This window comes from Pseudoalteromonas sp. PAB 2.2 (genome assembly GCF_001938575.1).
In the GTDB taxonomy this organism is placed as follows: Bacteria; Pseudomonadota; Gammaproteobacteria; order Enterobacterales; family Alteromonadaceae; genus Pseudoalteromonas; species Pseudoalteromonas lipolytica.
This window is the reverse complement of the sequence record NZ_LYPI01000020.1, coordinates 1-107856: the sequence shown is the minus strand read 5'-3', so window position 1 is coordinate 107856 and position 107856 is coordinate 1. Positions and strand designations below refer to the sequence as shown.

Genomic DNA, 107856 nt, shown 5'->3' with positions numbered 1-107856 from the left:
AAAACAAACAATATCAAAATCATCTCAAGGAAAAAGGGTTGCAACAAAGTATGTCTAGAAAAGGAAATTGTTTAGATAATGCGGTTGCTGAGAACTTCTTCGGCATATTGAAGAGTGAGATGTACCACAACGAAACGTTTAAAGACGTGAATGAGCTTATTGAAAACATCAAAGAATATATCCACTATTACAACAACGAGCGTATTAAGCTGAAACTAAAAGGCCTGAGTCCGATACAGTATCGAAATCAGGCCTTGGCAGCCGCTTAAAAATGAGTCCAACTTTATGGGGTCACTTCAGTTGGCGGTTTTTTGTTTTTAGTATCGCTGAGGTTATAGCTTTTTCAGTGCATCAATTGCGCTGTCGTAATCGGGCTCTTTAGAGAGGTTATCGACAAGTTGTTTGTAAACGATTTTGTGTTCTTTATCTAAAACGAACACTGCACGGGTTAATAACCCCATATCCTTAATGATCAAACCATAGTTTTGACCAAAGTCACGCCAAACAGAGTCAGACAATGCCGTGACCTTATCGATATTTTCGGCTTTACAAAAGCGTTTTTGCGCAAAGGGTAAATCAGCACTTAATGTTAGCATTGCAATGCTGGGAAACTCAGAAGCTACTTTTTCATTAAAATGTTTTGTTTGAATACTGCAAACGCCCGTATCAAGGCTTGGCACAACACTTAATAATACGGCTTGCCCTTGATAGTCGTTGAGAGTGACAGGGGTGAAATTACCATCTACGACCTTGAAGTTAGGGGCTTGCTGACCTACTTTAACACCTTGTCCAAGTAATGTGACGGGTTTCGATTGTACAGAAACTTTGCCAGCATCTAAACTATTTTCTACTAAATCATTGGCATAACTGAATGTACAAACTGCTCCAAGAGCAAACATAAGAGGGCGTAACAACATTACTTCATTCCTTCAAATTAACGCATTTAACATCAGTGTATTATACTGAACCAATAGCTCCAAGGTTTACCACAATTTAAAATTGTAAATAACCTGTAGTTTGATTAACATGTGTGCGTAGTCCGATTTTTGTTTATAAAAATAATAATAAAGTTAGTGCATTTTGTATTAGCCAGTTCAAAAGTGCGTATTTAGAGAGAATATATGTCAACATCGGTATTAGTTTGTGATGATTCAAAATTAGCGCGTAGACAATTAGCGCGCTCTTTACCTGATGATTGGGATATAAAAGTCGAATTTGCTGAAAACGGCATTCACTGTATTGAACAAATTAAGCGTTTACAGCCCGAAATTTTATTTCTTGATTTAAATATGCCCGAAATGGATGGTTATGAAGTGTTGCAAGCCATTCAAGATCAAGGCTTACATGTATTAACCGTTGTCGTCTCGGGCGATATCCAGCCAAATGCGCATCAACGCGTGCTTGAACTTGGCGCAATCGATTTTATTCAGAAACCCTGCTCAGCAGAAAAGCTCGCGAACATTATTGAGCATCATGGTATTAAAGACAAAGCCATGCGGGAGCGCTTAGCAAATAAGCTAGGTGAGCAAGTAGACCCCGATGTACGTGACATATACCAAGAACTCACCAATGTTGCTATGGGCCAAGCAGGGGACTTATTAGCACGTTTATTGAATGTGTTTGTAAAGCTTCCAATTCCGAACGTAAATGTACTTGAAGTCAATGAGCTTGATATGGCCTTGCGGTCGATTGATGCCAATGCCTCAACGTCAGGTGTGTGCCAAGGCTTTATTGGCGGTGGCGTGTCGGGTGAAGCGTTATTGCTGTTAAATGATTCGAGTTTTAAAGAAATTGCTTCGTTAATGAATTACGAAGGAGAGCTTAACAATAAAGTTGAGCTTGAACTGTTAATGGATGTCAGTAACATCTTAATAGGCGCTATTTTGAGTGGGCTGTCAAAGCAACTTGATATGCGTTTTAGTCAAGGTCATCCGGTGGTGTTAGGTCAGCATTGTGATGTGTCTGATTTGGTTAAAGCCAATAAATCACGTTGGCAACGAACTCTCGCCATTGAGATCAGCTACGGCATTGAAAATCACAACATTAATTGTGATCTTATGTTGCTGTTTACTGAGGACTCATTAAAAACTTTAAAATATAAAGTAGCTTATTTATTAGAAGACTAAACTATGCCTGCAGCCGATTTTAATATGAATGAACTCCATTGGTTAATGGATATGTTTAATACCGTTGATGTAGGCCTTGTGGTGCTTGATAGAGACTATAAAGTCTGCATTTGGAATGGTTTTATGGAAAACCATTCGGGTTTATTGCCAAGCGCGGTAAAAGACAAAGACTTATTTGATCTCTTTCCATCAATTGATGAAAAATGGTTTCGTAGTAAGTCTGAATCTGTGTTTATTCTTAATAATCGCTCGTTCACGATTTGGGAGCAGCAACCCTATATTTTCCGTTTTAAAAACTACCGTCCAATTACCGGTAAAGCGGATCATATGTATCAAAATGCTACCTTTATTCCGCTCACCACAACGACCGGCGAAGTATCACATATCTGTATTATTATTTACGATGTGACCGATGAGGCGGTGAATAAAAAAGAACTTGAAGACGTTAATGCGAAGCTTGAACAAATGAGCCGCACTGATGCATTGACACAGCTAACTAATCGCGGATTCTGGGAGCAAAAACTACGTAAAGAATACATGCGTATTTCCAGAAGCGGTGGCTGCAGTACGTTATTAATGTTTGATATCGACCATTTTAAAACCGTTAACGATGAGCATGGACATCGTGCTGGTGATGAAGCACTGCGTCATATTGCTGATTTATTGAGAAAAACATTACGTGAAACTGATTTAGCAGGCCGTTATGGTGGTGAAGAGTTTGCCGTAACTTTGCTTGATACGGATCATGAAGGTGCAATGATCTTTGCAGAGCGTTTACGTGCTCTTATTGAAAATTCGTCAATTTATTTTGGTGATAAACAAATTAAACTCACGGTGAGTATAGGCTTTGCGTGCTCTGATGAGAAAAAGTTTGAGCGTTATGAAAAGTGGATTGAAGCAGCTGATCAAGCCTTATACCACTCTAAACAAAATGGCCGTAATAAAGTGACGGCTTATTCAGACTTATGACACCAATTGCAAAACAAGACTAAATCATTTTGAGGCATTAAACCTGTCACTACCTGTGTTAAAAATGTCTGATTTACGACTGCATGGATGTAGGCGCAATTGCCGAGAACATCTAAATAACGACATTTTTGCAGTGTTATCAACGCGGTTTTATTGCCTCAAAATAGACCACCTAATTAAGCTAATTGATATTAAGTCTGGCTTTAGTTATCGAAAGGAGGGATCACTAAAATATCCGTTTTTAGTAATTTCATAACCTTTTCTGCTGTATTACCAATAAGATGCCCTTTAATTCCTGTATTACCCACCGTACCCATTATTACAAGGTCTGCACTGAGTTTTGCGGCGATACTGGGGATCACTTGCTCGACGATACCTGCCTTAATTTCTAGCTTTTCTTTGAGGTTATATGACTCAATCAGAGCGCGTTGGGCACTGGGGAGTTTTTCATAAGCATTAATAACTTGCTCATCAGAAAAAACTAACCCCAAATCGCGTAAAAAGGGCGATACATGCACGGTATAACAAGAAAAAAAATCACTTTTATAATCAGCGGCATACGCTAGACCCATTTTTATCATTGCTTCGTTAAGGCGATATTTAGTGGCTTTCTCACTGCCTAAGTCGAGCGCAGCGAGCACATTAGTATTGTTTTTCCATTTGTTATCAGCAGCTAAATAAAGCGGTAGGGGGCTGAAGCGTATAAGCTGCCAATCAAGCTCACTAAACTGTGTTTCTGCATCAATATGACGCGTTTTAATCACAAGCTCATACGCTGACGTATCAAGTTCATTAGCAAGCCACTGCTCAGGACTTTCATGCCAAAGCGTTTGGAATGTGTAGCTACCTTGCTCTAAATGGCTGTCAATTAAAGGTGATAGTGTGTCACGAATTTTACCTAATTCTTTATCCTGAATAGCAAGTGCTTCTTCGGGTGGAATCGAAAATAAAATACTGTTGGTATCTTCATAGCTAAATGCGACGATATCAATATGCCTAACCCCCTTCGCTTTTTGTTTGGCGTGAAGTATCGAGGTTTTGGCATCGGCGATAGCGTCGATGATAACCAGTATTTTTTTATCCATGTGACCTACTCTGTTGTGTGTCGTGCATCACTTTTTGGGCATTCACCAAGTAGTGAAATTTCACCGGTTGAAGATTCTTGTTCCAGTTTTACCTTAAACCCCCATAACCTGTAAAGGTGTTTCAGCACTTCATCTTTTGAGCCAGCTAACGGAATGTTTTTATGAGGTACATAGCGTAAGGTTAAAGAACGATCTCCTCTAATATCAACATTATAGATTTGTATATTGGGTTCATGATTGCTTAAATTATATTGTGCAGATAACGTTTCACGTACTTGTTGATAGCCCACTTCGTCATGTATCGCGCCGACATTAAGGGTTGGCTCTTTTTCATGATCAATAATAGTAAATAGCTTGAAGTCACGGATAATTTTAGGTGATAAAAACTGGCTAATAAAGCTCTCATCTTTAAAGTTTTGCATGGCAAAATGCAGGGTTTCTAGCCAATCGGCTCCAGCATATTCAGGGAACCACTTTTTATCTTCATCAGTGGGATTTTCACAAATTCGGCGAATATCAACCATCATATTAAAGCCCAATGCATAGGGATTAATACCAGAATAATAATTGCTGTTATAAGGCGGCTGATAAACCACATTGGTATGGCTTTGTAAAAACTCGAGCATAAAGGCATCGGTGAGTTTTCCCTCATCATACAAGTGGTTTAAAATCGTATAATGCCAAAACGTTGCCCAACCTTCATTCATCACCTGCGTTTGCTTTTGGGGGTAAAAGTATTGTGAAATTTTTCGCACAATACGGATTACTTCACGTTGCCATGATTCAAGTAGCGGGGCATTTTTCTCTATAAAATACAGAATATTTTCTTGTGGTTCCTCAGGAAAGCGACGCTCGTGTTTTTTCGACTCTTGTTGAGATGTTGGAATGGTTCGCCATAATTCATTCACCTGCGATTGCAGATAATCTTCGCGTTCTTGTTGACGCTTTTGCTCTTCATACAGCGAAATTCTTTGCGGGCGCTTATAACGGTCAACCCCATAGTTCATTAAGGCATGACAAGAGTCGATAAGGTTTTCTACCTCATTAATACCGTACTTCTCTTCACAGCGCGCAATATAATTTTTCGCAAATAATAAGTAGTCGATAATAGAACCTGCATCGGTCCAGGTTTTAAATAAGTAATTACCTTTAAAAAATGAGTTGTGGCCATAGCACGCGTGCGCCATCACGAGAGCTTGCATTGGCAAGGTGTTTTCTTCCATTAGGTAAGCAATGCAGGGGTCTGAATTTATAACAATTTCGTACGCTAACCCCATTTGCCCGCGTTTATAATTTTGCTCTGTTTGAATAAACTTTTTACCGTATGACCAATGACTATAACCGATAGGCATGCCTACACTTGAGTAAGCATCCATCATTTGTTCAGCAGTGATCACTTCTATTTGATTCGGGTAAGTATCGAGCTTATAGATCTTTGCGACTCGCTCAATTTCACTTTGGTATTGTGCTAATAAATCAAACGTCCAATCAGGTCCGTCACTAATACGTTTATCGGCCATATTTTACCTCACTCGCAAGGCTATGCGGCGCCTTGCTGCTGACGATTCTTTTTAAATAATTCACGGAAAATAGGGTAAATGTCCTCTACACCACGAATATGTTGCATGGCAAAGTTGTCGTGTGTTTGTGCTATAGATTGATACTCACGCCATAAACTTTGATGCGCACGCGCCGTAATTTCTATGTACGCATAGTAACGTACTGCTTTGAGTAATTTATTGCGGAGTATTTCACCGCAATGAGGAGAGTCATCGGCCCAGTTATCACCATCAGATGCTTGTGCAGCATAAATATTCCATTCATCTGCATGGTAACGTTCAGCGATAATTTCATTCATTAATTTCAGCGCGCTCGACACTATAGTGCCACCGGTTTCTTGTGAGTAAAAAAACTCTTGCTCATCAACTTCTTTAGCTTGTGTATGGTGGCGAATGTACACGACTTCGATATCTTTGTAGCTGCGAGTCAAAAACTGATACAGCAAAATATAAAACCGTTTTGCCATATCTTTTGTTGCTTGATCCATCGAACCTGACACATCCATAAGGCAAAACATCACGGCTTTACTCGTCGGGTGGGGACGTTTTTCGTAATTGCGAAAACGTAAGTCGTAATTATCAATAAACGGCACGGCTTTTATGCGACTTTCAAGCTCTTCAATTTGACGCTCAAGCAGGGCAATAGCGGCTTTGTCGGGCTCTTCCTCTGCTTTCAAAAGCGCTAATTGTCCTTGAAGTTCGCTCAGATGTCGTTTTTTGCCCGCTGTCATTGCAACACGGCGAGCGAGCGAGCCTTGTAATGAGCGCACTATATCAATATTACTGGGCATACCATCGCTACAAAAACCAGCGCGATGCGTTTTCATTTGCACGAGTTTATCAAGTTGATTTTGCTGTAAGTTTGGCAGCTCTAAATCTTCAAATAATAAATCTAAATACTCGTCTTTAGAGATAGAAAAAACAAACTCATCTTGGCCTTCGCCCGAATCACTTGCGTCACCTTCGCCACTGCCACCCCCTTGACCGCCTCCTTGCGGGCGTTTAATTTTATCGCCCGTTGAGAATTGGTCATTTCCTGGATGTATTTGCTCCCGATCGCCCCCACGTCCTTGATGAAATACAGGCTCACTAATATCGCGCTGTGGAATAGAAATACTCTCGCCACTGCTCGTATCGGTTACGCTGCGTTTATTAATGGCATCAGATACGGCTTCTTTAATCTGTTTTTTATAACGCCTGATGAAACGCTGACGGTTCAACGTACTTTTGTTTTTTCCATTCAGGCGTCGGTCTATAAAATGCGCCATAACAACCCCCTTGAAACAAACGTTTTTTACTGCGATTTTCTAACGCGTAAATACCATTCAGAAAGTAAACGTACTTGTTTTTGGGTATAGCCTTTTTCAACCATACGGTTGACAAAGTCTTCGTGTTTTTTCTGATCTTCGGCAGAGGTTTTCGCATTGAAAGAAATAACCGGAAGCAGATCTTCGGTGTTCGAGAACATTTTTTTCTCAATCACCGTGCGAAGTTTTTCGTAACTGGTCCAAAGCGGGTTTTTGCCTTGGTTGTGCGCACGGGCGCGCAGTACGAAATTGACAATCTCGTTACGGAAATCTTTCGGGTTCGAAATACCTGCTGGCTTTTCAATTTTTTCGAGCTCTGCATTTAATGCTGCTCGATCAAAAAGTTGGCCTGTATCTGGGTCGCGATATTCTTGATCTTGAATCCAAAAATCAGCATAGGTTACGTAGCGATCAAAAATATTTTGCCCGTATTCAGAATAAGACTCTAAATAGGCAGTTTGTAGTTCTTTGCCAATAAACTCGACATACTGCGGGATTAGATAGCCCTTTAAGTGACTTAGGTAGCGTTCTTCCACATCGGCTGAGAACTGTTCGCGCTCAATTTGCTGCTCTAAAACATAAAACAAGTGAACAGGGTTTGCTGCGACTTCTGTGGTATCAAAGTTGAACACTCGCGATAAAATTTTAAAGGCAAAACGTGTAGAGAGCCCAGTCATGCCTTCGTCAACACCTGCATAATCACGGTATTCTTGGTATGACTTCGCTTTCGGGTCGGTGTCTTTTAAGCTTTCACCGTCGTAGACACGCATTTTTGAATAGATGCTTGAATTTTCTGGCTCCTTAATACGTGAAAGAGTGGTAAATTGTGCCAATGTTTTTAATGTGCCTGGTGCGCATGGCGCATCGTGAAGTTCACTGTTTTCAAGAAGTTTGTTGTAGATTTTCACTTCTTCAGAAACGCGTAAGCAGTAAGGTACCTTAACAATATAAACACGGTCCAAAAATGCTTCGTTGTTTTTGTTATTTTTAAATGTTTGCCACTCAGATTCATTCGAGTGAGCTAAAATCATGCCGTTGAAGGGAAGGGCACTAATACCTTCGGTGCCATTATAGTTACCTTCTTGGGTGGCAGTGAGTAGCGGGTGGAGTACCTTAATAGGTGCCTTAAACATTTCCACAAATTCCATCAACCCTTGGTTCGCTAAACAAAGTGCACCTGAATACGCGTAAGCATCAGGGTCATTTTGTGCAAAATGTTCAAGCTGACGAATATCGACTTTACCGACTAATGCCGAAATATCTTGATTGTTTTCATCGCCCGGTTCCGTTTTGGCGATCGCAATTTGATTCAAAATAGAAGGGTAGCGTTTTACCACTCTAAATTGGCTTATATCACCATTGAACTCACTTAAGCGCTTGGCTGCCCACGGCGACATCACTGTTTTTAAATAGCGTGGCTTAATGCCGTATTCTTTCTCGAGTAGTTCAGCATCTTCGTTTGGATCAAACAAAGCGAGAGGGTGATCATTGACAGGGGACCCTTTTATTGAATAAATAGGCACTTGTTGCATCAGGTATTTTAGTTTTTCGGCAATAGATGATTTACCCCCGCCCACAGGGCCAAGTAAATACAATACCTGCTTACATTCTTCTAAACCTTGCGCAGCATGCTTTAAGTAAGAAACGATTTGTTCAATGGCATCTTCCATACCATAAAAATCGTGGAATGCAGGGTAGCGCGCAACGACACGATTGGAGAATAATCGGCTGAGCCGCGCATCGGTCGATGTGTCAATAATTTCAGGCTCACCAATGGCCATTAACAGGCGCTCAGGTGCGCTTGCGTAAGCTGATTTGTCCTTCTTACAGATCTCGAGAAATTCCTCAATACTGTATTCTTCTTCTTGCGCTGCTTCGTATCGTGATTGGTAATGCTCAAAAATACTCATAGAGACCTCCGAAAACCCGCTAAAATGACGTGTAATTAGATTAAGAAAAAAGCAAAGGTTAATTAAAGCTTAGTCACGATTTTGAATTTTTGCGCAAGAAAATTAAGAATTTAATTGAAAAAAGATCATCTTGGTACGCATTTATTATGGCGCTTGGGCTGCGGCTGAACAGTGATATATAAAAGGCAATAAAAAAGACGCCGAAGCGTCTTTTTTTAATTACTGCAAGTTAAACAGAATTAAGCGAAGTTAGCGTTCGCGAAATCCCAGTTAACAAGTGCCCAGAAACCTTTTAGGTAATCAGGACGAACATTACGGTAATCGATGTAGTAAGCGTGTTCCCACAGATCCACAGTTAGGATTGGTGTAACACCTTCATCAGTTAATGGTGTAGCAGCATTTGATGTGTTAACGATATCAAGAGTGCCGTCAGCTAGTTTAACTAACCAAGTCCAGCTTGAACCAAAGTTGTTTACAGCTTTGTCGTTTAACGCGTCTTTGAATGCTTCGAAAGAACCCCATTTAGCGTTGATAGCGTCTGCAATAGCGCCAGTTGGTTCGCCACCACCGTTTGGAGATAGGCTGTTCCAGTAGAATGTGTGGTTCCAGATTTGCGCAGCATTGTTAAATACACCACCTTCTGAAGAACAAACGATTTCTTCTAGAGATTTGTTTTCGAATTCAGTGCCTGGGATCAGACCGTTTAATTTTACAACGTATGTGTTGTGGTGTTTACCGTGGTGAAACTCTAGAGTCTCTTTTGAAATATGTGGCTCTAATGCATCGATTGCGTATGGTAGTGACGGTAGTTCAAATGCCATTTTTTATCTCCATCTTCTTGGTTGATAGTCCACTCAGTTATAGGTAATAGCGAGGTAAACAGCGTACTCACCTATACCAAATGGTATTATAGTGTTACTATAATTGTTGAGTATTTTACTCAAGTTTTAGCAAACAGCAATGCTATTGCTAAAGACTCTTTAAAATTGTGACTGTGATAGTCCATTTTAAGTTATATATCTGAGGCCACAGTGAATATTTTTCAAGGCCAGTGTAGTAAGTCAATGTCTTTTGAGGTTGTAAATGGAAACCATCGATAAAATTAAACAGCAAATTTCTGAAAACCCAATCCTTTTATACATGAAAGGATCACCAAAATTACCTAACTGTGGTTTTTCTTCTCAAGCATCACAAGCTTTAATGGCGTGTGGTGAACCGTTTGCTTACGTTGACATTCTTCTTAATCCAGATATTCGTGCAGAGTTACCTGCTTACGCTAATTGGCCAACATTCCCACAACTTTGGGTTGAAGGTGAATTAATTGGTGGCTGTGACATTATCATCGAAATGTTTCAACGTGGTGAATTACAACCATTAATCACAGAAACAGCAGCAAAGTACAAAGAACAAGACGCTGAGTAATCTTACTTAGTTTGCCGAGAAAGCCGCATAAGCGGCTTTTTTATTGTGCTAAAATCACATGCACACTTAAGCCACCTTGCTCGCGGTTGTGAAGGCTAATTTGCCCGTGATGTGCTTCAACTATTTCTCGGCACAGCGCTAGCCCTAAACCACTGCCTGTCGATTTAGTGGAGTAAAAGGGGATCAGTGCATTCGCCATTACAGTTTCGCTCATGCCTTTGCCTCTGTCGCTCACAGTAATGTGGGTGCTGGCCATTTCTTGTTGAATACTCAGACTGATGTCTTCAGGTTTAGTACCCGATTCGTACGCATTTTTTAATAAATTAATCAGCAGTTGCTCAAGCTGAGTATGATCGGCTTGTGTATTTACGTTATCGCCAAGAGTAATATTGACTTGCCATTGGCTTTTTAATTGCTCGACGATTGATGGCCAGTTAATCGCTGATAACTGAGGAGTGGGTAATTTGGCAAATTTACCATAGCCTTGAACAAATTCGTTAAGGTGTTTGATCCGGTCTTCAATGGTGGTGAATACGCGTTTTAAACGAGGCTCGTCGACTTCTTTTGTTAATAACTGTGCGCTGTGGAGCATTGATGACATTGGGCCCAGCGAATTATTGAGTTCGTGGCTGATGATACGGATTACTTTTTTCCATACTTCAACCTCTTGGCGGCTGAGTTCCCGTGTGAGCTGTTTGAACACATACAGTTGGTGGTATTGATTATTAAGTAATAAGCGGCCCGTTGCCATATGCCAAGTTTGTGATTCTTGTTCCGTTTTATCGAGGGTAAATAAGCCATCAATCCCTTTGTTGATAGCACGTGTCAGTTGTTCAGAGCAGGTACTAATCACATTTTCTAGATTAAGTCCTTCGATAGCTGATTTTGCTTCAAACAAGCTACGAGCACTGTGATTACTGTAAACAATAAAACCTTGATCGTTAATAAGTAGCACCGCTTGCTCAGAGCTTTGCAGTACTTTGTCGAGCATTAATTCACGCTGGTATATCCATTGCTTTTCTTGGCGAAGTTGCTTTGCTGTTTGGTTATAAAGTCGGCATAAGTCACCCAGTTCATCTTTGCTATCATAGGCCAAAAGGGTGGCCAGTTCACCGTCTTTAAAGTTAAGCAATCCAGATTCAAGAGACGCTATACCGTCAGCTAAAGGGCGGCTTAACTGGTACGCCAAAAGGCCAGCTAGCAAGGCGCAACCAATGACCGCAAGCAAAGTATATAACCCAGGAAGAGCAGCAAAATAGCTTACCAGTAATAGAGGGACTACCGCTGCAACAACACACAATAGAATAATCTTATTTCTTAACATTAGTAATCTATCTTAAATTTATCGAGTCTGCGATACAGCGCTTGTCGGCTAAGACCAAAATGTCGCGCAACTTTAGCAATCACCCCTTGGTGTTCGCGCATTGCCAGTTCAATATCGTGCTTTGTCGGTTCACTTTTGGGTGATGTCGCTTTAGTGGTATCGACGTTTAAGCCAAAGTCGGCAAGTTCAATATTGCCAGTTGGTTTTAATACGGCAGCCCGTTTACACGCATTTTCAAGTTCACGTACATTACCCGGCCACGGATGGGCAAGCAGGGCTTTCTCGGTGCTTAGAGACACACTGCGATGTGGTAAAAAGTGTGCCACTAGGGCAAGAATATCATCGGGTCTGTCAGCTAGGCTAGGCAGGTTTAACTCAATAACATTGAGACGATAATATAAGTCCTCCCGAAAATGACCCGCTTTAATCGCGTGCGTTAAATCTTCGTTTGTTGCTGATATAACCCGCACATTTACTTTTCGAGTTTGCGTTGATCCTAAACGCTCAAATTCACCGGTTTGCAGAATACGTAATAGTTTCATTTGACCGGACAACGGTAGGTTGCCTATTTCGTCTAAAAATAATGTGCCCCCATCGGCGGCTTCAAAACGGCCAATGCGTTGCTTGGTGATACCTGTGTACGCGCCAGCTTCAGCGCCAAACAATTCAGCTTCAATGAGTTCATTTGGCAATGCACCGGCGTTAACAGTGATAAAAGGATGGTCTGCAAGCAGAGAGTTGGCTTGGATTATCTGTGCTATGCGCTCTTTGCCACTGCCATTTGGGCCAGTGATAAGCACTGATATGTCTGACTTTGCCACCTGAATAGCAAGATTAACAATATGCTCCATCGCTGTGCTTTTATAAATAAGGCCGACAAGGTTGGCAGTTTTAATAGAATCTTCGCGTTCTTGCTGGTGGCGTGCGAAAGTTTCATTTTGTTGTTTCGCTTTACCAAGTTCGAGTAAATTATTGATACAAGTCAGCAGTTTTGTATCGTCCCACGGCTTTGGTAAATAGTCTGCGGCACCCGCCTTTACAAGCTCAACAGCTGTTGCAAGCTCGGTCCATGCGGTGATTAAGATAATAGGCAGTAATGGGTTTATATTGCGTAAGTCATAAAACAGCGCCTTGCCTTCTTCACCCGAGGTGGTGTCGGCGGTAAAGTTCATATCTTGAATAACTAATGAAATACGCTGGTACTGTACTGCTTGGATTGCTTCAAATGGGGTGCTTGCAGTAACCACGGTAAAATTGTGGATCTCTAATAATAATGACAAGGCGTCTAATATCGCGGGGTTGTCATCAACAATAAGTATTTTTTCCATATTATTATTTTTTTGCTGTTTTCCTAAATATGTTAAGTAAGTCCGGTGCAAGAGCCAACTTAAGTGTGTACTTATAAATGCTACACTGTAAATCCAGTGTAGCATAGCTTGGGAGAACTAAATGGTGCGTGTTGCAATGCTCGGTGAAATGTTCGCAGCTCGTTTGGCTGGCGCAAGAACCGCAAGCAAACTCATAATAAACACAGCGCTTGCAGTGGCAATTACATAACGCACATCTAACTGAGCAATCGAGAAATGTTGCATCAGTAATTGGCCTAAATACATCGCTGCTATCATGCCTATTACTAAACCTACACTGCAAATCATGGCATTTTCGACTAAAAAGTAGCTAATAATGGCGGACTTTCTTGCTCCAAGAGCACGGCGAGTCCCAATTTGTTTCGTGCGTTTACTAATATTAAAGAGTGTAAGACCAAAGATACCCAGCGCAGTGACCAACACTAGAATTGTGATTAAAACAATTAACATACGCATCATAAGCGTGTCTTCAGCCATGTACTGCTCTTTGTCTTCATCAAGGCCGCGAATGCGCGAGATAACGCGTTTGTTGTAGTTTTTAAGCATGGCTTCTTCAACACGGTTCATTACAGACTGGCGTTGCCCAGGCTCTGTTCTTACGACAAAGCGTGCATTGCTACCTGCTTTAATGAACGGAATTAATGCCACATTATCTGGGCGACTATCTTTAAGCCATGGGCCTTTCATTACATCGACAATACCAATAATTTTTAAAGGAATATCACCAAAGTAAATAGATTGACCTAAGCCATTACCATCAGGGAAAAGCTCATCAGATAGACTTTTACTCACCACGATGACCTTCGAAAGCTCATCGTAATTCTCTGTTACGATCACTTCGTCTTCGCTGTAATTACGCCCAGCAATTAAGTTAACACCGTACGTGTTAATGCCGTGTTCGTCGATAAACATATATGAGCTACGTGCCGATTTACTCTCTTGTGGCGCCGGTTTTAAACTAAAGTCAGATGATGAACCACTGCCCGAAAGAGGTGTGGTACTAGAGTAAGCAGCATCAACCACCCCAGGAATTTGACGTAACATAGCTTCATCAAGCTCGTATTGTTGGCTTGGCGAGGTGTCTTGTCCGAACATCATCACATTGAAAATAAAAATATCTTGTTCTGGGTAGCCTGTTTCTTGGCTTAAATAGCTAATTCTATCTTGAATAATAAACGCGGCGTTACTGACGATTGCTGTGGTAATGGCAATTTGAATTAGTAACAGAATAGCCCCAACCTTTGAGCGGCATAAGGCATGAAATATAGGTTTAATTTCTAACATAGCACAGTTCCTTATTGGCTCTTAAGGTAAATAGCAGGGTTGGTTTTACACACCAGCCACGCAGGGTAAAGACCTGCGATTACACAGGTACTAATTGCTATTACAGGGGCGCTAAGTAACATGGTTAAATCCATGGTGGCTAAGCTTTGATAGTAGCTGTAGCTTTGGCGCACACCTAAAAGTCCCACTTGGGCTAAAATAACCCCGAAAATACCACCTAAAAATCCGAGCATGGCCACTTCGACAATGTGTTGAAAGAAAATTTGGCGTTTGCTTGCGCCTAAAGCTCTGCGTACGCCAACCTCTGGCGCACGGCGAAGAAATTTAGCCAGTAATAAGCCTAGAATATTTGCCAAACATACCGCTAAAAACATAAAGCTTAGGCCAACGAGAATTTCGTTATCTTCACTTACTACATTGTTGTATTCCATCCACTCGTTTACATCACGCAATTTCGCTTCAAGCTTTTCGCGGTTAAAGCGACCACGCTTTTGCTGTTCTTGCATATAAGCCATTAAGAAATCTTCATACGCTTGCTTTTCTGCGGGTGTTTTTAGTTCGACCCAAAATTGCAGCCAAACTAATTCAGAATTAAGCTTGTCGTTAAACGTATTGGTTTTTTCGTGCTTCCAGCCGTTTGTATTGCCCCAGTTTTCAAGCTCACGTGCTTTTAATAAGCTAAAAGGCAGGTAGAGTTGCTCGGTTTTATTAAATGCGCCGTTATTTAAATCGTAATATTTGGTCGTAATATTCCAGTCATCCATAACCCCAACCACTTCATAGCTTGCATCATCAAGGTAGATAATTTTGCCAACAGAGTTTTCTCCTGCAAATAGTTTGTCGTTGAGCTTTTTACTGATAACGACTACAGGTGCAGCAGTTGCTTCTTGTTGCTGACTCCACACGCCACCGTATAAAAATGATAAGTTAAACATGTCGAAGAAGTCGGGGGTTGTTAAACGCGCCTGACCAATAAATGGTTTTACGGTATCGGAGTCTAAATAAACAGAAAACCCAGTGCGCACCATCGTGACGCGCTTACCTCCGGCTTCTGCCTTATTTAAATTAACCGCGTCTTGATAGGTTAATTGCATTGGTAAATTATCTTTTGTCCACCAAGTTGAACCCTCGTCCATTATTTGCAATTGCACACTGTATAGTTGGCTACTCTTTTGCGGGATCGGATCGGCAGACATCATGTGATACACCGACAAGCTCGTCATCGTTACACCAATGCCAATGGCAATCGCTAATACCATTAAAAAACTCACTAAGGGCGTGCGCTTAAAGCTTCGCCAACTTAAATCTAGATAATGAAGGAACATGACTATACTCCTGCCGCTTTGAGGTTTTGCGTGCCTTGGTAAAGCGTGAAATCGGCAAGTTGACCGTCCACCACTTGGATATTTCGCGGGGCTCTTCGGGCAAGTTCAGGGTCGTGAGTAACCATGACAATGGTGGCGCCATCACGATTAATTTGTTCGAGCAATTCCATTACTTGGCGCGCCATTAAGCTGTCTAGATTACCCGTTGGCTCATCGGCAAGTAAAAAACGGGGTTCACCCGCAAGTGCTCTGGCAATGGCCACGCGTTGCTGTTGCCCACCTGAAAGTTGTTGCGGTAAATGCTTAGCACGTGACGCTAAACCTACTTGCTCTAAACATTGTTCAATACGACGTTTACGCTCAGCAGCTTTAATTCCTCGATATCGCAGAGGTACTTCAATATTTTCGTATAGATTTAAATCAGGTATCAGATTAAACCCCTGGAAGATAAAGCCTATTTTTTGGTTCCGTAAATCAGCACGCTGATTATCGTTTAGACCACCTACATCAATACCATCTAAAAGATACTGGCCTTCTGAAAACGGTTCTAGCATACCGGCAATATTTAAAAAGGTCGTTTTGCCTGAACCACTCGGGCCAGTAACAGCAATAAATTCACCTTCTTCTACATGGAGATTGAAATCACGTAATGCATGAGTTTGTACCATGTCTGTTTGATACACTTTGCTGATGTTGTTCATTGTAAGCATAATAATTATTCCTTGTTGCTGTTAGCGTAATACGAGAGTCGGTGCTTGTTTATAACGGTCGTAGTTAGAGATGATTAGCTTGTCGCCTGGTTTTACCCCTTCTAACAGTTCAACGGCATTGATACTGCTAGCACCTGTTTTTATATCGATTAAATAGGCCATGTCGCCGTCTACTTTATAGGCGCGGGTACCGCCTTGTTGTAAAAACGCACCACGTTTAACTTGTAAAACATTGTCGCGGTTCTCCAAAAGAATGCGTGCGGTTAAACGTTGATTTTGGCGGATGCCGGTAATTTCTTTATCGAAGCGAACACGTGTTGTGACTTCACGGTTATTCACCTCCGGCGAGATTGCTGATAATGTCCCCATGACTTGGCGGGCACCGAGAGTTAATTCTACTTGCATGCCAAGGCCTAGCTCATTGGCATAGCTTTCAGGTACTTGCAACTGTGCTTCAAAATTACTTAAGTCAACCAGTGTCATTAATGGTTGGCTTTGTGTAACCGCTTCTTTAGGTTGCACGAGTAAATTACCGACAATGCCACTGACGCTGGCTTTAATTGTTAACTCATTAACTTGGCGTAATAAGTCATCCACAATGAGTTGTTGACGAGCAAGGTCTCGCTCTGCAGCTTTTAGCTCGAATGCCAGTGTGTCTTTAGCAAGGCTGACTTCTTGTTCTGCATGCTTGAAGGAGAGTTTCGCGCGGGCTAAATCGTCTACGGCTTTTTCTAAATCGATCTGACTTATAAGGTGCTTCTCGATAGATAATTGCGCACGGCGGTTTTCTCTATCAGCGGCATTTAGCTCTACCTGTGCCAAATCAAGTGCTTTTGTTAAGCTTAATTTTTGTCTACGTGCTTCAAGTTGCTTTCGTTGTAATTCACCATCTAAACGCGCCAACACAGATTGTTGTTGTTTTAATTCATTGGTAAGCTCTGGGCTTTTAACCACAGCAATAATTTCGTTTACTTCAACACTGTCGCCAGCCTTTACGTTAAGATCGACAAAGCCGCGCTCGGGGCTGTAAACTTTAGGTGCATTAGCCGCGACAATTTTCCCGCTTGCTGCCACATCTCTAATTAAGGTTTGCTGAGCCACTTCACTTATTTGTAAGCTGGCTTTATCAACAGACACACTCCCATCGTTGCTCGCAAAGAGTGCTTGAAAGCCAAGGGCACTCACAATAAGAACACTCACAGTGAACAACAGTGGTTTTTTAATGTTTCTTTTTTTAGCCACGGTTATATCTTGGGCACTGGTATCTTTAATCATCATACTTCCTTACGATTCTCAAAAAATATAATCATGAAGCCAATGGCAATCATGGTAAGTGGTGATGTCATAAACAAACTCATAGTGAACATGTTTCGATCCTCTAATTCGATAATGACCTATCTATACCAATAGTGTGCCAATATTTAACTTACTGATTTTTAATGTTTTTATTTTTATTTGAGGTTTTTATTCTGTCCGCGGACAGAAAAAGTGTCCGTAGCGGACACTTTTTAAAGTGCATTGGTTGACGCAGAGGTAAACACCTAAAGGTAAGTAAGACTAAGGTCGGCTGCTAAAAAGTGCTATTTGTAACTAAGCTTAATGTATTGGTAAATATTTAAGCAGCTAACAGCTGAGAGAGCGCAAAATAACTGCATTACTATGCATGATTTGAATATTTATGCAAAATGAATTGTCAGTTTACGTTAACGTAAACTATCCGTTTTCAGGATGGTTTTTTACAAACTGTTAAAATTGACACCAGTGTCATAAAAAAATAATGGTTAAATAGCGTCTAAATGTAAAAAAATAGCATAGACTTTAAAGTGCGTCCTCAAGTGAGAAATATTCATAAATATGAATATGTATTCAAAACTCTATTGACTCATGGTTTATTTGGCGATAGTTTTGTTCGTCTGCTAGCACTGTCACAAAAGACTGAACCGCTAGTCGTTGTAGCAAGGGGAGGGGTCTATGTTATACGACTCAAAATTAGAAAAAGATAATTGTGGCTTTGGCTTAATCGCCCAGGTCAATGGTCAGGCGAGTCATCGCTTGATTCGAACCGCAATCACAGGCCTAGATCGCATGGAACACCGTGGTGGTATTTCTGCTGATGGTAAAACAGGTGATGGCTGTGGTTTATTAATGCAAAAACCCGATAGTTTCTTTCGTGCAATTGCCAGTGAACACGATTGGCATTTAGGGAAGAACTACGCAGTCGGCATGGTGTTTTTAAATGCCGATCCCGTGCTTGCACAGACTGCTAAAGATGTTTTGAGTGAAGAGCTCGAAAAAGAAACCTTAAATATTCAAGGATGGCGAGTCGTTCCGACAGACGCATCTTGTTTAGGGCCAATTGCAAAAAAACAACTACCTGGCTTTGAACAAATTTTTGTCAGCGCACCTGAGGGCTGGCGTCCAAAAGATTTAGAGCGTCGTTTGTATGTTGCGCGTCGCCGTGCAGAAAAGCGTCTAGAAAATGATGAGCATTTCTATATTGCGAGCTTGTCTGGCTTGGTAACGGTTTACAAAGGCTTGATGATGCCTGTGGATTTACCGAACTTTTACCTCGATTTAGCTGACATGCGCATGACGAGTGCGATTTGTGTATTTCATCAGCGTTTTTCTACCAATACACAACCTCGTTGGCCATTGGCGCAGCCGTTCCGCTATTTAGCGCATAACGGCGAAATTAATACCATCCAAGGTAACCGCCAGTGGGCACGTGCCCGTGCTTATAAATTTGCATCTCCACTGATCCCTGATTTGCAATCAGCAGCCCCATTTGTCAACGAAAGTGGCTCTGATTCATCAAGCTTAGATAACATGCTTGAATTGTTCTTAGCGGGTGGTATGGATTTATTCCGTGCGATGCGTATGCTTGTTCCGCCTGCATGGCAGAAAAACCGAGCCATGGATGACGATTTACGTGCTTTCTACGACTTTAACTCTATGCATATGGAACCATGGGATGGCCCTGCTGGTATTGTTATGTCTGATGGTCGTTTTGCGGCCTGTAACCTTGATCGAAATGGCCTTCGTCCAGCGCGTTATGTCATTACGCAAGATGGATTTATTACGCTTGCTTCTGAGGTGGGTATTTGGGATTACGCGCCAGACGAAGTGGTTGAAAAAGGACGAGTTGGTCCGGGTGAATTATTAGTAATTGATACTCACCAAGGTAAAATTTGGCACTCTGACGAAATTGACCAAGATCTTAAATCACGTCACCCGTATAAAGCGTGGCTAGAAGCTAACGTTAAGCGTTTGACTCCGTTCGAAAAACTGGCTGAAAAAGATGCAGGTAATCGCTCGTTTGATGACGAAACACTGCTGAAATATCAAAAAATGTTTGGCTTTACTAACGAAGAACTCGACAGTGTTGTTCGTGTCATGGGCGAAAACGGTCAAGAAGCAACGGGCTCAATGGGTGATGACACCCCATTTGCCGTGCTGTCTGAAGGGCACCGTTCATTATTTGATTACTTCCGTCAAAAGTTTGCACAAGTAACCAATCCACCGATTGATCCTTTGCGTGAGAATCATGTTATGTCACTTGCCACGTGTATTGGTAGTGAGCAAAACGTGTTCAATGAAACCACGGGTCATGCGAAACGTCTGCAATTTGAAACACCGATATTGATGTACGCAGACATGAAACAGCTGTTAAGTGCTGACCAAGCGCATTACAGCTACTGCAAAATTGATATTACTTACACAGCCGAAGAAGGCCTTGAAAAAGCGATCACACGTATTTGTGACGAAGCGCAAGAAAAAGCCGCATCAGGGTGTGTGATGTTAGTCTTGAGTGACCGTAACTTTAGTGAAACGCACCTACCCATTCCTGCTGCAATGGCGGTAGGCTCAATTCAAAAACGATTAGTTGATAATAACTTACGTTGTGAATCAAACATCATTATTGAATCAGGTAGCGTGCGAGATGCTCATCAATTTGCTGTGTTATTAGGCTTTGGTGCGACGGCGATTTACCCTTATTTGGCCTATGAATCGCTGGTTGCAATGAGCGATAAAAAGATTATTAACAAGAGCTATTGTGAAGTCACGTTGGCGTATCGTAATGCGATCAACAAAGGCCTTTACAAAATCATGTCGAAAATGGGGATCAGTACAGTTGCCTCATATCGTTGCTCGATGCTGTTTGAAGCGGTTGGTTTGTCAGAAGCGGTTATTGAAACCTGTTTCAATGGTGTAGCAAGCCGTATTAAAGGTGCGTGTTTTACTGACTTTGATGATGATCAACGTAAGCTTCATAAGCTCGCATTTAGTAAGCGCAAGTTATTAAGCCATGGTGGTTTATTAAAGTATGTTCACGGTGGTGAATATCATGCTTACAACCCTGATGTGATCCAAACTCTGCAAAAAGCAGTGCGCTCGGGTGAGTACAGTGATTACGTTGCTTACGCTGATTTAGTTAATAACCGCCCAATCACAAATTTACGTGACATGTTGGCGCTTAAAATTCCTGATGCCGGAATCAGTATCGATGATGTTGAACCAGCAACAGAGCTGTATAAGCGTTTTGACTCGGCGGCAATGAGTATTGGTGCACTATCACCTGAAGCACATGAAGCATTGGCTATTGCCATGAACCGCTTAGGTGGGTGTTCTAACTCAGGTGAAGGGGGTGAAGATAAACTTCGCTATGGCACCGAGAAAAATTCACGTATTAAACAGGTCGCCTCAGGCCGATTTGGTGTAACACCGCATTATTTACGCAGTGCTGATGTGATTCAAATTAAAGTAGCACAAGGTGCAAAGCCCGGTGAAGGAGGTCAGTTACCGGGTGAAAAAGTAACGCCTTATATCGCTAAACTGCGTTACTCAGTACCGGGTGTAACGTTGATTTCACCGCCACCGCATCATGATATTTACTCTATTGAAGATTTAGCCCAGCTAATTTTTGATTTGAAACAAGTGAATCCTGAAGCTCTAATTTCAGTGAAATTAGTGTCTGAACCCGGTGTCGGTACGATTGCAACGGGTGTAGCAAAAGCCTATGCAGACCTCATTACGATTGCGGGTTATGACGGTGGTACAGGTGCAAGCCCGCTTACTTCTGTTAAATATGCAGGCAGTCCTTGGGAGTTGGGCCTAGCTGAGACACAACAAGCTTTGGTTGAAAATGGCTTACGCCACCGTATTCGATTACAAACGGATGGTGGTTTGAAAACCGGTCTCGATATTATTAAAGCCGCTATTTTAGGTGCTGAAAGCTTTGGCTTTGGTACGGGTCCTATGGTGGCATTGGGTTGTAAATACTTGCGTATATGTCATTTAAATAACTGTGCGACCGGTGTAGCAACGCAGGACGATACACTTCGTCAGAAGCACTACCATGGCTTACCAGAAATGGCGATGAACTACTTTAAGTTTATTGCACAAGAAGCGCGTCTAATCATGGCAAGCTTAGGGGTAACCCATTTAACCGATTTAATTGGTCGCTTAGATTTACTTGAGGCGATTGAAGGCAAAACGCCGAAGCAAAAGAAAATTGATTTATCGTCAGTTGTGGCTGTGCCGAACAACCCAACCGGTGAAACCTTGTATTGCAGTGCGCCAAACAGTTCGCACTATTTAGGTCAGCTTAATGAAACCTTGCTTGATAAAGCCAAGCAAGCGATTGATGAAAAATCGGGTATTTCATTAGTGAGCCGCGTGTGTAATACAGACCGCTCTGTGGGGGCGATGCTATCAGGATACATTGCATCTAAGCACGGTAACCAAGGTATGGCTGCCGATCCTATATCTATAGAGTTACACGGCACTGCAGGTCAGTCGTTTGGTGTATGGAATGCTGGAGGCCTAGAAATGACGTTGGTGGGTGACGCTAACGATTATGTTGGTAAAGGCATGGCAGGGGGCAAACTTGTCATTCGCCCACCGATGGGATCATCATTTGAAAGCCACAAAGCAACCATTGCAGGTAATACGTGCTTGTACGGTGCTACTGGCGGCAAATTGTTTGCAGCAGGGTGTGCGGGTGAGCGTTTTGCTGTTCGTAACTCAGGTGTGCAAGCGGTTGTAGAAGGTGTGGGCGATAACGGCTGTGAATACATGACAGGCGGTGTTGTGTGTGTCCTTGGCAAAGTTGGTATTAACTTTGGTGCGGGGATGACGGGCGGTTTTGCTTATATTCTTGATGAAAGCAATGACTTTGAAAAACGCATTAACCCTGAGCTTGTTGAAATTGTTACGCTGGAAGATTTAGCGTCTCATCAAGAGCATCTTCGTGGTCTTATTGCAGAGCATTTAGAGCTAACGGGGTCTAACCGCGCTGAGCAGATTTTAGCGAACTTTGATTTATACATTCCGATGTTTAAATTGGTGAAGCCAAAATCAAGTGATGTAAAAAGTTTACTCGGACACCGAGCACGCAGTAGTGCAGAGCTTCGTGTTCAGGCTCAGTAAGGGGGTAGTATGAGCGAAAATGTATACCAGTTTATCGATGTACAACGTGTTGACCCGCGTAAAAAACCGATTTCGGCACGTAAGCAATCATTCGTGGAAATTTACGAGCCGTTTTCTGAGACGCAAGTAAATTCACAAGCGGACCGTTGCTTAGATTGTGGTAACCCGTATTGTGAATGGAAATGCCCAGTACATAACTATATACCGCAATGGTTAAAGCTAATTCGTACAGGCCGTATATTAGAAGCGGCTGAGCTGTCACATCGTACAAATAGTTTACCTGAGGTGTGCGGTCGAGTGTGTCCACAAGACCGCTTATGCGAAGGCTCATGTACACTTGACGAAGAGTTTGGTGCTGTAACAATTGGTAATATTGAAAAATATATTACAGACACTGCTTTTAAAATGGGCTGGAAACCAGATATGTCTTATGTGGTTTGGTCTGATAAAAAAGTGGCGATTATTGGTGCAGGTCCAGCCGGGTTAGGTTGTGCTGATATTCTAGTGCGTAATGGTGTTAAACCGGTGGTATTTGACCGTCACCCTGAGATAGGGGGGTTACTTACTTTCGGTATTCCTTCATTTAAGCTTGAAAAAGAAGTGATGCAGAAGCGTCGTGAAATTTTCACTGAAATGGGGGTTGAGTTTAAACTAAACACGGAAGTCGGTGTTGATATTACACTAGATGAAATTCTTGCTGAATATGACGCAGTCTTTTTAGGCGTAGGGACCTATCAAAGTATGCGCGCAGGATTTGAAAATGAAGATGCCGATGGCGTACATGATGCTTTACCGTTCTTAATTGGTAACACAAATCGTGTTATGGGCTACGCTGAAGACAAGCAAGCTTATATTGATATGGCCAACGAAAAAGTGGTTGTATTGGGCGGGGGTGACACCGCAATGGACTGCGTAAGAACGTCAATTCGTCAAGGTGCAAGCAAAGTAACATGTGCTTATCGCCGTGATGAAGAAAACATGCCAGGCTCTAAACGTGAAGTTAAAAATGCCCGCGAAGAAGGGGTTGAGTTTACTTTTAACGTGCAACCTAAAGGCATTGTAGTTGACGAGCAAGGTAAAGTTGCAGGCGTAAGAATGGTCAAAACGCAACTGGGTGAACCAGATGAAAATGGCCGCCGTCGTGCTGAAGAAGTGGCTGGATCAGAGCATGTGATAGAAGCCACTAAAGTGTTAATGGCATTTGGTTTTAAACCGCACAAAATGGATTGGCTTGAACCATATGGCGTTGAAATTAACCATTGGGGTGGTATTAATGCACCTGAACAAGGTGAATTTACCCATCAGACAACGAACCCTAAAATCTTCGCTGGTGGCGATATTGTTCGCGGCTCAGATTTGGTGGTAACGGCTATTTTTGAAGGTCGCAATGCGGCAGAAGGAATTATGGATTACCTAGAGGTGTAATAGCTATCTGCAATACTCCCCATTCATAATTTTGTATAGATACTAAAGCAAGCCTGCGGGCTTGCTTTTTTTGTGCCTGTAAAATATTGATTGCGTACGCAGGGGCTATTCCTAAAGCCTTATGAGGGTTTTCCCCTATATCGGTGAGTGTCACTCGCTGCGAGTATATGTTCTGTAGTTACAAAAAAGTAACAAACTAATCCAGGAGATAAACCAATGCGAACTAAACTTTCTAGTACACTCATCGGTCTTGGCATGGTTGGCAGCTTTGCCACCCAAGCACAAGCCTTACTAGGCCCAGAATTAGCAGAAAAATTATCAACAACAAGCCTAACTCAAAGCCTTACTGAACCAAGTATCAAAGTCATTATAAGCTTTAAAGATAAACAGCAGGTTTATAATGTAATGCAGTCACTCGGTGTACCGTACTTAGCCTTAAAAGAATTACCCATGGTTGGCGCTACGCTGACTCCTTCACTCGTCACACAGTTACAAAATAACCCTGCCATTGAAAGTATTTATTATGATGCGCCACTGCGCTATTACAACTATAACTCGGGTGAGATCACTGGCGGTCATTTTGTACATGATAACTATTTATTTACAGGCAAAGGTGGCGTTGTGGCTGTGCTCGATTCAGGAGTCGATGCGACACATCCCGATTTAGCTTACGGTGATAAAACCATTCAAAATGTAAAACTAATAAACGATCTTGATTTATACGGTTTGACCGCCGATATAGAAGGGTTACCAAACACCGATACATCATCAGGACATGGCACCCATGTTGCTGGCACTGTTGCGGGCAGTGGCGCTGCATCTGCGAATGATCCTACACGTGCTAATTTGCATGATGGCATTGCCCCAGATGCAAAGATTGTCGGTATTTCTGCTGGTGAAGCCATTTCAATTTTACATTCTTTAAAAGGCTTTGATTATGCATTAGCCAACCAGCACAAATACGATATTGATGTTATTACAAATAGTTGGGGAGGGGGAGCAGGAAGTAACTTCGACCCTAATAACCCTGTGAACAAAGCATCATTTGAGGCATACAAACGCGGCATGATTGTCACTTTTGCTGCGGGTAACGATGGCGACGGTGATGATACCCTCAATGTGTATGCCGTCGCTCCTTGGGTTATTGACGTCGCAGCAGGCACGCCGAATAGAATGCTGGCTGATTTTTCTAGCCGTGGTGTGCCAGGTGATGCGATTAAAACACCCGACATTACAGCACCTGGCTCAAGCATATATTCGACGCGAGCACTCAATACCCCTTTGCCCGCTTTAGGACCGGTCATCGATTTAGATAACCCTGATTATTATGTTTACTATGCGACGATGAGTGGCACGTCGATGGCAACCCCTTTTGTTGCAGGTGCTGCGACTGTGCTGCTTGAAGCAAACCCGCATTTATCGCCTGATCAAATTGACGAAATTTTAAAAGCCAGTGCCGATGACATGTTTGATGAAACAGGGCGACATTACTTACCGCACGAAGTAGGGGCGGGTCATATTAATGTGAAAAAAGCAGTTGAGCTTGCATTACAAACTGAAGGTAATATGCGCCAGTTTTTAGCTGGAGACACTGAATTTTCGAGTCAAGGTGCTTGGCAGCAAGCAGACAACACTGCTGATAAAGTCTACTTTGCCGGCAAGTGGTCAGAAACAACGGATAGCAGTGCTTATAACGGCACACTGGCAAAAGCAAAAGGGCCTGGAAATATTGCTTATGTTGGCTTTAAAGGTGAGCGTGCGAAAATACACTTTGCGGCAACTAACCGAGGAGAGGTCAGTATATTAGTTGATGGGGTCGAGTATGAATCGTTGAGCGTCAGTGGTGAAAAAGGCGAAGCCATTACCGTGGCAATTAACCAATTAGACGACTCAGCACATACACTTGAAGTGCGCACTATATCAGGACAAGTCGCATTAGATCGATTCGAATTTGACGGTATTGTCACCCAGCCCGGTGTGTCATTTACTACACAGTTAATGCCAAGTATTGAGGGTACAATGGGACCATCAGTAAGTTTAGATCTTGCTGGGCTTGGTGTTGACCCAGCCTATAGCATTATTGAGCATTTAGTTTCAGTACCAGATAATGTTGTGGGCGTGACTGCGGTCTTAAGTTGGCAACCATTTGCAGACCTTGATTTTTCAATAGCAAACAGTCAGGGAGAAGACCTCGCAAGCTCTGCGACACTTGATAACCCCGAAACAGCACAGTTATCGGTTACAGAAGCTGGAGACTATATTTTCAAAGTAAAAGGGTATACCAGCGTCGTGACTAATTATCGTATCGACTGGCAGATAGTCACTCAAGACTAATATAAGCAGCGGGTAAACATTACGCTTACCCGCTAATTTCTTTAACTACGTTACCAATATTAACTACGTTACCAATATTATAATTGCTTATTCTTATTAACCGACCCTGTTTAAAGCTATGTGTAACGATGGCTAAAAATCAGTAGGTTTTTTTAAATGAGAGAAAAAGCCCGACAAGATAAAACAGACTACCAGCAGCCTGATAACGTGTTTTTTACTTTATTGCTGTGTTGTTTTAATAAAAAGTAAGCAAGGCTTACCACGATAAAATGACAAATCATTACAACAACAGACCAAACAGAAATTGTCTCTGATTGCTGGCTCACTATTACAAACAGTATGAGCATCATAGCTGCAGAAGCATATAAATATGTTTGTAAACGTTGTTTAAACCTTAGGTGCTTCCATCGGCTCCATAGCACCAAAAGTAGCGCCACGATAGGAAACGCAAATAAAGTGCATTGTAGTAGAGCGAACATATAATTTTGTGACACGACAGGTGTATATGACACAGAGGCGTGCAGTAAAGGTGAGCTTAAGCTCAATAATAACCCGCTTGCTAACCCAAACTTACGTTGTTTATTCATTGTATAATCCGGTCAAAGGCTATGCACAATAGCCTTAATTACTTACTAAAACGTTAATGTCATTAAGTGCGAGAGTGGTTATGCATGCGCACTAATCAGCTCTTTAGCATTTGCTCTGGCCATTTTGCTAATATTATCGCCAGCGAGTAGACGGGCAATTTCATCTATTCGTCCATCTTTACTGAGCTTATTCATTTGTGTGTAGGTTTCACCATTTGCAATTTCTTTCGCAACAAAAAATTGCTGATGCCCAGAGCTGGCAACCTGTGGCAAGTGCGTAACACAAATAACTTGGGTTGACTTGCCAAGCTGGCGCAATAACTTGCCAACCGCTGAGGCCGTTGGGCCAGAAATACCCACATCGACTTCGTCGAATATGAGTGTTGGCGTTGTCACGCGCTGGGCGATAATGACTTGTATCGCTAAACTGATACGCGAAAGCTCGCCACCCGATGCAACTTTCGATAAAGCTTGCATTGGTTGCCCAGGGTTGGTCGATACCAAAAACGCCACGGTATCAAATCCCATTGCACTGGGGGCTTTATCACTCGTTTGTTGAATATCAATCGCAAACTGGCCATTTTCCATTGATAAGTTAGCCATGCTATCGCTGATCAATGTGTTGAGTGTTTCGGCATAACGCTGGCGGCTATCACTTAAAACCTGTGCAGCGTCTTTATATTCATCAAGGGCTGTATTTATCTCGGTTTCTAACGATGCTAAGCGGTCACTATTGTAGCTAATTGAAGCAAGCTCTTGCGCAATTGATTGGTGAAATTCTACCAGCTCTTCCGGTTTTATATGGTGCTTGCGTGCTAAATCCATTGCCCCAGTTAAACGAGTTTCTACTTCGTCGAGGCGAGCAGGGTCTAAATCTGTTATATCTACGTAGCTGCGAATTTCACGGCTTGCTTCTTCAACCTGAACAGCGGCTTCACTTAAAAGTGCTGCAATGCTAGATAGGCTATCATCGTAGCCAGCAAGTTCAGCAAATTGCTGTGCACTGTGTTGCAGCATTGAGCATGCACTTTGCTCATCACTTTCGTATAAGTGCTGAAGTTCACGCTGGCACGACTCTAAAATAGTTTGGCTGTGGCTTAACTTATGGTGCTCAGCTTCTATTTCTTCAAACTCACCGGGTTGTAAGGCAAACTCGTCTAATTCAGCAACTTGGTATTCAAGTAGCTGTTTTTGAGCCGCTTGTTGCGCTTGTTGTTGTTCTAAGTGGTTAAACTCTTTTACTAGCGCCTGATAGGCTTTAAAACGTTCTTTAACATTGGAAAGCAGGTTTGTATGGCCAGCATATGCATCCAGTAAATGCAGCTGATGCTCGGCTTTTAATAAATGCTGATGCGCGTGTTGACCATGAATAGAAATGAGGTACTGCCCAAGCTCTTTAAGCTGCGCAGCAGTGACAGGGCTGCCATTAATATAGCTTTTACTCCGGCCATTTTTACAAATAACACGGCGCAGTAAGCATTCACCTTCTGCATTAGACAGTAAGTGATGCTCTAAAAACTGTTGAGCAAGGGGTAATTGGGTAATATCGAATTGCGCGCAGATTTCTGCACGCTCAGTTCCTGGACGAACAGCACCCGCATCGGCGCGTTCGCCTAAACACAACGATAGGGCATCAATAGCAATTGATTTCCCTGCACCTGTTTCACCTGTAATGGCTGTCATGCCATTGTGCCACTCAGTACTCAAGTTACTTACAATGGCAAAGTTTTTAATTTCTAACCCGATTAACATACTGTTTATCCATCCAGCTAATTAACTGTTAATTTATACAGTGTTTTCGGGTTTTGCAAATTAAATTTTTATGCTTTTGTTAATTCTGATATCTGTTTTTCGTGATTTAATTCATCAGGCATTGATGGACTCTGGCTTTGCGCTGGGTCATCATGTTGATTAATAGTTGGCGCGTATTTAATAACTTCAATTAATGAGGGTAATACTTCTTGATAAAACGCTTTATTGTATTCAATGCCATTATAAGGAAGTTGTGCCATAAAGTATTGTAATCTATCGGCAAGTTGGTCATGTTCATGCGGGCTTTGTGCTTTGTTTGCTTCCATGATTATGGTGCTGATAAACAACTCACTAATAAACTCTAAATGCGTTAGATTTTCTTCGTTGTGAGCTTGAACGACAAAGTAATTACTGGTGATTTGGTTCAAACGTGCAACATTTTTAGGGCGAATGAGCTTTGCTTCACTAAATTCGATTAATTTAATTTTGAAGTCGTTATTGATCTCTTTGACACGTTGATGAAAGCGTTTTTTTTCGGCTTCTATCGCTTTGCGACGGTTGCTTTCGATGATCCAATAGCAGCCTAGTAGAGTGATCAACAATAAAAGAGCAAGAAAAACTATATAGCTCATTTTTGCTTAGGTTCCTTAAATGTGTACTACGGTAAAGTGAATTATTTTGCGCTAATAGATTTCACTTGGCAATTATTTAAGAAGAAAATTGCTGTTTAAAATAAGCGGCTACCCCAGTTCAGTTTTTTTCGCAGTACATTGTAATAAGAATATTCTTTTGGATGAATTAAGCGTAACCGTTTGTCAGCTTTTTTGATAACCACTTCATCGCCAGGTAAAACGGCCAAAACAACGTGGCTGTCACAGCTCACTTGTAAGCTGTCGGTATTTTCTAAGCTGAGTTTAAGGCGTACCTCGTTATCGGCATCAACGACTAAAGGGCGACTCGAAAGAGTATGAGGAAACATGGGTACTAACGAAATAGCATTCAGTTCTGGTGTCAAAATAGGCCCGCCACCAGAGAGAGAATAGGCCGTTGACCCCGTCGGTGTAGATACGATTAAACCATCAGAGCGTTGTGAAAATACAAAATCATTATTTATGAAGGCTTCGAACTCAATCATGTGAGCGACTTTATCGGCATGGAGTACCGCTTCATTAACCGCTGAATTTGCGCTTTTAAGTTCAGCATGCCGGTATACTTCTACTTCTAGCAGGAAGCGTTTTTCTTCAATGAATTGACCGCTTAGAACCTGCTCTAAACTTGCTTCAAAACCTTCTGGGTTTAAGTCGGTTAAAAATCCGAGGTTACCACGGTTTACGCCAATCACTGCAACGTCAAAACGCGCTAAAACACGTGCAGCACCTAACATGTTGCCATCGCCACCGACAACGATGGCTAAATCAGCACGCTCGCCTAACTCAACGAGTTTAACGAGGTTGTTTGCAGGCACATCTTCTAATTGCCGACCCGTTCGTTGCTCAACGAGCACCTCAAAACCTAACGCTCGTAAAAAGGTGTGTAATCGCTGTAGCGTTGTGGCCGCGGCGCTGTGGTTAGGTTTACCAATTAAACCTATGGTTTTAAACGGTGAGTCCATGGTACGTGCACTTAACTATTTCATAGGGATAGATTACATTAAAAATTAATGCTTTGAAAATAACTTGAAATAAACTTGCAGTGCCCAAATATCTTAGGGCAAGAGTCAAGATGTAAGAATTATGAAATTAAACCCCCGCGATCAACAAATTTTTTCAGCCGTAATGAGCCTATATTGTAATGGCGAGGGCCAACCGGTGGCTTCAACGCGCATAGCAAAGCAAAAGGGCATGGCTGTGTGCTCTGCCACAGTGCGAAATGCAATGGCAAGGCTTGAAAAAGAAGGGTTGCTTTATTCGCCACATACCTCGGCAGGCCGCGTGCCAACAAATGCTGGGTTTGACTATTGGTTAACCGAATTTTTCTCTTTGCCCGAAATTGCGACGTATTGGCAACCTCAACAAGCACAACTTGTTGAGCTGGCCCACGGCTTGAGCCAACGTTATAAAGTATGTTGTTGTGTTGGTTTACCGCAAGTGAGTTCGCAATTGGTTTTTAGGGTTGAAGTACTTGACTTTGATGGCAGTGATTGGCTTATTTTACTGATTGATAGAGCAGGGCAAAGTCACAATATTTGTATTAGTAAACCTGAGGACGCCAGTGATTCGGTTCGCTATCAGTTTGCAACGTGGCTTAATACGGTGTTCAGTCAACAAACTCTGATGGAAGGTCTTTACCGTATGCAGGCAATGGCGAATACTGCACCGCGCAACTGCCATGACTCGTTGACCCAATGGACTCGCCAATTGAGCCAGAAACTGGGGTCTGATAACAGTATTGTGGTAGGTGAAAATTATTTATATAAGCAAGTAGACTGTCAAACGAGCTTAAATATAGGCGTCTCATTTCTAAATTTTGTTGAAGATAAGCTCGCATTTAGAAACGGTTTGTCGGTATTAAACACAGAACAACTTCCATTTACCGATTGTGATGAGTTAATGGTGATCAGCCTTCCTTACTTTAATAACCTCGAATATCAGAGTCGTTTTTGTGTTATTTGTCCAAAATCAGCACAAATTGAAGCAATCATCCAAGAATTTGAGTTAATCGGGTCATCAACCTCTTGAATCTTTCTATTCAATCCCCATAATTACCGCAGTTGTAAAGAATTGGAGCATTTAAGCTATGTCTGAGCAGACAAAATCACCAGAGCAAGAAGTTGAACTAAACGAAGAATTTGAACAAATGCAAGCGGATGTTGACGCAGCCGTTGAAGCAGCAGAGCAAGTTGAAGGCGAAGAACTAAGCCCTGAAGCTGAAATTGCACTACTTTATAGTGAACTAGAAGCTGCAAAGCAAACTATAAATGATCAAAAAGACAGTGTTGTACGTGCCGCAGCAGATGTTGAAAACATGCGTCGCCGTGCCGCACAAGATGTTGAAAAAGCACACAAGTTTGCACTTGAGAAGTTTGCTAACGAATTATTACCCGTGATTGATAATTTAGAGCGTGCGATTGAGTTTTCTGACAAAGAAAATGAGCAGCTTAAGCCTGTACTTGAAGGTATCGAGATGACGGTAAAAAGCTTCAACGATGCCGTGTCTAAGTTTGGTGTAGAAATTGTTAACCCACAAGGTGAGCAGTTTAATCCAGAATTCCATCAAGCGATGTCTATTCAACCAAGCAATGATGTAGCACCTAATACAGTACTTGCAGTTATGCAAAAAGGGTACACATTAAACGGTCGTTTACTGCGTCCTGCTATGGTAATGGTATCGAAAGAAGCTGAATAAACGCTTTTTAGAGAAAAATGCCTGTCATAGACAGGCATTTTTTTTGTCTAATTTTCGATGCCAAAGCTGCACAAGTAGTATAAGGATAAGCGCACTGAACATCATGGCTGAAAATGGCACCGCACTTTGCGGGTGAATAAACGCGAGGATAGGTCCTACGAGTGCGCCACTGCCAAAACGTAACGTACCAATTACCGCCGTTGCAGTCCCTGACTTTTCCTCGAATTGCATTAAAATCAATGAGTCGGCATTACTTGCTACAATCCCCAAACTCATCATTAAAGGCGCTATGCTTGCGACGATAAAATACAGCGACAAATGCATTAAACTAAACAGCAGTAATGCTGAGCCCGATGCAAAGCCAATACCTAAGCCTATAAACAGTAATTTGCGCGATCCTAAGCGTGGTACAAGTCGGGTATTCATAAAGTTACCGAACATTAAGGCAAGTACGTTAAAGGCAAATAGAATCCCGAAGAGTTGTTCATCTACTTTAAAAAAGTCCAAATAAACGTAAGGCACAGACGTTAAAAAGCAGAAAAATGCGAACGAGGCAAACATAGAGCTAGCGATATCGGCACGCGCACTTTGACGTGAAAAGACGGTTTTATAGCTGTTAAAAAATAACGCTAAACCACGTTGCTGACTTTTGAAAATAGGGATATCAATTAAGTAAAGTTGCACAAGTGCTAAAATTGCAAAGCTATACGCAGCTAACACTAAAAATATAACCTGCCATGTCGAAATGCCCATAATTAAAGAGCCAAGCGTGGGGGCGATAAGGGGCGCTACCATCATGATCATCGATACATACGACATCCCCTTTGCCGTATTCTCACGGTAAATATGACGAATAATACCCGGTACAACCACGGTTGCCGCGGCACCAGTGAAAGCCTGTACTGCCCTAAGTGACCAAAAAAGCTCTATGTTATGGCAAAATGCCAGTGCTAACGAACTTAAACCAAACAGCGCTAAGCCTACTTTAGCCAGTAATCGTCTACCAAGCTCATCGGCAATAGGGCCAAAAAATAGCATACCCAGTGCATAGCCAGCTAAATAGATACTCAATGAAATTTGTACATTTGGCATGGTTGTTTGTAAGTCATTGGCAATGACCAACATCGCAGGTAGATACAAATCAATTGCCAGCGGAGTAATGGCGACAATACTTGCCAGTAACGGCAATAAAATGCGTTTATTTAATGTGTCGGGGGAAGGCATTGGAAACTCATTTATCAATCAATAGACCCCTATTGTAGCAGCGAGTGGTTCGTTGGTGAACTTAGTTTGCCTGCTAACTAAAAGATTTAACTGAAAAATCACATTTGCACGGTGGGAAATGTATTTTCATATAAAATTAATGAATGCTTTGCTATATTAGCAACAATTGCACTAATAGTATTTGTAAGGATTCACATGAAAAAGTTAATGATGGTCGTGTTAGCCACCGCTGTTTTAGCAGGGTGTAAAACGTCTCCAACGGGACGTACACAGATCGCGCTCTACTCAGATCAACAAATGAGTCAAATGGGCCAAGCAAGCTTTGCTGAAATGAAGAAAACACAGCCGATTAACTCCGACCCAAAAGTTAATGCGTATGTAAAATGCATCGCAGACGATGTGATTTCTGTTTTGCCGCGTGAATATGCTCAACAAGCATGGGAAGTGGTGGTGTTCGAAGAAGATTCTGCGAATGCGTTTGCATTACCAGGCGGCTACATTGGCGTACATACCGGATTATTAAAAGTAGCGGTTAACAGGGATCAACTAGCGACCGTGTTAGGCCATGAAGTTGCACACGTTATTGCTGAGCACTCGAATGAACGTGTATCGCAAAACTCCTTGATTCAAACAGGTTTACAAGTCGGTGGTGCTGCGCTTGATATGGGTAATGTGCAATATCGCGGTGAAATTATGCAAGCACTTGGACTCGGCGCACAATTTGGTGTGGTGTTACCTTTTAGCCGCTCACATGAATCTGAAGCTGATATTGTAGGTTTAGACTTAATGGCAAAGGCCGGCTTTAACCCAGAGCAGTCAGTGTCATTATGGCAAAACATGAGTGCAGCTGGCAGCAGCGGCACACCCGAATTCATGTCGACTCACCCAGCACCGGGTAATCGAATTAAAGAGCTACAAAAACACATGCCAACGGCTTTAAAAGCACAACAAGCGGCAAAAGCGCAGGGCAGAAACCCACAGTGTAAACTGTAATAAAATCTTACCAGAGCTGCTTATGCAGCTCTTTTTAATTCCATTTTGCACTTGGAGTTGAAGCAGGTAAAGTTCAACGTGATTGTGTCATGCTTGATAAATTAGCTAGTTCAATGACTGACTTGGCAAAAAAATATTCAGTAACATTACTTGAACAACAGCAAGATAAATCCAAAGCAGAGTATTTCATAGAAGCAAAATATATTGAAATTAACTCCATAGATGGGTTTTCCCATCGGTTAGACCAAGCTCATCAGCAACATTACATGTGCAACTAAAAAAGTGATGAGATTATAGCGAAAACAACGAAGGAAATTGGTTCTGGAGTAGCCTTTGACGCTTGTGACAGCTTAGAGAAAATAGCCGTTGCGGGTGGTCGCTATGTGGCTAAATGGACTTCTAATCAATTTAATTAAAAAAAGCCTGTAGTCTAGCTGACTGCAGGCTTGAATATTGATAACTCGCAGCTCGCTAGAACGTCCACTCAACATGAAGTTGTGGGACTGATTCAGTGGTATCTGTGCCTAGTTTGTTATGCCAGTATTGCCACTCAAGGCCAAGTAACAGGGTATTTTCTTTCATGCTGATTGCATGACCTAAATCCCATGTAATAATAGGCTGTGCTAAAATCCATGCTTTAACGTCTTGACCGAATTCGTTTTCACGCTCTGCAATGTACTCAACATGGCCTGTCACATTAAATTTTTGTGAGCCAATAGTGAATGGGTAGCCCCATGCTACATCAATCATCCAGCTGTTTGTTTCAGTAGGAGCACCACCACGAGCAACACCTTCACTGTCATCAATGTAGGCTGTAAACAACGTTGATAAAAAGCTAAAACCTGGTGCTTGCCAGCTTAGTTTTACACCGGGTAAATATTTTAGAACCTTTGAGTCTCCAGCAGCGTTAAAGCCCGCAGTTAAACCTACGTCAGCAATCGCACCATATGAAAAATCGTTGCCTGAGATTTTTGACAGGCTAAAGGTTGAATACCATTCACCATAAAAGTCTTTATCTTGATATCCATCTTGTAAATCATCATCACTGTAGTCAATAAAAAAGAAGTTATCGCCATAGTCATAACCAGATGCATGCTGTAATGACACAACCGTTGTGTTTGATTTAGCCAAAGAAAACGGATTTTTGTGCTCACCGTTATTGATGTGTAATTGCGTTGAGCTCCAATTAGCCGCATAGCTCGAAGTACTCGCTGCACATAGCGCAGCAATAGAAAGGATCTTTTTCAAGTTCATATCTCAATATTGATGTAGTCATAACAATTCACTTGATTAAGCGAATTAGTATATAAAGGGGGATACAAAGTGAGGATTATAGCAGATACGTCCTTAAAATGACGTATCTGCTCAAAAATATTTAACTTAGGCTTTATTACGGCGTAAGCATATTACCGCAATCGCAGTAAACGCGAGAATAAAACAATAATATGACGATGTAGATACTTGCCAAGGGCTGATTTTAAACGTTGCACCTAACAATAAGGCTTGTGCGCCGTAGGGCAAAGAGCCTTGTGTTACACAGGCAAAAATATCTAATAAACTGGCTGAGCGCTTGCCAGTGATTTCACCGTCATCGGCCAGTTTTTTCGCAATAGGGCCTGCAACAATAATAGACACCGTATTATTAGCAATACATACGTTACTCGTCATTACGAGTGCTGCAATACCTAATTGATCAGCAACTTTACGATGCCATTTAGCAATAATTTTCGTGATTGCCTGAATTTTGTTAGCAATGTAATCAAGGCCACCGTTTATACGAATAAATTCTGACAGGCCGCCAATAAACATAGATAACAAGAAAATTTCCTGCATATCGGTAAAGCCTTTGTAGATATCTTTTACAAAGCTTGCGCCTTCATAACTGCCTGTAAAGCCCATTAGTGCTGCGAAAATAATCCCGCTAAACAGCACCACAAAGACATTAAATCCCATCACCGCTAGCACTAAAATAAAGGCATACGGAAGCACGAGTAATATATCGTAATCCTGTGTTTCAACCGCTTCAGCTGCCGGTGTTAAAAAGAACAATAATGCAATGGTGAGTGCAGCAGCAGGCAGAGCAATCTTTAGATTCTCGCGAAATTTATCTTTCATTTCACAACCTTGTGTACGGGTAGCCGCAATTGTTGTGTCAGAAATGATTGATAGGTTATCGCCAAACATTGCACCCGATACAATTGTACCGGCCATCAATGCCGGATCGATACCCGTTTTTTGCGCTACGGCGTAGGCAATAGGGCCAATCGCGCCGATGGTGCCCATTGATGTGCCCATGGCAGTTGAAACCACGGCAGCGATTAAAAATAAGCCCGGAAGTAATAAAGCTGGGGGAATAAGAGATAAACCGGCATTCACGACGGCATCAACACCCCCGGTTGCGCCTGCGACGGCAGAAAACGCACCTGCAAGAAGGTAAATCAAGCACATAGTAATGATATTGCTATGACCTGCACCTTTTATAAACGTTTCAACACTGTGGTTAATCGTGTTTCTATTTAAAATAAAGGCCAACATAATGGCAGGTAAAATAGCGACCGGTGCCGGTAGTTGATAAAAGGCGTAATCAACACCTTGAGATTGTAAGTATAAGCCTGCGCCTAAAAATAAGCCGACAAACACCAAAAGCGGCAGCAAAGAAAGTTTTGCTTTTGTTTTATTAAATGATGGCTGCATCATATTCCTCGTTAGATAACCAAAAACACAGCCAAAAACTTCTTTTAGCTGTATTTAGTTGTTGTTTTATGAAAGTAAAAACAACAACAGCGCCCGCAAGCCAAAGACCAAATCGGCGCAAAGGAAGAAGTTTAAATGTATAGATGGCTAAATGCAAAGGCTATCTGTTATTATTGTTGTTATTTTATAAATCCAAAAAATTAGCGCTGTATTTTTTATAAGCTAACCTGACTATTACATGAGTTTTCGATAAAATCTAGCCAGCTAATAAGAATAGATAAGGTAAAAGTATGAACCGTATAGGTGTATTTGGTGCCAATGGCCGCATGGGGCTTGCACTATTAGAGGCTGTTACAAAAAATGAGCACTCTGTGTTAACGGGGGCGTATGTCCGTGAAAATTCACCGCTTATTAATTTAGCTGTTAATCAATTAAACAGTGCCGCTGATGCGGATGTGCAATTTAGCAAAGAAACTGATGTAAAAGAGACTGACGTACTTATTGATTTTACTTTACCCGCGGGGATGCGTAATCACCTCAAAACAGCGGTAGAAAAAAATATAGCCATGGTGATCGGCACGACAGGCTTAACCCACGACGACCTTGAAGCGTTAAACGATGCAGCAAAGTATATCCCGATTGTTTTTGCTCGTAACTATAGCGTAGGCGTTAATTTACTGCTTAACTTAGTGCAGACTGCAGCTGTGAAATTTGGCGATGACATGGACATAGAGATTTTTGAAGCGCACCATCGTCATAAAATTGATGCGCCCTCGGGCACGGCTTTAGCTATTGGTGAGGCTATTGCAGAGGCAAAAGGCTGGCAACATGATGACGTTGCACGTTTCGATAGAAGCCACGATGAACAAGCAAAATCGCAAAATGAAATCGGTTATTCGGTCATGCGAGGCGGAGATATAGTAGGTGAACACACCGCATATTTCGCAACTTCTGGCGAAAGACTAGAATTAACTCATAAAGCAAGTTCTAGAATGACCTTTGCCTTAGGTGCTGTAAGAGCTGCGGGCTGGTTGAAAAATATGCCGGCTGGACTTTATGACATGCAAGATGTGCTTGACTTGAAGTAGTTTAGTTTCTTTTTTGGCAGTTTCAGTGAAAATTAAGTTAATAACGCTTATTTTTACTATTTTATTAATTATGATTAGATCTGAAAAGCAAATTACTGTAAAATAGCGCCAATTTGCCAAAAATTCATAAATGCGTGTTTCCAATCGCTTTAAACGGGCAGTAGAGCAAATGACTTTACTCCCGTTTTTTACTGTTAGGAGGTTAACTTGACTAAATCCGCTCTGTTAGTCCTAGAAGACGGCACAGTGTTTCGCGGTACTGCAATCGGCGCTGACGGCATGTCAGTCGGTGAAGTAGTATTCAATACGTCTATGACTGGTTATCAAGAAATTTTGACTGACCCTTCATACGCGGAACAAATCGTAACTTTGACGTACCCACATATCGGTAATACGGGTACTAACAGCGAAGACGAAGAAGCGGGTCAAATCTGGGCTAAAGGCCTAGTGATCCGTGATTTGCCACTGCTAGCAAGTAATTTCCGTAACGAGCAATCGTTAAGTGATTACTTAAAAGAACGCAATATCCTAGGTATTGCTGACATCGACACTCGTAAATTAACACGTATCTTACGTGATAAAGGCGCTCAAAATGGTTGTATCATTGCAGGCGACGAGTTAGATGAGAATAAAGCGCTCGAAGCTGCGCAAGCCTTCCCAGGCTTAAAAGGCATGGATTTAGCAAAAGTTGTCTCAACCAAGGAAAATTTTGAGTGGCGTGAATCAAGCTGGACATTAGGTGAAGGCTTTAAAACGCTAGAAGCAGCAGACGAGAAATTTCACGTTGTTGCTTATGACTTCGGTGTTAAACGTAATATCTTACGCATGTTAGTTGACCGCGGTTGTAAATTAACCGTTGTGCCGGCACAAACATCTGCTGAAGACGTACTCGCACTTAACCCAGACGGTATTTTCTTATCGAACGGCCCTGGTGACCCTGAGCCATGTACCTACGCAATTGATGCAATTAAGACCTTTTTAGAAACAGATACGCCAATTTTTGGTATTTGTTTAGGTCATCAATTACTTGCGCTTGCCTCTGGTGCAAAAACAGTAAAAATGAAGTTTGGTCATCACGGTGGTAACCACCCAGTTAAAGACCTTGACCGCAATGTGGTTATGATCACTGCGCAAAACCATGGTTTCGCAGCGGATGAAGCGACATTACCAGCGAATTTACGTGCAACTCACGTTTCATTATTCGATGGTACGCTACAAGGTATTCACCGTACTGATAAGCCTGCATTTAGCTTCCAAGGTCACCCTGAAGCAAGCCCAGGTCCACACGATGCAGCACCTTTATTCGACCACTTCATCGACTTGATGCAAGCTCGTTCTAACTAATTTAACCGGAGTAACAATGCCAAAACGTACCGACATAAAAAGCATTCTTATCTTAGGCGCGGGCCCGATCGTTATCGGTCAAGCTTGTGAATTTGACTACTCTGGTGCACAAGCGTGTAAAGCACTACGAGAAGAAGGCTATCGAGTTATTCTTGTAAACTCGAACCCTGCAACTATCATGACTGACCCTGAAATGGCCGATGCGACGTACATCGAACCAATTCACTGGGAAGTGGTAGAAAAAATTATTGAAAAAGAAAAGCCAGATGCTGTACTCCCAACAATGGGTGGTCAAACAGCATTAAACTGTGCACTTGACCTAGACAAGCACGGTGTGTTGGCTAAACACGGTGTTGAGCTAATCGGTGCAACTGCGGATGCCATCGATAAAGCAGAAAACCGTGAGCGTTTTGACGCTGCAATGAAAAATATTGGCCTTGAGTGTCCGCGTGCTGAAATCGCTCACTCAATGGACGAAGCACACGATGTACTTACTCGTATCGGCTTCCCATGTATTATCCGTCCATCATTCACCATGGGTGGTACCGGTGGCGGTGTTGCATACAACCAAGAAGAATTTGATGAAATTTGTGAGCGTGGTTTAGATTTATCACCAACAAATGAGCTTCTAATTGATGAATCATTAATCGGTTGGAAAGAGTACGAAATGGAAGTTGTTCGTGACAAAAACGACAACTGTATCATCGTATGTTCTATCGAAAACTTTGACCCAATGGGCGTTCACACGGGTGACTCAATCACCGTTGCACCAGCACAAACGTTGACGGATAAAGAATACCAAATCATGCGCAATGCATCGATGGCGGTACTTCGCGAAATCGGCGTTGAAACAGGTGGTTCAAACGTACAGTTTGGTGTGAATCCAGTTGATGGCCGTATGGTTATCATTGAAATGAACCCTCGTGTATCTCGTTCATCGGCTCTAGCGTCTAAAGCAACGGGTTTCCCAATTGCCAAAATCGCTGCGAAACTAGCTGTAGGTTATACGCTTGACGAGCTTCAAAATGATATCACGGGTGGTAAAACACCTGCTTCATTCGAGCCTTCAATCGATTACGTTGTGACTAAGATCCCACGTTTTAACTTCGAAAAATTCGCAGGTTCAAACGACCGTCTTACTACACAGATGAAATCTGTGGGTGAGGTTATGGCTATTGGTCGTAACCAACAAGAATCACTACACAAAGCATTACGTGGTCTAGAAGTGGGTGCAACAGGTTTTAACCCAATTGTTGCGCTTGATGACCCGAAAGCGAAAGAGAAAATCATTCGTGAATTGCGTGAGCCAGGTGCCGAGCGTATTTGGTATGTTGCTGATGCAATGCGTCATGGTATGAGCGTTGAAGATGTATTCGAATTGACTAAAATCGATCCATGGTACTTAGTACAAATCGAAGATATCTTAAAAGACGAAGAAACAATCAGCGAAGTAGGTATGGCTGGTTTAAATGCCGAGTTCTTACGCAAGCTTAAACGCAAAGGTTTTGCTGATGCACGTATCGCTGAAATTGCGGGTGTATCTGAAGCTGAAATTCGCAAAAAACGTCACCAATTAAATATCGTGCCAGTCTACAAACGCGTTGATACGTGTGCGGCAGAATTTAGTTCAGACACAGCTTACATGTACTCAACGTATGACGAAGAGTGTGAAGCGAACCCGTCTGACAAAGATAAAATCATGGTAATTGGTGGTGGTCCTAACCGAATTGGTCAAGGTATCGAATTCGATTACTGCTGTGTTCACGCGGCATTAGCGCTACGTGAAGACGGTTACGAAACAATCATGGTTAACTGTAACCCTGAAACTGTTTCTACAGACTACGACACATCTGACCGTCTATTCTTCGAGCCAATTACGCTTGAAGATGTGTTAGAAATCGTTCGTGTTGAAAAACCAAAAGGCGTAATCGTTCAGTACGGTGGTCAAACTCCACTTAAACTGGCTCGTGCACTTGAAGCGAATGGTGTTCCAGTTATTGGTACTTCACCTGATGCAATCGACCGTGCTGAAGACCGTGAGCGTTTCCAACAACTTGTTGAGCGTTTAAACCTTCTTCAACCTGAAAATGCAACAGTAACGTCTCTAGAAGAAGCGATTGTTAAATCAGCTGAAATCGGTTTCCCTCTGGTTGTACGTCCTTCATATGTACTTGGTGGTCGTGCGATGGAAATCGTTTACGATGAAGATGACTTACGTCGTTACATGACTGAAGCGGTATCTGCATCAAATGAAGCCCCAGTATTGCTTGACCGTTTCTTAGATAACGCAATCGAAGTTGACGTTGATGCTATCTGTGACGGTGAGCAAGTGATTATCGGTGGTATCATGGAGCATATCGAGCAAGCAGGTGTTCACTCAGGTGACTCAGCATGTTCATTACCTGCTCATTCATTAACTGCTGAAGTACAAGACGTAATGCGCAAGCAAGTGACAGACATGGCACTTGAGCTTGGCGTAGTGGGTCTTATGAATACACAGTTTGCAGTGAAAGACGGCCAAGTTTACTTAATCGAAGTAAACCCTCGTGCAGCGCGTACAGTACCGTTTGTATCAAAAGCAACGGGTGTAGCACTTGCTAAAGTAGCAGCGCGTTGTATGGCAGGTCAGTCATTGGCAAGCCAAGGTATCACCAAAGAAGTGATTCCTCCTTACTACAGCGTTAAAGAAGTTGTATTACCGTTTGCTAAGTTCCAAGGTGTTGACCCAATGCGTGGCCCAGAAATGCGCTCAACGGGTGAGGTAATGGGTGTTGGCGAAACATTCGCCGAAGCGTTCGCAAAAGCACAATTAGGTGCAAGCAACACTTTACCACGCGGTGGTCGCGCGTTACTATCGGTACGCAACAGTGACAAGCCACGTATTGTTGAACTTGCTAAAACTATGACTGAACTTGGTTTTGAGCTAGACGCAACAGGTGGTACTGCCAAAGCACTTGAAGACGCTGGCATTGCAGTTCGTCGCGTAAACAAAGTATTCGAAGGTCGTCCTCATATTCTTGATAGAATTAAAAATGGTGAATACAGCTACATTGTAAACACTACTGAAGGTCGCCAAGCGATTGAAGATTCGAAGGTGTTACGTCGTGGTGCGTTACAGCACAAGACTAACTACACAACGACACTGAACGCGGCATTTGCTAACTGTACTGCAAACCAAGCAGACGACCGTAGCAAAGTGACGTCAGTTCAGGAACTACACCAGCGAATGAACTAAGGAAATGTGCCAAGGGCGAGTGATTCGCCCTTGGGATTAAGTGAGAATAATATGCAATCAATTCCGATGACGGTTCGTGGTGCAGCATTACTGCGCGAAGAACTTAACGAATTAAAAACAGTTACCCGTCCAAAAATCATTGCTGATATTGCTGACGCACGTGAGCATGGTGATTTGAAAGAAAACGCGGAATATCATGCTGCTCGTGAGCAACAAGGTTTTTGTGAAGGTCGTATTCAAGAAATTGAAGCGAAGCTTTCAAATGTACAAATCATCGATATAACTAAGATGCCTAAGACAGGTAAAGTTATTTTTGGTACAACGGTGACTATCGTTAATGTTGAAACCGACGCTGAGGTTAAATACCAAATCGTGGGTGATGATGAAGCAGATATCAAAAATAACCTGATCTCTGTAAACTCGCCAATCGCGCGTGGTTTAATTGGTAAAGAGGTTGATGACGCCGTTACCATTAAAACACCTAATGGTGAAGTTGAATACGAAATCATTGAAGTTGAGTATATTTAATAGCTTAACCAAGCATTGATGAAGCCGCGGTTTTATACCGCGGTTTTTTTATGCCTGTTTACAGCCACCCAATTATTCGTTACGTTGGCGTTCTATTAACGATTATATAGAGGTGACAATGGCAAAAATTCACTACCCTAAAGCGCTTTCAAAAGGCGATAAAATAGCCATTTGCGCTTTTTCATCAGGGGTTGATCAAGCATATCACGCACGTTTAGATCTTGTGTTGGCGGGCTTAAAAGCAAAAGGCTTTCAAGTTATAGAAGGGGCATGCTTACGCGAAGCCCATAGTCCTGCAAAACAGCGTGCAGATGAATTAATGCAGTTTTTAACAGATGACTCAATTGCCGCTATCATGCCGCCATGGGGCGGCGATCTCACCATGGAAATTTTATCTTTACTTGATTTTAATGCGATAAGCCAAGCACAACCGAAGTGGTTAGTGGGATTTTCAGATATCAGTACATTTGCATGTGCTTTAACGACACGATGTGGTTGGGCAACACTGCACGCAGCAAATTTAATGCAAATTCACCCAGACGATCCTGATGAATACTTAGCAAACATTTTCAAAGCACTACAATTAGGTGAAAAAGGTCAATTAAATCAAGTGGCCTCACCTTATTACCAGCAGTCTGTTATAGATTATTCGCACCAGCCGCAGGCACAGTTTGATTTAACTGCACCGAGCCAATGGCGTTGTATAAACTACAAAGACACACGTAAAATTGAAGTGTCAGGGCGCTTGATAGGCGGCTGTTTGGATACGTTAGGTTTACTATTACCTTCTAATTACTACGCATTACATGAATTTAAAAAACAGTATGCACCTGAAGGACTTATTTTATATTTAGAAAATGCAGAGCTCAGCCCGATGGCACTTGCACGCTGTTTGTTATCGTTAAAATTGAATGATGTTTTTACCGATGTAAATGCCGTTGTGTTTGGTCGCAGCCCTGCAATAAATAACGACTGCTACTTTGATGAATACCAAGCAATTGAGCTCGCATTTAAAGGCAACTTATTTCCGGTTATTGTCGATGCAGACATTGGACATGTTGCGCCAAATTTAGCGCTTATTAATGGTGGTTTTGCAACGATTACTGCTGACTTAAGTGAAGGTATGGCGCGTAATGTGAAGGTCAATACAACGTTAAATTAAATATTACGCCTACGAGAGTAGGCGTAATACACGGCATGTAGCGCTTAAATCACTGAAATAATAGTATCTTTATCTAAACGCGATTTTGGTAATGCAGCATTATAATCTTGCTCAGGTTCGTGATAGCCAATTGCCAAAGCAACTTCACAGACATACCCATCTAGCTCATCAGCGAAAAGCTCACCGAGTAAATCTTTATCAACCCCTTCCATCGGAGTAGAGTCAATGCCTAAACGAGCCACGGCATGCATGGTATTGCCTAACGCAATATACGTTTGTGACTTAGTCCACTGTGCATTATTACCTTGTTCATCGGTATTTAAATCAACAAAAGCAAAGGCACCAAAAGCGCTTTCTTTGTTTTCTGCTTTTGTACGGCCATTAGCAATGTCTGCCTCTATGACTTTTTCATAATCTTCACGTTTGTAGCGAGGGTTATAAGCAAATAATATAGTGTGTGAGGCGGCCTTTGCATGTAATTGATTAAACTGAAACTTGTTTGCAAAGCTGTCGTGTAAACGCTGTTTTGCTTGGTCTGATTCAATTACTACGAATTTCCATGGTTGCGAGTTAATCGATGAAGGAGTTAAGCGCAGTGCTTCTAAAATAACGGCCAAATCATCTTGGCTAATGCGTTTAGTTGCATCGTAGCGCTTGCTTGTATAACGGCGTTGTAAGTCTGAAATAATAGGGTGTGTCATGTAATTGCTCCCGCATGTTTAACAATATGTCTGAGTGTACGCCTTGCATACTTAGCGATAAAGCGCATAATTCAATAAACATTATCAAAAAATTTTAGTTAATATGTTGGTTGAAGATCTGAAATTAATCCTCAAGGTCGCTGAATTCCGCAGCATTACTACCGCTGCTGCAAAACTAGATATGCGCTCAGCAACAGCGAGTGCAGCAATAAAGCGTGTTGAGGCAGCTCTCGGTACTGAGTTATTTGTGCGAACAACGCGTCACTTGCGTTTATCAGCAGCTGGTGAGCGCTTTTTGCCTCAATGTCAGCAGGCAATTGCCATGCTTGAGCAAGCAACTCTTGCATTAAAAGGCGAGCATGATGAAATTGAAGGGGAGCTTAGAGTGGCGTTATCATCTGATCTGGGCCGTAATATGATTATTCCTTGGCTTGATGAATTATTAGATGAGTACCCCAAACTCAGTTTGAGACCGCATATCAGTGATAGTAATGTTGATTTTTACCGTGATTCAGTCGATTTTGCACTGCGCTATGGCTCGCCATCAGATTCCAATCTTTATGGTTTCAAAATTTGTAATGTGCCACGTATATTATGTGCAACCCCAGACTATTTAGCCAAGCATGGTATGCCTAAGCACCCAAATGATTTAAAACAACATCAGGGGCTTTTTTATCAACTGCAAGATATCATTAATAATGTCTGGGATTTTACTGACGACACAGAACGTTTTAAGGTAAAAATGCAAGGTCGCCGTGCCTCGAATGATGGTGATTTAGTCAGACGATGGTGTGTTGCAGGGAAAGGCCTTGCAGTTAAATCATGCATTGATATCAGTGATGATTTGCTTAATGAACGTGTAATACCTGTTATGCAAGATTATCCGCATTTGTGTGCAGAGCTGTGGCTTATCTGTCCAAGTCGGCAATCAATTACACCTGCTGTTCGTTTAGTTCGGGATATATGCCGCGAAAAAACCAAAGCTATACTCAATCAACTGATTGAAAAGGGTATTTTAGATAAGCGGGTACTCGATAACTAATTATTTTAAGTATAGAATAACGAGGCTTTTTCATCTTTATTGCTAAGCAACATTCTCAGGGCGGGGTGAAATTCCCCTCAGGCTTTATACTTTAAATTAAAGTGAGCCCGCGAGCGCTTTAGCCATGCTAAAAGTAAAAAGAGGCCACGTGGCGTGGCTTCTTTTGTTATTGCAGTTTTTCAATCGCGTTGTGTGCGCTGTTACTTTCTGGGTCTAGCTTGAGCGCTTTTTTGTAACTTGCTAATGCTTTTTGTTTATCACCGGCTGCTAAATATGCTTCACCTAAACTGTCAAACGTATTTGCGGAATCTGGATAAGATTGATTGTTGAGTTCAAACACCGTGATTGCGGCGTCTAGCTCACCCATCTGCATTAATTCATAGCCAAAGTAGTTTAGCGACCTTTCTCTTGGTGTATTACCATCACTCACCATTTGCTGATAGGTTTTTTTTAGCCCTTCAATACCTTCACGTTTAAATACGTTATAAAGTTTGCTATCTATATGCTCTGTCGCTTTTTCGTAGGGTTTGCCATAGTAGATTGCAAGTAGGCCATTAGTCATGGGGGTGAGTGGCGCACCACCGGTATTATTTAAAATGATAACCAGTAATTTGTCTTCGATGATCCTACTTATAAATGCATTAAAACCATTGATGCCACCGCCATGTTGAATACGTGTCAGGGGTTTTCCATAGGTGCTTTTATCAAGGTTAGTTACTTCCCAACCAAGCGCATAATTTCTTTGCTCAGACACGTGATACATCTGCTGTTTATATTCTTTGTTCAATAACTTATCTGAGTAAAGGGCTTGATCCCATTTTAGTAAATCTCGTGCTGTTGAATACATAGACCCTGCAGCATACGGGATAGACATATCTAAGTAGTCTGTATTGCTGTAGCCAGTTAGGCCATTGTCGTAACCCGATACGCGAAATTTAATGATTTTATTGTGAGAATCATAGCCTGTGTCGTTCATTCCGAGTGGATCTAAAATATTTTTCTGTAATACGTCTTTGTATTTTTGACCCGTTACCTTTTCAATTACTGCACCTAAAATAAAGTAGCCTGAGTTGCTATAACGAAATTCAGTGCCGGGTTCGAACAATAGATCATCACTGCACAATAAGCGGATAAATTCATCAACGCTGTAGTTGTTTTTACTATATTCGTCGCGAAATGTTTTTAATTGAGTGTAATTACTAAGCCCAGAAGTATGGTTGAGTATTTGTCGAAGAGTAATTTTTGCTGCGATATCTTGCCTGTAATCAGGAAGGTACGTTGCCAGAGGTTCATCAAGTTTGAGCTTACCTTGTTGCGCAAGTTGTAAAATGAGCATGGCAGTAAATTGTTTTGTAATCGAACCTATTCTAAATTTACTTTTCTCGCTGTGCTCAATATCCCATTCAAAGTTTGCGTAGCCATAACTTTTTTCAAACAGTACTTTTCCATCTTTAGCGACTAGTACATTGCCATTGAACTGCTTGTAGTCATGAAAACCTTGAATAAAGTGAGCCATCTCAGTTTGCATATCTTGGCTGCGGGCAAGGCTTGTAAAAATAATTATTGAAATGATAAAGAGTAGTTTTATGTAATTTATAAATGTTTTCATTGCTGTCCTTATGATGAATCTAATCCATTCTAATTCCAAAAGAGGCAGTCTCGTTTTAGCCGTGACACTATGTGAGCGATGGATTTTCTATTTAGTGTGATTTTTGTACTAATTCACAATAGCTTAGTCTTTATCTTATTGGAATATAATAGAAACATTCTATTACAATTCATTTATTAATAGAGTGTCTTACCACCTTGCGGTAAAGCCACGGTTGTCTATGTGTACAAAACCACCATGATGAGCCGCAGGTTTATAGCGGCCAATACCGCCAGTGTAGCGGCTTTGCTTTTGAAATTTTTCGAACAGTTTATAAAGTACATCGACATCGGCAATGGTGAGCTTGCCATCACCGTTTAAATCGTCCATGCGGCCATCGCCGTTTTCATCGATGTATAAATCAAATGCATCACCATATTGATGACGACTGTGTCGTCCATTACCAATAGAGCGGTTGTAATGAGGCGTACGGTAGCCACTGATAAAGGCAAATTTAGTTACTTTAATTCCTTCACGTTGCACAAATTTAAGTAAATCTTCGAGCATCATTAACCCGTCGTTATTAACATAAAGGTATTTTGGGAAACCACTCACTTGTTTACAAATCACATTTCTAACTTGCACATGAGGTGTTAATTGGCGTGTTAAATCCTGCTCTGTTATTTCAATAAGCCCTGATGGGGCACTGTACTGTGGGTTGTTTTTGTATGGAGCAGGGTACGTGCCAATTTGGTAATTATTCAGTACTTTGTTTTTGGCGTTAAACGGCTTTTTTACAATAACCATTAAGGTGCGTTCAGCGTGTGAATTTGCCAGTACTAAAGAATAAAACCCTGCTTTTTCAGGAGCATAAACGGCGAGGCTTGTTGGGCCTAACCGTTCTGTTTTTACATCTGACACATCGGTAGCAGAAAAGTCGGCCGTGTTATCAAGGGTGAGCACTTCATTCGCATCCATTACAATACTGTGCAGCGATTTGTTGAGCTCAAGTGCACTGATAGGCAGCGTTATGCATGCAAACAACGTACTGATAACCACTAGGCTAAATTTCATAGATACCTCTAGATTGAATCATTTGAAAGTGGCTTAGTGAGTTTTTCTAGTAATACAGGATCGCGATTATACACATCAGAGTAAAAATGCAGTCCATCATCTGTATTTGCAGCCACGGTCCAATACATTAAAAAGACATCAAGCGGGTTTGACAGGGTTACTTTTTGTGTCTCTTTAGCTGAGATAGCGTCATCAATTTTACTGCGAGACCAACCATCCGAGGTTCCTAATATTTTTTCAGCTAGTGTGAGTGGCTCATCAACCCGCACACAACCATGACTGAATGCACGTTGGTCTTGCTGGAATAAACTTTTTGCAGGAGTGTCGTGCAAATAAATTGAGTATTTATTTGGGAACATGAATTTGATTTGTCCCAGTGAATTATTTTCTGAAGGTTGCTGTACAAACCAATACGGGAAGTTTTTGCGGCTCGCATTAGCCCAGTCAATGCTCTTGCTATCTACGGGGTTACGGCGGCTATCTACTACCACAAAGTCCTTTTCATTCAGATAGTTGGGGTTATCTTTCATTTTCTTAATAATCCCTCCAGAAATACTCCGTGGTACTGTCCAAGTCGGGTTCATTACTATGTAACTCATTTGCCCTTTGAATATGGGGGTTTTTGTGTAGTTTTGGCCTACAACTACATTGGTTTTCCATTGAAGTTTGTTATCTTCGAACAGATAAAGCATATACCCCGCAATATTAACGATTAAAAAACGCTCGGTGATGGTGTTGTCTACCCAGCGAATGCGCTCTAAATTAACTAAGATATCATTAACATATTCACTGTAATCTCTATTGAGCAGCTTTATGGTTTCATTTCCTATTACACCATCGTCAGCAACTTGATGTAAATATTGGAATTTTTTAACAGCTTCAACAAGTTCAGTGTCGTAACTGGTTTCATCTGAAATACTAGAAGAGTAGTAGTTTAAGCGTTGTAGTTTTTGTTTTAATAGTGGCACAGCGGGGTCTGATTGACCGGGTTTTAATACCTTATTTTGTAATGTGATATTCGCAAGTTCACCTTTCGTGTCAAGTTCGCGATAAAAAACCAATGCATCTTTCAAGGTTTTATAGTGGGGCAGAGTGGGTTTTAAATCATTAAGGCCTTTTTCGAGGCTTTTTGATTTTACATGTTTAAGCAGCGCTTTTGCAGCGGCATCTGGGGTGACATCAGACTGCTCGTAATTCCATGTGTCGGATAGTAGTTTAGGGTTCATTTTACCGCGAATCAGGTGTTTTGCGTAAGTCATGATGGCATCGGTCATCAGCACATCGAATTGTGCTTCGACGGCTTGTGTGCCGCGCTTGTCAATTTCTTTTGCCAATGCCATCAGCGTGTCAAAGTGGTAATCGTTAGGGAAAAGTCCTTCAAGCTCAGCTTGTGCAATTAAATTAAGCGCTTGTTTTGTGTACGCAAAATCAGACCAAACACGTTCAAAGTTATTTGCTTTGTAGGTGGCAACAGTCATTTCAGGGGAGTGGATTAGTTCGCTTTCTACAGAATGAGATTCGCCAATTAAAATAGGTTCAAGCTGTTGTTGTAAATATGGGTTTTCAGCCAGCGCAGGAATACAAAAAGATAAACAACTAACCAAGGCAGTGTAGCGAATAAATTTCATAGCTATGTCCTTATAACGTGTTTGTAAGAGTGACACTAATTAGCATTAATACTTAATTATTCAGAGGGGTAAAACCTGATGCTGACAGCGTTAAAAATTTCTGATTTTGAACAACGAAATTTTGCAGTGCTCGCGACGAGGGTTTTCGCCTAAAAATAACTCTTAGAATAAGCAAATTAGTATTCTTTGAATTTGTTTCTTTTTTACACACTTAAGCTTAGCAAAGTTATGAAAATTTTAGGAACATATTTGTTTATTTTTTAACAAAAAACGCTTGGTAAGAAAGCTTACCAAGCGCTTGGTTGGGATAAGGAGAGGGCTTAGTTACTCGATGTCTGTAGTGGGGCATCAGGCGTTGTTTTTTTGCCTCTTAGTTTAGCAATTAAACGCTTGAAGTCTTCTAATGCCACGTACTGACATGGAATTAAAATTAATGTAATCACGGTCGCAAATAACACACCAAACGCCAGCGATACAGCCATTGGGATAACTATTTTGGCTTGTAAACTGGTTTCCATAATTATTGGCAATACACCTATAAATGTAGTGATCGACGTTAATAAAATGGCTCTAAAGCGGCGTGCCCCTGCTTGCATTACTGCCTCTTTAATTGCGACTCCTTCTGCTCGGGCTTTATTAACAAAATCGACCATTACGAGCGAATCATTCACAACAACACCTGCAACCGCAATAATGCCGAACACCGACAGGCTGCTCATGGTCATCCCTAAAATCATGTGACCAAACATGGCACCAATCACACCAAATGGAATAACCGACATGATAATAAATGGCTGAGAATATGAGCGAAGTGGAATCGCTAATAATGCAAAAATAATCATCATCGACAGAGCAAAATCACGTACTTGCTCAGCCACACTGTCCATTTCTTCTTGAATACGTCCTGCTACATTACTTTCTACACCTGGGTAGTTTTTAAGTAGGCTGGGTAAATACTCATCACGAATTTCTTTTGCGATTGCAAATGGTTCTGCTTGCTCGGTATTAACCGCAGCCCACACATTAACAGTACGCTTTGCATTTTCTCGGCGAATACGGTTAACCCCATCTACGATATTTACTTTAGCAACTTCTGCCAGCGGCACTTCAACACCCGTTGGCGTAATGATACGTGCATCGGTAATGTCGCTCACAGCATTGCGTGATTCTCGTGGATAGCGAATCATGACTTTGATCTCTTCACCTTCGCGAAGAATACGTTGTGCCTCTAATCCGTAGTAACTAAAGCTCACTTGCGAAGCAACATCAGACAGTGTAAGACCTAAGCTATACGCAAGAGGTTTAAGTTCTAGCTGTACTTCATCGGTCGCCGATTGTAGTGAGTCATTAACGTCACCAACACCTTCCATGCTGTTAAGTTTCTCTTTAAGTTTTGCTGCGACTTCTTTTAGTTTGTTAATGTCTTTGCCTTCTAAGCGAAAACTTACATCGCCATCATCACGGCCGCCATTCATTATGCTGTCTTGAATGTTAAGTGTTTTTACACCAGGCAGTGGCGGCATTTGTTCACGCCATAACGCACTTAACTGAAATGTATCGATAGGGCGTAAGTCAGGCTCAACTAAAATAGCCATAATATTGGCATTGGTGCGACCTCGTAAACTGACTGATAAGTCACGGATCATCGATTGACCATACTGCTCTTGCAGTTGCTTATCGACATTTAATATGACGTTTTCAATTGTTTTTGCTGTCTCAAGCGTTGCTTGCTCAGATGACGATAAGTTCATTTCGACTGAGATGCGCGGAAAGTCATGCGGAATTTTAGGGTTCGCAACAAACTTCACTAAACCACCTGCAAACATACCACCGCTCACAATAAGGACACAAATAAAGCCAACAATAACGGTATATCGATAGTGGATACAGTGACCAATAAATGGCGTGTAATAATTATCGACAAAGTTTTTCAAACCGTTATCCATACCTAAACGCAAACGATGTAAAGGGTTTTTAGGGTTGGCAGGCTTATTTTTCATTGCCGCTAGGTGAGCTGGTAAAATAAGTTTCGATTCAATCAAAGAGAAAATTAAACATAAAATAATTACCCCACCAATGGCTTTAGAGAACGCAGAACCAGGTCCCGACGCCAGTGTTTGCGGTAAGAATGCAGCAATGGTTGTTAGTACACCAAATGTAGCAGGAATGGCAACGCGTTTTACACCACGTACAACGTTATCAAGGCTATGGCCGTGTTTTTCAATTTCAGCACTGGCTGACTCACCGACCACAATGGCATCATCAACGACGATCCCCAGAACTAATATGAAGGCAAACAAGGATGCAAGGTTAACGGTGATATCTAAAAAGCCCATTGGCATCATTAAAAAAGCACCTAGGAAAGACACAGGCAACCCCATCATGACCCAAAATGCTAATCGCAATGGCAAGAATAGGGCGAGTACCACCATCACCAAAATACCCCCCCAAATCATATTATCGATCATCATATTTAGACGACCTTCAAGGTAGTAAGTTAAATCGACAATAGGCGATAATTTTACACCCTCTGGTAAGAGTGGGGCTTTATCAGCAAGGTACTGTTTAAGAACCGCTGCAACTTTGGTGATATCTTGATCTTTAGAGGCATTAACTTCAAACGTTAATGAGTTTTTGCCATTGTATTTTGAGTATTGCAGACCCTCTTCAAAGCCATCGTTCACGGTGGCTACATCGCCAAGTAGCACTTGTGCGCCATCGGGTAGGTGCAATAACGGGAGGTTTTCAAACTCTTTACCACGGTAAGCTTGGTTTTCAACACGCATTGAAATATAACCATTTTCAGAGCGAATTTGACCCGCCGACATATTTGCCGAAAAGCTACGCACGGCAGTCGCAATATCCCGGAACGTTAAACCATACTCGCGAAGTTTATCAGGGCTTATTTCAATGCCAATTTCATAATTTAGGCCACTGTGAAATTCAACTAAGTTGATTTGCGGTAACGCTTGAAGTTCATCTTTTATGTCGTTACCCAGCTCTTTTAGTTGGTAATTGCTCATATCGCCATAAAGCGCCAAGATCATGACTTCTTGCTCGTACTTATCACGGCGAACAATAGGCCGTTCCATCTCTGCAGGAAAGGTATTAATTGAGTCAACTTGCATCTTGATTTCGTCAAGCACTGCTTGCGGATCGTATTGTTCTTCAATTTCGATCCAGGCTTGTGAAAACCCGCGGTTCGAATAGGTAATTAAGCGTTTAATACCTTCGAGTCCTTCAAGTGACTCTTCGACTTTTATGGTGATGCCTTCTTCGACTTCTTGTGGAGCAGCACCCGGATAAACAGCTTGAATGCTGATCCAGTTACTTTCAAACTGTGGGAACATCTGTTTACGAACAGACATAGCTGTTAGTAAACCGCCCACTAAAATAAAGATCATGAGGAGATTTGCTGCAACAGGGTTGCGAGCAAACCACGCGATTAAACCTTTTTCTCTTTGCGTGGTCATGGCTTAGTCCTCTTTTAACGCGAGTTGCGTGGTTGGCGCGCTTAACTCAGCGTTATCTAACTTTACTGCCATCCCCTCAGTGGGGTACTCAAGGGCTGAGGTAATGAGTTTTTCACCATTCGCAAGGCCGTTATCCGCGATCACCATACCATTTTGTTCACGCACGATATGAAGGGTTTTAAATGTCAGTGTTTCGCCTTCTTGTAAAACGGCGATTTTGTTGTCTTTTACTAAGTGGTGTGGCACAACAATGGCATTATCTAAAGCGCGACCTTGAATAGTCGCGTTGATGTATGAGCCAAAACGTAATGGATTTTTTTGCTGGTAGGGCGTAGCAACTTGGGCAACTAAATAATTCATTCGACTGCGTTGGTCTACCACACCTTCAGTGCGAACAATCGTAGCTTGCCATGTGGTTTGTTTACCAGCAAACTCGGCGCTAATAGAAACGTTTGCACCAATACCTTGATTATCCAGATACTGTAAGTCTTTATCGGCAACGGGTAAGCGGATTTCAGCAAGTGAGGTAGAACTTAAACTGCCAAAGCTGTTACCCGGGTTAACAACACTGCCTAAACTAATTAAGCGTTCTTCGATAATGGCATCGTAAGGGGCTTTAATATAAGTACGTTCTAAGTTGCGTTTAGCGCGCTTAACGCTTGCTTGCGCTGCACGGTAATTAGCAAGTTTTTCAGCGAGTTGTGGTTTACGTAGGTAAAGTTCAGAGGGAATAACTTGATGAGAGTCGCCTTTGATACGATCCCACTCAGCTTGCGCAACAGAAACTTGTGCACGTTCAATCTCCAGTGCAGAACTTGCTTGTGCAAGCCCAGCTTCGGCTTCGATAAGTGCTGCTTCGTAATCATTTGGGTCAATTCGTGCTAGAATATCGCCTTGCTTAACAAATCCGCCTTGTACAAACTGATCAGAAAGCGATACAACTTGGCCGCTAACTTGCGCTACAAGCTCGGTGTGATTCTTTGGCTTAACAATGCCGTACGATTTTACATCGAGAGTAATCGTATCGAAGCTCAATGGTTTAATCGATACAAGCGGACGCGTATCTTGTTCTGGTTTTTCGACAGGGGCTTGCTTCATTGAGGCAAACGCAAAAGCCATCCCTAAGCCGCCGACTAAAACGGCAATAGGGAGAATGATTTGTTTTTTACTAGCCACGGGATATTCCCTCACGGTTGACGGTAATGATTAAATTTAAAATTTGTTAGGCTAAGCATACGCAATAAAGTGTTTACAAGGCGTTTGAAGATGTAACAAACCATTACACATATTACAAAGACGCGATAAAGGTTCTTAAAGAGGTACGTGATGACAGATAAAATGGCATGTAGATTAGGCTGTGGCGCCTGTTGTATTGCACCTAGTATTAGCTCACCCATTCCAGGGATGCCAAACGGCAAAGCGGCCGGAGAGCGCTGTATTCAGCTTGATGAGAATAATTTGTGTAAATTATTTGGTGATGCCTCAAGGCCAAAGGTGTGTAGCGACTTTTCTGCCACGATAGATGTGTGTGGCATGACTAACGAACAAGCATTGTATTTAATTACCGAACTTGAACAGATGACATAAATTTGGCTGTTGTTGCTGAAAAGCTTTAAACAATATTTATCATAAAACATTTAGCAAGCTGGTTCTATTTTAGTTACGATACACTGATTTTGTAATTAAGGAAGAATATGAGACACACATCCAATGAAGCGTGGTTATTTTTGTTGTTAGTTGTATTAGCTATTGTCATGCCATTCATTATCGGTTTAGTGGTGGTAAAAACTTACCGAAGATTTAAACCCATAGAACAGGCTGATACGGATTCTGTATCGATTATGAGTTCGATTGAAAGCAAAGATAGTTTTTTTAAAATATTATTTGTGGGTTTTTTAGTTAGCTCTCCGATATTTTATGGCTTATATCATTCATTTTTAGCCTAAGAATGTTATTGAAAATGCCAGTCTTATTGACTGGCATTTTTGGTTTGTGAACTACCAGCTATACGTAGCGCTTAGTGTATATTGCTCGCCACGTCCTGGAGTGCCGGGGACTTCTTCGAATGATTCATCCCATATGTTGTCTGCTGCTAAAGTAATAAACACATTTTCAAGCTGAGCCGGAGTGAATTTTAGCGTCAGTTGCGTAAAGAAGGCTTCATCGCTTGAGCGTCTCAGGCGATTGCTGTGCTGTTTACGCCATTCATTATCAATACGCAGTTCAAGTATGTCCATTGGTTGCCAAACTGCACCGAGTGTTACACGGTGATCTGGATAGTTTAGGGCGTAAAAACTCGCATCAATATCCGCTGCGCCATAATCTTCGGACTTTTCTAAATAGGTGTAGCTGGCAATAAGCTCGGTGGTGTCAAACGACTTATTAGCTAGGAACTCAACCCCTAAAGTATCAATATCAACAGGGTTGGCAAAACGCGCTGAGGTTGCATCAAAGCGGTAGGTCCAGTCAGTGAGGTTTTTATCTTTACGATAAAATATCGCTGAATCTAAGCGCCAAGTTTGCTCTTCAATTAGTAAGCCTAACTCGAGGTTGTCGGTCGTCTCGCGCTCAAGGTTGTAGTTACTTCTGAATAAACCACCTGTTTCGCTGCCACCAATCGCTGTATAACCTGGTACTTGAGTTGCCTCTGCGTATGACGCATACCACGTGTGTTCACTGCCATTTTGATTGACAACTTTAAGGCTCGCATCAGCAATGAAGGAGGTATCTGAACTATCACGATTTGTGTTATCAAATGCTACACCCGCACGCACGGTAAGCTGTTTGTCAGTAGCAAGTGCTGTTGTGTATTCTGGCAATACGCTTAACTTTGTGTAATTGCGTGAAGTAAAGTTGTTTTCAAGAGAAGTAGACTCAATAGAATCTGCAATAAATTGCCCTGAGTAGTTAATTGCATATGCCGCGTTGAGTGTGTGGCGGCCCGATAACCCCAGTGATTTTACCGTTGTTTCGTGAAATGCTTCAAAAATAGCGGGGTTTTCACGTGATAATACATAGTGATCGTTATGTTTACGATAATAACCGGTCACTTCAAATGTATTGCTCGCACCGTACAAGTGTTTGTGATTTAACATTACCAAAGTGGTTTCAAGATCTTCGGTTTCATTAAAATTAAACGGCGTGTATAAGTTGGGCCAACCAAAAAACTTTGCTTGTTTACCGAACATTAAATCAGTTTGTGAAGTGTCACTTGCCAGTTGAATGCGTGCCGATGCGCGTTCAAAATCATGGTCACCATTCTTAATAGAACCATCACTTTTTGAATGCGAATACTCACCTTCAAAGCCTAAGCGCCAATCAGGCATGCTCTCAAGCTTTTGGCTGTGCGCTGCATGAATACTCTGTAAGTTAAAGCCATTGCTACCAATCCCTAACGAAGCACTCCCCGTGCTTGTAATAGGTCGCCAGCCAAATGAAACGGTCCCTACAGAGCTATTCATGCCATATAGAGCGTTATCAGCACCGGTTAGAACCGCTGGGCCTGCTAGCATCTGCGGTGCAATAGGAATTTCTGCAAAGTAATGCCCTGACTGTGGATCGAATAAGGTGCTGCTGCCAACACGAAAGCCGGTATTTTCAAAAATACCACCCCGTATCGTCACATCGGCTTGTGCCTCAGCCATATTACGTGATTGTAAGTCGACACGTGGGTCGTATTCTAAATTTGAAACGGGCGCATCAAAGGTGCCAACAGGTTCTTTATTGGCTGTTGCTGATACTTCAACGGTGATTTGTTCAATGTTGTTTGCTTCTTCTGCAAACAGTGAGCAAGTGACGAATAATGCAGGAAGTGTGAAGTGTACCGCTCGTACCATCTAAAACTCTCTTATGATTACTGTGTTGAGAGCAGTGGGGTTAATTACCGTATAAACATGGCAAACCACTGCAAAATTGCGGCTATTGTATCTGAATCACTGAGTTATACCACTCCAACCAGCATTGATTTAGGCATAAAAAACCGCGAATTAATCGCGGTCTTTTATCGAAACATGTAATTATTGTTTCACTGACTGTGGCGGAAAGTTACTTAAAATATTCGCGACAGTTTCTTTGATCACTTCAGTACGTTTTTCTGGTGACTGGTTCTTTTGTAAACGACCTTCTTTAGCTCCACGCCAAACAAGTTGGTTAGAAGCGCGGTCGACAACATCTAAAATTAATGTGCCTACTTCGTACTCACGCGTTGTCGTTTGCGTGTTGTAGCCCATGCCCCAATAATTCCAGCGTGCGCCATAACCAACATTAAACGTATCTACATCGATTTTAGTATCAACAGATGCATGGTAGTTAATAAGTACATCAGCTTGTGCAACGTCAACCAGTTGCATACCACTTTTTTCAAGTTCAGCATTTACCGCTTCGCGGACACGCTTTTCCATTAATGGACTGATTTGGTAGTTTGCAACATTCTTTGTTAGGCTCGCGTTAGGAACCCACGAGAAAGTTTTATAGTTGCTAAAGTCAGCTGATTTATCGTAATCCCAATCAGGGGTTTTAGCACAAGCCGCTAAAAATAAAACAGCCGTTGCGATTAATAAGTTCTTCATACTGTTTGCTCCTTGGCAAAAATTTCCACTACTTGATTGATAACATAACACAAAAATAATTCAACTGAATGATTATTTAGTTACTATGGCACATTTCAAAAAAAGTAATGTAATAGAATGTAAATATAGTCATCCTTGACTGAATCATTTATTAATTTATGTGATTAGGCGCTGTGTTCGACCTCAATCCAGTCTTTTTCATCGACCCAGTTTTGTGCCCCATCTTTTACTGTCCGAATAGGCACAATGTAGTCACAACTCACTTGTGGCTTAACAGATGCAAAAATTGGCACAAAGCCAAAACTCAATGCGGTTTCTATTATTGCTTTTTGGTTTTGTGGGTCGATATCCGCCGCTTCATCAATATAAATAGGGATACGGTATAAGTTTTGTTCTTGATCACTTAACAGGTAGCGAATAAACAGCATGCCACATAGTAACTTAATTGTTATACGTGTGCCGTTAGAGCCCGCGGAGTCAATTTTTTCAAAGTGCTCTGTTTCACCTGCACGGTTTACTACCTCAAAGCGAATATCAAATAAATCGGTCAGTGTTAATCCCGCTTTATCTGAAGCGAGCTTAATTAAATGATCTTTTGCTTCGTTTACTGCCGACTCACTGTACGGCTCTTGGCTTAATAAATCGAGAGTATCACCTTGCTCAAACTGGTTTGAGGTACTGATAATGGTGTCGATGCTATCAACCAACATTTTTCGCGGGATCACATTGATCTTAAAGGCTTGTAAGTTTGAAATACGATGCTGACTAATGCCTTTGTTAAAGCTGTTCATTTCGCGGCGAAGGCGATCTAGGTCTTCACGCAGGCCTTTAATGGTGGCTGCTACTTCGGTAAGGGCAACTCGGCCTTGGCGCTCAACCGCATCGCGTTCGTTATCAATATTGTGAAACGCGCTTATTAGTTTTTCGTACTTAGTGAACTCATCGTTTTCGTTATCGAACTTTGTAATTCCTGCATTGTAAATATGCATGTAGGTATTGCGCACGTTGATATCAAAGTTTCTCAGCTCTTGGCAATCTTTATTAAAATGATGAATGAGATCACTTAAGTTATCAAAATCAATGCTGATTTCGATCATGTACGGCGTTACTTTGCCCGAGTAAAAATCGAGAGTATGGTCAATTCGCTCCGACTTAACTTGACGTAAGCGGTCAGCTTGGCGGGCGAGTAGATCTTTTTTCGATTTGATAATTGAACGACGATCACTAATTGACCCACTGTTTTTTTGGATATCTTGCAGGTAATCGTCTACTTGTTCGCGTTCAGCATTTAGCTGCTCTTTAAGCAGGGTTTGCGCATCAACAGATTGCTGCATGATTTCAAATTGCTCAAAGCGTTTTAACGCCTCTTCAGAGGCCATTAGCTCATCATAAAGCGCGTCTTTCTCTTTTTGCTTTTGGGCGACATTGGCAGCAACTTCGCGCTGTTGTTTAAACTCTTTTAATGAGTTTTCAAGTGCGGCTAATTGTGCGGTTAATTGCTCTTTGTTTTCGCCAGTTTGCATTTGCACTGGGCTAAGCTTTTTGAGCTTAATCGTTGCACCCGGTAGGGTAAGAATACCGCCTTTTACGTTGGCTGATAATTGCTCTAAAAATTCCCCAAAGGCATCTTCGTCAGTAATCTCGACATCCCCATTGCTGGTGGTTGCAAACGAGAGAATATCGGGATTGAGAATACGCGAGATTTCTTCAACCTCTTTTAAAGACAAGTCTTCACGCATACGAGTAAAGAGGTTGAACTCTAAGTTTTTCAGCTGCAGCTTTAAGCTTTTAATTTGCTTTTGTGTTTCGCTGATGCGGTAATCAAGCGTGTGTAAGCTTTGCCCTTGTGCGCTGTTTAATGAATGCGACAGCGACTCATAGTCCTGCTTAAGCTGGGTAAGGCTAACTTTTAAAGTGGCTTTATTAACCAGTTCAAACTCAGATTTTAATGCTCGGTAGTCTAAAAACCATTGCTCAATTTGCGTTTGTTTGCGTTCAATATCGCGAGACTGTTGAATGTATAACTGTTGCTTTTGTTCAAATTCGTGTTTTTCGTGCTCAATATCTTCAAGGGCAATATTGAGCTCTGCTAGCTGCTCTTGTTGATAGCTTTCAAAGTCAATTAAAGCTTGGTCAATCTTAGGTGCGTACGCAGCCAGTTTACCTTTTAATACGGTTTGATTTTCAAGCATAGATTCAAGGGCTGCAATAGGCTCTTGCATAGATTCAAGGGCTTTTAACTCGCGTTTGGCACGGTTTACTTTGTCGAATGAGCGACGCCATACTTCATAAAAGTCTACCCGAGAGTTTGACATATGACGCTCAAACACACGCAGCATAAAGCGTTTAACATCACTGGCACCGAGCTTGTGCAAGTTAAGAATACGGCGGAAGATTTCTTTGTAAATTGCCGAGTCTTGTACGTTATTCAGCGGGATCATTTTTAAATTGATATCGCCATCAAACGGCGTCGCACCACCAGTTAAAAGGGCGTTGAGCTCTTGTGCTTTAAGTTCAATAGGATTGAATCCTTGCTCTTTTAAATGATTAAACAGCTTAGTGAACTTAACAATAGTTTTGCCTTGAGTGTAATGGTCAAGGTTTAGTTTTCCCTGATAGCAAAAAAACTGATGTGCGAACCCTGCAATTTTACCCAAACCAGCAACACCAATGACCACTGGGCCGTTTGGTAAGTCGGCTTCAAGTAATATATATGATTGGTCGGATGAAAAATAAAACTTTCGGGTTTCATCTAAATCGTGACCATCCCACTCGGTAAGGCGTAAATCATTAATTAGCGGAAACTGCAGGGCATTAATAACAGAGCTTTTTCCGGTATTGTTAGGGGCACAAATCGAGCTACTTTTATCAAGCGGAATCACGCATTTTGCATAGCCAGCGGTATTTAATAGCGCAAGCTTACTGAGTCCGTATAGGCTTTGGCTTTGCATTATTCGTCATCTCCTAGGTAGGTTTCTTCGTTTACTTCCATTAATGCATCGATGTAACGATAAATAGGGGCTTGTAGCATAAAGCCGTTTTCAACTTCGCGGGCAAGTCCTAAGCGCACCATACGTAGATACACATCTTTACGTAAATCTGAGCCAGAGAAAATTTCAAGTTGATCAAACAAATGTTTATTAATTTGCACAAGGGTTTGCATGAGCTCTAAGTCATTAACCTCGTCGAACAAAGCGCGCATCGGGTCTTTACCTGTGTTGGCATAGTGTTCAATCAAAATGTAAATAGTCAGTGCAATAGCGCGCGAGATCTTGCCCATATTAGGTGTGCTTTCATCGCTGCCAAAGTAGTAATAGCCACGGCTATCGTGTTGTAAATCATGACCGAGTGCATTGAATAGGGCGCGATAAGCATCAATGTGTTGATCAAGCTCTTGCCACATTAAGGTGTCTTGCTCGCTAATGTGATAGCCTGAGGTGAGCTTTTTATTAATCGCTTGTAGATGTGTTAAATCATCTAAATTAATATCTGTCATAGTTATTGCTCTGTTGCTTGTTTGTCATCAGCAGGCGATGAATTAAACGGGTAGAGTGAAAAGTGCTGCTGGGCAATCTTTATTTTTACTTTTTCTTGGCTTTGGCTGATTTCAAGGTCGCCATCGCTAATGAGTTTTTGATATAAAAACAGCATTTCGTCAGCGTCAAGGTCGGGGTAGCTTTCATCTAAGAAACTAAGCAGCGGTTGTGACTTTTTGGTGGCCTTTTTGAAGCGCTTTTTAAACTGTGATTTTACATCGTTGTAATCGGGGATATTAGGGCTTTGGTACGCCGGCACATCTTGATGCTCTGGTAGCTCGTATTCATCGTGCTCAAAGTCAACTAAACCTGCCATATAGGCGATAATATGGCGTTGTTGGCCGAGTGAAAAGCGTTGTGAATCAGAGACAAAATTAGGCTGCACGGCGCTCAGCATGTTATCAACGCCATTTTTACGCACAAGTCCAAGTACTTTCGCTGCTTGGCGGGTGATTAAGTTATTACGGCGCAGCTCTTCACGCAGTGGCATTAGCATATCAGCACTTTTACGCAGGCTTTCGCGACCCACTAAATGCATTTCTAAAATACGCGTTCGAAGTTGCTCAAGCATGCGTTTGTCTTGGTATGACTTTCCGAGCCGATCAATTTGTTCAATTTGTAGGCTTATTTGCGTTTCAATGGTGTTAAAACAAGCATGAAAATCGCCACGTATATCAACCATTTCAAGCATTGGCTCTATGTATTCGTCAAACGCTTCTATAACAGCTTGATAGCGTTTTTGTAGCGATTGTACTGCGTTATTAGCTTTAGCTTGTTCAACAATATTTAAAATAGCGTTTTCGTTATGGCTAAACAGTTTCATTATTTTGCGAACCCGATCATCCATAATTCGGCTAAAGCGACGCAGCTCGTCGTAATCTTCAATTTCTCCGGCTTTTGCTAAGCGGTTGCCCAAGCGTGCTAAGTCATCGACTAATACGTTGATCTCTTGTGCTAGACCCAAATGTTCTTCTTGCAATAAAAAGGTTGCAAAGTCGGCAATTGCGCGGTTGATTTCTAATTGCGAAGATTTTGCCAGTGGAATAATAATATCTTGATTCAATAAACGATTTGTTTCTTTATAAATGCGTTCATTTGACCAGCTTGGCTGTTTTTGTTTTATCGCATTTTGTACGTCTTTTAAGCTGAAATCAGCCATCTTAAAACGTTTAAATAAGAGTTCTAACACCCCCCAATGCTCTGTAAGGGTATTTAATAACTTTTTAGCTGGGATCATACGGCTCCAGTAAATCAAAATTTTGGTGTTAGCGTTTAGTAGTAATTTATGTAATTGAGAATAGTTTTATGACTTAGATGCTGCTAGAATCCGCGCCGAAACACTCGACTTACAATTTTTACATTTTTATAAAGGTTGTTCAAACACCATGGTAACCCCACTTATCCTAACCCTGATAGCGGTGGCATTTTTGCTTATCGTTATAGAGGATATTATCCATGTAAACAAGGCCAAAACGACGCTTTTTTTTGGCACTTTATGCTGGATTATCTTGTTTATCTCTCCAATTCATGGGCAAAGCCCAGAAACTATACAACATCAACTTGATCACAATATTTTAGAAATTGCTACTTTGTGGTTATTCCTAATGGCTGCTATGACCTTTGTCGCTTATTTAAACTCGAAAGGGTTTATTCAAAATATTGTTCACAAAATTATGCCAAATCAAATCAGCGAACGAAAGCTGATGTTTTTGATTGGTGGTTTTGCGTTTTTGTTTTCTTCTATTTCCGACAATATCACAGCAACATTAATTTCGCTTGCAGTTGTGATGTCGCTAAAGCTTGATCCAAAAAAATTAATAAAATACGCGACCCTCATTGTATTCAGTGTGAACTCTGGTGGGGTATCACTTATTACGGGTGATGTAACGACCTTAATGATTTTCCTTGATGAGAAAGTCACCATCGGTAACTTGTTATTGCTTATTGTGCCTTCACTTGCAAGTGTGGCGCTATTGGCTGTTATGCTATCTACGGGGATGTCAGGGAATGTCGTATTCGAAAAACAAGCTGCCCGCCGCATAGAAAAGACCGACATCACCATTGCGGTGATCTTTTTCTCGACGATTATCGCAACCCTAACACTCAGTGTGCTTTATAGTGTGCCACCACTATTAACCTTTTTATTTGGTTTGTCGTTAATGTTTTTAGTGGCGCAATTTTTAATGCGCAAGAAAGACGTTAACAAAAAAATTATTGATTATATTCGTGAAATTGAATACGACACGCTCTTATTCTTCGTGGGTGTATTGCTACTCGTAGGTGCGCTTAAAGAAGTGGGTATGCTGTCTAAATTTACGCACTTATATGAGCTTATGGCGCCTGAGTATGCAAACTACTTAATGGGCTTGTTGTCGGCTGCGGTTGATAACGTGCCGCTAACGGCTGCATTACTGAAAGCCGATATTGTCATGAGCCCTCAGCAATGGTTATCGTTTACCTATGCAACAGGTGTGGGAGGCTCAATGCTTATTATCGGCTCTGCAGCGGGTATTATCGCAATGAGTAAAGTAAAAGCATTAACGTTTATGAGTTATTTAAAAATGTCGCTGTATTTATTAATAGCTTATACAACGGGTTATTATGGCTCATACCTAGCGGGAAGTTTTATTTAATACTTGACAGCTAGACGTCTAAACGATAAGTTTCAAAGCCTGCTTTTTATAGCAGGCTTTGTTATTTTAACCAGGTGTTAACTTAACATTCAGAAGAGGTGCGATACTTAGGTATTTAATGTGAGGTGACGATTGCCAATGACCATTAAAGAGGGAAGTACTCGCCGAGGAAAGTAATCGGTCGTCGCGGTTATTTTTCGGTTTATGGGGCTGAATCCTCAAAACTGTCACCAAACTAGGTGGAGAGCTTCTGGCAGTGGACTACTCTTTTTTATCAAAGCACCCCTTGCCGAGTTCTTCTTGAATTAATGTGGATTGTTACCCACAAAAGGAGACGACATGAATACCCAATTAGCCGCCAACTCGAAATCAGATTATGTAGTTGCAAAATTTGGTGGCACCAGTGTAGCTAACTTTGACGCCATGAGTCGTTGTGCAGAAATTGTCTGTGCAGATAATCAAGTACGCGTTGTTGCAGTGAGTGCAAGTGCGGGCGTAACCAATCATTTAGTTGCACTGTGTAAAGGTGATTTAAGCGCAGCACAGCGCGATGAACACATCACAGGTGTTATTGCTATTCAAGAAAATATTTTAGCTGAGCTGTCGCTGGATGCCGATTTAGCTCATGGCTTTGATGAAACCTTAAAAGCATTTCAAACGCTTGCAGCAGCAGGGGCTAAATCGGCCGCAGAGCAAGATGAACTGCTGAGCTTTGGTGAGCGCTTGTCATCTTATTTATTTACTCAAGTACTGCGTGGTCAGGGCTTAGATGCTGTGCGATTTGATGTGCGTAAAGTCTTAAAAACAGATAGTCAATTTGCAAAAGCTACCCCAAACATTGCTGCAACAGCCGCGGCAGCACAAAAACATTTAGTGCCCTTATTAGCAGAACAAGTTGTGGTAACCCAAGGCTTTATTGGCAGTGATGAGCACAACCAAACAACCACGTTAGGCCGTGGTGGTTCTGACTACAGCGCGGCATTGCTTGCAGAAGCAATTAACGCTAAAAGTGTGCATATTTGGACTGATGTAGTGGGTATTTTCAGTACAGATCCGCGTTTATGTGTAAAAGCCACGCCTATTGCTCGACTAAGCTTTGACGAAGCAGCTGAAATGGCAACCTTTGGGGCAAAAGTATTGCACCCCGCGACTATTTTACCGGCAAGTCGCAGCCATATTAGCGTGTTTGTTGGCTCAAGCCGTGAACCGCAATTAGGGGGCACATGGATTGAAAAAGAAAAGTCAGAGCAGCCTGGTATTCGAGCAGTCACACAGCGTAAAAACCAAATTCTTTTAACGGTTAAAAGCCCAGAAATGCTTTTAGCCAGTGGTTTCTTAGCGCGTGTTTTCACTATTTTAAGTGAGTTTAATATCTCGGTTGATTTAGTAACAACCTCTGAAATCAGTGTGGCAATTACCTTAGATAACGCACCTAACGCATCACGCCCAGAGCTTGATCAAGCCTGTTTAGATAAACTCTCTGAGTTTTGTCATGTATCGGTTGAGAATAACTTAACGCTGGTGGCATTAATTGGTTCAGAAATTCAATTACGTCAGCAAGAAACTAACTTAATGCAGGTATTGAGTGATTTTAATATTCGCTTAATCTGCCATGGTGCAAGTAAACATAACCTGTGCTTTTTAGTTGAGCAGAGTGAGTCTGACCTTGTTGTTCAAGCTATTCATAGTCGTTTATTAGAAAGCCAAAACGCGGCGTAAGTCGTCAAATGTCATAAAAGAGCACTGCCAGTCAGTGCTTTTTTGTGCCACCACGCTGATATCAAAATCATTTACGGTTCGGCTTGATGCGGTCAAGCTATGTTTTTCAATTTCCTCAAACACATTTGGGCTCAAGAGCTTAGCGATAGGCTGTGCAGTTGCTTTGGCCAACGCTTCTTTGAGTGTCCAAATTCTAAAAAAACACCCAGCTTGCTCGTTTATATCGCTAAAGGCGCTAATTAGGTTGACTTCCTCTTGGTGATAAAAGTGTTTGGCAAGTTTTACAAAGGGACGTGTTTTTGTGCAGTGTTCAATATCGAAACCAAATTTATGTTGCTCAGGGTTGAGTGCTGCGCCGATAAAACCACGCGAATGCGATAAACAGGCCCAAATGGGCTCACCCTCAGGCGTGTGTAGTTTAAGCTTGCTGTCTGCGTCATCAAATTGGCTTGAAATGTCGCAAAGAGGTGTGTTTTTAAATGCTGGAACGCTGAGTTTTAATAAATACTTAAGTGTTAACCGCGTGGCAATGTACTCTTGTTTTGCTGCTTGTACTTTGCGCTTTGCAAGTACGCTTTGCTCAAACTGGCTGAGTAATTTACTAACCGGCAGGGCACTAATATCGATATGTGAAGCATCCACAAGTACGATTTGTTTATCAGCTGAACTTACTGCTGAATCAATTTTTAAAGTGTTAGAAAAATAGTGACTGCTCATGGTTTGCGGCTTTCGCATATACTCAGAATTAGATTTGTTTATTTTTACAGCAAATGCACGGTTGCAGGCACACACAAACGCAAATTGTTTACGCAGTTGACTGTAATTATGGTTTAATGAGGAAAAATAATAACAGAAATGTAGATGTATGGCACAAGTTCGTGACGGCTTCCAAAGTCGTATTGGTTTTGTTCTCGCCGCTTCTGGTGCGGCAGTAGGTTTAGGTAATATTTGGGGTTTCCCAACGCAAGCGGCAAACCATGGCGGCGGTGCATTTTTACTTGTTTATTTTATTGTTATTTTCTTATTAGCGCTTCCAGCCTTGTACACCGAACTGTATTTAGGTCATCAAGCGCAAGCAAATCCTGTTAAAGCGTTATCAAGTGCATGGCAAGATACCTCGCCAAAAGTCGGTGCCGCAGCGGGTTACATAGGCCTATTTGGCGCCATTGTGATGCTAAGTTTTTATTCGATTGTTGCAGGTTGGATGCTTGCATATGCGCTTGAACCAATCGCTAGCTTTTTTGGTTTAGCTAAGCTCAGTGACTTTTTACACAGTGATTCAATGGCGCGCAATTTTGTGTTTACGCCACTCATGCTTATCTTAACAGCCAGTATTATTTTAAAAGGGGTTAAATCTGGTATCGAGACCTGGTCACGCCGCTTAATGCCACTATTGTTAGTGTTGCTGGTAGCTTTAATCGCTTATATTGCCACCCTTGATGGCGCAATGGATGGCTTTGCTGCTTATTTAGTCCCTGATTTTAGTCAAATTTTCGATGCAAACTTAATTATTGCCGCGATGGGGCAAGCGTTCTTTTCATTGTCGTTAGGTGTGGGTTGTATGATGGTATATGGCTCATATTTAAAGCCAGACGCCAACTTACCAAAACTAACAGGCACGGTTGCATTGCTTGATACGGGTGTGGCATTTTTAGCAGGGTTATTAATTATTCCTGCCATTTTTGTTGCTCAGCACAACGGCGTTGAGGTATTCAGTAATGGTAAGCTAGTCGGTGAGGGGCAATTAATTTTTGCAATATTACCTGAGCTTTTTAGCACTATGGGGCAAGTAGGCCTACTGGTTGGCTTGTTGTTTTTTGTGTTGATGTCGATTGCATCGGTGACCTCAACTATTTCATCAACTGAAATCCCTGTCGCATTTTTAGTTGAAAATCACAGCATTGAGCGTAAACAAGCCACGTTATTTGTGACCTTAGTTGTGTTTGTTGCTTCATCTTTGATCATTCTTAACTTTGATTGGTTATTTGGCTTAGTGATTATGGTATTAACACAATACCAATTACCGCTTATGGGGCTGTTTTATTTCATTACTGTAGGTTGGTTATGGAAACGTGGTAACAAATTACACCAAGTGGCGAGTGGCCCACATTATTGGTTCGCTCAGTACATTCGTTTTGTGTGTCCGTTACTTATGACCGCAGTGTTCGTGAATGTGGCGCTGTTGAAATAAAACTATCAGCTTTAATTCGAGAGTCACTTGTTTAAAAGGCGTAGGGCGCAAACCTTACGCCTTATTATTTTAAGAGCATAGAGTTATTTTAAGCGCATAGAATTATTTTAAGCGCATAGAGTTAAGCGCATTTAAATAACTTCATTAGTCAGTGGCAAGCCTTGGCTTAACTCATTAGCACTTTGCAGTGTGGTGCAAGCTATTTCGTTAAGGGCTTCTTGAGTGAAAAAACCTTGGTGGCCTGTAACAAGTACGTTTGGGAAACTGACTAAGCGAGAAAAAATGTCATCTTGCATAATTTCTTCACGGTGATCTTTAAAGAACAGTTCTGATTCTTGTTCGTAAACATCAAGCCCCAGATAGCCAATTTTTTTTGATTTTAGCGCATTGATACAGGCTTTACTGTCTAGTAGCGCACCGCGTGAGGTGTTGATTAGCATGACACCTTCTTTCATTTTCTCAAATGCAGCTTCATTAATTAAGTGATGGGTATGCTCATTTAGTGGACAGTGCAAAGAAATGACATCACTTTGCGTGAGTAGGGTATCTAAGTCACATAGCTTAAATGGCCCTGCTTTTACATTAGGATCACACACTAAAACGTTAGCGCCAAAACCATTTAAAATATTTACCAGTGCTAAGCCAATTTTACCACAGCCAATAATGCCAATGGTTTTTTTAAATAGGTTAAAGCCGAGTAAGCCATTTAAATCAAAGTTGCCTTCGCGAACGCGATTAAATGCTTTATGTGTTTTGCGATTAAGTGTCAACATGAGCGCAATACAATGCTCTGCAACTGCTTCTGGGCTGTAAGCAGGTACGCGGCAAACCTTTATTCCATGCTCTTTGGCGGCTTCAAGGTCAACATTATTAAAGCCAGCACAGCGTAATAAAATGGCTTTAACACCATCGTTCGCTAAAGCAGAAATGACGTGTTTATCAACGGTATCGTTAACAAACACGCATACAGCATCAAAACCTTTGCTTAATGGTGCGGTTGTTATATTCAGTGATTGCTCAATGAAGCTCAGAGAAACAAACTCACTGTAATTAGTTGAGTTATTGTCAAAGAAGGGTTTCTCATATTTTTGCGCACTGAATAAGGCCAGCTTTATCATTTAAATTACTCTCTATCACCATTTTGAGGGTTTCAGGTTTGGTACGCGGGGCGTACCGTGCAATGAGTTGACCTTCTGAGTTTATAAGAAATTTGGTGAAATTCCATTTAATTGCGCGGTTTTGCGCAATTCCACGTGTATGGCATTTTAAATAATTAAATAACGGATGCGCCTCAGGCCCATTAACGAGCACTTTATTAAAAAGAGGAAAGCTTACATTAAAGTGTTGCTGGTAATACGCTAATAATTCTCCACCTTCGAGTGGCTCATTATGACCAAATTGGTTACAGGCAAAACCCAGCACAGTAAAATTATGGTCTTTATATGTGTTGTAGAGTTTTTCGAGACTTGCCATTTGCATCGAAAAATTACATTTACTGGCAATGTTAACAATAAGAGCGGTTTTGCCTTGTAGCGACGCAAGGCTAAAATTTTCACCAGACGCAAGCTGGGCATTAAAACGATATATACTATCCATGTTTTACCTGTGTGTTTTTAACTTACTTAAAATTAATGAACGCTTTTTCATTCGCTTTTTAGTTATTCGATTGAGATAATGAAATTGTTACTAATTTATCACTCAAATAGGTCAGTTTTATGTCAATGAAAGTCGCCTTCATCGGATTAGGTGTCATGGGTTACCCTATGGCGGGTCATCTTGCTAACGCAGGTCATCACGTGACTGTTTATAACCGCACAACAGCGAAAGCACAAAAGTGGGTATCAGAATATCAAGGTCACTACAGCGAAACGCCAAAAGAAGCGGCAAAAGACGCTGACATTGTGTTTATGTGTGTTGGTAACGACGATGATTTACGCTCAGTGGTGTACGGCGAAAATGGTGTACTGGCTAGCATGCAAGCCGGTAGCTATTTAGTTGACCATACAACGACATCAGCAGAAGTCGCTCGTGAAGTGGGTGCTAAAGCTAAGCAACAAGGTATTGCATTTTTAGATGCCCCTGTGTCTGGTGGTCAGGCTGGTGCAGAGAATGGTGTTCTCACGGTGATGGTGGGTGGCGCAGAGGCTGACTTTGGTGTTGTGCAACCTGTCATGGCTGCTTTTAGTCGTTTTAGCCAACTATTAGGTGAAGTAGGTTCAGGTCAGCTTTGCAAAATGGTGAACCAAATTTGTATTGCCGGGGTAGTACAGGGCTTAGCAGAAGGACTTCACTTTGCTAAACAAGCTGGTCTTGATGGTGAAAAAGTAATTGAAACAATTTCTAAAGGTGCCGCAGGTTCATGGCAAATGGAAAACCGCTACAAAACAATGTGGGCAGGTGAGTACGAATTTGGCTTTGCAGTCGATTGGATGCGTAAAGATTTAGGCATTGCTCTTGATGAGGCAAAAGCGAACGGCGCAACGTTGCCTATGACGGCAACAGTTGACCAGTATTATGCCGATGTACAAGCCTTAGGCGGCGGCCGATACGATACCTCTAGTTTATTAGCACGTATTGAGGCGTTGCATAAAAAGTAATGGGGTATTGGTCATAAAAAGTGCCTAGCATTGCTAGGCACATGTGAACTCTTATAAAAACTATTTTAATAGCAGCTAACTTGCGAGACTAATCTTTGCCCATTTTCAGCTCTCGTAAAGGCAATTTTACAATGAGTGCCTATATTAAGTGAGCCCCCATAGACAATATCTACAAAAGGCTGTGTATTACTGGTACTTAGGTTTGCATTGAAGAGTGTTGAACCATCTGAGTTCTTAACTGTTTTCGTTAAATCTGCGACTAAGCTATATTTGCCATTTTTTATCTCTATTAGTGCAAAAGGTTCGCCGCGACTGTCTTTTACTAAGACGATATTTTGGTCTCCACTATCAAACAATGATGCAAATACATCTTTGAAATCTATAGTTCCGCTTGCAAAGTTTTTGAAGTCTTCACTGAAACTTGTTCCATTATTTTGCACACTTGGCTCTGAGGTATTGCGGTTATTTCTGGTTACAACTGTGGAAGTAAATGCGCTATGTAATGCACTTGATTCAAAAGCTTTTTTAAAGCGAGTGAAGGCACTGAAAGTATCAGAAACACTTGTTGGTGCTGAGCAAGCATTACAATTAATTATAAAGTCATGGTGGAACTGTTTAAATATAACTGCCCTAGATTTAATGACATTTGTAGAAAATGAGATTGAATCATTATTTTCAGAATAAAGTGTTGTATCAATCTTCTCGTAATCTACTCCCATCTCATTACACTGACCCATATAGCTAGCATCAGGTTTATATATACAAGCGCGTATGTAAGTTTCGAAATCCATTTTGGATTCAAAAGAGTAGGCATGGCTTATGCCAATGAATAAAATGACAAATAGGGTAAAATGCATACTTTTTTTCATAAATATTCCTTTATTTATATAATGTTAGAGCATTGCTTTTTGTATAAACGGTTTAATCTTATAAGGTGCCATTTTTACAAAAAGCATGGTAATTGATGGTTATATTACATACTTTGTGCGTAGTTATACAGTGCTTTTAAAATGTGCAGATTTTTTTCATTATCGTCGTGCTCATGAGCTAAATTTTCGAGCGTAATCATAAAATCGTGTGCGCTAATAGAAGGACTGTCATCGCCGTGCATTAATTTATTTTGGCAATACATACGCCACTGTGCTAGTTCGTCTTGGCTTAAGGTGTGTGGCCAGTTGCGAGCACGGTATCTAAACAACAAGGTATTAAACTTTTTGTCTTCAAAATCTAACTGCATTGTGGCCAGTTGCTCAGGGCTTGCATCGCGAATAATGGCAAATTTGGCTTTATCGGCATGGCTCGTAAAGCCATCATATAGTTGATAGTCAGGGTTATGTGTTTCACCGTAGTCACGTTGTTCGTTAAATACTTCGGTTACTTTGTCGCGAAGTTCAGTATTGGCTTTTAATATAGCAAGGTTTTGCAAACACTTTTCGCGGTCTATCCCTAGGCGTGCGGCATTTTCTGGTAATAGTGTTTTAGCGGGCGCAAGAATAGGGCACTTATTTAAGTGAACTAGTTTTAAGCCGACAGGGGCCTCGTTTTCGCCAAGGTCAGTGTGTTTGGTGTAAAGGCGTGTCCGTAACTCTTCAACCGATAAATCTAATAACACCTGCGGATCATCTGTTAAATTAAAGCAGATGATGGCGTTTTTGTTGACTGGATGAAAACTCATCGGCGCTATCCAGCTAGTACAGCCTTGACTTGCCGGTATGCGTGATGAAGTATGTACCAGCGGTGTCATGTTGAACACATCAACTAAATCAGCCAGCGCTTTTTTAGAGCGTAAACCAAAAAAGAATTGATACAGCTTGGGTTGTTTTTCTTTTATAAGCTTTGCAAGCGCAATGGTTGCAGTAACATCACTTAACGCGTCGTGAGCTGCGGCATGTTCTATGCCGTTAGCAACAGTTAAATGCTCAAGTTTAAAGCTGGGTGTGCCATCATCTTTTAATGGCCACTCAATACCTTCTGGTCGCAACGCATAACAAGCACGAACAAGGTCAATAATATCCCAACGGCTATTATTGTTTTTATACTCTCGCTCGTAAGGGTCATAAAAATTACGATATAGACTGTAACGTGTTACTTCATCGTCAAAGCGAATACTGTTATAGCCAGCTACACAGGTGTTAGGCTGACTAAACTCGGCATGAATTTTTGCCATAAATTCGGCTTCAGGCAGTCCTTTTTGCATGGCTATTTGTGGTGTAATGCCGGTTATTAAACACGCCTCTGGGTGCGGTAAATAGTCTGCCGCGGGTTTACAATATTCAATGAGCGGCTCACCAATAATATTTAAATCAAGATCGGTACGTATGCCAGCAAATTGACTCGGGCGGTCTTTTTGCGGACTGGCGCCAAAGGTCTCGTAGTCATGCCAGTAAATTGTTGGTTGCTGTTGTTCTTGATATGCCATGCATTAAACCTTGCTAAGCGTATGTGCGCTTACCATTAAATTTATTAGTTAACAGAATTATGGCATAGAGCCTTATTAGTTTATAGAGCAAAGCGTAAAGGTGTTAGGGAATGTCTATTTTACCAACAAGGGTAGAACAAAAAATAGCCTATTGATTGTTTTTTATGCTTATATAGAGATTAAGAGTGTTGTGTTACTAAAATAGCAATATAAGTGGCGCAGTACTTGCTAAGAAACAGCATCTTTAACAATGAAGGAACAAAAAAATGACTTTATCAGCCCTATTACTATCTACTTTAGCATTCGACGCAGCACCAGCAACAAGTTTTGATACTCAAAAACTTCAGGGGAGTGGCGGAATTATTATTATTAAAGATCCAAAGAAAAAGCAAGAGTTACAAGGTTCTGGCGGTATCATCATTATTAAAGATCCTAAGAAAAAAGAAAACTAATTCTCTAAGTCAGCTGAATTGCTGGTTTTCTTTTAAATATAGTTATATCCTACCCGCGGTTTAAGGGTGGGATATGATTGATTACATCTCTGATTTATATAATGAATTTATGTTTGCTAGTGAAAGTAGAGATGCTTTTTCATTGCAAGTCATAATTTCGTTGATGTATTTAGTTGCTTTAGTTTTGTCTGTTTATAGAGCAGTAAAAAATAAAGAGCTATTTAGTGACTTTTTATCAATTGCTGTAGTAGTAACTAAGTACTTAATTACGTCGCTTTTAATGGAAAAAGTTCTTCTTTACATACATGAAAGCCACGCTGTTAATAATGCACAGAATGTATATTTAGCACTATGTTTGTTTAACCTTTTGAGTATATGGTTGCTTTACATACTGCATGTGAAGCTTAGCTATAAATTTGGCTTATTATTTTTTTGTGTGCTCAAATTAACAATCATTATTGCTTTATCTCATTTTATTTTATGGTTTAAATTTGTTGTCTTGGATATCCAAGCCGAGCACGCCTATATTCATTACATTTACAGTTTTGTCGTCCTTTACATTAGTATTGCCTTAGCTGTGGTGATGCTTTTCCCCAGTTTGCTTAAAACGAAGTTAAAATTTTTGGTGAGTCCAAGTTGGCCACACTAGAGATTGGGCACGAATCAGATATTTCTTATATATCAGCCTCGTACTATCATTTATAATGCTTTTTCCTGATGTATTACGAACCAAGTTTGGGTGTATAGTAACATTTAGTTTACCGAGGGAACGTGATGCTTGAACTAATTTACAGTGCAATTGCCGTTTTAGCTATCTTGCTTATAGCAAGTACATGGCTAATTGCGCGTAAAAACATATTTGAAGATCAAATAAGAAGCAAATCGGTTGAAGTCGTTTGGTGTACCATTCAGGCTGAAAATGAAACCGATATAAATAAAGCGCTCAAATTATTTAATAAAGCCGAAGCTTTAAAAAGTGAAATTGCGGCTTTACTAGGCGAGTCGCCAAATGTAGCCAACTTTAAATTTGCCGAACCAATAGATTTTACTGATGATGCGTTAAAAGATTTATCGCTGGGCGAATTGCAGCGCTACTATGATAAACAAAATAATATTGCCGATATCTATAATGAGTTGTACAAAGGCAAGAATTAAAAAAAGCCAAGTTATTTAACTTGGCTTTGTATTTTTAACTCGTTTTCAATCTGTTCTACATGAATTTCTGCCAGCTCACCCAGTGTTTCTTGATTGTGATTTTCACCCTTAATTAAGCCAGCCATAGACATTTTTTTGATACTTTTGATAATGCCGTTCTTAATCGCTTTTAATTGGTCATTACTTAATTGCACCGTGTGTTGATTTTGACCATTAAGTAAATAGTCAAAACTCACGTGTGTTGCTTTACTCGTTTTATCAATTAATGAATAAGGGATGGTGGCACTGAAAATACAGTGCTCACTAAATCCGCTTTGTAATGATAAATGGTGCTCAAGTTCTGCATTATTTTGCACATTGTATTCAGCACATAAGCGCTTAAAAATGTTACTCACATGCTGTTGCTCTGTGCTGAGAGATTGATCAAACATATAGCAAGTCCTTGCACATTTTTTCTTTATATTAAACGACTTTAGTCCAAATCGCATTCATAAAGTGATGTTTAAATTCACTTTTTTATGAGATTAGTAATGCCATATGATGATACAAACCTATACCGACTAATACATTAAACGGAAAGGTTATCCCAAGCGAGCTTAACATGGCTAAGCCAATATCTGCATCGGGGATTGCTGCTTTAATCGCTGCAGGTGCTGCAATGTAAGATGCGCTAGCAACTAAGCTTCCTAAAATTACGATTGAGCCAAGCTCAAGCTGCAATGCGGTGCCAACCCCAACACCAATCGCACCTAATAAGTTGGGTGTAATAAGTGCAAACAACGCTAATCGCCAATGATGCCATGGAATAGGGCGTAATGTTTGTGCTGCCATAAGACCCATTTCAAGTAAAAATAAGGCTAATACAACTTTAAAGCTATTGGTTAGTAAGCTCGTAACTTGGCTGCCTTGTTGTGTGCCATACATCATGCCAATAATAACGCCACCCACAAGCAGAATAACACTTTTGTTTGTTAAGGTTTCATGCCACAGCGCCTTAAGCGATAGGTTACCTGCAGAGGCTTTATTTCCTAGTCGGCGATAAAGCAATAAGCCAACAATAATGGCCGGCAGCTCAAGCATTACGAGATACAGGGTTACTTCGGCACCTACCACAAGTGAATTTGATTCGGCGTACGCCAAAGCAACAGCAAATGTACCTGCGCTCACCGAGCCATAATGTGCTGCAATACTTGCACTGTTTGCGACCGATAAATTAAGTAAGCGTTTGAGTACGGGGTAAAGTAGAAGAGGGATACACGCTCCGAGTAACAATACCGATCCCATTTCAGGTAATAATTGCCAATGTATATTTCCGTGTAGCACCATGCCACCTTTTAAGCCAATTGTTAGCATTAACAATAGGCTGAGAGTTTCATAAGTTGCTTGCGGAATTTTTAGATCAGATCGTAATAAACCTGCAGCTAATCCTAAAACAAAAAACATGACAACAATATCAGGCACTTTTTTCTCCTCTTAGTTAAAAGCGCCGCTATTCTAAATAAAAAAACACATAGTAAATAATTAAATGAATGCTACCATCATATAGGTTTTTATCTATGAGGTGGGGTTGTGGACTTACGACATATTTCTTTTCGGCTATTAGAAGTGTTTATGTGTGTAGTTAAAACACGTTCAATTAGTGAAACGGCAAGGCAATTACATTTAACGCAGCCAACAGTATCGCAGCAAATAAAGCGACTGCAAGAAACTGTAAACGAGCCTCTCATTGTGGTTAACCAGCAGCGTATTCATATTACCGAAGCGGGATTTGCTTTATTTCAAACTTGTCAGCAAGTGTTTGGTCATTTTGACGATTATCAAGATTATTTGGTTGAATTGAGAGGCGGTGAGCGGGGACGTTGCAAAATAGCGATTGTAAATACAGCGCAATACATCCTGCCAAAACTATTAGGGCCATACAGTAATTTACACCCGCATGTAGAGCTTCCGTTAGAAATAGGAAACAGGGCCGAGGTATTGGCTCGGTTTGAAAGAGGTGAAGATGATATTTATGTATTTAGTCATCCACCGTCGCTTGAGCATGCGAAAGCAGGGCGTTTTTTACAAAATCCCTTAGTGTTTATCGCGCCGATGAATCACCCACTGGCTAAATCTTCACACGTAACACTACATGATTTAATGACTGAGCGCTTTTTATTGCGTGAGCCTGGTTCGGCGACACGCATGTTATTCGAAAGTGAGTTACAAAGCCGTGGCTTTGTACTTAGTGACACCGTGCAAATGGCAAGTAATGAGGCTATTAGGGTTGCCGTCGGTTCTGGAATGGGATTAGGTGTTGTGTCTCGTCATGTATTGCCAGCACACGATAAAAGCTTTTGTATGCTTAATGTTGTTGATGTTCAGCTGGCAAGTCATTGGTATTTTGTTGTTCGGACAGATCGGCATTTATCTCATGCTGCACGTAATTTTTTAAGATTTGCAGAACTTAATTTAGAACAGTGCTTAGACAAAGAGTGGGTTACAAATGAGCTTCATACGCTAAACCACAGTTTAACTATGAAGACGTAGCTACATGTATATTTTGGTACATCACTGGTTTGCCATGATAGTTAGAAAACCTTTACTGCATAACAGTGTACAGTAAAGGTTTATACAAATTTAATTTTACTTCTCAATGTTTTACAGTTTTAAACTTTCCAGCGCTGGTTTTAGCTCAGGGTAATGAAAGCGATAGTTATTCGCGAGTAATTTATTCGGCATGACGAACTGCCCATGGATAAGTAAGTCTGACATTTCACCCATCATCAGCTTAAGTAACCAACTAGGCATTCTGAGCATGGCTGGGCGCGAAAGTACCGTCCCTAATGTTTGGCTAAACTCATTATTATCAACTGGATTTGGAGCTGTGGCATTAATTGGCCCATGCAAGTCGTCGTGGGTCAGTACAAATAATATCAGCTGAATCATATCGTCAATATGGATCCAAGACATACCTTGATGACCATGCCCTAAAGGTCCACCAAAACCAAACTTGAATGCAGGTAACATTTTACTCAGTGCGCCACCTTGTTTGGCAAGAACAACACCCGTTCTCAGCAAGCAAACACGGGTTTTGCTTGATTGCGCTTTGGTGGCTGCATGCTCCCAATCTCGACAGAGAACATGGCTGAATTCTGGGTATATATCATTAAATTCCTCATCTATATGTTTGTCGCCTTGACGACCATAAAAACCAATGGCGCTACCAGAAATAAAGGTATGAGGAGGCGTTTCACACCGGCTAATCGCTTTAGATATTTGTAATGTTAGGTTTATTCGACTGTCGAGCAAACGGCGTTTTTGTGACTCGCTCCAACGTTTGTTAACAATAGGCTCGCCAGCCAAATTTATCACTGCATCTATATCTTCAAAATCAACCTCATCCAACGACTTTACAGCATGCACTTGATGAGTCAGTAATACATTGGCTTGAATAGGATTTCGGCTCAGTACTGTGACTTTGTGATGGTTTAAAAGAAATGGGCACAAATGCTTTCCAATGAGGCCTGTTCCACCTGTTAATAAAATATGCATAGGGCACCTTAATTAAATGAGTGTATGTTTTTTATACATAGCGACTGAGCTTTTTGCAAATTTGTACGTAATAAGTATTGAATAAGTTCAGTTATCTCCCTCAATTCCTTGAAAAATTTTATATGTTTGTAACTGGCTTTGCTTGGCTTCGTACATTGCCTGATCAGCAAATTTTAATAATTGTGTATGGTCAGTTGTGTTATCGGGTGAGACAGCAATACCAATACTTAAAGTGACTTTTAAGTTATGCTGCTCTACCTCAAAGGGGCTGTTGAACTTATCGAGCAAGTGCTTGATCATCGCATCAATATAACTTAGTTTTCTGAGGTGGTGAGCCACAATAATAAATTCATCACCGCCATAACGATATACATCATCATCAGCACGCACAGCGCCAGTTATTCTTTTAGCAGCTTCAACAAGCACTTTGTCACCAATGACATGACCGTATTGATCGTTTAATTGTTTAAACTGATTAATATCAATAAATATAACAGCCATCTTATTGTTCTTTGAGCTTGCACTAATGGCGAATTTTAATTGACGGTCAAGCTCTGTTCGGTTCAACACACCTGTAAGGTGGTCATGACTTACCAAAAAACTTAATTTGTTGGTGCGCCTGTAAATAATGTTGCTCATACGATGAAAACGTCGAAGTAAATAGCCAATTTCATTGGTGTCACATTTTTCAATACGATCAGGTATTTCGCCTTTTTCTAGCTTTTCGGTATTTTTAAGTAATCTCTTAAGCGGTTTAAACAGCTTATTGTTAATGTAAAAAGCACAAAAAATGGATAGGAAAATAAATAACGGAATTTGCACAGATACGACTTGCGTAATAAGTAACCGGTTATTCTGGAAATCTGCGTTTCGCTCAGCCAACCTTGTACGCTCAACATTTTGAAATTGTTTTATTAACGCCTCAATTTGCTCCATTAACGCTTTACCTTCGTTGGTGTAAACAATGCTTTTTGCCTCTTCGGCTGCATGGGGCGTATTTTGTTTTATTAAATTAATCGTTAAATTCAGTTCGGCGAATTTTTTCTCAATCAATGCATCGAGTTGTGCAAGGTTTTGTTGCTGTTTTTTGTCATTCAGAGTCAGCTTATTGAGTATTAGGAATTGTTCTTTCGTTTTTTCTAAACCACGGTAGTAGGGATCAAGATAATTGAGGTTCTCTGTTAAAAGATAACCTCTTTGGCCCGTTTCAGCATTAATAATATGGTTATAGAGTCGTTCAGATTGATCAATAATCTCATGAGTATGATTAAGTACATCAAATTTTAAACGGCCTTCTCTGTCGAGAATAAAGACAATAAAAGTGTTTATCAAAACGACAATAAACAAAGTGCTCAATAATAATATTAATTGTGTTCTAAGAGACATTGAGAGGCCAGAGCTGAGAAATGAGTGATTTATAATAATAAAGTATTGTCGATACTTAGAAATTTTCCAATTTTCGCCTCAATTTAGTGGCTTAAAATGACGTAGTTTGCGTGATAAATGACGAAATCACTTTTTATCTTCACTACAAGTTAATTGATTTTTATAGTGTGTATTGTGTCATGTTTAAAATTACATACATTGTTAAAGTTCAATATAAAGGGGATCTAAAGTGCTTTCATTTACGTATTTATAGGATGATATAAAAATACGTGACACGCTATGACTATTAAACAAAGTGCAGTGCCTACATCAAGGTTTTCAAGGGCTGCAAGCCTTGGATCCTTAGCCTCAAAAGTAGCGGGAAATATGCTGTTTTCAGGCGCAAAAGCATGGGTCGCTGGCAGGGACACCTCTCGTCAAGAATTATTATTACAGCCTAAGAATATTCAGCGTCTTACCGAGCAGCTTGCCCATTTACGTGGTGCCGCAATGAAATTGGGCCAACTGTTGTCGATGGACAGTGGTGAGTTACTTACGCCCGAATTGTCGGCTATTCTCGCTCGATTACGTGCTGAGGCGACACCTATGCCACACAAACAGCTCGTACAGGTAATGCGCAACCACTGGGGGGATGCGTGGCTAGAGCACTTATCGCACTTTGAATTACGGCCGTTCGCTGCTGCGTCGATAGGGCAAGTGCATATTTCCTACACTGAAATGGGGAAAAAACTGGCGGTGAAAGTTCAATACCCAGGCATTGCAAAAGGGATTGCCAGTGATGTTGATAACCTTGCTTATCTACTCAAAATAAGTGGCCTGCTCCCAAAAAATGTGGACCTGCAACCCCTTATTGATGAAGCTAAACAGCAATTGATAAATGAAGCAGACTACGAACTTGAAGCACGATACCTAACACGTTATCGCGCTTGCTTAGCCGATGATGAAAACTACGTTATTCCAAAAGTGGTTGATGAGCTCAGCTCAAAGCAGATACTGGTCATGCATTTTGTTGAAGGGCAAGAGATAGAGGCACTTGTAGATGCACAGCAAGCGTTAAGAAACAAAGCGGTAGAACAGTTACTGCGTTTGTTTTTAAATGAGCTATTTACCTTTAAGCTGATACAAACAGACCCTAACTTTGCCAACTATCAGTATCAAATGGACCAGCAGCGTTTAGTGTTATTAGACTTTGGCGCAACGCGTGAATTACCTCAACATATCAGCAATGGTTATTTGCAATTATTATCTGCAGCCGCCAAAAATGACAGAGCAGAAGTTGCAGCAGCAGCCAAGCGTATCGGGTATTTTGGGCAAGAACTAGCGCAAGAATACATTGATAACGTTGTCGATATTTTTCTACTCGCGTGTGAGCCACTTAGCTGCCAAGGCGAGTACGATTTCGCTAAAAGCGATTTACCAAAACGCATCAAAGAACTCGGTCTTGAAATGAGCACCGCATCGCAATACTGGCATGCACCGCCAGTTGACGCACTATTCGTACACAGGAAGTTAGCTGGGTTGTTTTTAATCGCTGCAAAGTTAGGCGCAAAAGTAGATGTGAACCAGTTATTCACTGAGTTTAAACTGCAACGTAATAAACAAAGCGATTAGAGATACAGTGGGGGAGGAAAATGGTCGGCATAGCAGGATTTGAACCTGCGACCCCTGACACCCCATGACAGTGCGCTACCAAGCTGCGCTATATGCCGACATTTGAGGCAATAGTACGTCTTTTTTTATAAAAATCAATACACCTGTGGTCTGATTGCTTGTTTATTGTTCATTTTAAGCAATAAAGACAGAGGCTAGGTGTTAATCTAGCCAATCATTGATCGTTTTATACATGAAATCACGTATTAATGGTTGGGCATCAGCGTTTGGGTGTAAATTGTCGTTTTGCATGAGCTCCGGGCGACCTGCTATGTCTAACATAAAGAATGGCATAAGTTCGCTGTCGGTTTCATTGGCAATACTTTCAAAGCTGTCGGTAAATAACTTAGTGTAGCGGGGGCCATAATTTGGTGGAATCTGAACTTCCATCACGGCAGTTTTGGCACCTGCTTGTTGGCTTTTGTTAATTAAATCACGTAAGTTAGCGTGTAAACGTTTGATTGGAAAACCACGTAAACCGTCATTTCCACCAAGCTCAATAAGTACATGAGTGGGTTCAAATTCGGCTAGCAGGGTATCGAGTCGTCTAAGTGCTCCGCCAGTTGTTTCACCGCTAATGCTTGCATTAACTAAGTTAACAGGTTGGCTTTTTTCATCGTACTTATCTTGTAACAATTTAACCCAACCTTGCTCTTGTTTGAGGCCGTAAGCGGCGCTTAAACTGTCACCTAAAATTAAAATTGTGTTGTCAGCTGCTGCCGTAAGTGGTTTGATTACTAACAGTAAAACGAATATAAAACGTAGGATTGGATGCATCATATGTCAGCGCTTTCTCAATTAAACATTATTCAAGTTAATGGACTTACTAAAACAGTCACCACAGTGGAGGGTGACCTAACCATCCTCAGTGACATCAGCTTTAATGTCAAGTCGGGCGATTCTGTTGCCGTTGTTGGCACATCGGGCTCGGGTAAGTCAACGTTACTGAGTTTATTAGCAGGTCTTGACCAGTCAACCAGTGGCAGCATTCATTTAGACGGCGCTGAATTGCACGATTTAGATGAAGAAGCCCGCGCGGCATTACGCGCTGATAAAGTGGGGTTTGTGTTTCAGTCTTTTATGCTTGTGCAAAGTTTAACCGCGCTTGAAAATGTGATGCTACCGGCAGAGCTTGCAGGTAGTAAAAATGCAAAACAACAAGCCCTAGAGTTACTCGAAAAAGTGGGTCTTAGCCACCGTGTGGGGCATTATCCTTCGCAACTTTCTGGTGGTGAGCAACAGCGTGTTGCAATTGCGCGTGCATTCATTGGTACGCCTAAAATTTTGTTCGCGGATGAGCCCTCAGCAAACCTTGATAGCAAAAATGGTAGATTGATCGAATCTTTACTTTTTGAACTGAATAAAGAACACGGTACCACGCTTATTTTAGTAACTCATGATGAACAGCTTGCTGAAAAATGCCAACAAATTTTACACATTGAAGCAGGTCAATTAGTAACAGTAAAAGAGAGCGAAGAGGTGCAAGCGAATGTGGGCTAAGTTAGCACTTAAACTGTTTACACGTGAGTTTAAACGGGGTGAATTAACGGTGATCAGTGCGGCTATTGCTTTGGCTGTGCTCACCGTATTAACGCTTTCTATGGTAACAGACCGAATTGGTCAAAGTATTGCGCAAAAAAGTAGTGCCTTTATCGCTGCGGATCGTGTGCTGGCCAGTAATCATCAGTTACCAACAGAGTATTTGCAAAAAGCGCAGGAACGGAGCTTACGCACTGCAAAAATTACGTATTTCGATACCATGCTATTTGCAGGTGACGAAATGCAACTTGGCTCAGTAAAGGCAGTTTCTGATAGTTATCCATTAAAAGGCGAGCTTAAAGTAAAAACACGCTTAACTTCAGATGCTATTGTTACTGACGAAGTGCCAAAAATGGGTGAAGTGTGGCTTAGTGAGTCAGTGTTTTATGCGCTTAATATTCAGGTTGGTAGTCAAGTTGAGCTGGGCGCTGCAACGTTTACAGCAAGTCGAGTGGTTGCCGAAGAACCCGATGCTCCTTTTAATGTTTTTTCCAGTAGTCAACGCATTTTAATTAATGAACGTGACATAGACGCGACACAGGTGATCCAGCCGGGGAGTCGCGTGTTTTATCGTCAATTGTATGCTGGTGAGCAAAGTGACTTAGACACCTTTTATGCTTGGCTTAAACCCCAAATGAAAGAAAACCAACAGTGGTATGGTGTTAAAGACAGGCAATCACCTATTGCGAACAGCTTAAATAGAGCGGAGAGCTTTTTATTACTGGCAGGTTTGTTAGGTATCATTTTAGCGGCAGTGGCAATTGCGGTATCGGCAAAACGCTACTGTGAAAGGCAATATGACCCAGTCGCAATGATGAAAACTCTTGGTGGCAGTAGGGCAACTATCCGTAAAATTTACTTATTACATTTAAGTTTAGTTTGCACAATGTCGGTCATTTTGGGGTTAGTTATTGGTTATTCTTTACAAATGATAGCCAGTGATTACCTTGCTCAGTCAATGGGCACAGAGCTGCCAAGCGCATCGGCAAAACCTTGGCTTATCGCAGTCAGTACAGGCGTGATTTGTGCCGTTATGTTCTCGATTAAGCCGCTGCTGGATTTATTTGATATTCCCCCATTGCGTGTACTTCGTCGCAACTTGGGTGACCGTTTATTAGTGAGCAAAATTCACCTTGCAATGTCGGCGCTAACGGTGTTTTTGTTAATGTGGTTGTTCAGTAATAACATTAAAATTACGGCCATTTTATTTACCTCAACAGCGTTTTTAATCGTGGTGCTATTTGGTCTATCGAAGCTTATTTTTGGTGGGGGTCGTAAGCTAGGCTTAAGTCCTGGTAATAGCTGGTCTTTAGCGATTGCTTCTATTCAAAAGCGAGCGAACGTAAATGCTGTGCAGCTTATAAGCTTTGCGCTTGCTATTAAATTACTGTTGTTTTTAATCGTACTTAAAAACGACATGATTTCAGATTGGCAGTCACAATTGCCAGCCGATGCGCCAAACTCATTTTTAGTGAATATAACAGAAGCTGAGCTTGAACCTATCACGTCGTTTTTAGCAGAGCGTGACATGCCTACGTCAGATTTTTACCCGATTGTTCGTGGTCGTGTTAATGCCGTTAATGGTGAGCTGGTGGCTCGCGAGGTATCATTAGAAGACAATGAGAAAAAAGATGAAGAAGCACGTTCAGGTATTGGCCGCGAGTTAAATCTTACATGGCGCGCTGAGCTACCCAAGCAAAATGAGTTAATTGACGGTACATGGTTTACCGAGAACTCAGTGGCAGAGGCGTCATTAGAAGAGTCAATGTTAGCGCGTTTAGATGTAGAGTTGGGCGATACACTCACCTTTTTAATTGGCGCTCAGTCATTCGATGCCAAAATTACCAGTGTACGTAAAGTAAATTGGAACACCTTAAAACCGAATTTCTTTATTATTTTGAGCCCCGATGTGCTGCAAAGTTTCCCTGCGACGTATATTTCATCGGTGCGTGTAAATAAAGATCAAAAGCGAGAGTTTAGTGAGTTATTACGTCAATACCCAACGGTGAATGCGATTGATGTTGAAAGCTTTATTAAGCAAATACGCTCAACAATAGAGCAAGTATCGTTAGCGATTGGCTTTGTACTCGCGATTGTTGTTGCGTGTGGTGCTTTAGTGCTTATTTCGCAAGTGCAAGCCAGCCTAGGTGAGCGAATGCAAGAAATTGTTATTTTGCGTACACTGGGCGCTAAAGGGCGATTAATTAAAAACGCGACCTTGTATGAATTTTTATTATTAGGCTTTACGGCCGGTTTAGTCGCGGCTGTTGTCAGTGATGTTGCTTTGTTAATTGTACAAAAACAAATGTTCGAATTAGCAGGTAAGTTGCATCCACATATTTGGTTAATAGGCCCTGCAGCAGGTGGGTTATTTGTTGCGTGTTTAGGGTATTTAATGATAGCGCGCACTATGCGAAAAAATACTCAAGGTTTACTGCGGTCGCTAGGATAAAGACGATGTTTAAAAAATGCTCGCAATTGCGGGCATTTTTTATGAACTGTAATTAGTTACTGGTAATTTATACAGTGCTCTGGCATTATTAAATGCAGATGATGATTTTATAGATGGGTCAGTTAGTTGGCGATTATTTTAGGGATTGATCCTGGTTCACGATTAACAGGTTATGGGGTAATTGCCCACCAAGGTACTAAATTTACTTATTTAGGGAGTGGCTGTATAAAGCTTGCTGATCACGACTTTCCTATACGCTTAAAAATGATTTATCAAGGTGTTAGCCAGTTAATTGAACAGTTTTCGCCTGATAATTTTGCCATTGAAAAAGTGTTCATGGCACATAATCCTGACTCAGCACTTAAACTTGGTCAAGCCCGTGGGGCCGCCATAGTCGGTGCGTCAATGGCAGAGTTGCCCGTATTTGAGTACTCAGCCAGACAAATAAAACAGGCGGTCGTGGGGAATGGTGGTGCCGATAAATCGCAAGTACAGCATATGGTTAAAAATATTCTAAAACTGCCGGGAACCCCGCAAGCCGATGCTGCCGATGCGTTAGCAATTGCCATTTGTCATGCTCACTCAGAACAAAATTTAATTAAACTTGCGGGCAGCGCGAGCAAAACCGTAAGAGGACGATTAAGGAAGTAATATGATAGGTCGATTAAACGGGTTACTTGTTGAAAAGCAGCCACCAGAAATACTTATAGAGGTAAGTGGTGTCGGTTACGAAGTGCAAATGCCAATGACCTGTTTTTATGATTTACCCAATGTGGGTGAACAAGCGGTTATTTATACTCATTTTGTTGTTCGCGAAGACGCACAGTTATTATTTGGTTTTAATAATAAAACCGAGCGTGCTTTATTTAGAGAGCTGTTAAAAGCAAATGGGGTAGGCCCTAAACTTGGCCTTGCTATTTTGTCGGGCATGTCGGCGCAGCAGTTTGTTAGTTGTGTTAACAATGAAGATGCGACAACCTTGGTTAAACTGCCTGGGGTGGGCAAAAAGACTGCAGAGCGCTTGGTACTTGAAATGAAAGATAGGCTAAAAAATTGGGGTAATGACTTATTCACACCATTTAGCGATAATGCCATTATTGAGCCTGCAAGTAATGATACGCTAGTAGCGAATAATGCTGCGGATGATGCTGTATCGGCACTTGAATCTTTAGGCTATAAACTACCGCAAGCGCAAAAAGCGGTTAAAGCTGTAAATAAACCAGGTATGACAACAGAGGTTCTTATTAAAGAAGCTCTAAAGTCAATGTTGTGAGTACACCATGATTGAAGCAGATCGCTTAATTGATGCGAGTGAACAAAGTAATGAAGACAGTGTCGATCGTGCAATACGTCCAAAACTATTAAACGATTACACAGGCCAGCCGCATGTTAAGCAACAAATGGAAATTTTTATTGAAGCCGCTCGTCATCGTGGTGAGGCGTTAGACCATTTACTCATTTTTGGTCCGCCGGGTTTGGGTAAAACAACACTGGCTAATATTGTAGCGAATGAGCTTAATGTAAACATTAAAACGACTTCAGGGCCGGTTCTTGAAAAAGCGGGCGATTTAGCCGCGCTATTAACTAACCTTGAAGAAGGCGATGTACTGTTTATTGATGAAATTCACCGCTTAAGTCCGCAAGTAGAAGAAATACTTTACCCCGCAATGGAAGATTATCAGCTCGATATTATGATTGGTGAAGGTCCTGCGGCACGATCAATTAAGCTCGATTTACCGCCTTTTACATTAATAGGGGCTACAACGCGTGCTGGCTCGTTAACATCGCCATTACGAGATCGTTTTGGCATTGTGCAACGCTTAGAGTTTTATTCGGTTGAAGATTTATCAAAAATTGTTGCCCGCTCTGCTCGATATTTAGATTTAATCATGTGTGACGAAGGCGCCGTTGAAATTGCTAAACGCTCACGCGGTACACCACGAATAGCAAACAGACTTTTGCGCCGAGTACGAGATTACACGCAAGTTAAATCAGACGGTAAAGTAAATGCCGAAGTCGCTGAACAAGCACTTGATATGATCGATGTTGATAAAAGCGGTTTTGATTACATGGACCGAAAATACCTTCTTGCCATCATCGAAAAGTTTATGGGTGGCCCCGTGGGTCTCGATAATTTAGCGGCTGCCATTGGCGAAGAAAAAGAGACTATTGAAGATGTCATTGAGCCATTTTTAATTCAACAAGGATTTATTCAACGCACGCCCAGAGGGCGACTCGTTTCTGATATTGCCTACCTTCATTTTGGTCTTACCCCTGATAAATAACAAAACCCCGCTTAGCGGGGTTTTTAGTTTTTAGATATTAGAAAGTAGAAATTAGAAGGTAGATATTAGAAGGTAGATACTAGAAGGTAGATATTAGAAGGTAGATATTAGAAGGTAGATACTAGAAGGTAGATACTAGAAGGTAGATACTAGAAGGTAGATACTAGAAGGTAGATACTAGAAGGTAGATACTAGAAGGTAGATACTAGAAGGTAGTACTGTAGCGATTAAATATAAAAAAGCTTGCCTAAGGTTAATGTGGATTTATTTTGCACAAACCACAAACCACAAACCACAAACCACAAACCACAAACCACAAACCACAAACCACAAACCACAAACCACAAACCACAAACCACAAACCACAAACCACAAACCACAAACCACGATTGATGGTCTCATTTTAACATCTGTAATTCACATGCTGTTAAGTTATCTGTAGGTATTCTCATTGACGTTTGTGCAGGCAAAAAAAAGCCCGCATAAGCATGCGGGCAAACAACAAGTTGAAGGAAGTAATCCAGGGAACTACGGTTTTCTTAAAGAGGTTTTATCCTGTTTAAGTCAACCAAGTGCAATACGAAACTTCATATTGCAAAAAACGGAGCTTAATGAAAAAACTTTCAAAGGTTGCAGCTCGGTATGGGGAAATGATACGCAATGGTTGATTTTTCTTCAAACTAGAAAAATTTAATTTTCAGATAAAAAAAACTAATGTGAGTGAATTGTTGGTTTGTTTTCTTTTTGTTCACTTATTGAGTGTTTTTACTTTAAGTTCATGAATAAAATGATTTTTATAATATCAACAAACATTGTTCAGGATTAGTTTAAGTATTCTGTAGTAGATTTGCAAAACATGTTTTGGGTGTTTATGCGTAAAATATGAATAAACGCCGTGTTTTATGAGGTTTTGCTATATTTTTAGTTGCCTAATGGTGGTACTCATTTTTGCAGTGAAAACATAGCAAAAATAAGTTTTTAAAGGATTGTGAGCAAAAAATAGCTAAGCTGAGTGCTTTTCACCGTTATTTGCCGCTATTTCACAGCAAGAGCGTTGTCAGTTCATTATTGACTAGATACACTAGATGTAACTTTTGGCCAAGTTTGTGGTCAATAAATGCAAGTGTAAAAAATATAACAAATTATATAGAAATCTATTTTAGGAGTTTAACGTGGGATCAGGGCTTAACTTTTTAGATCTTATTCTAGAAGCCAGTGTACTTGTCCAATTAGTGATGTTGGCATTAGTGGGTATGTCGGTCATGTCATGGGCAATTATTTTTCAACGTAAAAAAGCGATTTCTGATGCATTAAATGGCGCAAAGCGTTTTGAGCAAAAGTTCTGGTCAGGTGTTGATCTTAGTAAATTATATAATGAAGTGTCTGCCCGCCCAGGCGGAGCTTCGGGCGTTGAAGCTCTTTTTGTTGCCGGTTTTAAAGAATTTGCACGCCACAAAAAAAATACGTTCCAAAGTGCCAGTATCGTTATGGAAGGCACGCATCGTTCAATGCGTGTTGCTTTGTCGCGTGAAGTTGAAAAATTAGAATCTAGTTTATCGTTTTTGGCGACCGTTGGTTCTATTAGTCCTTATATCGGCTTATTTGGTACTGTATGGGGTATCATGAATGCATTTATCGCACTAGGTGAAGTGAAACAAGCTACATTACAAATGGTTGCACCGGGCATTGCCGAAGCACTTATTGCAACTGCAATGGGCTTATTTGCGGCAATTCCAGCCGTTATTGCTTACAACCGTTTTGCAAATAAAGTAGAAAAGCTGGAAGGTAATTATATTAACTTCATGGAAGAGTTCGCCAATATTTTACACCGCCAAGCAGCTACGCAAATAGAGGCAAAAGCGAATGTATCAGCGTAAAAAACGTCGCCCAGTAGGGGAGATAAACGTAGTACCTTACATTGACGTTATGTTGGTACTACTTATTATATTTATGGCAACAGCCCCATTAATTACTCATGGGGTGAAAGTAGATTTGCCAAAAATGGAAGAATCTGATCTTGTCGATACAAAAGATACACCGCCTATCATTGCGTCAATTGACGCTGAAGGTAAGTATTATGTCAGTATCGGCACTGACCCAGAAGCACCGATGGAAGCATTAGACGTCGCTGCTGTGATTAAATTACAGTTGCAAAAAAATCCCGATACTCCGGTTATGATCAAAGGTTCAGGTCGTGTATCTTATCAAGAAGTACTGTTGTTAATGGATTTTCTTAAAAATGCAGGGGTGCCTTCAGTTGGCCTTATGACCGAATCGTTTGAGGGGAATAAAGGCTAGTTATGGGTGCATCAGTAATAAAATCAGTTCTTTTGCACTTGGCAATTGCAGGTTTATTAGTGGCGACAGCCAATTTTCATATGCCAGCACCAAAAGTAATGGAGGTGACTTTAAACCCTGCATTACCTGAGCCTGAAAAAGCGGTGTCAGCCGTCACGGTTGATCAGCAGAAGGTTGAGCAAAAGATTGCCGAGCTAAAAAAGCAAGAAGAAGCTAAAAAGCAAGCAGAAGCAAAACGTATTCGTGATTTAGAGCGTCGTGCTAATGACGCGCGTAAGCAACGTGAAGCTGAAGACCGCCGTCTGAAAAAATTAGAACAGCAGCGTCGTGCGAAAGAGAAAGAAAAAGCCGAAGCTGAAGCTCAAGCAAAGAAAGCGCGTGAAATTCAAGAGAAAGAACGTGCTAAAGCGCAGCAAGCTGAAAAACAAAAGCAAGAAGCCGAAGCAGCAGCAAAAGCCGCAGCACAGAAGCGTAAAGCCGAAGAAGAAGCATTGAAAAAAGCGGAAGAAGAGCGCAAGCGCAAAGCTGCCGAAGCTGAAGCTGAACGTAAACGCAAAGAGGCTGAAGCAGAGCGTAAGCGTCAGCAGGCATTGCAAGAGCAAATGCTCCAAGAGCAACTGGCTGCAGAACAGGCTGCACGTGATAAAGTGCGTCAGCAGCAGGTTGTTGGCGAAGTTGAGAAATATAAAGCGTTAATTATGGCGCGTATTCAGCAAAACTTCTTAAAAGATGAGAAGATGAAAGGCAAAGAATGTCGCCTTAATATTCGCCTTGGCTTTAATGGTTTGGTGACCCAAGTTAAATCATTGGGTGGAGATACGTTAGTGTGCGAAGCTGCGATGCGCGCAGTGCGTATGGCCGACACGCTACCTGTATCACCAGATCGTGAAGTATTTGAGCAATTAAAAAATATTAATTTAACAATAGCGCCTCAATTTTAAAGGAATGATATGTTTAACCAGATAAAAACAGCATGTTTTATTGTATTACTGGGCTTTCATGGCATTGCCAGTGCTGCATTAGAAATCGTGATCACCGATGGTATCGATGGTGCGCGACCAATTGCGGTTGTGCCTTTTAAATATCAAGGTGTGGGTCCTATCCCTGAAAAGTTAAGTTCAGTGATTGCTGCCGATTTAATGCGTAGCGGAAAATTTAAGCCGATCGACGTTAATACCATGCCTCAGCTTCCTGCTAAAGATTCAGATGTTGATTATGGCGCGTGGGTTAATAAAGGTGTCGAGGCTGTGTTAGTGGGGGAGGTAGAGCAACAACCTAATGGCCGTTACCGTGTTAAATATGAACTTATTGATGTGATTCGTGGCCAAATTACGGGCGGCGAAACACAATTAATGAGCAACGGTAAATTGGTTAAAAGCCAAGATCATATTTTAGATGCACGTGAAAGTGTTATTGGTGAAAATGGTTTTCGTCGATACGCACACCGTATCAGCGACGTGGTTTACGAAGCTCTTACGGGTGAAAAAGGCGCATTTTTAACAAAAATTGCCTATGTCATTGTGCGTGAAAATGACGCTAAACCTTATCAATTGGTGGTTGCTGATTATGATGGCTTTAATGAGCAAGTGTTGCTTCGCTCTAAAGAGCCGCTTATGTCACCAGCGTGGTCGCCAGATGGGACTAAGTTAGCGTATGTAACGTTTGAAAATCGCCAAAGCCAAATTTACATTCAAGACTTATATACAGGAAAACGCGAACTAATTACCAGTCACCCTGGTATTAATGGTGCGCCTCAGTTTTCTCCTGATGGTAAAAAACTACTGTTAGTGTTATCAAAAGACCGTAATGGCGCAACAGAAGTGTACTTATTAGACCTTGCAACACGCAAAGAAACTCGACTTACAAATCACCGCAGTATAGATACTGAACCATCATGGTTTCCAAATGGTCAAGATATCGTGTTTACCTCTGAAAGGGGTGGTAATGCTCAGATTTATAAGTTAAATTTGCAAACAGGTAGGTCAAAACGAATGACCTTTGATGGTGACATGAACTTAGCAGGTTCGGTTTCACCGGATGGAAAAGAATTAGTAATGGTGAACCGTACAAACGGTCAATACCATCTTGCTAAGAAAGAGCTAGCTACAGGTGCGTTCCAAGTATTAACGAGAACACGCCTAGATGAATCGCCGAGTATTGCACCCAATGGCTCGATGATTATCTACAGCACGCTTCATAATAATAAACAGGTGTTAGCGCTAGTTTCTATGGATGGTCGCTTTAAAGCACGCTTACCTGTGCTAGACGGACAAGTTAAGGCACCGGCTTGGTCGCCTTATTTACAGTAATTTTACTGGTTTACTCAATATAGGAATCAATTCAATGCAACTTAATAAAACTTTAAAAGGCCTGCTAATTGCTGTGCCAGTGATGACTTTAGCAGCATGTAGCTCTTCTTCAGGTGTTGACGAAGGTGCTGCAAACCAAACAAACCAAGGTGCGGTTGAGCAAGCAAACAACAATGATACAGTTGAAGTTGCAACGCTTACTCCAGAGCAACAAGCTGAAGAAGCACTTCGTGAAAAATACGAAGCGTTACGTCAAGAACAAATCATTTACTTTGGTTTTGATAACGCTAAAATCCAAAGCAAATACGCTGAGCTTCTACAAGCACACGCTGAGTTTTTAGTACAAAACCCTTCAGTTAAAGTACTAATCGAAGGTCACGCAGATGAGCGCGGTACGCCTGAATACAACATCGCATTAGGTGAGCACCGTGGTCAAGCAGTAGAAAAATATCTACAAAGCTTAGGTGTTTCTGCTAGCCAAATGTCGGTAGTGAGCTATGGTGAAGAGAAGCCAATGGTTAAATCTCGCACTGAAGAAGCGTTCGCTAAAAACCGTCGCGCAGTATTAGTTTACTAAGAAAGAGACATTATGAAGCCGAAAATTATTTTGGCAGCAATGATCTTAAGCGGGAGCACCCAGTTATGGGCTGCTCCCGCTCCTGTTTCAGAAGCTGCAAGCTCGCAATCGAGCATAGAGAAGCGTTTAATCGCATTAGAAAACATGATGAAGTCACGTAATTTATTGCAAGCTGAGCTTCAGCAGCAGTTGAATATATTACAAGACGAAGTGAGTCAGGTTCGTGGCATTACTGAAGAGCAAAGCTATAAGCTTGAAAAAGTGCTCCAACGTCAACGTGAGCTTTATCAAGAAATTGAGAATCGCGTTAGTCAGGCCTATTCTCAGCCTGCGGCAGCAACTCAGCCAACGAACACTTACACAGATATAAATGCATCACAGACTATCAGCTCAGACTTATCTGAAAATGAAGCCTATGAGCGTGCTGTGGCGCTAATTATGAAAGATAAGCGTTATGAGCAAGCAATACCTGAGTTCCAAACATTCTTAACGACTTATCCAAATTCAGTGTATGCGTCAAACGCGCATTATTGGTTAGGGCAGCTTTTAACAATTCAAAACGATCCCGCTGCTGCAACTAAACACTTTAAAGTGGTTGTGAATGAATTTCCGAATTCGAATAAACGCCCTGATGCTATGTTGAAGTTAGGCAACTTACTTGTTGATCAAGGTTTAGGCGAACAAGCCCTTAAAACCTTTAATGATTTAATTAATCAGTACCCAAGTACAACCGCTGCTAAATTAGCCACAGAACGTCTGTCGCAACTGTAGATTTGACCTGATTAGACTGCTTTTTGACTTAAGCGGTCTAAAATTAGGCAACTAGACATAAAAACTTAAAAAAAGAGATATTTTCTGTTGCACTCAGCATTTAAATAAGTATTATAAGCGCCCGCAGCAGGCGATTGGTAACAACAGCCAAAATGCGGCTAAAAGAGCGGGTCATTAGCTCAGTTGGTAGAGCAGTGGACTTTTAATCCATTGGTCGATGGTTCAAGTCCATCATGACCCACCATTATTTTTAATGGTATACTTTTAGATATCGGCGGATTTACGCAGCTTTAATAACGTAACAGAGCGGGTCATTAGCTCAGTTGGTAGAGCAGTGGACTTTTAATCCATTGGTCGATGGTTCAAGTCCATCATGACCCACCATTCTTTGAATGGTACAGTTACATATCGGCGGATTTACGCAGCTTTTAATAAGCAGCAGAGCGGGTCATTAGCTCAGTTGGTAGAGCAGTGGACTTTTAATCCATTGGTCGATGGTTCAAGTCCATCATGACCCACCATTCTTTTTGAATGGTACTGTTAATATCGGCGGATTTACGCAGCTTTTAATAAGCAATAGAGCGGGTCATTAGCTCAGTTGGTAGAGCAGTGGACTTTTAATCCATTGGTCGATGGTTCAAGTCCATCATGACCCACCATTCTTTTTAGAATGGTAATCTAAAATCGACGGATTTACGTATAACTTTTAGTAAGCAATAGAGCGGGTCATTAGCTCAGTTGGTAGAGCAGTGGACTTTTAATCCATTGGTCGATGGTTCAAGTCCATCATGACCCACCATTCTTTTGAATGGTTATTTATATCGGCGGATTTACGCATCACATATCAAGAGCGGGTCATTAGCTCAGTTGGTAGAGCAGTGGACTTTTAATCCATTGGTCGATGGTTCAAGTCCATCATGACCCACCATTCTTTTTGAATGGTCATGCATATCGGCGGATTTACGCATTACATATCAGAGCGGGTCATTAGCTCAGTTGGTAGAGCAGTGGACTTTTAATCCATTGGTCGATGGTTCAAGTCCATCATGACCCACCACGCTTAATTTATCTTTTTCATCTAAGTTATCCCTTAATTATCTTTAACAGCACTCAGCAATACTGTTCTTTAGCGTTATATTCTCGTATAATTCGCGCCATGAATGCACTGTGGACTAAGTGGTCGAGAAATGAGTCTAGCTGAACAAATTATGCCTGAGGATTATATCTTTCCTCCAAAGCCAGCGCCGTTATCAAAAGATGAGCAAGCTGAGTACAAAGCACGTATTAAACAATTACTAATAGACAAGAATGCAGTTCTTGTTGCCCATTACTATACGGATCCTGAAATTCAAGCACTTGCTGAAGAAACAGGCGGCTGTGTGGCCGACTCGTTAGAGATGGCACGTTTTGGTGCTAAACACGATGCGGATATTATTGTGGTCGCCGGCGTGCGTTTTATGGGCGAAACAGCAAAAATCTTAACGCCAAACAAAACAGTCGTAATGCCAACTTTGGCTGCGACCTGTTCATTAGACGTAGGGTGCCCAATTGAAGAGTTTTCTGCGTTTTGTGATCAACACCCAGATCGTAAAGTAGTGGTGTACGCTAACACCTCTACGGCGGTAAAAGCACGCGCCGATTGGATAGTTACCTCATCATGTGCGCTTGAAATCGTTGAGCACTTAGATGAGCAAGGCGAAAAAATCATTTGGGGTCCAGACAAGCACCTAGGTTCTTATATTCAAAAGAATACCGGTGCCGATATGATTATGTGGAATGGCGCGTGTATCGTTCATGACGAGTTTAAAACCAAAGCGTTAAAGGACATGAAAGCCCTACACCCAGATGCAGCGGTGTTAGTACACCCAGAGTCACCTGCTGAGATTGTTGCCCTTGCTGATGCTGTTGGTTCAACAAGCCAACTAATTAAAGCTGCGCAAACCATGGACAACAAAAAGTTCATCGTGGCGACAGACCGCGGTATTTTTTATAAAATGCAGCAGTTATGCCCAGAGAAAGAATTCTTTGAAGCACCTACAGCCGGTGAAGGCGCAACATGTAAAAGCTGTGCACATTGCCCGTGGATGGCTATGAACGGCTTAAAAGCGATTGAAGAAGCCCTAACAGACCCACAAGGCAAAGAAGTGTTTGTTGATATGGACTTACGCGAAGGCGCGTTAAAATCGCTTAATCGCATGTTAGAGTTCTCTGCGACACTACAACGCTAAGAATTGTTGCGATAGAAATGAAAGGCAAGGTGTACATACCTTGCCTTTTTTGTTTGTTTACTAGCCACTTAAGTTCGCTATTTTAAAAACCCCTTGCGTATGTAGGGTTGTTTTCATACTATAACGCCGCGTTAATCAGTTAACGCTTTAGGTGACGTGTCCGAGTGGCTGAAGGAGCACGCCTGGAAAGTGTGTATACGGCAACGTATCGAGAGTTCGAATCTCTCCGTCACCGCCATTTCCTTTTTATATACTTGTCTATTTTTATCAAATTTTCTTTATAAAAAAATAAACCCCGCAATTGCGAGGTTTATAGCGTAATGCGAAATGCACTATTGAATGCTTATTTCATCCAATGTGATAGTCGCTTCACTTTCCGTTCTTATGGTGATGAATGAAGTGCTGGTTGCAACGAGTCCATCCACAGTATAAGTTTGGCCTGCTGTTAAGTCAGACAGCGGCACAGAATAAAACTTAGACGCAGTGCCATGAATTGAATTGAATTGCTACTACCCGAAGTATTGTTATCGACATAAATTTGAAAGTTTTTGGCTGTGTTTCCAGCTACCGCTGCAACTTTGAACGTTACTTGGTAGTTGTTTGATAAATCAAGCAAGCCTGTTGTTTCGATGTCATTTCCTGTCGTACTGGTACTTGGGGTTGTGTTAGCAATGCTAATTCTAGCGCCAGTCATTGTTAACTGTCCGCCTGCGACGTCAACATTACCTGTTACACGGTAGAACAGCGCTTGTTCGTTACCCGCAGATCCTGAAATATCACGATAGCTGTTACTAAAAAACTCATCAGTATTAGCAGCAGAGAAGTTTTCAGTAAAGGGCAATCCAAGTGGTTCTTGAATAGGAGGCTCCGTTGGAGACTGAATATCAGGAATGTTTAAATCACTTTGATCCAGCTTACCAACACCTGCATGAGCAAGTACATGTGCTTTAACATCCATTACAGGCGTAAGCGTATATTCATAAGGTGCTTTATATGAGCTGGTTGGCGTCATGCCGTTTTCAGTCACTTCTGCTCGTACATCCCCATCTGCCGCATCACTCCATGTAATGCCTTCGCCTAGATAATTACCTGATGTGTTCCAATAACCAATCTGTGCTGAATAAAAAGAAACCACAGGGTTCTTGGTATTTTCAAAGTAATTATTCTCTATGTGTAGCTCAGCTCCCATACGTGAATTAATTGCACTTGAAGTGATATTGTTATAGTAGTTATTGAAAATATGACCATTACCGAACCTAAATAAAGGGACCCGAGAGACAATATTTTCAAAGCGGTTGTGATGGAAGGTGATATGACGGTTTTTATTACTGCTGTCGTCATTGTCACTATGGCCATGTAATGAAGTTTTCCAACTATCATGTATATAGTTGTAAGAAATGGTAATGTTCTCAGCACCCGACTTAGAGTCAATTAAGCCATCATAATAGTCTTGATCCACGGAGAGCGAAGAATACAACTCATTATGGTCAATCCAAATGTTTGCTGTTGTTTCGTTTTCATCACCTTCAATTGAAATTCCGTCTTTACCACCAGTGAGTACTTCATGAATTTTTAAGTTTTGGATGATAATGTTGTTAGCGCGGCGAATAGCAATGCCAATCCCATTAAACTCACCTCTATCAGCCACACCGATAATTGAGACATTATTCATATCTTTAATTTCAATAGATTTATTATCACCGCCACTGTTAGCATCTGTGATTACACCATCAACATAGATAGTAATAGCGGATGCTGAAGACTTCGCTTGTGCTAGGGCTGCTTTTAATGAAGCCCCATTATCAACAGTAACAACAGTACCGCCTTCACCTCCGGTGATATTATAGTTATACCCTGCAAACCCTCGACTAGGATTGATTGGCGCAATGCTGACAGGCTCATCCGGTAGTTGAGGAATAGCAAGTGGTTTTGGACTCCATCCTTGACCGTCGTTATAATCTGCAAAAATGTTTTCGCGGTCTAGCAGCTCGCTGACTTCTGAATCTGAAAGAATATAGCCACCTTCGCGTTCAGATAAATCAAGTGGATTACCGTCTAAATCCATACTGCCATATTCGCGCCAACCACTGGTTGCTGTGGCAACGCTAGGGTTAGGAGCAGGTTGATTATTTACACCTTGAACAGCCCAGCCAATTTTAGCGATATGTGTATCAAACCTATTGTTTATTAAGGTTATATTATCAAAGTATGTATCGCTGCCTCCACTTCTTGCAATGTATGTTGAGTTATCTAAAACATCATTGCCAATGGGGCCAGGACCATGTGTGAATCGACTATTCAAGAAAATAAAACCAGGGTCTGTTTCTACAGGTACACGCGCTTGTAAAACATAGCCACCCGCTGAGTCAGTTAAAGGATCACCGTCTTTTGAATCACCGATTGTACGGATCTCTGAACTCTCGAATAACGCCGTTGTTGGGTAACCCCAAATAAAATCAACATTCCCTGCAACAAGCGTGTTGTAGAACCATGAGTATCCTTTTAACAGGAGGGTATCTTGTTCACTTTTAAAGCGGGCATTGTTCGCAACTAGGCGGTACGGGCTATTGAAATAAATAGTTTCTGCTTGGTTCGAATCCACTTTATTACGAATATGCGTATTTTTAAGGGTGAGATTATTAAGGGTCAGCATGTCGACACCTTCTACTAAAAACACACTTCTACCTCCGTTAGGTGTTCCTGTGCTAATAGGTGCACTGCCACCCGTGCCGCCATTCATAGACTCGTAATTCTCATATTGAATAACGGTGTTTTCTTGGCTTTCACCTTGAATAGTGAGGTTGTTTTTATCGCGTAAAAATAACAGTTCGTTATAGATGCCGTCTTTTATGGAGACAGTGGTGTGCTCATCTTTGCCCAAGTACTGCATAGCAAAATTAAGTGCACCTTGCACAGTTCTAAAGTCTGCCGCACCTTCATCATCAACGAGCAGCTGATTACCTGCAGGCATGCTTACTTTAGTGACAAAGTCCCATTGACTGTTATCACCTAGGCCACTAAATTCTTGACCATTTAGCATTGCACCAACCACGACATCATCACCAATTACAACACGGTATGTATGTCCATACTCAAGGGTATTATTGCGTGGTTTAATGGTGAGCGTGTTCCCATTTAGCTGTAGTGGATAGTAGTAAACAGAGCGAACTTTAGCTTGTCCAGCAAAACCAATGTGGTCAATGTTTTTACCAACGGTAAGGGTATCGACTAAACTGTTATCGCTGACTTTATAAATACGTACTTCACCTAAAGCGCCTAAACTTGGTTCATTATCAAATGTAAGGCTAAATTGCGTATCAATAAATTGATTGGCACTGTTTTTTTCAGGAAATAATTTTCCAGCTAAGTCGCCATAGTCAGTTGCTGGCATGACAAAACCTTCAGCCACACTCACCTCTATTGTTCGGGTTATGGTACTATCAGAACCAGAGACGAACGTAATCGTGGCATTACCGGCCGCCATTGGGGTGAGAGTAATTACACTCCCATTGATATCGACACTGACAATTTTGTCATCAGTTGAAGTCACTGTGAATTCATCAATTGTTACCCCATCATTTTTAATGGCGGTGACATTAATTGTTAATGGTTCAGCTGTCGTTGAGGTGTCCCAGTTAGGGTCCTTGTAATCCAGTGTGAGTTGAATGGGTTTGATAGTCGGATCGCCAACTTTTAAGTCATCCAATTCAAATGAACGGTTATTAGTAAATAAACCTATTAGCCCACGTGCGCTGTAATTTGTATCACTCACTGAGCCTAAGTTTTCACCATTTAAGTAAATGGTTAATTGATCATTGATTAATTCAAAACGGGTGGTGTACCAAACACCGTCTTCTGTGCCACCTTTTTCGCCGAGTAAAATAGGTGTACTTGCCTGAACAGGGCGTGCAATAGAGCCCTCGGTGCTGACAGCAACTTCTACTCGCGTGCTACTAGATGAGTTTTGTACATTTAAACCGCCACCGTACCAGTTTCCTGTATCTTGATAACGGGCCATCATATACAACTGTTTGTTTGCTGTTGTACTGTTTTGACGAGGACGAATTTTCGCTTCTACAAAATAATTACCTGTTTGTGGGATATTTTGCATTGCTTCGTCTGTAGCTAAAATAAGTTCACCGCCTGCGTTGCCTGCGGTGTATCGCATCATATTATTACCGTTGATATTTAAAATATCGAATTCACCCATGGCACCGTCTACGTTAGTAGGCGTTGCTAAAATTTTCCAGTTGCTCAAATCACCACTTTCAAAATCATCACAAAAATACAGTTCAGGTGCATCTGAACACTTAAAGATACTTGGGTCTTCAACGTACTCAATGCGTAAATTATTAATCACTACTTTACCGCCTGTCTCGGTACGCAATTGTAAAAAAGAGTTCTTGGTAGCGAGTTTTCCGGGTACGACTAAGGTTTCGCCAACAACTAAGTCATTGATTAACTCGTTGAAGAATCGAGATTCACCACCGTGCATCGATTTAGAGCTACTTGATGTATTGTTGTCGACATAGATTTGGAACTTGTTGTCACCTTCAGGATCGCTGGCACTGACAATATCCATGACGACTTGGTAAGGCCTTGATAAATCAAATACCCCCGTTGAGTTTGTATCATTTTCGCTGGTTTCCACGCCCGCAGTGGTATTACCCAAAGTGAATCGGCCCCCGTCCAGTTCTAAGCCGTTTTCGACGACGGTGACGGATCCTCCAGTTTTTGAAAACATCGGAACTTCATTACCTTGACTATCAACTATTTTTTGATAGTCGACAGAAAAAATATCACCAGTAACAGTCGTAAAATCGTTTGTGTAAGGCAGTTCAACAGTGGGGATCTCACCTGTTGCAGGTGGATCAATTGGCGGTTCAACAGGTGGCTCAACTTCTGGCACATCTGTCGCAACTGTTTCTATTTTTAGATTATCTATGACTAATAAGGCGGCTGAATCGGTTCTGATTTGAAAGTAAGAGTTTTTAATATCTGCGCTCAGGATACCGCGTGCATCTGGGTGCGTTAATTCAGTTCCTGTATTAACATCTTGCCCAGGTATATAAGTATAAGAGAAGCGTTGTCCGACAGGCAGGTTGGTTTCATCAATCGATTTTCCATAAAACTTTGATGCATCAGCATGCACAGAGTTACTTTGGCTTGTTGTATTGTTATCAACGTATAAAGAAAGAGAGCCTGCACCATTATGGCTAATGACGTCAAAGCTAATAGTGAAGCCTTCGCTTAAATTGTATATTCCCACACCCGTTGTATCGCTTGGCGATGATTCTTTACCAGGCAGGGTATTACCGATTGTGAAACGGTCACCTTCCAAAACAAGCTGACCCAATTCATTGATAATGGCACTGCCGCCAGATTTAAAATAAAGAGGCCCACTTCCTTGCTCATCAGAGAGGCTCTTATAACTGGATGAGAAGAATGTATCAGTGTCGGTATCGAATTCTTCGTTTAACGCAAGACCGGTTTGTTCAGCAAGTTCACTAAGCTTTACCAACTCATTTTGGGCTTGCTGTTCATCAAATGCTAAAATATTGTTGTATGCATCATCGTTGTTATCACAGCTAAGTACTAACGTTGCAAGCTGTGCTGCATCATTTGTAGAGCACACACTAAAGGTATTATTGACAGTGTTGTGCGAGCGAGAAATTAAATAATGCTTACTCAGTGTATCACCTTCACTGGTTGTTAATACTAAAACGCGATTACCAAACTGAAACTCATAGCTGCCAACAAGCGTTTCATTCCCATCGACTAGCTTAGTGAATGACCCCGTGCTTGCTCCTTCTTCACTGGGTGTAAACTGCCACATTTCAATACTCGCTTTTGCCCCTTTTACAACGGGGTTATAAATTGTTCCCGTGAAGTCGGCAGGAGTGAAGGCGAGAGGCTGTGTACTGTTATACTGCTCAAAAATAAAATCTACAAAATGCATAATGGCAGTATCAGCACTCACTAAGCTGGTATTTGCTCCCCCAGCGTTAGCAAGCCATTGATTTACCTTTTCGTCAAAATCGTCACTGGCAAAGAATTCTGCAGGTGTTTGTCCTTGGGCTAATTCCATTACGGCAGCCTGTGCTGCTGCGTCACTAATGGTAATACCGTTACTGGTGTCACCATCCACATCTAACGACTGCAATAAACGCAAACTATTGATTACAGCAGGATGAAATACGGTGTCTGTAGAGAATACGCTCAGTGGAGTGACAACATTGCTGGCCGCGACACTTGGAAATGTCAGCTCACCAATAGAAAATGTGATCGCTTCACCACGGAAATAATCAAATTGGCCATTACTGTCCGTTTTACCGTTTGTCACAGACGGGCTGTTATAGGTCAATCCGGCGACAGGGCTATCTATAAAAACCCCTTGAATAGGGGGGAGTGGCGCCTCTTTTACGTTGACAGAGCTTTCTTCGCCGCAGCCTGCAAGTACGGCAGCAAGCAATAAGCAAGATGGAATTTTAATTGTGCTATTCATACATCCCTCCAAGGATGAACGCGTTTAGCAACACAAACGCGTGTGTTCAGTGATTATTTTTGTTTTAAGTAGTTGAATTATTAGTAGAACTTATAATTCATTCCTAGTTGATATGTCCGACCATAATCTTCTCGTTGATACAAAATCTCGCCGCCAGACTGATCATTACCGGTGAAATAACGAAGGTCTGACTCGTCGGTGATATTGATTGCATCAAAGTAGAATGAAAGGTGTTCGTTGAAGTCGTAAGTCGCTTTTATGTCAAAGGTTAATATGTCATCTTGGTAGATATCAGCCCATGTTTTACATGCTTTAGCATCATTTTTGTCTGCTGAAATAGGGCAAGAGCCTACTTGCTCTAAAATATCGGAACGATAATTACTGATTAGCCTAAGTGACGCTGTTTTATTCTCCCAACCCAGCGCAATATTAGCGGTAATATCTGCTTGGCCTGGTAACGGCATTTTTTCATAGCGTATGGTGTCATCGAGTTTTGACTCACTACTGACGACGGTCATATTACTTTGCCAAAATAAGCCGTTTTCAAAAAACTGGTTATAACTGAGCTCCATACCATACACGGTTGCTTTATCACCGTTTAAGGTGATATCAACTTGATTTATGACTAAGTCTTGTGGAATCGCGAAGTCAGAAACATGATCAACAGGTAATGTAAGAGGTAGCTCATCTAACCCCATTTGAATACCACTGACATCAACAATGAAGTTATCAATATTTTTATAGAAAACGGCTACTTCAACGAATAATTCTTTGGAAGGATACCAACCAAATGAGGCGTCAAAGTTGTCTGATGTCATTGCGACAAGATTTGGGTTACCAACTTGAAGTGCATTGTCGGGCCCCAAAATATAGTTTTGTAATTCTAATGCACTTTGCCCATCGGGTTCGCTATAACATGTATTGGTTGTGGGGTCGCATAAACTGATATCATCATCAAACCGTGCATATCCTCGTGCTTGTTTAAACGAAGGGCGAGTGTAGCTGGTCCATAAAGAGGTTCTAACTAACATCGTTTCATTTGGTTCATAACGAAGATGCATACTAGGGAAGTATTCACTGTAAGTTATTGATGATTCAGGTAACGGAACTGCAATATCTAAGGTATGCTCACCACCAAATGACCAATCGTCATTTTCAAGTGACATAAAACCAGTCGACGAAAACTCGGTATGCGCATAACGCACACCCGTTATTACGCTTACTTTTTCTGATAACTGCAGTTCTGCCATAACATAAGCGGCATACGTGTCCTCGGTGAGTATATAGTCTTCTTTAGTGCTGTCGATTGACACTTCGCCACCGGTGGCATTTTCGCGCGTGATTTTTGTTGAATCAACCATGTACTCAACATCCTGCGCGGACACTAAAGGGTAGGTGAATAAATCAGCAGCGGGCACACTATAGTCATAATCGGTAATATTAGAGTTAGCAACAGCGATACAGGTTTCATTACCATCGCAATCATCAGCATTTACCGTATAACTCCAACGATCTTTATCTCTGTAGTGTTCACGTTCGTTGTAGGTGCCTCCAAACTTTATAGAATTTAAAAACTGACTATCAAACTCCTTTTGAAAGTTAAGTTTAAAGCTTGTGATTTCGTCTGTGCGGGTGCTGTCTTCCATGAATAGGTTATCGTATTGCATATTAGAAAGATCGCTTAAATCACCGTCGGCCTCACCAGCAAAAACATCATTGTCTGGGTCAAGCTCAAAACCACCAAGAGCCGCAGCTTCAGAAGGCGTTAATACTTTCGCAGTAATAAAATCACGGCCAGCCTTGCCATAAACGATATTTTCTCGTTCGCGGAATTGCACACGACGATCGCCCACTGATTCATCGTCTGTTTTAGAGTAAGCATATTCGTAATCTACGCGCCACGACTCAGCAAAGTAGTTTTCACCACCAAAGCTATAGTTGGTGGTTACAGTTTCACCTTCTTGAATAAAATACTGGTTGTAAACATCAATATCTGAAAGTGCAAACTCCTTAGTTTGTGGGTTAACATAAATAACTTCGTCTTCTTGATCGCCATTATAAAAGTTATAAAATTCACGTTGAGCGATATCGTCGTCGGTGTATTTTGAATAATTACCACGAATATAGTAAAAGCTGTCTTCATTTGGTTTGAATTCGACATTAAGTGTGGCATTGGTACGTTTACGATCCGCTATTTCGCGACGGTTTTCGAGCTGTGCAGGGATTAAAATTTCTTCTGCATTTGCTAATTCTGTTTCAGAGAGACCAATACCCCCTTTTAAAAAGTTCATATCACGAGAGCTGTGATGACGTACTTCATCGACTTGTGTTTGTCTGTCTTCATAGCTGGCCGCAAAGCCAATACCAACTTTGTCATCAAATAACAACTGTGTACCATCAATACTAAACTTCGGTGAATGTGCCTCTCTCATTTCATTGTAAGAATCTTGAAGTTTTATTTTCAGTGTATTGTCACCACGGTCATAAGCCGAAATAGCTTTTACGTTTACTGCGCCACCGATTGAGTTTAAGTTCATATCAGGTGTGAGCGTTTTAAACACCTCAATTGCACCAAGAGAGTCACCCGTTATGCCATCAAGGCCGACTTTTCGGTCATCACCTGCACCAGAAAGTTCCGCGCCATTCATATTTACCGACACAAATTTGGGACCAAGACCACGTACTGCTACATATTTACCTTCGCCTTCGCTTCTTTCTAAGGTGACACCGGGAACACGACGTAGAGACTCAGCGACATTTTGGTCAACTAAGTTACCTAAATCATCTGTAGCAATCACAGAGCTAAATGCTTTGCTTTCACGTTCCATTGCTCGGGCTTTTAAATCAGCCTGATAAATGCCTGTTACAGCGATGATCTCCATGTCATCATCTTCATCTTGGGCTTTCTTTATCGCTGTTTTTTCATTACTACTAGACGCTGTTTGCGGTACGGGTTTGGTTGTCTGTGCGTCTTGTGCATAGACGGGCAGGGCAACCAAAAGTGCTGCTGCAATACCGCTGAGTTTTATCGTTTTCATTGTTGTTCCTTTTTAAAAGGCTTTTATTGTGTTCTATTTTCTTTTTAAAAATCCATTTGCCACCGGTGGCAAATGAAGATAACATAAAGTTAACACCGCATTAATTAAACTGTCAATTTTTTAATCAGCATAAAGGCTGGTTTTTTTCTATAAGGTACAAAAAGGTGGATTTGAATGAAAAGTGAACAATACCGGTTTCGTCGAAACATCCTATTGCTACTGTTTGGTGCATTGAGTGTGTCATTATTTAGTGCAAATAGTATGGGTCAGTTGTTAACGCCTAGGTCTATTGCCTTTGATGGTGCCGAAGGGTTTGGTAAATTCTCTCGAGGTGGCGCAGAGGGTAAGTTGTATATTGTAACGAGCCTCGAAGACAAAGATGAGCCCGGAACCTTACGTTACGCAATTAAACAAAAGCATCCTCGCGTTATTACATTTGCTGTGTCTGGGGTGATTAAGCTGTCAAAAGAATTAAAAGTAAACCACGGTCGAATTACGCTAGCAGGGCAAACCTCTGCGGGAGGCATTACCATTTCAGGTGCGCCATTTACTGTCTCAAATGCAGAGGATGTGATTATTCGGTTTATTCGTTTTCGATTAGGGACATTTAAGGTGGTAGAAGACGCATTAACTGTGCGCAATTCTAACAATGTTATTATAGATCATTGTTCATTAAGCTGGTCTGTTGATGAAACGGGTAGCTTTTACAATAATCGTAATTTCACATTACAAAACTCTATTATTTCATATAGCTTAAACGACTCTATTCATCCTAAAGGAAAGCATGGTTATGGTGGTATTTGGGGAGGAGCTAATGCCTCTTTTATTAATAATATAATAGCAAATCATGCAAGTAGAACTCCCCGTATAAATGGACACAGACTAAAATCTCCTTACCCTTACACAGATGAATTTATCGAAGTTAGTAATAATATTATTTTTAATTGGGGACACAATAATGTGTATGGCTCTGAGAATGGGCGATTTAATCTGATAGCGAATTATTACAAACCGGGTAAAGCGAGCAAGCGCATTCAATTTGCGGATATTTGGTTCTCCCCATTCATTAGCAAAAACCAAGCTTATATCGCTGGAAATATTCTAGAAGGGTACCCAGAGTTTGATGATAAAAACTGGTTAGCTGTCAATTATAGAAATAAAAAAGAAGGGAAACGTATCGCCAGCCAAGCAAACAGCCCTTGGTTGAGTGATAAAAAAATTATAGTTGAGAAAGAGTCTGATTTTAAAGCAAAGAATGCGAAGCAGGTGTTTTATGACATCGCACAAAATCAGTTAGCGGGAGCGAATAGAAATGCAAATGGCGTGTTCATAGACAGCGTTGATCAGTTAGTTTATGACCAACTCAATGACAAGCGTCCCGTAACAGGGGATGGGTTAATTAATCATGAACTTGACGTTATTCCTAGCTGGCAAGCGTATGAAGCTCAATTTAAAGATGTTGCTGTTGTTCAAGATAAAAATAACGACGGTATTGCCGATAGCTGGTTTGCACAACAAGAAGCGGTGTTAAAAACATTAAACGAATCACAAAAATTAGAATTATATTTAGAGCATTTAGCAAAGTAGTCAATAATTTTTGTTAAATTTGCAGGATTAGGTATTTTACGGATTGGTATCATAGCCTATCGGTAAATGCCGCATAAAAAAGGGAGCTATTGCTCTAATGCCGTTCACTTAAGGTGAGCGGCATTGTATTTTCGAGGGTATCGGCTTGGTTTTTTCTTAACGACTCTAGGGAAGGATCTTTCTCGCCTGGGCTCAAGTATTAAACTCTCACTCATTGAGTAGAAGTTTTGGAGTTGCCTCGGGATTGCTCCCGGTGACGAGTATGGAAGCCCTACTATTAGGCGCATGATATGAGCCAACGCCCCATTGAAGCTAAGTTGATACGGCAAGTAGTCTCCATTTAAAGTATTACACATCTGCACCATTTGATACCTGACCAAGTTATAGGTCAGC

84 protein-coding genes, 9 tRNA genes, 1 pseudogene and 1 riboswitch are annotated in these 107856 nt (G+C 41.3%); of the genes and pseudogenes, 50 read left to right on the top strand and 44 right to left on the bottom strand.

Annotated elements, in window-relative coordinates; all coding sequences use genetic code 11:
- Nucleotides 1-269 (top strand): IS3 family transposase (locus BWD47_RS17390; protein ID WP_143474491.1); only part of this gene is annotated, 269 nt, incomplete at its 5' end.
- Nucleotides 270-332: 63 nt separating this feature from the next.
- On the opposite strand, the gene tpx is transcribed toward BWD47_RS17390, so the two are convergent.
- Nucleotides 333-914, bottom strand: coding sequence for a thiol peroxidase (gene tpx, locus BWD47_RS17385; RefSeq protein ID WP_075594380.1), 582 nt, complete (start codon nucleotides 912-914; stop codon nucleotides 333-335).
- A 207-nt stretch (nucleotides 915-1121) separates the two neighbouring features.
- On the opposite strand from tpx, the gene BWD47_RS17380 reads away from it, so the two are divergent.
- Nucleotides 1122-2126: a response regulator gene (locus BWD47_RS17380; protein ID WP_036967595.1), complete on the top strand. Its 1005-nt coding sequence runs from the start codon at nucleotides 1122-1124 to the stop codon at nucleotides 2124-2126.
- A 3-nt stretch (nucleotides 2127-2129) separates the two neighbouring features.
- Nucleotides 2130-3095, top strand: a complete 966-nt coding sequence (locus tag BWD47_RS17375; RefSeq protein WP_036967597.1) for a diguanylate cyclase — start codon at nucleotides 2130-2132, stop codon at nucleotides 3093-3095.
- 203 nt (nucleotides 3096-3298) lie between these two features.
- On the opposite strand, the gene BWD47_RS17370 is transcribed toward BWD47_RS17375, so the two are convergent.
- The 5 genes from BWD47_RS17370 to BWD47_RS17350 all read right to left on the bottom strand — a co-directional run bounded on the left by BWD47_RS17370 (nucleotide 3299) and on the right by BWD47_RS17350 (nucleotide 9777).
- Entirely contained in the window at nucleotides 3299-4180 is an 882-nt protein-coding gene (locus tag BWD47_RS17370; RefSeq protein WP_075594379.1) for a universal stress protein, read from the bottom strand.
- 5 nt (nucleotides 4181-4185) lie between these two features.
- Nucleotides 4186-5700 carry a SpoVR family protein gene (locus tag BWD47_RS17365; protein ID WP_036967604.1) on the bottom strand — a complete coding sequence of 505 codons (1515 nt, stop codon included), beginning with the start codon at nucleotides 5698-5700 and terminating at the stop codon, nucleotides 4186-4188.
- 20 nt (nucleotides 5701-5720) lie between these two features.
- Nucleotides 5721-7007, bottom strand: coding sequence for a YeaH/YhbH family protein (locus tag BWD47_RS17360; RefSeq protein ID WP_036967607.1), 1287 nt, complete (start codon nucleotides 7005-7007; stop codon nucleotides 5721-5723).
- 26 nt (nucleotides 7008-7033) lie between these two features.
- On the bottom strand, nucleotides 7034-8956 hold the full coding sequence (locus BWD47_RS17355; RefSeq protein ID WP_036967610.1) for a PrkA family serine protein kinase: 1923 nt from the start codon (nucleotides 8954-8956) through the stop codon (nucleotides 7034-7036).
- A gap of 239 nt (nucleotides 8957-9195) precedes the next feature.
- Nucleotides 9196-9777 carry a superoxide dismutase gene (locus BWD47_RS17350; RefSeq protein WP_036967613.1) on the bottom strand — a complete coding sequence of 194 codons (582 nt, stop codon included), beginning with the start codon at nucleotides 9775-9777 and terminating at the stop codon, nucleotides 9196-9198.
- A gap of 262 nt (nucleotides 9778-10039) precedes the next feature.
- Here BWD47_RS17350 and BWD47_RS17345 point away from each other — a divergent pair, with 262 nt between their 5' ends.
- The gene (locus tag BWD47_RS17345; protein WP_036967616.1) at nucleotides 10040-10378 is read left to right on the top strand and encodes a Grx4 family monothiol glutaredoxin; all 339 of its coding nucleotides are present in this window, start codon (nucleotides 10040-10042) and stop codon (nucleotides 10376-10378) included.
- A gap of 40 nt (nucleotides 10379-10418) precedes the next feature.
- Here BWD47_RS17345 and BWD47_RS17340 read toward each other — a convergent pair whose 3' ends face one another.
- The 6 genes from BWD47_RS17340 to BWD47_RS17315 form a co-directional block, all read right to left on the bottom strand.
- Nucleotides 10419-11702 carry a PAS domain-containing sensor histidine kinase gene (locus BWD47_RS17340; RefSeq protein ID WP_075594378.1) on the bottom strand — a complete coding sequence of 428 codons (1284 nt, stop codon included), beginning with the start codon at nucleotides 11700-11702 and terminating at the stop codon, nucleotides 10419-10421.
- Nucleotides 11702-13030: a sigma-54 dependent transcriptional regulator gene (locus tag BWD47_RS17335; protein ID WP_075594377.1), complete on the bottom strand. Its 1329-nt coding sequence runs from the start codon at nucleotides 13028-13030 to the stop codon at nucleotides 11702-11704. Before BWD47_RS17335 ends, BWD47_RS17340 begins: the two co-directional genes overlap by 1 nt.
- Nucleotides 13031-13147: 117 nt before the next feature.
- The gene (locus BWD47_RS17330; RefSeq protein WP_036967624.1) at nucleotides 13148-14353 is read right to left on the bottom strand and encodes an ABC transporter permease; all 1206 of its coding nucleotides are present in this window, start codon (nucleotides 14351-14353) and stop codon (nucleotides 13148-13150) included.
- A gap of 11 nt (nucleotides 14354-14364) precedes the next feature.
- Nucleotides 14365-15678, bottom strand: coding sequence for an ABC transporter permease (locus BWD47_RS17325; RefSeq protein ID WP_036967626.1), 1314 nt, complete (start codon nucleotides 15676-15678; stop codon nucleotides 14365-14367).
- 2 nt (nucleotides 15679-15680) lie between these two features.
- Nucleotides 15681-16388: an ABC transporter ATP-binding protein gene (locus BWD47_RS17320; RefSeq protein ID WP_036967628.1), complete on the bottom strand. Its 708-nt coding sequence runs from the start codon at nucleotides 16386-16388 to the stop codon at nucleotides 15681-15683.
- Between the two features lie 21 nt (nucleotides 16389-16409).
- The gene (locus tag BWD47_RS17315) at nucleotides 16410-17663 is read right to left on the bottom strand and encodes an efflux RND transporter periplasmic adaptor subunit (RefSeq protein ID WP_075594376.1); all 1254 of its coding nucleotides are present in this window, start codon (nucleotides 17661-17663) and stop codon (nucleotides 16410-16412) included.
- A gap of 696 nt (nucleotides 17664-18359) precedes the next feature.
- Between BWD47_RS17315 and gltB the strand changes: the two genes are divergently transcribed.
- The 3 genes from gltB to BWD47_RS17300 all read left to right on the top strand — a co-directional run bounded on the left by gltB (nucleotide 18360) and on the right by BWD47_RS17300 (nucleotide 26576).
- Nucleotides 18360-22817 carry a glutamate synthase large subunit gene (gltB, locus tag BWD47_RS17310; RefSeq protein ID WP_075594375.1) on the top strand — a complete coding sequence of 1486 codons (4458 nt, stop codon included), beginning with the start codon at nucleotides 18360-18362 and terminating at the stop codon, nucleotides 22815-22817.
- 9 nt (nucleotides 22818-22826) lie between these two features.
- A complete protein-coding gene (locus BWD47_RS17305) occupies nucleotides 22827-24242 on the top strand; it encodes an FAD-dependent oxidoreductase (RefSeq protein ID WP_065978706.1) in 1416 nt (471 codons plus the stop codon).
- Nucleotides 24243-24458: 216 nt separating this feature from the next.
- Complete coding sequence (locus BWD47_RS17300; RefSeq protein ID WP_075594374.1) at nucleotides 24459-26576, top strand: S8 family serine peptidase; 2118 nt, start codon at nucleotides 24459-24461, stop codon at nucleotides 26574-26576.
- Between the two features lie 188 nt (nucleotides 26577-26764).
- Here the strand turns inward: BWD47_RS17300 and BWD47_RS17295 are convergent, their stop codons facing one another.
- The 4 genes from BWD47_RS17295 to nadK form a co-directional block, all read right to left on the bottom strand.
- Nucleotides 26765-27163, bottom strand: coding sequence for a hypothetical protein (locus tag BWD47_RS17295; RefSeq protein WP_036967641.1), 399 nt, complete (start codon nucleotides 27161-27163; stop codon nucleotides 26765-26767).
- 78 nt (nucleotides 27164-27241) lie between these two features.
- Complete coding sequence (recN, locus tag BWD47_RS17290; RefSeq protein ID WP_065978704.1) at nucleotides 27242-28915, bottom strand: DNA repair protein RecN; 1674 nt, start codon at nucleotides 28913-28915, stop codon at nucleotides 27242-27244.
- A gap of 68 nt (nucleotides 28916-28983) precedes the next feature.
- Nucleotides 28984-29547: a hypothetical protein gene (locus tag BWD47_RS17285; protein WP_075594373.1), complete on the bottom strand. Its 564-nt coding sequence runs from the start codon at nucleotides 29545-29547 to the stop codon at nucleotides 28984-28986.
- A 95-nt stretch (nucleotides 29548-29642) separates the two neighbouring features.
- The gene (gene nadK / locus BWD47_RS17280; protein WP_036967648.1) at nucleotides 29643-30527 is read right to left on the bottom strand and encodes an NAD(+) kinase; all 885 of its coding nucleotides are present in this window, start codon (nucleotides 30525-30527) and stop codon (nucleotides 29643-29645) included.
- 121 nt (nucleotides 30528-30648) lie between these two features.
- Between nadK and BWD47_RS17275 the strand changes: the two genes are divergently transcribed.
- Together BWD47_RS17275 and grpE are read left to right on the top strand one after the other, a co-directional pair.
- Nucleotides 30649-31593, top strand: coding sequence for an HrcA family transcriptional regulator (locus tag BWD47_RS17275; protein ID WP_036967651.1), 945 nt, complete (start codon nucleotides 30649-30651; stop codon nucleotides 31591-31593).
- A gap of 58 nt (nucleotides 31594-31651) precedes the next feature.
- Nucleotides 31652-32260: a nucleotide exchange factor GrpE gene (grpE, locus tag BWD47_RS17270; RefSeq protein ID WP_036967654.1), complete on the top strand. Its 609-nt coding sequence runs from the start codon at nucleotides 31652-31654 to the stop codon at nucleotides 32258-32260.
- A gap of 24 nt (nucleotides 32261-32284) precedes the next feature.
- Here grpE and BWD47_RS17265 read toward each other — a convergent pair whose 3' ends face one another.
- The gene (locus tag BWD47_RS17265; RefSeq protein ID WP_036967656.1) at nucleotides 32285-33484 is read right to left on the bottom strand and encodes a multidrug effflux MFS transporter; all 1200 of its coding nucleotides are present in this window, start codon (nucleotides 33482-33484) and stop codon (nucleotides 32285-32287) included.
- Between the two features lie 195 nt (nucleotides 33485-33679).
- Between BWD47_RS17265 and BWD47_RS17260 the strand changes: the two genes are divergently transcribed.
- Nucleotides 33680-34477 (top strand): M48 family metallopeptidase, encoded by a 798-nt coding sequence (locus BWD47_RS17260; protein ID WP_065978701.1) that lies wholly within the window; start codon nucleotides 33680-33682, stop codon nucleotides 34475-34477.
- Nucleotides 34478-34566: 89 nt separating this feature from the next.
- Nucleotides 34567-34755: a hypothetical protein gene (locus tag BWD47_RS17255; protein ID WP_075594372.1), complete on the top strand. Its 189-nt coding sequence runs from the start codon at nucleotides 34567-34569 to the stop codon at nucleotides 34753-34755.
- Nucleotides 34756-34948: 193 nt separating this feature from the next.
- Here the strand turns inward: BWD47_RS17255 and BWD47_RS17250 are convergent, their stop codons facing one another.
- The gene (locus BWD47_RS17250) at nucleotides 34949-35731 is read right to left on the bottom strand and encodes a nucleoside-binding protein (RefSeq protein WP_065978699.1); all 783 of its coding nucleotides are present in this window, start codon (nucleotides 35729-35731) and stop codon (nucleotides 34949-34951) included.
- A gap of 126 nt (nucleotides 35732-35857) precedes the next feature.
- A complete protein-coding gene (locus tag BWD47_RS17245) occupies nucleotides 35858-37171 on the bottom strand; it encodes a Na+/H+ antiporter NhaC family protein (protein WP_036967666.1) in 1314 nt (437 codons plus the stop codon).
- Nucleotides 37172-37461: 290 nt separating this feature from the next.
- Here BWD47_RS17245 and dapB point away from each other — a divergent pair, with 290 nt between their 5' ends.
- The 5 genes from dapB to BWD47_RS17220 all read left to right on the top strand — a co-directional run bounded on the left by dapB (nucleotide 37462) and on the right by BWD47_RS17220 (nucleotide 44528).
- Nucleotides 37462-38259: a 4-hydroxy-tetrahydrodipicolinate reductase gene (dapB, locus tag BWD47_RS17240; protein ID WP_075594371.1), complete on the top strand. Its 798-nt coding sequence runs from the start codon at nucleotides 37462-37464 to the stop codon at nucleotides 38257-38259.
- Nucleotides 38260-38466: 207 nt separating this feature from the next.
- Nucleotides 38467-39603: a glutamine-hydrolyzing carbamoyl-phosphate synthase small subunit gene (carA, locus tag BWD47_RS17235; protein WP_036967672.1), complete on the top strand. Its 1137-nt coding sequence runs from the start codon at nucleotides 38467-38469 to the stop codon at nucleotides 39601-39603.
- 16 nt (nucleotides 39604-39619) lie between these two features.
- Nucleotides 39620-42838: a carbamoyl-phosphate synthase large subunit gene (gene carB / locus BWD47_RS17230; protein WP_036967675.1), complete on the top strand. Its 3219-nt coding sequence runs from the start codon at nucleotides 39620-39622 to the stop codon at nucleotides 42836-42838.
- A 51-nt stretch (nucleotides 42839-42889) separates the two neighbouring features.
- Complete coding sequence (gene greA, locus BWD47_RS17225; RefSeq protein WP_036967677.1) at nucleotides 42890-43366, top strand: transcription elongation factor GreA; 477 nt, start codon at nucleotides 42890-42892, stop codon at nucleotides 43364-43366.
- Between the two features lie 118 nt (nucleotides 43367-43484).
- Nucleotides 43485-44528: a S66 peptidase family protein gene (locus BWD47_RS17220; protein WP_065978695.1), complete on the top strand. Its 1044-nt coding sequence runs from the start codon at nucleotides 43485-43487 to the stop codon at nucleotides 44526-44528.
- Nucleotides 44529-44572: 44 nt separating this feature from the next.
- On the opposite strand, the gene BWD47_RS17215 is transcribed toward BWD47_RS17220, so the two are convergent.
- Nucleotides 44573-45229 carry a nitroreductase family protein gene (locus BWD47_RS17215; RefSeq protein ID WP_074989299.1) on the bottom strand — a complete coding sequence of 219 codons (657 nt, stop codon included), beginning with the start codon at nucleotides 45227-45229 and terminating at the stop codon, nucleotides 44573-44575.
- 103 nt (nucleotides 45230-45332) lie between these two features.
- On the opposite strand from BWD47_RS17215, the gene BWD47_RS17210 reads away from it, so the two are divergent.
- A complete protein-coding gene (locus tag BWD47_RS17210; RefSeq protein ID WP_075594370.1) occupies nucleotides 45333-46271 on the top strand; it encodes a LysR family transcriptional regulator in 939 nt (312 codons plus the stop codon).
- Between the two features lie 166 nt (nucleotides 46272-46437).
- Here the strand turns inward: BWD47_RS17210 and BWD47_RS17205 are convergent, their stop codons facing one another.
- The 5 genes from BWD47_RS17205 to BWD47_RS17185 form a co-directional block, all read right to left on the bottom strand.
- Entirely contained in the window at nucleotides 46438-47880 is a 1443-nt protein-coding gene (locus BWD47_RS17205) for a serine hydrolase domain-containing protein (RefSeq protein WP_075594369.1), read from the bottom strand.
- Between the two features lie 189 nt (nucleotides 47881-48069).
- The gene (locus BWD47_RS17200; protein WP_074989302.1) at nucleotides 48070-48933 is read right to left on the bottom strand and encodes a D-Ala-D-Ala carboxypeptidase family metallohydrolase; all 864 of its coding nucleotides are present in this window, start codon (nucleotides 48931-48933) and stop codon (nucleotides 48070-48072) included.
- 8 nt (nucleotides 48934-48941) lie between these two features.
- Entirely contained in the window at nucleotides 48942-50561 is a 1620-nt protein-coding gene (locus BWD47_RS17195; RefSeq protein WP_075594368.1) for a murein L,D-transpeptidase, read from the bottom strand.
- A 320-nt stretch (nucleotides 50562-50881) separates the two neighbouring features.
- The gene (locus tag BWD47_RS17190; RefSeq protein WP_074989306.1) at nucleotides 50882-54034 is read right to left on the bottom strand and encodes an efflux RND transporter permease subunit; all 3153 of its coding nucleotides are present in this window, start codon (nucleotides 54032-54034) and stop codon (nucleotides 50882-50884) included.
- A 3-nt stretch (nucleotides 54035-54037) separates the two neighbouring features.
- Nucleotides 54038-55210 (bottom strand): efflux RND transporter periplasmic adaptor subunit, encoded by a 1173-nt coding sequence (locus BWD47_RS17185; protein WP_036967700.1) that lies wholly within the window; start codon nucleotides 55208-55210, stop codon nucleotides 54038-54040.
- 162 nt (nucleotides 55211-55372) lie between these two features.
- Here BWD47_RS17185 and BWD47_RS17180 point away from each other — a divergent pair, with 162 nt between their 5' ends.
- Nucleotides 55373-55621 (top strand): YkgJ family cysteine cluster protein, encoded by a 249-nt coding sequence (locus BWD47_RS17180; protein WP_178387097.1) that lies wholly within the window; start codon nucleotides 55373-55375, stop codon nucleotides 55619-55621.
- 107 nt (nucleotides 55622-55728) lie between these two features.
- A complete protein-coding gene (locus tag BWD47_RS17175; protein WP_065978689.1) occupies nucleotides 55729-55980 on the top strand; it encodes a hypothetical protein in 252 nt (83 codons plus the stop codon).
- A 51-nt stretch (nucleotides 55981-56031) separates the two neighbouring features.
- Here BWD47_RS17175 and BWD47_RS17170 read toward each other — a convergent pair whose 3' ends face one another.
- The 5 genes from BWD47_RS17170 to BWD47_RS17145 all read right to left on the bottom strand — a co-directional run bounded on the left by BWD47_RS17170 (nucleotide 56032) and on the right by BWD47_RS17145 (nucleotide 63375).
- Nucleotides 56032-57870 carry a TonB-dependent siderophore receptor gene (locus tag BWD47_RS17170; RefSeq protein WP_075594366.1) on the bottom strand — a complete coding sequence of 613 codons (1839 nt, stop codon included), beginning with the start codon at nucleotides 57868-57870 and terminating at the stop codon, nucleotides 56032-56034.
- A gap of 180 nt (nucleotides 57871-58050) precedes the next feature.
- Nucleotides 58051-58602, bottom strand: coding sequence for a DUF4136 domain-containing protein (locus BWD47_RS17160; protein ID WP_036967710.1), 552 nt, complete (start codon nucleotides 58600-58602; stop codon nucleotides 58051-58053).
- A gap of 164 nt (nucleotides 58603-58766) precedes the next feature.
- On the bottom strand, nucleotides 58767-61553 hold the full coding sequence (locus tag BWD47_RS17155; RefSeq protein ID WP_075594364.1) for an ATPase: 2787 nt from the start codon (nucleotides 61551-61553) through the stop codon (nucleotides 58767-58769).
- On the bottom strand, nucleotides 61553-62098 hold the full coding sequence (locus tag BWD47_RS17150) for a hypothetical protein (protein ID WP_062564547.1): 546 nt from the start codon (nucleotides 62096-62098) through the stop codon (nucleotides 61553-61555). Before BWD47_RS17150 ends, BWD47_RS17155 begins: the two co-directional genes overlap by 1 nt.
- Before the next feature lie 2 nt (nucleotides 62099-62100).
- The gene (locus tag BWD47_RS17145) at nucleotides 62101-63375 is read right to left on the bottom strand and encodes a hypothetical protein (protein WP_036967717.1); all 1275 of its coding nucleotides are present in this window, start codon (nucleotides 63373-63375) and stop codon (nucleotides 62101-62103) included.
- A 148-nt stretch (nucleotides 63376-63523) separates the two neighbouring features.
- On the opposite strand from BWD47_RS17145, the gene nhaD reads away from it, so the two are divergent.
- A complete protein-coding gene (gene nhaD / locus BWD47_RS17140; RefSeq protein WP_074989311.1) occupies nucleotides 63524-64771 on the top strand; it encodes a sodium:proton antiporter NhaD in 1248 nt (415 codons plus the stop codon).
- A gap of 85 nt (nucleotides 64772-64856) precedes the next feature.
- Nucleotides 64857-65029, top strand: a riboswitch (Lysine riboswitch).
- Between the two features lie 81 nt (nucleotides 65030-65110).
- Nucleotides 65111-66490 carry a lysine-sensitive aspartokinase 3 gene (gene lysC / locus BWD47_RS17135; protein ID WP_065978684.1) on the top strand — a complete coding sequence of 460 codons (1380 nt, stop codon included), beginning with the start codon at nucleotides 65111-65113 and terminating at the stop codon, nucleotides 66488-66490.
- Here lysC and BWD47_RS17130 read toward each other — a convergent pair.
- Nucleotides 66467-67207 (bottom strand): 4'-phosphopantetheinyl transferase superfamily protein, encoded by a 741-nt coding sequence (locus BWD47_RS17130; protein WP_075594363.1) that lies wholly within the window; start codon nucleotides 67205-67207, stop codon nucleotides 66467-66469. The two genes, lysC and BWD47_RS17130, sit on opposite strands and share 24 nt — an antisense overlap.
- 148 nt (nucleotides 67208-67355) lie before the next feature.
- On the opposite strand from BWD47_RS17130, the gene BWD47_RS17125 reads away from it, so the two are divergent.
- Nucleotides 67356-68681, top strand: a complete 1326-nt coding sequence (locus BWD47_RS17125) for a sodium-dependent transporter (protein WP_065978682.1) — start codon at nucleotides 67356-67358, stop codon at nucleotides 68679-68681.
- 131 nt (nucleotides 68682-68812) lie between these two features.
- Here BWD47_RS17125 and BWD47_RS17120 read toward each other — a convergent pair whose 3' ends face one another.
- Nucleotides 68813-69796: a 2-hydroxyacid dehydrogenase gene (locus BWD47_RS17120; protein WP_036969171.1), complete on the bottom strand. Its 984-nt coding sequence runs from the start codon at nucleotides 69794-69796 to the stop codon at nucleotides 68813-68815.
- Nucleotides 69762-70277, bottom strand: coding sequence for a glutathione peroxidase (locus tag BWD47_RS17115; RefSeq protein ID WP_036967730.1), 516 nt, complete (start codon nucleotides 70275-70277; stop codon nucleotides 69762-69764). Before BWD47_RS17115 ends, BWD47_RS17120 begins: the two co-directional genes overlap by 35 nt.
- Nucleotides 70278-70396: 119 nt before the next feature.
- Between BWD47_RS17115 and BWD47_RS17110 the strand changes: the two genes are divergently transcribed.
- On the top strand, nucleotides 70397-71278 hold the full coding sequence (locus tag BWD47_RS17110; protein WP_036967732.1) for an NAD(P)-dependent oxidoreductase: 882 nt from the start codon (nucleotides 70397-70399) through the stop codon (nucleotides 71276-71278).
- A gap of 65 nt (nucleotides 71279-71343) precedes the next feature.
- Here BWD47_RS17110 and BWD47_RS17105 read toward each other — a convergent pair whose 3' ends face one another.
- Both BWD47_RS17105 and sbcB read right to left on the bottom strand, forming a co-directional pair.
- Nucleotides 71344-72147, bottom strand: coding sequence for a hypothetical protein (locus BWD47_RS17105; protein WP_075594362.1), 804 nt, complete (start codon nucleotides 72145-72147; stop codon nucleotides 71344-71346).
- Between the two features lie 104 nt (nucleotides 72148-72251).
- The gene (gene sbcB / locus BWD47_RS17100; protein WP_074989316.1) at nucleotides 72252-73697 is read right to left on the bottom strand and encodes an exodeoxyribonuclease I; all 1446 of its coding nucleotides are present in this window, start codon (nucleotides 73695-73697) and stop codon (nucleotides 72252-72254) included.
- A 266-nt stretch (nucleotides 73698-73963) separates the two neighbouring features.
- Between sbcB and BWD47_RS17095 the strand changes: the two genes are divergently transcribed.
- The 3 genes from BWD47_RS17095 to BWD47_RS17085 all read left to right on the top strand — a co-directional run bounded on the left by BWD47_RS17095 (nucleotide 73964) and on the right by BWD47_RS17085 (nucleotide 75304).
- Nucleotides 73964-74149, top strand: a complete 186-nt coding sequence (locus BWD47_RS17095) for a hypothetical protein (RefSeq protein WP_075594361.1) — start codon at nucleotides 73964-73966, stop codon at nucleotides 74147-74149.
- Between the two features lie 73 nt (nucleotides 74150-74222).
- On the top strand, nucleotides 74223-74798 hold the full coding sequence (locus BWD47_RS17090; protein ID WP_075594360.1) for a hypothetical protein: 576 nt from the start codon (nucleotides 74223-74225) through the stop codon (nucleotides 74796-74798).
- 125 nt (nucleotides 74799-74923) lie between these two features.
- The gene (locus tag BWD47_RS17085; protein WP_074989319.1) at nucleotides 74924-75304 is read left to right on the top strand and encodes a hypothetical protein; all 381 of its coding nucleotides are present in this window, start codon (nucleotides 74924-74926) and stop codon (nucleotides 75302-75304) included.
- An 11-nt stretch (nucleotides 75305-75315) separates the two neighbouring features.
- Here the strand turns inward: BWD47_RS17085 and BWD47_RS17080 are convergent, their stop codons facing one another.
- On the bottom strand, nucleotides 75316-75735 hold the full coding sequence (locus BWD47_RS17080) for a hypothetical protein (protein ID WP_065978526.1): 420 nt from the start codon (nucleotides 75733-75735) through the stop codon (nucleotides 75316-75318).
- 85 nt (nucleotides 75736-75820) lie between these two features.
- Nucleotides 75821-76765 (bottom strand): sodium-dependent bicarbonate transport family permease, encoded by a 945-nt coding sequence (locus tag BWD47_RS17075; RefSeq protein WP_065978525.1) that lies wholly within the window; start codon nucleotides 76763-76765, stop codon nucleotides 75821-75823.
- 108 nt (nucleotides 76766-76873) lie between these two features.
- Here BWD47_RS17075 and BWD47_RS17070 point away from each other — a divergent pair, with 108 nt between their 5' ends.
- A complete protein-coding gene (locus BWD47_RS17070; protein WP_036967747.1) occupies nucleotides 76874-77833 on the top strand; it encodes a LysR family transcriptional regulator in 960 nt (319 codons plus the stop codon).
- Between the two features lie 111 nt (nucleotides 77834-77944).
- Here BWD47_RS17070 and BWD47_RS17065 read toward each other — a convergent pair whose 3' ends face one another.
- Both BWD47_RS17065 and BWD47_RS17060 read right to left on the bottom strand, forming a co-directional pair.
- Nucleotides 77945-78838 (bottom strand): TIGR01777 family oxidoreductase, encoded by an 894-nt coding sequence (locus BWD47_RS17065; protein WP_075594359.1) that lies wholly within the window; start codon nucleotides 78836-78838, stop codon nucleotides 77945-77947.
- A gap of 87 nt (nucleotides 78839-78925) precedes the next feature.
- Nucleotides 78926-80224 (bottom strand): diguanylate cyclase domain-containing protein, encoded by a 1299-nt coding sequence (locus BWD47_RS17060; RefSeq protein ID WP_075594358.1) that lies wholly within the window; start codon nucleotides 80222-80224, stop codon nucleotides 78926-78928.
- 279 nt (nucleotides 80225-80503) lie between these two features.
- Here BWD47_RS17060 and BWD47_RS17055 point away from each other — a divergent pair, with 279 nt between their 5' ends.
- Nucleotides 80504-81835, top strand: coding sequence for an AarF/ABC1/UbiB kinase family protein (locus BWD47_RS17055; protein WP_075594357.1), 1332 nt, complete (start codon nucleotides 80504-80506; stop codon nucleotides 81833-81835).
- Between the two features lie 21 nt (nucleotides 81836-81856).
- Here the strand turns inward: BWD47_RS17055 and BWD47_RS17050 are convergent.
- Both BWD47_RS17050 and BWD47_RS17045 read right to left on the bottom strand, forming a co-directional pair.
- Nucleotides 81857-81933, bottom strand: a tRNA-Pro gene (locus BWD47_RS17050).
- Between the two features lie 103 nt (nucleotides 81934-82036).
- Nucleotides 82037-82654, bottom strand: a complete 618-nt coding sequence (locus tag BWD47_RS17045) for an arylesterase (RefSeq protein WP_065978522.1) — start codon at nucleotides 82652-82654, stop codon at nucleotides 82037-82039.
- On the opposite strand from BWD47_RS17045, the gene BWD47_RS17040 reads away from it, so the two are divergent.
- The 21 genes from BWD47_RS17040 (at nucleotide 82655) to BWD47_RS16935 (ending at nucleotide 96571) form a co-directional block, all read left to right on the top strand.
- Entirely contained in the window at nucleotides 82655-83374 is a 720-nt protein-coding gene (locus BWD47_RS17040) for an ABC transporter ATP-binding protein (protein WP_075594356.1), read from the top strand.
- Complete coding sequence (locus BWD47_RS17035; RefSeq protein ID WP_075594355.1) at nucleotides 83364-85865, top strand: ABC transporter permease; 2502 nt, start codon at nucleotides 83364-83366, stop codon at nucleotides 85863-85865. Before BWD47_RS17040 ends, BWD47_RS17035 begins: the two co-directional genes overlap by 11 nt.
- Before the next feature lie 126 nt (nucleotides 85866-85991).
- Nucleotides 85992-86516, top strand: a complete 525-nt coding sequence (gene ruvC, locus BWD47_RS17030) for a crossover junction endodeoxyribonuclease RuvC (RefSeq protein WP_036967765.1) — start codon at nucleotides 85992-85994, stop codon at nucleotides 86514-86516.
- Between the two features lies 1 nt (nucleotide 86517).
- Complete coding sequence (gene ruvA, locus BWD47_RS17025) at nucleotides 86518-87138, top strand: Holliday junction branch migration protein RuvA (protein ID WP_036967766.1); 621 nt, start codon at nucleotides 86518-86520, stop codon at nucleotides 87136-87138.
- A 7-nt stretch (nucleotides 87139-87145) separates the two neighbouring features.
- Entirely contained in the window at nucleotides 87146-88150 is a 1005-nt protein-coding gene (gene ruvB / locus BWD47_RS17020; RefSeq protein ID WP_036967767.1) for a Holliday junction branch migration DNA helicase RuvB, read from the top strand.
- Nucleotides 88151-88601: 451 nt separating this feature from the next.
- Entirely contained in the window at nucleotides 88602-88844 is a 243-nt protein-coding gene (locus BWD47_RS17010) for a hypothetical protein (protein ID WP_075594353.1), read from the top strand.
- A gap of 478 nt (nucleotides 88845-89322) precedes the next feature.
- On the top strand, nucleotides 89323-90027 hold the full coding sequence (gene tolQ / locus BWD47_RS17005; RefSeq protein ID WP_036967773.1) for a protein TolQ: 705 nt from the start codon (nucleotides 89323-89325) through the stop codon (nucleotides 90025-90027).
- Nucleotides 90014-90448 carry a protein TolR gene (gene tolR, locus BWD47_RS17000; RefSeq protein ID WP_036967776.1) on the top strand — a complete coding sequence of 145 codons (435 nt, stop codon included), beginning with the start codon at nucleotides 90014-90016 and terminating at the stop codon, nucleotides 90446-90448. Before tolQ ends, tolR begins: the two co-directional genes overlap by 14 nt.
- Before the next feature lie 2 nt (nucleotides 90449-90450).
- A complete protein-coding gene (tolA, locus tag BWD47_RS16995; protein ID WP_036967778.1) occupies nucleotides 90451-91389 on the top strand; it encodes a cell envelope integrity protein TolA in 939 nt (312 codons plus the stop codon).
- A gap of 9 nt (nucleotides 91390-91398) precedes the next feature.
- Nucleotides 91399-92757, top strand: a complete 1359-nt coding sequence (tolB, locus tag BWD47_RS16990) for a Tol-Pal system beta propeller repeat protein TolB (protein ID WP_036967780.1) — start codon at nucleotides 91399-91401, stop codon at nucleotides 92755-92757.
- Between the two features lie 34 nt (nucleotides 92758-92791).
- Nucleotides 92792-93334, top strand: coding sequence for a peptidoglycan-associated lipoprotein Pal (pal, locus tag BWD47_RS16985; RefSeq protein WP_036967784.1), 543 nt, complete (start codon nucleotides 92792-92794; stop codon nucleotides 93332-93334).
- A gap of 12 nt (nucleotides 93335-93346) precedes the next feature.
- Nucleotides 93347-94105 carry a tol-pal system protein YbgF gene (gene ybgF, locus BWD47_RS16980; RefSeq protein ID WP_036967786.1) on the top strand — a complete coding sequence of 253 codons (759 nt, stop codon included), beginning with the start codon at nucleotides 93347-93349 and terminating at the stop codon, nucleotides 94103-94105.
- 168 nt (nucleotides 94106-94273) lie between these two features.
- Nucleotides 94274-94349, top strand: a tRNA-Lys gene (locus tag BWD47_RS16975).
- Nucleotides 94350-94413: 64 nt separating this feature from the next.
- Nucleotides 94414-94489, top strand: a tRNA-Lys gene (locus BWD47_RS16970).
- Nucleotides 94490-94550: 61 nt separating this feature from the next.
- Nucleotides 94551-94626: transfer RNA gene (locus tag BWD47_RS16965), tRNA-Lys, on the top strand.
- Nucleotides 94627-94688: 62 nt separating this feature from the next.
- Nucleotides 94689-94764 (top strand) — tRNA-Lys (locus BWD47_RS16960).
- A 64-nt stretch (nucleotides 94765-94828) separates the two neighbouring features.
- Nucleotides 94829-94904, top strand: a tRNA-Lys gene (locus tag BWD47_RS16955).
- Between the two features lie 53 nt (nucleotides 94905-94957).
- A tRNA-Lys gene (locus BWD47_RS16950) sits at nucleotides 94958-95033 on the top strand.
- 53 nt (nucleotides 95034-95086) lie between these two features.
- Nucleotides 95087-95162: transfer RNA gene (locus BWD47_RS16945), tRNA-Lys, on the top strand.
- A 130-nt stretch (nucleotides 95163-95292) separates the two neighbouring features.
- A complete protein-coding gene (gene nadA, locus BWD47_RS16940) occupies nucleotides 95293-96333 on the top strand; it encodes a quinolinate synthase NadA (protein ID WP_036967789.1) in 1041 nt (346 codons plus the stop codon).
- A 150-nt stretch (nucleotides 96334-96483) separates the two neighbouring features.
- A tRNA-Ser gene (locus BWD47_RS16935) sits at nucleotides 96484-96571 on the top strand.
- Nucleotides 96572-96778: 207 nt separating this feature from the next.
- Here BWD47_RS16935 and BWD47_RS16930 read toward each other — a convergent pair.
- Nucleotides 96779-102838 carry a pectinesterase family protein gene (locus tag BWD47_RS16930; RefSeq protein WP_256719407.1) on the bottom strand — a complete coding sequence of 2020 codons (6060 nt, stop codon included), beginning with the start codon at nucleotides 102836-102838 and terminating at the stop codon, nucleotides 96779-96781.
- Between the two features lie 80 nt (nucleotides 102839-102918).
- Complete coding sequence (locus BWD47_RS16925; protein ID WP_075594352.1) at nucleotides 102919-105876, bottom strand: TonB-dependent receptor; 2958 nt, start codon at nucleotides 105874-105876, stop codon at nucleotides 102919-102921.
- A gap of 174 nt (nucleotides 105877-106050) precedes the next feature.
- On the opposite strand from BWD47_RS16925, the gene BWD47_RS16920 reads away from it, so the two are divergent.
- Entirely contained in the window at nucleotides 106051-107463 is a 1413-nt protein-coding gene (locus BWD47_RS16920) for a polysaccharide lyase family 1 protein (protein ID WP_075594351.1), read from the top strand.
- Between the two features lie 104 nt (nucleotides 107464-107567).
- Here the strand turns inward: BWD47_RS16920 and BWD47_RS16915 are convergent.
- A pseudogene (locus tag BWD47_RS16915) lies at nucleotides 107568-107856 on the bottom strand (IS4 family transposase); the annotation flags it as partial.

Coding starts and splice junctions, on each gene's coding strand:
- BWD47_RS17195 (WP_075594368.1), bottom strand. CDS start 50,561: ATGAAATTTATTCGCTACACTGCCTTGGTTAGTTGTTTATCTTTTTGT.
- BWD47_RS17380 (WP_036967595.1), top strand. CDS start 1,122: ATGTCAACATCGGTATTAGTTTGTGATGATTCAAAATTAGCGCGTAGA.
- lysC (WP_065978684.1), top strand. CDS start 65,111: ATGAATACCCAATTAGCCGCCAACTCGAAATCAGATTATGTAGTTGCA.
- BWD47_RS17245 (WP_036967666.1), bottom strand. CDS start 37,171: ATGCAGCCATCATTTAATAAAACAAAAGCAAAACTTTCTTTGCTGCCG.
- BWD47_RS17345 (WP_036967616.1), top strand. CDS start 10,040: ATGGAAACCATCGATAAAATTAAACAGCAAATTTCTGAAAACCCAATC.
- BWD47_RS17055 (WP_075594357.1), top strand. CDS start 80,504: ATGACTATTAAACAAAGTGCAGTGCCTACATCAAGGTTTTCAAGGGCT.
- BWD47_RS17190 (WP_074989306.1), bottom strand. CDS start 54,034: ATGACCACGCAAAGAGAAAAAGGTTTAATCGCGTGGTTTGCTCGCAAC.
- BWD47_RS17320 (WP_036967628.1), bottom strand. CDS start 16,388: ATGCTTACAATGAACAACATCAGCAAAGTGTATCAAACAGACATGGTA.
- BWD47_RS17200 (WP_074989302.1), bottom strand. CDS start 48,933: ATGAAATTTAGCCTAGTGGTTATCAGTACGTTGTTTGCATGCATAACG.
- BWD47_RS17325 (WP_036967626.1), bottom strand. CDS start 15,678: ATGTTCCTTCATTATCTAGATTTAAGTTGGCGAAGCTTTAAGCGCACG.
- BWD47_RS17125 (WP_065978682.1), top strand. CDS start 67,356: ATGGCACAAGTTCGTGACGGCTTCCAAAGTCGTATTGGTTTTGTTCTC.
- BWD47_RS17305 (WP_065978706.1), top strand. CDS start 22,827: ATGAGCGAAAATGTATACCAGTTTATCGATGTACAACGTGTTGACCCG.
- BWD47_RS17170 (WP_075594366.1), bottom strand. CDS start 57,870: ATGGTACGAGCGGTACACTTCACACTTCCTGCATTATTCGTCACTTGC.
- BWD47_RS17330 (WP_036967624.1), bottom strand. CDS start 14,353: ATGTTAGAAATTAAACCTATATTTCATGCCTTATGCCGCTCAAAGGTT.
- BWD47_RS17085 (WP_074989319.1), top strand. CDS start 74,924: ATGCTTGAACTAATTTACAGTGCAATTGCCGTTTTAGCTATCTTGCTT.
- BWD47_RS17215 (WP_074989299.1), bottom strand. CDS start 45,229: ATGACACACCCTATTATTTCAGACTTACAACGCCGTTATACAAGCAAG.
- BWD47_RS17160 (WP_036967710.1), bottom strand. CDS start 58,602: ATGAAGAACTTATTAATCGCAACGGCTGTTTTATTTTTAGCGGCTTGT.
- ruvA (WP_036967766.1), top strand. CDS start 86,518: ATGATAGGTCGATTAAACGGGTTACTTGTTGAAAAGCAGCCACCAGAA.
- dapB (WP_075594371.1), top strand. CDS start 37,462: ATGAACCGTATAGGTGTATTTGGTGCCAATGGCCGCATGGGGCTTGCA.
- pal (WP_036967784.1), top strand. CDS start 92,792: ATGCAACTTAATAAAACTTTAAAAGGCCTGCTAATTGCTGTGCCAGTG.
- BWD47_RS16920 (WP_075594351.1), top strand. CDS start 106,051: ATGAAAAGTGAACAATACCGGTTTCGTCGAAACATCCTATTGCTACTG.
- carB (WP_036967675.1), top strand. CDS start 39,620: ATGCCAAAACGTACCGACATAAAAAGCATTCTTATCTTAGGCGCGGGC.
- BWD47_RS17045 (WP_065978522.1), bottom strand. CDS start 82,654: ATGATGCATCCAATCCTACGTTTTATATTCGTTTTACTGTTAGTAATC.
- gltB (WP_075594375.1), top strand. CDS start 18,360: ATGTTATACGACTCAAAATTAGAAAAAGATAATTGTGGCTTTGGCTTA.
- BWD47_RS17260 (WP_065978701.1), top strand. CDS start 33,680: ATGAAAAAGTTAATGATGGTCGTGTTAGCCACCGCTGTTTTAGCAGGG.
- BWD47_RS17255 (WP_075594372.1), top strand. CDS start 34,567: ATGCTTGATAAATTAGCTAGTTCAATGACTGACTTGGCAAAAAAATAT.
- BWD47_RS17355 (WP_036967610.1), bottom strand. CDS start 8,956: ATGAGTATTTTTGAGCATTACCAATCACGATACGAAGCAGCGCAAGAA.
- grpE (WP_036967654.1), top strand. CDS start 31,652: ATGTCTGAGCAGACAAAATCACCAGAGCAAGAAGTTGAACTAAACGAA.
- BWD47_RS17130 (WP_075594363.1), bottom strand. CDS start 67,207: ATGAGCAGTCACTATTTTTCTAACACTTTAAAAATTGATTCAGCAGTA.
- BWD47_RS17145 (WP_036967717.1), bottom strand. CDS start 63,375: ATGATCCCAGCTAAAAAGTTATTAAATACCCTTACAGAGCATTGGGGG.
- BWD47_RS17300 (WP_075594374.1), top strand. CDS start 24,459: ATGCGAACTAAACTTTCTAGTACACTCATCGGTCTTGGCATGGTTGGC.
- BWD47_RS17180 (WP_178387097.1), top strand. CDS start 55,373: ATGGCATGTAGATTAGGCTGTGGCGCCTGTTGTATTGCACCTAGTATT.
- nhaD (WP_074989311.1), top strand. CDS start 63,524: ATGGTAACCCCACTTATCCTAACCCTGATAGCGGTGGCATTTTTGCTT.
- BWD47_RS17110 (WP_036967732.1), top strand. CDS start 70,397: ATGTCAATGAAAGTCGCCTTCATCGGATTAGGTGTCATGGGTTACCCT.
- BWD47_RS16930 (WP_256719407.1), bottom strand. CDS start 102,838: ATGAATAGCACAATTAAAATTCCATCTTGCTTATTGCTTGCTGCCGTA.
- BWD47_RS17220 (WP_065978695.1), top strand. CDS start 43,485: ATGGCAAAAATTCACTACCCTAAAGCGCTTTCAAAAGGCGATAAAATA.
- BWD47_RS17095 (WP_075594361.1), top strand. CDS start 73,964: ATGACTTTATCAGCCCTATTACTATCTACTTTAGCATTCGACGCAGCA.
- BWD47_RS17375 (WP_036967597.1), top strand. CDS start 2,130: ATGCCTGCAGCCGATTTTAATATGAATGAACTCCATTGGTTAATGGAT.
- BWD47_RS17340 (WP_075594378.1), bottom strand. CDS start 11,702: ATGTTAAGAAATAAGATTATTCTATTGTGTGTTGTTGCAGCGGTAGTC.
- nadA (WP_036967789.1), top strand. CDS start 95,293: ATGAGTCTAGCTGAACAAATTATGCCTGAGGATTATATCTTTCCTCCA.
- BWD47_RS17335 (WP_075594377.1), bottom strand. CDS start 13,030: ATGGAAAAAATACTTATTGTTGATGACAACCCCGCGATATTAGACGCC.
- BWD47_RS17080 (WP_065978526.1), bottom strand. CDS start 75,735: ATGTTTGATCAATCTCTCAGCACAGAGCAACAGCATGTGAGTAACATT.
- sbcB (WP_074989316.1), bottom strand. CDS start 73,697: ATGGCATATCAAGAACAACAGCAACCAACAATTTACTGGCATGACTAC.
- greA (WP_036967677.1), top strand. CDS start 42,890: ATGCAATCAATTCCGATGACGGTTCGTGGTGCAGCATTACTGCGCGAA.
- tolA (WP_036967778.1), top strand. CDS start 90,451: ATGGGTGCATCAGTAATAAAATCAGTTCTTTTGCACTTGGCAATTGCA.
- BWD47_RS17365 (WP_036967604.1), bottom strand. CDS start 5,700: ATGGCCGATAAACGTATTAGTGACGGACCTGATTGGACGTTTGATTTA.
- BWD47_RS17205 (WP_075594369.1), bottom strand. CDS start 47,880: ATGAAAACATTTATAAATTACATAAAACTACTCTTTATCATTTCAATA.
- BWD47_RS17150 (WP_062564547.1), bottom strand. CDS start 62,098: ATGACAGATATTAATTTAGATGATTTAACACATCTACAAGCGATTAAT.
- recN (WP_065978704.1), bottom strand. CDS start 28,915: ATGTTAATCGGGTTAGAAATTAAAAACTTTGCCATTGTAAGTAACTTG.
- BWD47_RS17285 (WP_075594373.1), bottom strand. CDS start 29,547: ATGAGCTATATAGTTTTTCTTGCTCTTTTATTGTTGATCACTCTACTA.
- BWD47_RS17210 (WP_075594370.1), top strand. CDS start 45,333: ATGTTGGTTGAAGATCTGAAATTAATCCTCAAGGTCGCTGAATTCCGC.
- BWD47_RS17350 (WP_036967613.1), bottom strand. CDS start 9,777: ATGGCATTTGAACTACCGTCACTACCATACGCAATCGATGCATTAGAG.
- BWD47_RS17275 (WP_036967651.1), top strand. CDS start 30,649: ATGAAATTAAACCCCCGCGATCAACAAATTTTTTCAGCCGTAATGAGC.
- BWD47_RS17155 (WP_075594364.1), bottom strand. CDS start 61,553: ATGCAAAGCCAAAGCCTATACGGACTCAGTAAGCTTGCGCTATTAAAT.
- BWD47_RS17065 (WP_075594359.1), bottom strand. CDS start 78,838: ATGCATATTTTATTAACAGGTGGAACAGGCCTCATTGGAAAGCATTTG.
- BWD47_RS17060 (WP_075594358.1), bottom strand. CDS start 80,224: ATGTCTCTTAGAACACAATTAATATTATTATTGAGCACTTTGTTTATT.
- tolR (WP_036967776.1), top strand. CDS start 90,014: ATGTATCAGCGTAAAAAACGTCGCCCAGTAGGGGAGATAAACGTAGTA.
- nadK (WP_036967648.1), bottom strand. CDS start 30,527: ATGGACTCACCGTTTAAAACCATAGGTTTAATTGGTAAACCTAACCAC.
- BWD47_RS17115 (WP_036967730.1), bottom strand. CDS start 70,277: ATGGATAGTATATATCGTTTTAATGCCCAGCTTGCGTCTGGTGAAAAT.
- BWD47_RS17035 (WP_075594355.1), top strand. CDS start 83,364: ATGTGGGCTAAGTTAGCACTTAAACTGTTTACACGTGAGTTTAAACGG.
- BWD47_RS17265 (WP_036967656.1), bottom strand. CDS start 33,484: ATGCCTTCCCCCGACACATTAAATAAACGCATTTTATTGCCGTTACTG.
- BWD47_RS16925 (WP_075594352.1), bottom strand. CDS start 105,876: ATGAAAACGATAAAACTCAGCGGTATTGCAGCAGCACTTTTGGTTGCC.
- BWD47_RS17040 (WP_075594356.1), top strand. CDS start 82,655: ATGTCAGCGCTTTCTCAATTAAACATTATTCAAGTTAATGGACTTACT.
- ybgF (WP_036967786.1), top strand. CDS start 93,347: ATGAAGCCGAAAATTATTTTGGCAGCAATGATCTTAAGCGGGAGCACC.
- tolB (WP_036967780.1), top strand. CDS start 91,399: ATGTTTAACCAGATAAAAACAGCATGTTTTATTGTATTACTGGGCTTT.
- BWD47_RS17295 (WP_036967641.1), bottom strand. CDS start 27,163: ATGAATAAACAACGTAAGTTTGGGTTAGCAAGCGGGTTATTATTGAGC.
- BWD47_RS17250 (WP_065978699.1), bottom strand. CDS start 35,731: ATGAACTTGAAAAAGATCCTTTCTATTGCTGCGCTATGTGCAGCGAGT.
- BWD47_RS17105 (WP_075594362.1), bottom strand. CDS start 72,147: ATGAAAAAAAGTATGCATTTTACCCTATTTGTCATTTTATTCATTGGC.
- BWD47_RS17315 (WP_075594376.1), bottom strand. CDS start 17,663: ATGATTAAAGATACCAGTGCCCAAGATATAACCGTGGCTAAAAAAAGA.
- BWD47_RS17370 (WP_075594379.1), bottom strand. CDS start 4,180: ATGGATAAAAAAATACTGGTTATCATCGACGCTATCGCCGATGCCAAA.
- BWD47_RS17175 (WP_065978689.1), top strand. CDS start 55,729: ATGAGACACACATCCAATGAAGCGTGGTTATTTTTGTTGTTAGTTGTA.
- BWD47_RS17360 (WP_036967607.1), bottom strand. CDS start 7,007: ATGGCGCATTTTATAGACCGACGCCTGAATGGAAAAAACAAAAGTACG.
- ruvB (WP_036967767.1), top strand. CDS start 87,146: ATGATTGAAGCAGATCGCTTAATTGATGCGAGTGAACAAAGTAATGAA.
- BWD47_RS17090 (WP_075594360.1), top strand. CDS start 74,223: ATGATTGATTACATCTCTGATTTATATAATGAATTTATGTTTGCTAGT.